Source organism: Streptomyces sp. TRD_SC_5 (assembly GCF_056836825.1).
In genome coordinates, this window is the sequence record NZ_JBWZZS010000001.1 from 453,350 (window position 1) to 565,720 (window position 112,371).

General features: G+C 70.6%; 105 protein-coding genes, 1 pseudogene and 1 riboswitch (1 of these 107 running past the window's edge). Of the genes and pseudogenes, 37 read left to right on the forward strand and 69 right to left on the reverse strand.

What is annotated here, in order from left to right:
* Positions 1-508 carry the 5' portion of an NAD-dependent epimerase/dehydratase family protein gene (locus AC1P0E_RS02135; RefSeq protein WP_482740430.1) on the reverse strand. Its footprint begins 455 nt before the window's first position, so 508 of the gene's 963 nt are visible here — the first part of the coding sequence; it begins with the start codon at positions 506-508; its stop codon lies off the left edge, out of view.
* Positions 509-704: 196 nt separating this feature from the next.
* Between AC1P0E_RS02135 and AC1P0E_RS02140 the strand changes: the two genes are divergently transcribed.
* Positions 705-890 carry a DUF2795 domain-containing protein gene (locus AC1P0E_RS02140; protein WP_482740431.1) on the forward strand — a complete coding sequence of 62 codons (186 nt, stop codon included), beginning with the start codon at positions 705-707 and terminating at the stop codon, positions 888-890.
* A 52-nt stretch (positions 891-942) separates the two neighbouring features.
* Here the strand turns inward: AC1P0E_RS02140 and AC1P0E_RS02145 are convergent, their stop codons facing one another.
* Positions 943-1,473 (reverse strand): hypothetical protein, encoded by a 531-nt coding sequence (locus AC1P0E_RS02145; RefSeq protein ID WP_482740432.1) that lies wholly within the window; start codon positions 1,471-1,473, stop codon positions 943-945.
* Positions 1,474-1,601: 128 nt separating this feature from the next.
* On the opposite strand from AC1P0E_RS02145, the gene AC1P0E_RS02150 reads away from it, so the two are divergent.
* Positions 1,602-2,165 carry a hemerythrin domain-containing protein gene (locus AC1P0E_RS02150; protein WP_482740433.1) on the forward strand — a complete coding sequence of 188 codons (564 nt, stop codon included), beginning with the start codon at positions 1,602-1,604 and terminating at the stop codon, positions 2,163-2,165.
* A gap of 102 nt (positions 2,166-2,267) precedes the next feature.
* Here AC1P0E_RS02150 and AC1P0E_RS02155 read toward each other — a convergent pair whose 3' ends face one another.
* Positions 2,268-2,684: a CBS domain-containing protein gene (locus AC1P0E_RS02155; RefSeq protein ID WP_482740434.1), complete on the reverse strand. Its 417-nt coding sequence runs from the start codon at positions 2,682-2,684 to the stop codon at positions 2,268-2,270.
* Positions 2,685-2,962: 278 nt separating this feature from the next.
* Between AC1P0E_RS02155 and AC1P0E_RS02160 the strand changes: the two genes are divergently transcribed.
* Complete coding sequence (locus tag AC1P0E_RS02160; RefSeq protein ID WP_482740435.1) at positions 2,963-3,943, forward strand: TIGR03557 family F420-dependent LLM class oxidoreductase; 981 nt, start codon at positions 2,963-2,965, stop codon at positions 3,941-3,943.
* A 96-nt stretch (positions 3,944-4,039) separates the two neighbouring features.
* On the opposite strand, the gene AC1P0E_RS02165 is transcribed toward AC1P0E_RS02160, so the two are convergent.
* The 3 genes from AC1P0E_RS02165 to AC1P0E_RS02175 form a co-directional block, all read right to left on the reverse strand.
* The gene (locus AC1P0E_RS02165; RefSeq protein WP_482740436.1) at positions 4,040-6,262 is read right to left on the reverse strand and encodes an NADP-dependent isocitrate dehydrogenase; all 2,223 of its coding nucleotides are present in this window, start codon (positions 6,260-6,262) and stop codon (positions 4,040-4,042) included.
* Positions 6,263-6,340: 78 nt separating this feature from the next.
* Positions 6,341-7,981 (reverse strand): phosphoglucomutase (alpha-D-glucose-1,6-bisphosphate-dependent), encoded by a 1,641-nt coding sequence (pgm, locus tag AC1P0E_RS02170; RefSeq protein ID WP_482740437.1) that lies wholly within the window; start codon positions 7,979-7,981, stop codon positions 6,341-6,343.
* A 42-nt stretch (positions 7,982-8,023) separates the two neighbouring features.
* Positions 8,024-9,277 (reverse strand): glycosyltransferase, encoded by a 1,254-nt coding sequence (locus AC1P0E_RS02175; RefSeq protein ID WP_482740438.1) that lies wholly within the window; start codon positions 9,275-9,277, stop codon positions 8,024-8,026.
* Between the two features lie 184 nt (positions 9,278-9,461).
* On the opposite strand from AC1P0E_RS02175, the gene AC1P0E_RS02180 reads away from it, so the two are divergent.
* Positions 9,462-10,487 (forward strand): LacI family DNA-binding transcriptional regulator, encoded by a 1,026-nt coding sequence (locus tag AC1P0E_RS02180; protein ID WP_482740439.1) that lies wholly within the window; start codon positions 9,462-9,464, stop codon positions 10,485-10,487.
* Here AC1P0E_RS02180 and AC1P0E_RS02185 read toward each other — a convergent pair.
* Together AC1P0E_RS02185 and AC1P0E_RS02190 are read right to left on the reverse strand one after the other, a co-directional pair.
* Positions 10,442-10,993 carry a hypothetical protein gene (locus tag AC1P0E_RS02185; RefSeq protein ID WP_482740440.1) on the reverse strand — a complete coding sequence of 184 codons (552 nt, stop codon included), beginning with the start codon at positions 10,991-10,993 and terminating at the stop codon, positions 10,442-10,444. The genes AC1P0E_RS02180 and AC1P0E_RS02185 overlap by 46 nt on opposite strands.
* A 70-nt stretch (positions 10,994-11,063) precedes the next feature.
* A complete protein-coding gene (locus AC1P0E_RS02190) occupies positions 11,064-11,780 on the reverse strand; it encodes a hypothetical protein (protein WP_482740441.1) in 717 nt (238 codons plus the stop codon).
* A 404-nt stretch (positions 11,781-12,184) separates the two neighbouring features.
* On the opposite strand from AC1P0E_RS02190, the pseudogene AC1P0E_RS02195 reads away from it, so the two are divergent.
* Positions 12,185-12,988 (forward strand): annotated as a pseudogene (locus AC1P0E_RS02195) (GH12 family glycosyl hydrolase domain-containing protein); the annotation flags it as partial.
* A 149-nt stretch (positions 12,989-13,137) separates the two neighbouring features.
* Here the strand turns inward: AC1P0E_RS02195 and AC1P0E_RS02200 are convergent.
* Positions 13,138-15,345 carry a glycoside hydrolase family 6 protein gene (locus AC1P0E_RS02200; RefSeq protein WP_482740442.1) on the reverse strand — a complete coding sequence of 736 codons (2,208 nt, stop codon included), beginning with the start codon at positions 15,343-15,345 and terminating at the stop codon, positions 13,138-13,140.
* Positions 15,346-15,548: 203 nt separating this feature from the next.
* Here AC1P0E_RS02200 and AC1P0E_RS02205 point away from each other — a divergent pair, with 203 nt between their 5' ends.
* The 5 genes from AC1P0E_RS02205 to AC1P0E_RS02225 all read left to right on the forward strand — a co-directional run bounded on the left by AC1P0E_RS02205 (position 15,549) and on the right by AC1P0E_RS02225 (position 21,696).
* The gene (locus tag AC1P0E_RS02205) at positions 15,549-16,439 is read left to right on the forward strand and encodes an SDR family oxidoreductase (protein WP_482740443.1); all 891 of its coding nucleotides are present in this window, start codon (positions 15,549-15,551) and stop codon (positions 16,437-16,439) included.
* Between the two features lie 411 nt (positions 16,440-16,850).
* Positions 16,851-17,015, forward strand: a riboswitch (cyclic di-AMP (ydaO/yuaA leader).
* 4 nt (positions 17,016-17,019) lie between these two features.
* Positions 17,020-17,799 carry a transglycosylase SLT domain-containing protein gene (locus tag AC1P0E_RS02210; protein ID WP_482740444.1) on the forward strand — a complete coding sequence of 260 codons (780 nt, stop codon included), beginning with the start codon at positions 17,020-17,022 and terminating at the stop codon, positions 17,797-17,799.
* A gap of 139 nt (positions 17,800-17,938) precedes the next feature.
* Entirely contained in the window at positions 17,939-18,205 is a 267-nt protein-coding gene (locus AC1P0E_RS02215) for a DUF4873 domain-containing protein (protein WP_482740445.1), read from the forward strand.
* Between the two features lie 47 nt (positions 18,206-18,252).
* Entirely contained in the window at positions 18,253-21,003 is a 2,751-nt protein-coding gene (locus tag AC1P0E_RS02220; protein ID WP_482740446.1) for a SpoIIE family protein phosphatase, read from the forward strand.
* Positions 21,004-21,099: 96 nt separating this feature from the next.
* Complete coding sequence (locus AC1P0E_RS02225; protein WP_482740447.1) at positions 21,100-21,696, forward strand: Type-2Aa cytolytic delta-endotoxin; 597 nt, start codon at positions 21,100-21,102, stop codon at positions 21,694-21,696.
* Positions 21,697-21,722: 26 nt separating this feature from the next.
* Here the strand turns inward: AC1P0E_RS02225 and AC1P0E_RS02230 are convergent, their stop codons facing one another.
* From AC1P0E_RS02230 to AC1P0E_RS02290, 13 genes are all read right to left on the reverse strand, one after another.
* Complete coding sequence (locus AC1P0E_RS02230; RefSeq protein WP_482740448.1) at positions 21,723-22,991, reverse strand: cytochrome P450; 1,269 nt, start codon at positions 22,989-22,991, stop codon at positions 21,723-21,725.
* 84 nt (positions 22,992-23,075) lie between these two features.
* Entirely contained in the window at positions 23,076-23,303 is a 228-nt protein-coding gene (locus tag AC1P0E_RS02235; RefSeq protein WP_482740449.1) for a hypothetical protein, read from the reverse strand.
* 35 nt (positions 23,304-23,338) lie between these two features.
* Entirely contained in the window at positions 23,339-24,253 is a 915-nt protein-coding gene (locus tag AC1P0E_RS02240) for an amino acid ABC transporter permease (protein WP_482740450.1), read from the reverse strand.
* Positions 24,250-24,915 carry an amino acid ABC transporter permease gene (locus AC1P0E_RS02245; protein WP_482745624.1) on the reverse strand — a complete coding sequence of 222 codons (666 nt, stop codon included), beginning with the start codon at positions 24,913-24,915 and terminating at the stop codon, positions 24,250-24,252. The genes AC1P0E_RS02240 and AC1P0E_RS02245 overlap by 4 nt, the downstream gene beginning before the upstream one ends.
* A gap of 98 nt (positions 24,916-25,013) precedes the next feature.
* Entirely contained in the window at positions 25,014-25,853 is an 840-nt protein-coding gene (locus AC1P0E_RS02250) for a glutamate ABC transporter substrate-binding protein (protein WP_482740451.1), read from the reverse strand.
* Between the two features lie 46 nt (positions 25,854-25,899).
* Positions 25,900-26,646, reverse strand: coding sequence for an amino acid ABC transporter ATP-binding protein (locus AC1P0E_RS02255; RefSeq protein WP_482745625.1), 747 nt, complete (start codon positions 26,644-26,646; stop codon positions 25,900-25,902).
* 104 nt (positions 26,647-26,750) lie between these two features.
* Positions 26,751-27,341, reverse strand: a complete 591-nt coding sequence (locus tag AC1P0E_RS02260) for a GTP-binding protein (RefSeq protein ID WP_482740452.1) — start codon at positions 27,339-27,341, stop codon at positions 26,751-26,753.
* Positions 27,328-27,693, reverse strand: a complete 366-nt coding sequence (locus AC1P0E_RS02265; RefSeq protein ID WP_482740453.1) for a DUF742 domain-containing protein — start codon at positions 27,691-27,693, stop codon at positions 27,328-27,330. Before AC1P0E_RS02265 ends, AC1P0E_RS02260 begins: the two co-directional genes overlap by 14 nt.
* Entirely contained in the window at positions 27,693-28,097 is a 405-nt protein-coding gene (locus AC1P0E_RS02270; RefSeq protein ID WP_482740454.1) for a roadblock/LC7 domain-containing protein, read from the reverse strand. The genes AC1P0E_RS02265 and AC1P0E_RS02270 overlap by 1 nt, the downstream gene beginning before the upstream one ends.
* The gene (locus tag AC1P0E_RS02275) at positions 28,094-30,259 is read right to left on the reverse strand and encodes a sensor histidine kinase (protein ID WP_482740455.1); all 2,166 of its coding nucleotides are present in this window, start codon (positions 30,257-30,259) and stop codon (positions 28,094-28,096) included. The genes AC1P0E_RS02270 and AC1P0E_RS02275 overlap by 4 nt, the downstream gene beginning before the upstream one ends.
* Before the next feature lie 386 nt (positions 30,260-30,645).
* On the reverse strand, positions 30,646-33,453 hold the full coding sequence (locus AC1P0E_RS02280; protein WP_482740456.1) for a helix-turn-helix transcriptional regulator: 2,808 nt from the start codon (positions 33,451-33,453) through the stop codon (positions 30,646-30,648).
* Positions 33,454-33,710: 257 nt separating this feature from the next.
* Positions 33,711-34,580, reverse strand: coding sequence for a bis(hydroxyethyl) terephthalate hydrolase (gene bdeA, locus AC1P0E_RS02285; protein ID WP_482740457.1), 870 nt, complete (start codon positions 34,578-34,580; stop codon positions 33,711-33,713).
* A 305-nt stretch (positions 34,581-34,885) separates the two neighbouring features.
* On the reverse strand, positions 34,886-36,133 hold the full coding sequence (locus tag AC1P0E_RS02290; protein ID WP_482740458.1) for a cytochrome P450 family protein: 1,248 nt from the start codon (positions 36,131-36,133) through the stop codon (positions 34,886-34,888).
* Positions 36,134-36,680: 547 nt separating this feature from the next.
* On the opposite strand from AC1P0E_RS02290, the gene AC1P0E_RS02295 reads away from it, so the two are divergent.
* Positions 36,681-37,109 carry a VOC family protein gene (locus AC1P0E_RS02295; RefSeq protein WP_482740459.1) on the forward strand — a complete coding sequence of 143 codons (429 nt, stop codon included), beginning with the start codon at positions 36,681-36,683 and terminating at the stop codon, positions 37,107-37,109.
* A 1-nt stretch (position 37,110) separates the two neighbouring features.
* Here the strand turns inward: AC1P0E_RS02295 and AC1P0E_RS02300 are convergent, their stop codons facing one another.
* Positions 37,111-37,650, reverse strand: coding sequence for a transglycosylase SLT domain-containing protein (locus tag AC1P0E_RS02300; protein WP_482745626.1), 540 nt, complete (start codon positions 37,648-37,650; stop codon positions 37,111-37,113).
* Between the two features lie 381 nt (positions 37,651-38,031).
* On the opposite strand from AC1P0E_RS02300, the gene AC1P0E_RS02305 reads away from it, so the two are divergent.
* Entirely contained in the window at positions 38,032-38,481 is a 450-nt protein-coding gene (locus AC1P0E_RS02305) for a PRC-barrel domain-containing protein (protein ID WP_482740460.1), read from the forward strand.
* A gap of 60 nt (positions 38,482-38,541) precedes the next feature.
* Here the strand turns inward: AC1P0E_RS02305 and AC1P0E_RS02310 are convergent, their stop codons facing one another.
* The 8 genes from AC1P0E_RS02310 to AC1P0E_RS02345 form a co-directional block, all read right to left on the reverse strand.
* Positions 38,542-39,348, reverse strand: a complete 807-nt coding sequence (locus AC1P0E_RS02310; protein WP_482740461.1) for an endo alpha-1,4 polygalactosaminidase — start codon at positions 39,346-39,348, stop codon at positions 38,542-38,544.
* On the reverse strand, positions 39,345-39,989 hold the full coding sequence (locus AC1P0E_RS02315; protein WP_482745627.1) for a spherulation-specific family 4 protein: 645 nt from the start codon (positions 39,987-39,989) through the stop codon (positions 39,345-39,347). Before AC1P0E_RS02315 ends, AC1P0E_RS02310 begins: the two co-directional genes overlap by 4 nt.
* A 62-nt stretch (positions 39,990-40,051) precedes the next feature.
* Entirely contained in the window at positions 40,052-40,954 is a 903-nt protein-coding gene (locus AC1P0E_RS02320) for an NAD-dependent epimerase/dehydratase family protein (RefSeq protein ID WP_482740462.1), read from the reverse strand.
* A 6-nt stretch (positions 40,955-40,960) separates the two neighbouring features.
* Complete coding sequence (locus AC1P0E_RS02325; protein ID WP_482740463.1) at positions 40,961-41,674, reverse strand: nucleotidyltransferase family protein; 714 nt, start codon at positions 41,672-41,674, stop codon at positions 40,961-40,963.
* Positions 41,675-41,712: 38 nt separating this feature from the next.
* Positions 41,713-42,738 carry an SDR family NAD(P)-dependent oxidoreductase gene (locus tag AC1P0E_RS02330; protein WP_482740464.1) on the reverse strand — a complete coding sequence of 342 codons (1,026 nt, stop codon included), beginning with the start codon at positions 42,736-42,738 and terminating at the stop codon, positions 41,713-41,715.
* A gap of 52 nt (positions 42,739-42,790) precedes the next feature.
* On the reverse strand, positions 42,791-44,152 hold the full coding sequence (locus AC1P0E_RS02335; RefSeq protein WP_482740465.1) for a hypothetical protein: 1,362 nt from the start codon (positions 44,150-44,152) through the stop codon (positions 42,791-42,793).
* Positions 44,149-45,654, reverse strand: coding sequence for a GT4 family glycosyltransferase PelF (gene pelF, locus AC1P0E_RS02340; protein WP_482740466.1), 1,506 nt, complete (start codon positions 45,652-45,654; stop codon positions 44,149-44,151). Before pelF ends, AC1P0E_RS02335 begins: the two co-directional genes overlap by 4 nt.
* Before the next feature lie 70 nt (positions 45,655-45,724).
* Positions 45,725-47,893 (reverse strand): hypothetical protein, encoded by a 2,169-nt coding sequence (locus AC1P0E_RS02345; RefSeq protein WP_482740467.1) that lies wholly within the window; start codon positions 47,891-47,893, stop codon positions 45,725-45,727.
* Between the two features lie 483 nt (positions 47,894-48,376).
* On the opposite strand from AC1P0E_RS02345, the gene AC1P0E_RS02350 reads away from it, so the two are divergent.
* Both AC1P0E_RS02350 and AC1P0E_RS02355 read left to right on the forward strand, forming a co-directional pair.
* Positions 48,377-49,822 (forward strand): glyceraldehyde-3-phosphate dehydrogenase, encoded by a 1,446-nt coding sequence (locus AC1P0E_RS02350; protein ID WP_482740468.1) that lies wholly within the window; start codon positions 48,377-48,379, stop codon positions 49,820-49,822.
* A gap of 302 nt (positions 49,823-50,124) precedes the next feature.
* Positions 50,125-50,937 (forward strand): hypothetical protein, encoded by an 813-nt coding sequence (locus AC1P0E_RS02355; RefSeq protein ID WP_482740469.1) that lies wholly within the window; start codon positions 50,125-50,127, stop codon positions 50,935-50,937.
* Between the two features lie 9 nt (positions 50,938-50,946).
* On the opposite strand, the gene AC1P0E_RS02360 is transcribed toward AC1P0E_RS02355, so the two are convergent.
* The 9 genes from AC1P0E_RS02360 to AC1P0E_RS02400 form a co-directional block, all read right to left on the reverse strand.
* Positions 50,947-51,969: an ABC transporter substrate-binding protein gene (locus AC1P0E_RS02360; RefSeq protein ID WP_482740470.1), complete on the reverse strand. Its 1,023-nt coding sequence runs from the start codon at positions 51,967-51,969 to the stop codon at positions 50,947-50,949.
* Between the two features lie 15 nt (positions 51,970-51,984).
* A complete protein-coding gene (locus AC1P0E_RS02365; RefSeq protein ID WP_482740471.1) occupies positions 51,985-52,770 on the reverse strand; it encodes an ABC transporter ATP-binding protein in 786 nt (261 codons plus the stop codon).
* Positions 52,770-53,879, reverse strand: a complete 1,110-nt coding sequence (locus tag AC1P0E_RS02370) for a FecCD family ABC transporter permease (RefSeq protein ID WP_482740472.1) — start codon at positions 53,877-53,879, stop codon at positions 52,770-52,772. The genes AC1P0E_RS02365 and AC1P0E_RS02370 overlap by 1 nt, the downstream gene beginning before the upstream one ends.
* A gap of 281 nt (positions 53,880-54,160) precedes the next feature.
* On the reverse strand, positions 54,161-55,171 hold the full coding sequence (locus AC1P0E_RS02375; RefSeq protein ID WP_482740473.1) for an ABC transporter substrate-binding protein: 1,011 nt from the start codon (positions 55,169-55,171) through the stop codon (positions 54,161-54,163).
* Positions 55,172-55,186: 15 nt separating this feature from the next.
* The gene (locus AC1P0E_RS02380; protein WP_482740474.1) at positions 55,187-55,960 is read right to left on the reverse strand and encodes an ABC transporter ATP-binding protein; all 774 of its coding nucleotides are present in this window, start codon (positions 55,958-55,960) and stop codon (positions 55,187-55,189) included.
* Position 55,961: 1 nt separating this feature from the next.
* Complete coding sequence (locus AC1P0E_RS02385) at positions 55,962-56,981, reverse strand: FecCD family ABC transporter permease (protein WP_482745628.1); 1,020 nt, start codon at positions 56,979-56,981, stop codon at positions 55,962-55,964.
* A 171-nt stretch (positions 56,982-57,152) separates the two neighbouring features.
* On the reverse strand, positions 57,153-58,448 hold the full coding sequence (locus AC1P0E_RS02390; protein WP_482740475.1) for an MFS transporter: 1,296 nt from the start codon (positions 58,446-58,448) through the stop codon (positions 57,153-57,155).
* Complete coding sequence (locus AC1P0E_RS02395; protein WP_482740476.1) at positions 58,445-59,275, reverse strand: Rossmann-like domain-containing protein; 831 nt, start codon at positions 59,273-59,275, stop codon at positions 58,445-58,447. Before AC1P0E_RS02395 ends, AC1P0E_RS02390 begins: the two co-directional genes overlap by 4 nt.
* Positions 59,276-59,359: 84 nt before the next feature.
* Positions 59,360-60,364: a pyridoxal-phosphate dependent enzyme gene (locus AC1P0E_RS02400; protein ID WP_482740477.1), complete on the reverse strand. Its 1,005-nt coding sequence runs from the start codon at positions 60,362-60,364 to the stop codon at positions 59,360-59,362.
* A gap of 218 nt (positions 60,365-60,582) precedes the next feature.
* Here AC1P0E_RS02400 and AC1P0E_RS02405 point away from each other — a divergent pair, with 218 nt between their 5' ends.
* Complete coding sequence (locus tag AC1P0E_RS02405; RefSeq protein WP_482740478.1) at positions 60,583-61,554, forward strand: GHMP family kinase ATP-binding protein; 972 nt, start codon at positions 60,583-60,585, stop codon at positions 61,552-61,554.
* A 96-nt stretch (positions 61,555-61,650) separates the two neighbouring features.
* Entirely contained in the window at positions 61,651-63,096 is a 1,446-nt protein-coding gene (gene argG, locus AC1P0E_RS02410) for an argininosuccinate synthase (RefSeq protein ID WP_482740479.1), read from the forward strand.
* 135 nt (positions 63,097-63,231) lie between these two features.
* Here argG and AC1P0E_RS02415 read toward each other — a convergent pair whose 3' ends face one another.
* From AC1P0E_RS02415 to AC1P0E_RS02430, 4 genes are all read right to left on the reverse strand, one after another.
* A complete protein-coding gene (locus tag AC1P0E_RS02415) occupies positions 63,232-63,711 on the reverse strand; it encodes an NUDIX hydrolase (protein ID WP_482740480.1) in 480 nt (159 codons plus the stop codon).
* Positions 63,712-63,757: 46 nt separating this feature from the next.
* Positions 63,758-65,383 carry an apolipoprotein N-acyltransferase gene (lnt, locus tag AC1P0E_RS02420; protein ID WP_482740481.1) on the reverse strand — a complete coding sequence of 542 codons (1,626 nt, stop codon included), beginning with the start codon at positions 65,381-65,383 and terminating at the stop codon, positions 63,758-63,760.
* 256 nt (positions 65,384-65,639) lie between these two features.
* Entirely contained in the window at positions 65,640-66,200 is a 561-nt protein-coding gene (locus AC1P0E_RS02425; protein WP_482740482.1) for a hypothetical protein, read from the reverse strand.
* A gap of 69 nt (positions 66,201-66,269) precedes the next feature.
* Positions 66,270-67,058 carry a glutamate racemase gene (locus AC1P0E_RS02430; RefSeq protein WP_482740483.1) on the reverse strand — a complete coding sequence of 263 codons (789 nt, stop codon included), beginning with the start codon at positions 67,056-67,058 and terminating at the stop codon, positions 66,270-66,272.
* A 58-nt stretch (positions 67,059-67,116) separates the two neighbouring features.
* Here AC1P0E_RS02430 and AC1P0E_RS02435 point away from each other — a divergent pair, with 58 nt between their 5' ends.
* Positions 67,117-68,301 carry a glycosyltransferase gene (locus AC1P0E_RS02435; protein ID WP_482740484.1) on the forward strand — a complete coding sequence of 395 codons (1,185 nt, stop codon included), beginning with the start codon at positions 67,117-67,119 and terminating at the stop codon, positions 68,299-68,301.
* Positions 68,302-68,328: 27 nt separating this feature from the next.
* Here AC1P0E_RS02435 and AC1P0E_RS02440 read toward each other — a convergent pair whose 3' ends face one another.
* Complete coding sequence (locus AC1P0E_RS02440; RefSeq protein ID WP_482745629.1) at positions 68,329-69,573, reverse strand: TerD family protein; 1,245 nt, start codon at positions 69,571-69,573, stop codon at positions 68,329-68,331.
* A gap of 277 nt (positions 69,574-69,850) precedes the next feature.
* On the opposite strand from AC1P0E_RS02440, the gene AC1P0E_RS02445 reads away from it, so the two are divergent.
* The 4 genes from AC1P0E_RS02445 (at position 69,851) to AC1P0E_RS02460 (ending at position 74,401) form a co-directional block, all read left to right on the forward strand.
* Entirely contained in the window at positions 69,851-70,321 is a 471-nt protein-coding gene (locus AC1P0E_RS02445; RefSeq protein ID WP_482740485.1) for a DUF6643 family protein, read from the forward strand.
* Positions 70,322-70,363: 42 nt separating this feature from the next.
* A complete protein-coding gene (locus tag AC1P0E_RS02450) occupies positions 70,364-71,197 on the forward strand; it encodes an MOSC domain-containing protein (RefSeq protein WP_482740486.1) in 834 nt (277 codons plus the stop codon).
* Positions 71,198-71,260: 63 nt separating this feature from the next.
* Complete coding sequence (locus AC1P0E_RS02455; protein ID WP_482740487.1) at positions 71,261-71,866, forward strand: Rv1733c family protein; 606 nt, start codon at positions 71,261-71,263, stop codon at positions 71,864-71,866.
* A gap of 129 nt (positions 71,867-71,995) precedes the next feature.
* Entirely contained in the window at positions 71,996-74,401 is a 2,406-nt protein-coding gene (locus AC1P0E_RS02460; protein WP_482740488.1) for a right-handed parallel beta-helix repeat-containing protein, read from the forward strand.
* On the opposite strand, the gene AC1P0E_RS02465 is transcribed toward AC1P0E_RS02460, so the two are convergent.
* Positions 74,371-76,731: a hypothetical protein gene (locus AC1P0E_RS02465; protein WP_482740489.1), complete on the reverse strand. Its 2,361-nt coding sequence runs from the start codon at positions 76,729-76,731 to the stop codon at positions 74,371-74,373. The two genes, AC1P0E_RS02460 and AC1P0E_RS02465, sit on opposite strands and share 31 nt — an antisense overlap.
* 207 nt (positions 76,732-76,938) lie before the next feature.
* On the opposite strand from AC1P0E_RS02465, the gene AC1P0E_RS02470 reads away from it, so the two are divergent.
* Positions 76,939-77,790, forward strand: a complete 852-nt coding sequence (locus AC1P0E_RS02470; RefSeq protein WP_482740490.1) for a DeoR/GlpR family DNA-binding transcription regulator — start codon at positions 76,939-76,941, stop codon at positions 77,788-77,790.
* 124 nt (positions 77,791-77,914) lie between these two features.
* On the forward strand, positions 77,915-78,394 hold the full coding sequence (locus AC1P0E_RS02475; protein WP_482740491.1) for an SRPBCC family protein: 480 nt from the start codon (positions 77,915-77,917) through the stop codon (positions 78,392-78,394).
* A 24-nt stretch (positions 78,395-78,418) separates the two neighbouring features.
* Here the strand turns inward: AC1P0E_RS02475 and cds1 are convergent, their stop codons facing one another.
* Positions 78,419-79,555 carry an L-cysteine desulfhydrase Cds1 gene (gene cds1, locus AC1P0E_RS02480; protein WP_482740492.1) on the reverse strand — a complete coding sequence of 379 codons (1,137 nt, stop codon included), beginning with the start codon at positions 79,553-79,555 and terminating at the stop codon, positions 78,419-78,421.
* Positions 79,556-79,840: 285 nt separating this feature from the next.
* On the opposite strand from cds1, the gene AC1P0E_RS02485 reads away from it, so the two are divergent.
* Together AC1P0E_RS02485 and AC1P0E_RS02490 are read left to right on the forward strand one after the other, a co-directional pair.
* Complete coding sequence (locus AC1P0E_RS02485; RefSeq protein WP_482740493.1) at positions 79,841-80,185, forward strand: hypothetical protein; 345 nt, start codon at positions 79,841-79,843, stop codon at positions 80,183-80,185.
* A gap of 166 nt (positions 80,186-80,351) precedes the next feature.
* The gene (locus tag AC1P0E_RS02490; RefSeq protein ID WP_482740494.1) at positions 80,352-80,882 is read left to right on the forward strand and encodes an ATP-binding protein; all 531 of its coding nucleotides are present in this window, start codon (positions 80,352-80,354) and stop codon (positions 80,880-80,882) included.
* Between the two features lie 479 nt (positions 80,883-81,361).
* Here AC1P0E_RS02490 and AC1P0E_RS02495 read toward each other — a convergent pair whose 3' ends face one another.
* The 3 genes from AC1P0E_RS02495 to AC1P0E_RS02505 all read right to left on the reverse strand — a co-directional run bounded on the left by AC1P0E_RS02495 (position 81,362) and on the right by AC1P0E_RS02505 (position 84,050).
* The gene (locus tag AC1P0E_RS02495; protein ID WP_482740495.1) at positions 81,362-81,661 is read right to left on the reverse strand and encodes an SHOCT domain-containing protein; all 300 of its coding nucleotides are present in this window, start codon (positions 81,659-81,661) and stop codon (positions 81,362-81,364) included.
* A gap of 188 nt (positions 81,662-81,849) precedes the next feature.
* Positions 81,850-82,821, reverse strand: coding sequence for a prolyl aminopeptidase (gene pip, locus AC1P0E_RS02500; RefSeq protein ID WP_482740496.1), 972 nt, complete (start codon positions 82,819-82,821; stop codon positions 81,850-81,852).
* The gene (locus AC1P0E_RS02505) at positions 82,818-84,050 is read right to left on the reverse strand and encodes an ROK family protein (RefSeq protein ID WP_482740497.1); all 1,233 of its coding nucleotides are present in this window, start codon (positions 84,048-84,050) and stop codon (positions 82,818-82,820) included. Before AC1P0E_RS02505 ends, pip begins: the two co-directional genes overlap by 4 nt.
* Positions 84,051-84,101: 51 nt before the next feature.
* Here AC1P0E_RS02505 and AC1P0E_RS02510 point away from each other — a divergent pair, with 51 nt between their 5' ends.
* The 3 genes from AC1P0E_RS02510 to AC1P0E_RS02520 all read left to right on the forward strand — a co-directional run bounded on the left by AC1P0E_RS02510 (position 84,102) and on the right by AC1P0E_RS02520 (position 86,081).
* The gene (locus AC1P0E_RS02510) at positions 84,102-84,809 is read left to right on the forward strand and encodes an SCO4225 family membrane protein (RefSeq protein ID WP_482740498.1); all 708 of its coding nucleotides are present in this window, start codon (positions 84,102-84,104) and stop codon (positions 84,807-84,809) included.
* Between the two features lie 33 nt (positions 84,810-84,842).
* Positions 84,843-85,577, forward strand: coding sequence for a maleylpyruvate isomerase family mycothiol-dependent enzyme (locus AC1P0E_RS02515; RefSeq protein ID WP_482740499.1), 735 nt, complete (start codon positions 84,843-84,845; stop codon positions 85,575-85,577).
* A gap of 225 nt (positions 85,578-85,802) precedes the next feature.
* Positions 85,803-86,081 (forward strand): DUF6332 family protein, encoded by a 279-nt coding sequence (locus tag AC1P0E_RS02520; protein WP_482740500.1) that lies wholly within the window; start codon positions 85,803-85,805, stop codon positions 86,079-86,081.
* Here the strand turns inward: AC1P0E_RS02520 and AC1P0E_RS02525 are convergent.
* The 3 genes from AC1P0E_RS02525 to AC1P0E_RS02535 form a co-directional block, all read right to left on the reverse strand.
* Entirely contained in the window at positions 86,042-86,707 is a 666-nt protein-coding gene (locus AC1P0E_RS02525; protein ID WP_482740501.1) for a response regulator transcription factor, read from the reverse strand. The genes AC1P0E_RS02520 and AC1P0E_RS02525 overlap by 40 nt on opposite strands.
* On the reverse strand, positions 86,704-88,002 hold the full coding sequence (locus tag AC1P0E_RS02530; protein ID WP_482740502.1) for a sensor histidine kinase: 1,299 nt from the start codon (positions 88,000-88,002) through the stop codon (positions 86,704-86,706). Before AC1P0E_RS02530 ends, AC1P0E_RS02525 begins: the two co-directional genes overlap by 4 nt.
* Before the next feature lie 188 nt (positions 88,003-88,190).
* Positions 88,191-88,949, reverse strand: a complete 759-nt coding sequence (locus AC1P0E_RS02535; protein ID WP_482740503.1) for a TetR/AcrR family transcriptional regulator — start codon at positions 88,947-88,949, stop codon at positions 88,191-88,193.
* A 141-nt stretch (positions 88,950-89,090) separates the two neighbouring features.
* Between AC1P0E_RS02535 and AC1P0E_RS02540 the strand changes: the two genes are divergently transcribed.
* Positions 89,091-89,546: a nitroreductase family deazaflavin-dependent oxidoreductase gene (locus AC1P0E_RS02540; RefSeq protein WP_482740504.1), complete on the forward strand. Its 456-nt coding sequence runs from the start codon at positions 89,091-89,093 to the stop codon at positions 89,544-89,546.
* A gap of 19 nt (positions 89,547-89,565) precedes the next feature.
* Here the strand turns inward: AC1P0E_RS02540 and AC1P0E_RS02545 are convergent, their stop codons facing one another.
* Positions 89,566-90,780: a geranylgeranyl reductase family protein gene (locus AC1P0E_RS02545; protein ID WP_482740505.1), complete on the reverse strand. Its 1,215-nt coding sequence runs from the start codon at positions 90,778-90,780 to the stop codon at positions 89,566-89,568.
* Between the two features lie 162 nt (positions 90,781-90,942).
* Here AC1P0E_RS02545 and AC1P0E_RS02550 point away from each other — a divergent pair, with 162 nt between their 5' ends.
* Both AC1P0E_RS02550 and AC1P0E_RS02555 read left to right on the forward strand, forming a co-directional pair.
* Entirely contained in the window at positions 90,943-92,307 is a 1,365-nt protein-coding gene (locus AC1P0E_RS02550; RefSeq protein ID WP_482740506.1) for a M20/M25/M40 family metallo-hydrolase, read from the forward strand.
* Positions 92,308-92,376: 69 nt separating this feature from the next.
* Positions 92,377-93,090: an MBL fold metallo-hydrolase gene (locus AC1P0E_RS02555; protein WP_482740507.1), complete on the forward strand. Its 714-nt coding sequence runs from the start codon at positions 92,377-92,379 to the stop codon at positions 93,088-93,090.
* Here AC1P0E_RS02555 and AC1P0E_RS02560 read toward each other — a convergent pair.
* Positions 93,049-94,086 carry an NUDIX hydrolase gene (locus AC1P0E_RS02560; protein ID WP_482740508.1) on the reverse strand — a complete coding sequence of 346 codons (1,038 nt, stop codon included), beginning with the start codon at positions 94,084-94,086 and terminating at the stop codon, positions 93,049-93,051. The genes AC1P0E_RS02555 and AC1P0E_RS02560 overlap by 42 nt on opposite strands.
* Before the next feature lie 265 nt (positions 94,087-94,351).
* On the opposite strand from AC1P0E_RS02560, the gene AC1P0E_RS02565 reads away from it, so the two are divergent.
* Positions 94,352-94,540 (forward strand): hypothetical protein, encoded by a 189-nt coding sequence (locus AC1P0E_RS02565; RefSeq protein ID WP_214967020.1) that lies wholly within the window; start codon positions 94,352-94,354, stop codon positions 94,538-94,540.
* Between the two features lie 4 nt (positions 94,541-94,544).
* Here AC1P0E_RS02565 and AC1P0E_RS02570 read toward each other — a convergent pair whose 3' ends face one another.
* Both AC1P0E_RS02570 and AC1P0E_RS02575 read right to left on the reverse strand, forming a co-directional pair.
* Positions 94,545-95,054 carry a tetratricopeptide repeat protein gene (locus AC1P0E_RS02570; RefSeq protein ID WP_482740509.1) on the reverse strand — a complete coding sequence of 170 codons (510 nt, stop codon included), beginning with the start codon at positions 95,052-95,054 and terminating at the stop codon, positions 94,545-94,547.
* A 39-nt stretch (positions 95,055-95,093) separates the two neighbouring features.
* Positions 95,094-96,053 (reverse strand): ROK family protein, encoded by a 960-nt coding sequence (locus AC1P0E_RS02575; protein WP_482740510.1) that lies wholly within the window; start codon positions 96,051-96,053, stop codon positions 95,094-95,096.
* Between the two features lie 196 nt (positions 96,054-96,249).
* On the opposite strand from AC1P0E_RS02575, the gene AC1P0E_RS02580 reads away from it, so the two are divergent.
* Positions 96,250-97,239 (forward strand): LacI family DNA-binding transcriptional regulator, encoded by a 990-nt coding sequence (locus AC1P0E_RS02580; protein WP_482745630.1) that lies wholly within the window; start codon positions 96,250-96,252, stop codon positions 97,237-97,239.
* 18 nt (positions 97,240-97,257) lie between these two features.
* Here AC1P0E_RS02580 and AC1P0E_RS02585 read toward each other — a convergent pair whose 3' ends face one another.
* From AC1P0E_RS02585 to AC1P0E_RS02610, 6 genes are all read right to left on the reverse strand, one after another.
* On the reverse strand, positions 97,258-99,096 hold the full coding sequence (locus AC1P0E_RS02585) for a serine/threonine-protein kinase (RefSeq protein ID WP_482740511.1): 1,839 nt from the start codon (positions 99,094-99,096) through the stop codon (positions 97,258-97,260).
* 70 nt (positions 99,097-99,166) lie between these two features.
* Positions 99,167-100,459, reverse strand: a complete 1,293-nt coding sequence (locus AC1P0E_RS02590) for a DUF6986 family protein (protein WP_482740512.1) — start codon at positions 100,457-100,459, stop codon at positions 99,167-99,169.
* Between the two features lie 163 nt (positions 100,460-100,622).
* Positions 100,623-101,597 (reverse strand): electron transfer flavoprotein subunit alpha/FixB family protein, encoded by a 975-nt coding sequence (locus AC1P0E_RS02595; protein WP_482740513.1) that lies wholly within the window; start codon positions 101,595-101,597, stop codon positions 100,623-100,625.
* A 59-nt stretch (positions 101,598-101,656) separates the two neighbouring features.
* On the reverse strand, positions 101,657-102,442 hold the full coding sequence (locus tag AC1P0E_RS02600; RefSeq protein ID WP_482740514.1) for an electron transfer flavoprotein subunit beta/FixA family protein: 786 nt from the start codon (positions 102,440-102,442) through the stop codon (positions 101,657-101,659).
* 200 nt (positions 102,443-102,642) lie between these two features.
* On the reverse strand, positions 102,643-103,170 hold the full coding sequence (locus AC1P0E_RS02605; protein WP_482740515.1) for a flavin reductase family protein: 528 nt from the start codon (positions 103,168-103,170) through the stop codon (positions 102,643-102,645).
* Positions 103,171-103,268: 98 nt separating this feature from the next.
* Complete coding sequence (locus tag AC1P0E_RS02610) at positions 103,269-103,595, reverse strand: thioredoxin family protein (protein ID WP_482740516.1); 327 nt, start codon at positions 103,593-103,595, stop codon at positions 103,269-103,271.
* Positions 103,596-103,823: 228 nt separating this feature from the next.
* Here AC1P0E_RS02610 and AC1P0E_RS02615 point away from each other — a divergent pair, with 228 nt between their 5' ends.
* Positions 103,824-104,546, forward strand: a complete 723-nt coding sequence (locus AC1P0E_RS02615; protein WP_482740517.1) for a lysophospholipid acyltransferase family protein — start codon at positions 103,824-103,826, stop codon at positions 104,544-104,546.
* 6 nt (positions 104,547-104,552) lie between these two features.
* Here the strand turns inward: AC1P0E_RS02615 and AC1P0E_RS02620 are convergent, their stop codons facing one another.
* The 6 genes from AC1P0E_RS02620 to AC1P0E_RS02645 all read right to left on the reverse strand — a co-directional run bounded on the left by AC1P0E_RS02620 (position 104,553) and on the right by AC1P0E_RS02645 (position 110,719).
* A complete protein-coding gene (locus AC1P0E_RS02620) occupies positions 104,553-105,152 on the reverse strand; it encodes a transglutaminase domain-containing protein (RefSeq protein ID WP_482740518.1) in 600 nt (199 codons plus the stop codon).
* A gap of 86 nt (positions 105,153-105,238) precedes the next feature.
* A complete protein-coding gene (locus AC1P0E_RS02625; protein WP_482745631.1) occupies positions 105,239-106,324 on the reverse strand; it encodes a threonine aldolase family protein in 1,086 nt (361 codons plus the stop codon).
* Positions 106,321-107,088, reverse strand: a complete 768-nt coding sequence (locus tag AC1P0E_RS02630; RefSeq protein WP_482740519.1) for an SDR family NAD(P)-dependent oxidoreductase — start codon at positions 107,086-107,088, stop codon at positions 106,321-106,323. The genes AC1P0E_RS02625 and AC1P0E_RS02630 overlap by 4 nt, the downstream gene beginning before the upstream one ends.
* Before the next feature lie 26 nt (positions 107,089-107,114).
* Positions 107,115-108,512: a DUF6421 family protein gene (locus AC1P0E_RS02635; protein ID WP_482740520.1), complete on the reverse strand. Its 1,398-nt coding sequence runs from the start codon at positions 108,510-108,512 to the stop codon at positions 107,115-107,117.
* 81 nt (positions 108,513-108,593) lie between these two features.
* Positions 108,594-109,595, reverse strand: coding sequence for an alpha/beta hydrolase (locus tag AC1P0E_RS02640; RefSeq protein ID WP_482740521.1), 1,002 nt, complete (start codon positions 109,593-109,595; stop codon positions 108,594-108,596).
* Entirely contained in the window at positions 109,592-110,719 is a 1,128-nt protein-coding gene (locus AC1P0E_RS02645) for an LLM class flavin-dependent oxidoreductase (protein WP_482740522.1), read from the reverse strand. Before AC1P0E_RS02645 ends, AC1P0E_RS02640 begins: the two co-directional genes overlap by 4 nt.
* A gap of 65 nt (positions 110,720-110,784) precedes the next feature.
* Between AC1P0E_RS02645 and AC1P0E_RS02650 the strand changes: the two genes are divergently transcribed.
* From AC1P0E_RS02650 to AC1P0E_RS02660, 3 genes are all read left to right on the forward strand, one after another.
* A complete protein-coding gene (locus AC1P0E_RS02650) occupies positions 110,785-111,408 on the forward strand; it encodes a PadR family transcriptional regulator (protein ID WP_482740523.1) in 624 nt (207 codons plus the stop codon).
* A 102-nt stretch (positions 111,409-111,510) separates the two neighbouring features.
* Positions 111,511-111,636: a hypothetical protein gene (locus AC1P0E_RS02655; protein WP_482740524.1), complete on the forward strand. Its 126-nt coding sequence runs from the start codon at positions 111,511-111,513 to the stop codon at positions 111,634-111,636.
* A gap of 38 nt (positions 111,637-111,674) precedes the next feature.
* Positions 111,675-112,358 carry a glycerophosphodiester phosphodiesterase gene (locus AC1P0E_RS02660; protein WP_482740525.1) on the forward strand — a complete coding sequence of 228 codons (684 nt, stop codon included), beginning with the start codon at positions 111,675-111,677 and terminating at the stop codon, positions 112,356-112,358.
* Positions 112,359-112,371 lie beyond the last annotated feature (13 nt).

Here is a 112,371-nt window from a genome sequence, read left to right on the forward strand (position 1 = left end):
CGGCCTCGGCGGTGGTCAGCGCCTCGCCGAAGCGCTTGGCCTCGTCGTACACGCTGCGCGGCCCGACCGGGTTCACGTTGCCCCAGTACCGCTCGTTCTGCGGGTGCTGCTGGGGGTCGCCGTAGACCTCGGAGGTGGAGGCGAGCAGGAAGCGGGCTCCGGCGCGGTGGGCGATGGCCAGGGCGTTGCGCGTACCGAGGCTGCCGACCTCCATGGTGTGCAGTGGCAGTCGCAGGTAGTCGGCGGGGGACGCCGGGGACGCGAAGTGCAGTACGAGGTCGGGCTGTTGTCCGACCTCGAACGGCTCCGAGACGTTGGCCCGCACCAGCGTGAACCCCGGCCGGTCGACGAGCGCGGATATGTTCTCGGGCCGACCGGTGCTGAAGTCGTCCACACAGGTGACTGCGGTGCCCGCGTCCAGGAGCGCGGTGCACAGGTGCGAACCGACGAAGCCTCCACCACCGGTGACGACGGCGTGTTCCCAGTGGCGTGAGAAAGCGGCGTTCATTTTGGTCTCCTCCGACCCGAGGGGTGAGCCTCCGATCAGAGTCGGCCCCGCCGGGGCACAAGGCGCGGTGATGTAGGGCAACCGGGTGACGTACGGAGAGTGAGCGGCGCGGTGGGCGGGACTCGCAGGAGGGCCGAGAGGGTGACAGCGCCTGCGGGAGGTATCCGTCCACAGGGGCCGTGGCATGTATCGGCCCATGAACGTGAATCCGATCGAAATGCAGAAGTCCCTCGGCGGCGTGAGTTACCCCGCCTCCAAGAAGCAGATCATGGAAAAGGCGGAGAGCAACGGCGCCGGCCCGGACATCAAGGAGGCACTCAAGTCTCTGCCGGAAAAGGAGTACGACTCCCCCGCGGCCATCAACAAGGAAGTCGGCAGGTAACCGCTGCCCAAGCCGGACCGGCTTTTCTCAGCAGGTGCGCGTCGGCCCGGGATCAGGCGCTCGGCGCCGGCCCGGGCTTCAGTCGGTCGAGAAGGCGGTCGTGGTGCAGCTCGGCTATGGGCGCGAGGAGATCGGGGTGCCGCAGCAGCGCGGCGGCCCGCCGGTCGCGCGCGCCGGGCCTGACCAGGCGCCGGAACTCGACCGGCGAATCGTCCGCATCACGGGACTCGGCGAGCGCGGTCACCGCGGCTCCGGCCAGCCCGGGGGCGGCGAGCAGGCAGGCCGCCCAGCTCGCCACGACCTCGTCGACCCACGTACGCCACGCGTACGCGTCCGGGTCGTCGTCGGCGGCCGTGCCGTCGGCGCCGGTGACCCAGTCGAGCCGGGCAGAGCCTCCGGGCCCCGCCACCGAGACCAGCGCGGCGTCCATGGGCGTCGGATAGCGCAGCAGGGCCGCGACCGTCACCGCCTGCCGCGCCTGCGCCTCGCAGAGGGACCGGTCCATCGCGCCGCCGCCCGACGGGTAGGCGCGGGTCAGCCACTGAGCGGTCGCCGCTATGAGCGGAGAGAGATCTGCGGGCATGTCCTGGCCGTCCGAATTCATCGGGAGAGAAGTCCGGAACGCTACCCGGCGGCTTTCCGCCGGGAAGTGGTGCGGGTCACGAACGCACAGTGGCCTGGGCCACATCGACACACAAAGGAGCGACACCCATGGGACACGGCGGAGACGTCATCGCGGAATTGACCACCGACCATCAGGAAGTGGAGGAGCTGTTCACCAACATCGAGGAACTTCCGGCAGGCGACCGGCAGCGGAAGGTGTACGCGGACCAGGTCACCATGGAGCTGGTCCGGCACTCGGTCGCGGAGGAGGCGTACCTCTACCCGGCGGTCCGCGAGCACGTCCCCGGGGGTGACGCACTCGCGGACAGGGAGCTGGAGGACCACGCCGAGGCGGAGCGCACCATGAAGGACATGGAGAGCTGCGAGGCGGACGACCCCCAGTTCGACATGCTGGTGGGCAAGCTGATGACGGAGATCAGGACGCACATCCTGGACGAGGAGAACAACCTCTTCCCCCGGCTGCGAGAGGCCTGCTCCGCCGAGATGCTGAACGAGCTGGGCGACAAGGTCCGGCAGGCCAAGAAGACGGCGCCGACCCGCCCGCACCCTTCCGCCCCCGACCAGCCGCCGGCCAACAAGCTGCTGGCTCCCGGTATGGGCATGGTGGACCGGATGCGTGACGCGATGTCCGGCCGGGGCAAGAGTTCCTGAGGACCGCACTCGGCGCTCCCACCGGAGCGCCCTTGCACCTGGGCCGGACGCGGGACACGCGTCCGGCCCAGGTGCGCGTGGACGTCTCGGCGGGAGTCGACGTCAGTCGGTGGAGAGGGCTTCCAGAAGGTCGCCGACCTGCGGGTCGGGCAGGGCCCGGGCGACGTCGGCCTGGGCCACCATGCCGACGAGGTCGTGGCCGTCGATGACGGGCAGCCGGCGTACCTTGTGCGAGGTCATCGTGCGCAGGATCTCGCCGGCGTCGTCGTCGGCACCGATCGTCACCGCCTCGCCCTGCGCGAGTTCGCCCGCGTTGGTCTTCGCGGGGTCCTTGCCGGCCCCCAGCACCTTCACGACGATGTCGCGGTCGGTCAGCATGCCCTTGAGCTTGTTGTCGGTCCCGCAGATCGGCAGGGCGCCCACGCCCAGCTCCGTCATCTTCCGGGCCGCGACCAGCACCGTCTCGTCCGCTCCGATGCACTCGGTCCCGGGGGTCATGATCTCTCTGGCAGTTGTCACGTGTCGTCTTCCCGTCCTCGTGGCGAAGGGAGCCGCCCGGGGCTTCGCCACCCCGGGCCGGCTCCCTCTCACTTCCTACGCCCGCCCCGGACGGCGGCCAACGCGCCACGGCGCCACCGGACCGGCGTCATCCGATTGCCCGGTCCCACTGCCCCCCGGTCCCCGGACCGCGAGCCGGGGCCGACCGGGTGAAAGGCGAAGCACGACCCTGGCGGAAGGGGTACCTCTGCGCGGACGAACGGTTGGGTGCGCGAGGCGACACCAGGAAAGAGGAGTACATGCAGATCGGATACAAGCTTGCCGCCGAGGCGTTCGGCCCGGCCGAGCTGGTGCGCCAAGCGGTACTGGCGGAGCAGGCGGGCTTCGATTTCGTCGAGATCAGCGACCACTACCATCCCTGGCTCGACAACCAGGGCCATTCACCGTTCGCCTGGACCGTGCTGGGCAGTATCGCGGCGAAGACCTCACGGATCGGGCTGGCGACCGGCGTGACGTGCCCGATCGTGCGCTATCACCCGGCAATCGTGGCCCAGGCGGCGGCGACCCTCGCCCTGCTGTCCGACGGCCGTTTCGTGCTCGGCATCGGGTCCGGCGAGCGGCTCAACGAGCACGTCGTCGGCGTGGGCTTCCCCGACGCCGTCAGCACGCGCCACGAGATGCTGAGGGAGGCCCTGGAGATCATCCGCCTGCTGTGGCGCGGTGGCTACCAGTCGTACGACGGCAAGCACCTGCGGCTCCAGGACGCCCGGGTGTTCGACCTCCCCGAGGAGCTGCCGCTGATCGCGGTGGCCGCGAGCGGCCCGGCGTCGACGCGGATCGCCGCCGAGCTGGGCGACGGTCTGTTCGCCACCGAGGACAAGCCGGAGATCGTCCGGCAGTACCGCGACGCGGGCGGCAGCGGCCCGCACTACGCGGAGGTCCCGATGGCCTGGGCGCCCGACGAGCACACCGCCGCGAAGGCCGTCCTGGAGACCTCGCGCTGGGCGGTGACCGGGTGGAAGGTCATGAGCGAGCTGCCGAACCCGGTCAACTTCGACGCGGCGACCGCGACGGTGCGCGAGGAGGACATCCTGGAGAAGTTCGCCTGCGGCCCGGACCCCGCCCGGTACGTCGAGGTCGCCCAGCAGTTCGTCGACGCGGGATTCGACCGGCTGGTCATGCAGAACGCGGGGCCCGACCCCGACGGCTTCATCGATTTCTACCAGCGGGAACTGGCAGGCCGTATCCCGCAGTTGAAGCCGGGCGACGCCCGCGCCTGAATCCCCGGGAAACGGGACCGCCCCGGCCCGCGTGGGCGCGGGCCGGGGCGGAACGTACAGCGGGACCCGGGGCGGAACGCACCAGGTGCTGTCGCGTCAGCCGAGCGTCGAGATGGCCTGGTTGAAGGTCTTCGACGGACGCATCACGGCCTCGGCCTTGGCCGGGTCGGGCCGGTAGTACCCGCCGACGTCGGCGGGCGAGCCCTGCACCGCGATCAGCTCGTCGACGATGGTCTGCTCCTGCTCGGCCAGCGTCTTGGCGAGAGCGGCGAACGCCTCGCCGAGCTGCGCGTCCTCGGTCTGCTTCGCCAGCTCCTGGGCCCAGTACAGGGCAAGGTAGAAGTGGCTGCCGCGGTTGTCGATGCCACCGAGGCGACGACTCGGCGACTTGTCCTCGTTGAGGAAGGTGGCCGTCGCGCGGTCGAGGGTGTCGGCGAGCACCTGGGCGCGCGCGTTGTCCGTCGTCTGCGCGAGGTGCTCGAAGCTGACCGCGAGCGCGAGGAACTCACCCAGGCTGTCCCAGCGCAGGTAGTTCTCCTTGACGAGCTGCTGCACGTGCTTGGGCGCGGAGCCGCCGGCGCCGGTCTCGAACAGGCCGCCGCCGTTCATGAGCGGCACGACCGACAGCATCTTCGCGCTCGTACCGAGCTCGAGGATCGGGAACAGGTCGGTCAGGTAGTCACGCAGCACGTTGCCGGTGACCGAGATGGTGTCCTCGCCGCGGCGGATGCGCTCCAGGGAGAACGCGGTCGCCTCGACCGGCGTCATGATCTCGATCTGCAGGCCGTCGGTGTCGTGCTCGGCGAGGTACGTCTTGACCTTGGCGATCAGCTGCGCGTCGTGCGCGCGGCTCTCGTCGAGCCAGAAGACGGCCGGGACGCCGGTCGCGCGGGCGCGGGTGACGGCCAGCTTGACCCAGTCCTGGACCGGCAGGTCCTTGGTCTGGCACATGCGGAAGATGTCGCCCGCGCCGACGGCCTGCTCGAGCACGGCGTTGCCGGCCGCGTCGACGACCCGGACCGTGCCGGTGGCCGGGATCTCGAAGGTCTTGTCGTGGCTGCCGTACTCCTCGGCCTTCTGCGCCATCAGACCGACGTTCGGCACCGAGCCCATGGTCGCCGGGTCGTACGCGCCGTTCGCGCGGCAGTCGTCGATGACGACCTGGTAGATACCGGCGTAGCTGCTGTCCGGGAGGACCGCGAGGGTGTCGGCCTCCTCGCCGTCCGGGCCCCACATGTGGCCGGAGGTGCGGATCATGGCCGGCATCGAGGCATCGACGATGACGTCGCTCGGCACGTGCAGGTTGGTGATGCCCTTGTCGGAGTCGACCATCGCGAGGGCCGGGCCCTCGGCGAGCTCGGCCTCGAAGGACGCCTTGATCTCGGCGCCGATGTGCGGCACGGAGTCCAGGCCCTTGAGGATGCCGCCGAGGCCGTCGTTGGGCGTCAGACCGGCGGCTACGAGCGCCTCGCCGTACTTCGCGAAGGTCTTCGGGAAGAAGGCGCGCACCACGTGTCCGAAGATGATCGGGTCGGAGACCTTCATCATCGTGGCCTTCAGGTGTACGGAGAACAGCACGCCCTCGGCCTTGGCACGGGCGACCTGCGCCGTGAAGAACTCGCGCAGCGCCGCGACGCGCATGACGGCCGCGTCGACGACCTCGCCCTCCAGGACGGGCACCGACTCGCGCAGGACGGTGGTCGTGCCGTCGTCACCCACGAGCTCGATGCGCAGCGCGCCCGCCTCGGAGATGACCGCGGACTTCTCGGTGGAGCGGAAGTCGTCGGTGTCCATGTGGGCGACGTTGGTCTTGGAGTCGGCCGTCCAGGCGCCCATGCGGTGCGGGTGGGCCTTGGCGTAGTTCTTGACCGAAGCGGGGGCGCGGCGGTCCGAATTGCCCTCGCGCAGCACGGGGTTGACGGCGCTGCCCTTGACCTTGTCGTAGCGCGCGCGGACGTCCTTGTCCGCGTCGGTCTTCGGGTCGTCCGGGTAGTCCGGGAGCGCGTAACCCTGCTCCTGGAGCTCGGCGATCACGGCCTTCAGCTGCGGAATCGAGGCCGAGATGTTGGGAAGCTTGATGATGTTCGCGCCGGGCGTCTTCGCCAGCTCACCGAGCTCGGCGAGCGCGTCCTCGATGCGCTGGTTCTCCTGAAGGTGCTCCGGGAAGCCGGCGATGATGCGCCCCGCGAGTGAGATGTCGCGGCTCTCCACCGTGACCCCGGCCGTCGAGGCGTAGGCCTCGACCACAGGCAAGAACGAATACGTCGCCAGGGCCGGGGCCTCGTCGGTGTGTGTGTAGATGATGGTCGAGTCAGTCACCGGGTGCTCCGCTCCACGTCTGCAACATTGCTTGACATCAAGATATATCTAGACCGTACCTCGATCGACAGCGGCCGGTCAGCCCGCCAGAGCCGTCGATACGACGGCCTTGGCCTCCTCCTGGACGCGGGCGAGGTGGTCCGGGCCCAGGAAGGACTCGGCGTACACCTTGTAGACGTCCTCGGTGCCGGACGGGCGGGCGGCGAACCAGGCGTTCTCGGTGGTGACCTTGATGCCGCCGATCGGAGCGCCGTTGCCGGGCGCCTCGGTCAGTACGGCGGTGATCGGCTCCCCGGCGAGGATGTCCGCCGTGACCTGCTCGGGCGAGAGGCGTGCCAGTACCGCCTTCTCCTCCCGTGTCGCGGGGGCGTCGATGCGGGCGTAGGCGGGCTCACCGAAGCGCGCGGTGAGCGCCGCGTAGTGCTCGGAGGGCGACTTTTCCGTCACCGCGAGGATCTCGGAGGCGAGCAGCGCCAGGATGATGCCGTCCTTGTCGGTGGTCCACACCGAGCCGTCGCGGCGCAGGAACGAGGCGCCGGCCGACTCCTCCCCGCCGAAGCCGAGCGAACCGTCGGCCAGCCCTTCCACGAACCACTTGAAGCCCACGGGCACTTCGACGAGCTTGCGGCCGAGGTCGGCCGCGACCCGGTCGATCATCCCGGACGACACGAGCGTCTTGCCCACGCCGGCGTCCACGGGCCACTGCTCGCGGTGGGCGTAGAGGTAGGAGATGGCGGTGGCGAGGTAGTGGTTGGGGTTCATCAGGCCGGCGTCCGGGGTGACGATGCCGTGCCGGTCGGCGTCGGCGTCGTTGCCCGTGGCGATCTGGAAGCGGCTGCGCCCCTCGATCAGCGAGGCCATCGCGTACGGCGACGAGCAGTCCATCCGGATCTTCCCGTCCCAGTCCAGCGTCATGAAGCGCCAGGTCGGGTCGGTCAGCGGGTTGACCACGGTCAGGTCGAGCCGGTGCTGCTCGGCGATGCGGCCCCAGTACGCGACCGACGCCCCGCCCAGCGGATCGGCGCCGATGCGCACGCCTGCCGCGCGTACCGCGTCCAGGTCGAGGACGGACGGCAGGTCGGCGACGTAACGGTCCAGGAAGTCGTAGCGCCCGGTGGTGGGCGCGGCGAGAGCGCGGGTGTGGTTCAGGCGTCGTACGTCCTTCAGGCCGTCCGCGATGATCGCGTTGGCGCGGTCCTGGATCCAGCCGGTCGCCTGCGAACCGGCGGGGCCGCCGCTGGGCGGGTTGTACTTGAAGCCGCCGTCGGCGGGCGGGTTGTGGGACGGGGTGACGACCACCCCGTCGGCGAGGCCCGAGGTCCGGCCGCGGTTGTGGACGAGGATGGCGTGCGACACCGCCGGGGTGGGGGTGTAGCCGTCGGCCGTGTCGATGAGCACGGTCACGTCGTTGGCGGCGAAGACCTCGACGGCCGTGACGCGGGCCGGCTCGGACAGCGCGTGGGTGTCGGCGCCGAGGAAGAGCGGCCCGTCGATGCCCTGCCCGCTGCGGTATTCGCAGATCGCCTGACTGGTCGCGGCGATGTGGTCCTCGTTGAAGGCGGTGGCCAGCGATGATCCCCGGTGGCCGGACGTTCCGAACGCGACCCGCTGGCCCGGCTCCCGCGGGTCGGGGTGCAGCGCGTAGTACGCCGTCACCAGCCGGGCCACATCGGTCAGATCGTCCGGTCCGGCCGGCTGTCCCGCTCGCTCGTGCGCCATGTGCCCACTCCTCCAGATCGTTGGTGCCGGTGTCGACGTCAGTCACCCGTGGGTACCACACGGGCCTTTCCTTTGTGCGGCCGCATGGTGATTGACCAGGCTTTCCAAGTCGTCCACCGCTGCTTCGACGGTCGGCAGCGCGAGGGAGGCCAGCCGGGCCTGCTTCACTCGCCGCAGTACGGAGCCGTCGTCGAGCAGCCGGCGGCACGTCGACGCGATGCCGGACGGAGTGGGTTCGGTGACCTCGCTGCCGAGGCCCAGCTCCGTGACGCGCCGCGCGTTCATCGGCTGGTCCGCCGTCTGGGGCAGGACCGCCATGGGAGTCGCGGTACTGATCGACTCCCGCACGCCGGTGTAACCGCCGTGGGTGAGGAAGAGGTCGGCCGCTTCGAGCAGCAGTGGCTGCGGTACGTGATCGACGACATGCACATGGGGCGCGGGATCCAGACCGGCGACGGTCACACCGCTGGTGGACACCACGGCTGTGCAGTCGAGCCGCGACAGCCCTTCGATCATGGACCGCAGGACGGTCCCCGGATCCGGCTGGCCGGGCAGCGGCTGGTGCCCGTCCGGCGGGGGCAGGAAGAGCGGCAGGGCGCAGCCGATCCCGGCGTACACCAGTGGCCGGTCGGCGGGGAGGCCGACGATCCAGCTGGGAAGTTTCGCGCGGGGATCGGCGAAGGCCGGCTGCCGGTACGCGTGCGCGGGCGGGAGGTGCGGAGCGAAGGTGCAGGACGGCGGGAGGTAGTCCAGGTGGCCGTGCGGCATCAGGGACAGCGGGTCCCGCTGCGCGGGCAGGCCGGCGGTGGCGCGCCACTCGTTCAGGTGCCCGAGCAGAGCCGCCGGGTCGGTGAAGCCCTTCGCCCCCGACACCAGCGCCACCTGCGGGATCCCCAGTTGCTCGGCCACGAGGCAGGCGCCGACGTCCATCGCGTCACGCAGCAGCAGATCCGGCTTGAAGTCGTGGGCCATCGCGTCCAGCGCCTTGAAGTGACCGAGCAGGTGCGGGCCCGCGAGTACGAGTGCCGCCGAGTCCGGGGACGCCGTCCCGGTCTGCATGTGCCTGACGGCGTCCCGGGTTTCCTCCCCGGCCGTCATCGCGTCGCCGAACAGGCTGGGCAGACATGCCGTCGCGGTGACGCCCTGGTCCAGGAAGAAACCGAGCAGGTGCTCCTCGGTGGCGATGTGCACTTCGTGACCCGCGCCGGACAGCAGGCGCGCGAAGCGGAGGGCCTCGCGCGTATGGGATGGGGAGAGAATCGAAGTACACAGGACGCGCATGCCAGAGATCACCATTCGTTCGCTCGACAGCATTTTCCCGCTCGAATCATCCTCTTGAGCGGCCCGCGCCGACGCGGTGACGCACCGATCAATGTGATCAACGGGTTGGGCCGGGAGTGCGTCCGGTGATTCGATGTGACCTGTCCTCGCACCAACAGGTGCTCCGAGGACCGGATATCCCTCCTGGAGGACGCGCGCGATGGTGACGAGAGGACGTACGGGCTCGCCCACGCTCGAGGAAGTCGCCGCGTTCGCGGGCGTCGGGCGGGGCACGGTGTCCCGTGTCATCAACAAGGCGCCCGGGGTGAAGGACGCGACACGGCTGATGGTCGAACGGGCGATAGCCGAGCTCGGCTACGTTCCCAACCACGCCGCCCGCGCCCTGGCCGGCAGCCGCACCGACGCGGTGGCGCTGGTGATCACGGAGACCGAGCGGCGCTTCTTCGCTGAGCCGTTCTTCTCCGGCATCGTCCACGCGGTCGGCGCCGGACTGGCCGACACCGAGATCCAGCTGCTGCTGACGCTCGTACGCACCGAAAAGGAACGGCAGCGATTCGTGCAGTACGCGCGCGCCGGCCGGGTGGACGGGGTGCTGATGGTGTCACTGCACGGCGACGACCCGCTCCCCGACATGCTCGCCGAACTGGAACTGCCCACCGTCCTCAGTGGCCGGCGCTCCAGCGACGAGTCGGTGTCGTACGTCGACTCCGACAACGTCGGCGGGGCCCGGTCGGCGGTCCGCCACCTGGTGGACACGGGGCGGCGGGCCATCGCCACGGTGACGGGGCCACCGGACATGTACGTCGCGCAGTGCCGGCTCCGGGGCTACCAGGAGGAGATGCGGAAGGCCTTCGGCGAGGTGGAGGCGTCATTGATCGCGCAGGGCGACTTCACGGAGGAGAGCGGGCGCCGGGCGATGGCCGAGCTCCTGGAGCGCCATCCGGAGCTGGACGCGGTGTTCGCCGCGTCGGACACCATGGCCGCGGGCGCATTGCACACCTTGCGCGCGGCAGGCCGCCGGGTGCCGGAGGACGTGGCCGTCGTGGGGTTCGACGACTCCCCTCTCGCGCAGCACACCGATCCTCAACTCACCACCGTCCGCCAGCCGGTGGAGGAGATGGGCCGCGCCATGGCACGCGTACTGCTGGAGGACATGGACGAGCCCAGCGCGGCCTGGCGTCACGTCATCCTGCGCACGAAGCTGGTGGTGCGCGCCTCGGCCTGACGTGCGTCGCATTCACCGCGGCCGCGCAGTGCGGCGACCGCCGCGTCGGGTCCGTTCTCGTACCGGGCCAGTTGCGTCCTGGTCGGCGCGACACGCCATACGCCTCGCTCGGACACCATGCGCAGGGTGCCGGAGGCCTCCCCGCCCTGCCAGCCGATGTCGACCGTACGCCGGTCCAGCGGGACCGCCCGTACCGTCTGGAACGGGACGGCGAGCAGGGGGTGGCAGATCCGGTGCGTACGGACATAGGTGTCCCGGGGGACGTGTCGCTGGGCGCCGCTGCTCCATCCCTCCCATGCCGCCGACCAGTCTCCGCCGGAGAGCAGTCCGAGGTGGGTCTGCGCGGCCGACCGGGCGGCCTGCCCGGCGGTGGCTCCGGCCTCGGACGCCTGTCCCGTGGAGGCCGACGAGCCGGCGGTGTCGTGGGCGCGGCTGACCAGGGCCACCGCGATCAGTGCGGCGATCACGCAGGACAGCCGCAGCAGACGGGCGCGGTCGGCGCGCATATGACTCCTTCCGTGGCACGGGCCTCGAGGACCGGGGGCGTAGGCCCGGTCCTCGAGGCGGGGTGGGTGGTCAGTTGGCGTAGCGGACGGTGCCGTACTTCTTCACCAGGTCGGTGTTGGAAGAGACGTTCAGGTCCGCGGTGAAGCGGACGGAGTCACGGGTGGTCTCCAGGGCCACCGCGCCCTGGTTCGGGCCGCCGAGCTTGTACACCCAGGTGTGGCCGGGGTCGATGCCGCGCTGGGGAAGCGACACGTCGTGGAAGCCGAGGCGCGCGATGTAGAACGACGTACCGTCGCCCCGCTTGACCTCGAGGAAGTCCTGCTGCGGGTGCCCGAACGCCTGGGAGGCACCGTAGTGGTGCTGGTCGGAGCCGGACGGAGCGCGGAAGATCAGCACGCCGCAGTCCAGGTGGACCGGCTTGTCGGAGCGGTTGGTGAAGACCAGCTCCCGCAGCCCGTAACCGGTGGTGTTGTCGGCTCGCACGCTGACGGTGAGCGGGACGTTCGAGGTGAAGGACGTGGTCAGCGGCTCGTTCAGGATGGGGTTGGTGCCGGAGATCGGGTAGCTGGGGCTGGTGTGGCAGCGTTCGAGCGGGGTGGTGTACTGCGAGGCTCCGCCGGTCGGCAGCTGCTGGGTGAAGCTGTCCGGGCCGCCGGGGACGGCCGTGGTCTGGCCGGCGGCGGCGGTGGCCGTCCGGGAGGTGGTCAGTTGGACGGCGATCGTGGCGAGCACCAGTGCGAGGGCGGCGAGGCCGGCCAGGGCCAGTTGTAACGCGGGTCTGCGCATGGGGATTTCCTCCTGTGCGGGCAGGACGGATGAACAGGGTCCGAGCGGAAAAGGGAAGGGATTTTCGGGAGCGCTCCCATTCAGGGAGGCCGGCCGAATGCGGCCCCTTCCTCAACTTCACTGTGCGGAATTGACACGCTCCCGTCAATCGCTATCGGGCGACGTGAACCGGCCAAGAAGGCGTACGGCGGGCACATTCGGCCTGATGAGTCCTCGCCGGGCGGCGGCCGTGGTGCTATGCGCACGGGGCGCCCCCATGCCCAATCGCCTTGCGGGTCACGGCCCTTGCCAGTACCTCGGGAGGTCCCTACAGTCCTGCCCGAAGCACAAGTGGGAGCGCTCCCAGAGGCTCTGGGCGGGAGCGCTCCCATCCCACCCGCAACGCTTCTCACCGAAGGAGCCACATGAGACCGCTACCGCACGGTGTCCGGTCCGTCCGCACAGCAGTCATGACGATGCTGGTGGCCTTGGCGTCACTGGCCGCTCTCGTGACGACGGCAGGGCCCGCACAGGCCGACACGCTGATATGCGATCAGTTCGGTTCCACCACCATCCAGGGCCGCTACGTGGTCCAGAACAACCGCTGGGGCACCAGCGCCGCGCAGTGCGTCAACGCGACCGCGACCGGCTTCGAGGTCACGCGCGCCGACGGCGGCGTACCGACCAACGGGGCGCCCAAGTCGTACCCCTCCGTCTACAACGGCTGCCACTACACGAACTGCTCCCCCGGCACCAGCCTGCCGATGCGGGTCGACTCGATCAGCAGCGCGCCGAGCAGCATCTCCTACGGGTACGTCGCCAACGCGGTCTACAACGCGTCGTACGACATCTGGCTCGACCCGGCGCCCAAGACGGACGGCGTGAGCGAGACCGAGATCATGATCTGGTTCAACCGGGTCGGCCCCGTCAACCCGGTCGGTTCGAGGACCGGCACGGCGACGGTCGCCGGCCGCACCTGGGAGGTCTGGACCGGCAACAACGGCCTCAATGACGTGATTTCGTTCGTCGCGCCTTCGGCGATCGCGAGCTGGAGCTTCGACGTCATGGACTTCGTCGACCAGGCCGTGGCCCGTGGGCTGGCACAGGAGTCGTGGTACGTCACCAGCGTGCAGGCCGGGTTCGAGCCCTGGGAGAACGGGGCCGGCCTGAAGGTCGAGTCCTTCTCCTCCACGGTGAACGGCGGCGGTGGCGGCGGTCCGGGCGATCCCGTACTCGGGAACGTTCACCAAGCCGACGCGGTTCAGTCTCAACGGGACCGCGTGCACGGTGGCTTAGAACCCGGAAATGGGCCTGTCCCCGCCCGGCCGGTACGGCGGCCGGGCGGGGACAGGGGTCAGGAGTGACGAGCGTTCGCCGGTCAGGCCGGCGGGGTGCCCCAGGCGAGCGTGCTGCCGGTGTACGCCGGGATGGCCGGCGCATCGGCGTACGCGGTAGCCGCCGTACGGCTGTAATCGTTGGCCTCGTTGAAGTTGGACCAGTCGGACTTGCTCAGCCTCAGCCGGACGTCACCGGTGTCCTTCCCGGCCGCCAGCGAGCCACCCGAGAACGTCACCTCCAGGTAGGCGTCCGCACCCGCGACCGGAGTGGTCAGCGCAACGACGCGCAGCTTCACCTGCGAGCAGCCCACCGCCGCGTAGTCGCAGAACGCGCTCACCGTGGGCGACCCGCCGTCACGGGTGAAGTAGTAACGCGCCGAGACCTTGCTCAGATCGAGCGCGGCGGAACCGGTGTTGACCACCTGAAGATCGGGGCGGATGGAGTTGTCCGTGGCGGAGGCGTCATTGTTCTTGTACCGGACCTTCAGCGCACCGGACGGATCGCCGCCACCGCCTGCGGCCCCGGTCGTCACGCTCAACACCGCGGAGGCCGCCGACACGTTGCCCGCCGCGTCACGTGCCCGCACCGTGTAGGTGTACGCCGTGGACGGCGACAGGCCCGTGTCCGTGAAGGACGTACCGGCCACCGGCGCCGTGTTCACCTTCGCCGTGCCCCGGTAGACGTCGTACCCCGTCACCCCGACGTTGTCCGTCGACGCGCTCCACGCCAGCGACACACTGTTCGCCGTCTTCGCCGTGCTGCTCAGGGCCGTGGGCGCGGTCGGCGCCTGGGTGTCCGTCGGGTCCGGGTCGCCGCCGCCGTCGGTGGGGACGGCCGGGTAGGCGTTCCTCACCAGCATCTCGAACTGGTTGTGGAACCAGTGACCGGCCAGTGGCGCGTCCGGCAGCGCGCCGGTCTTGCCGTTGCCGGCGTTGGGCGCGGTGTACGACGGGTTGCACATCGGGTCCGGGCGCTTGCCCTCGTCGTTCGGGATGTCCTCGCTCGCGCCGTCCGATTCGCCGGGCGGCTTGACCCACAGGAACGCGTCCAGATGCGAATCCGGGTAGCCGGCGGGGGCGGCCTGCGGCGGCTGCCCCATACCGGCGCCGCTGTGGTTGCACCACAGCCCGCGGTGGGCCCGCCGGTCCGCCTTGGACTCGCTCACGTACGTGTCGAGGGTGGTGCTGGTGCTTTCGGCGGTCGGCCGCCCGCTGCCGCCCCAGCCGTTGCGGGAGGTGTCGACGACCATGCCGGTGGACGCGGGCCAGCCCTGGGCGACCAGCGCCCGGTGGACGGACTTGGTGAAGTCCGACTCGTCGAAGTTCGGGTTCCACTCGTAGAACTTGCCCGACTTGACCATGTTCCCGCCGATGGTCTTGTCGGGGTCGGTGAGGAACGGCTCGGCCAGCGGCGTGTAGTTGGAGACGTTGGTGATCAGGCCGTCGACGCTGCTCAGACCCGCGGCGGTGCCCTTCGCGACGTCCGTGTACAGCTGCGTGGTCTGCGTCAGGTTGGTGTCCCAGCCCAGCCAGCCGGAGTGGGCGAAGTCCAGGTACGTGTAGACGTTCGGGATGGCGTGCAGCTTGTCCAGGGCGTACTGGATGCCCTTGACCTGGATGCCGCTGCTCTTCGCCTGCGCGCACTCGGGGTCCGCCAGGTTGGTGACCAGGTTCGGCAGGCCGTCCGGTTCGATCACCGTGGTGATGCGGATGTCCTGGTACTTCGGGTTGGCGAAGACGCTGGTGATGGCGTCGATGTACTCGGCCTTGTAGCGGTCCAGGCCCGCCTGCGTGAGGGGCAGTTCACCGTTGGAGGCGAGGGCGGCGCAGTCCCGGCCCGGCAGGTCGTACACCACGAACGTGGCGGTCAGCGGCTGTCCGGGCTTCTTCTGGGCCAGCGCCAGGTCGAGGTGGTCGGCCAGACTCTTGCGGCCCCCGTTGGCGCTGCCGCCGTGTATCGCGGCGATGCGGTCCAGCCAGACGGCGGTGGGGTAGCCCTTGACCTTCTCCATCTTCGCCTTGACCGTGGCGTCGGCGGTCTTGGCGATGGACCCGTCGATCAGTGTCGCGTAGTCGGGGTTGACGTAGGACGAGGCACCCGCGAACGGATTGTCGACGTGCGCCTCGGCCGCCTCGGCCGCGACCGCCGACGTGGTGCCGAGCAGTCCGGCCGCGGAGAGCAGCAGGCCAGTGGCGGTGCCGGCGGCGACAGCCGCTAACGCTCTTCGGCTTTTTCTGTGATGGCTCACGTGCGGATCTCCCTGTCAGAAGACTGCCGAGGCGAATGGGAGCGCTCCCAAACGTGCTGCGGCATCAATCAAGCAGCGGCCCGCACGCCTGTCAATGAACATGACAAGCTCCGTTCCGATTGACCGACTGCCTCCAGCCGGATTCGGGCACTGGGCTTTGGGGAACCCAGATGTGACCAAATCGGATCAACAAGGAGGCCGCGATGAACGAAGAGAGTCGCGAGGTGGAAAACCCCGTCACGAAGCATCCGCAGCCCGAGCTCCCGGACCAGGAACAGGCTCACCCCGGCTGGACGGGCCCGATGGATCCGCCGCCCGATCACGGCGAGGACTCCTACCGGGGCAACGGGCTGCTGAAGGGCCTCGCCGCAGTGGTGACCGGCGGAGATTCGGGGATCGGCCGGGCGGTGTGTCTGGCCTTCGCACGCGAGGGTGCCGATGTGCTGCTCACCCACCTTCCGGAGGAAGAGAAGGAAGCTGCCGACACCTCACGACTCGTCGAGGAAGCAGGCCGCAGGGCGGTCACCATGAGCTGTGACATCCGGGACGAGGAGCAGTGCCGAGCACTCATTGAGCGCGCCGTCGCGGAATTCGGCCACATCAACATCCTGGTGAACAACGCCGCATATCAAATGTCCCAGCCCGACGGCATCGGCGCTATCACGACCGAGCAATTCGATCGCGTAATGAAGACCAATCTCTACGGCATGTTCTGGCTGTCGAAGATGGCACTCCCCCACATCCCCGAGGGGGGCTGCATTATCAACTCGTCCTCCGTTCAGGCGTACAAGCCCAGCCCGCATCTGCTCGACTACGCCATGACGAAGTCGGCCATTGTCGCCTTCACTCAGGGGCTGGCCCAAATGGTGGCGTCCAGCGGAATCCGCGTCAACGCCGTCGCTCCGGGGCCGGTGTGGACGCCGCTGATTCCGGCGACCATGCCGGACACCACGGAGTTCGGAAAGCAGGCACCGCTGGGGCGGCCCGCACAGCCGGCCGAAATGGCTCCGGCATACGTGTTCCTCGCTTCCCCGCAGGCGAGCTACATCACGGCCGAGATCGTCAACGCCACTGGTGGCACGCCGCTGCCGTAAAACGCCGCTGCGGTAAGACGGCCGACGACGGACGTGCGCGCCCCTTGCCCCTCGGGGCAGGGGGCAACTTCCTTACGTCCACAGGCGATTGGCGAAATGGGCGATCAAGTCCGCTTTCCGTGCGCGTTTAGCCCATGAATTGACCAATGTGGGCGGTTTGCCCGAAAGGTCGCCCTGCCCTGTCGCCCGTGATACGAGTCACGTCCGAGACCGAATGCGGCCAGTTCCGTCGGCGTCAGTTTGCTTCCGCAGAAAGCAAGTTGAGTCTGGCGCCCACGGACAGTGACAGAAGTTTCCGCGCCCTGATACGCCGAGCGATTGCGCCGCGGAATCCAGGGCTTGTTCTCGCCGTCGCTCTCGCCTACCGTCACGGTCAATCCGGGTGGACCGCCGAATCCTGCCGCCGTCCGGAATCCGCACCCACTCACACTCACGTACGGCAGGAGCGGGGGACCCAGGTAAGCCGCCGATCCGGAATGCGTCCGGAACGGCTTGGGGTGAAGTCGCACGGACCGTGCGACCGGGCATCTCCAGCCCGAACCCGACAGCTCACCTCGCAGGCGACGGAGAGGAATTCGTCATGCCCTCGATGGGTAAGCACCGCCGTCCCAAGGCCAGATCTCTCACCCGTGGCCTCATCGCCGCCGGCACCGGTGGCGCCGCACTGGCAATGCCGCTGATCGGCGCGACCACCGCCGGCGCGGCGCAGCCCGCCGCCGTGGAGAAGTCCGTGGCCGCCGCCCCGGCCGCCGCGAAGAAGGCCGCACCCACGACCCACACGGTCGTCGCGGGTGACTCCCTTTCCAAGATCGCGAAAGCGCACTCCGTGAGCGGCAGCTGGAAGAAGCTGTACGAGGACAACCGGCAGGTCATCGGTGACGACCCGGCGCTGATTCACCCCGGCCTCAAGCTGACGATCGGCGCGAAGGCCAAGGCCAAGGCCGATACCAAGGCCGAGACGCCCGCGAAGGCCAAGCCGTCGTCCGACCGGGCCGACCGCTCCGAGACCCGCGCCGCCGTCGCCAAGACCACGACGTACACCAACGACCTGGACGGCTGGATCAAGGAGTCGCTGGCCGTCATGGCCGAGCGCGGCATCCCCGGCACCTACGAGGGCATCCACCGCAACATCATGCGCGAGTCGTCGGGCAACCCGATGGCCATCAACAACTGGGACATCAACGCGCAGAACGGCACGCCGTCCAAGGGCCTCCTCCAGGTCATCGCGCCGACCTTCCAGGCCTACCACGTGCCCGGTACGTCGATGGACAGCTACGACCCGGTCGCCAACATCACCGCCGCGTGCAACTACGCCGCCGACCGGTACGGCTCGATCGACAATGTGAACGGCCCGTACTAGAGCGGCCGCAGGGAAGTTACGGCCTGCCTGCTCCAGCAGGGCCCCGGAGGGTGCCTCGCTGGAGCAGGCAGGCCGTTCGCGTACCCGCGGCCGCGTCCATGTGGCGGGAAGCAGCGGCCGGCGGGCGCACACTGGGGGCATGAGCAACTATCAGGGCCCTGCGGTCCTCATCACCAGTGATGCCGAGATCGATGTCGTGGCCACGTTGAGCGGAGGCAGCTCCGGGCTCGAGTGGGGCGGCAGCGCCCAGACCGACAATGTGCCGGAAGAGTTCTACGCGGCGATGGACAGCGGACATGTCACGCTGCGGCTGGCCGACGGCCGGGAGGCCGACGTGGTGGCGAAGCGCACCGCCATCGGCAGCGGACGGCTGAAGATTTCCGGGGTCGGCTCGATCCCGTTCTAGGACCGCACGGTCGCCCGCAATAAGACATGTAATGCTAAAAATAGGGCATGAGCGGACATCTCGCACGACCCAGGGGTGTCGGCTCACCGCGCTCGTCTCGGCGAGGAGGGCTGTCCCGGCTGGAGGTGCGCAGCGCCGCCGGTCAGGTGCTCTTCCTCCAGATCGTGGTCGCGGTGCTGCTGATCACCGCCGCTGTGGTGGCGCTCACCGTCCAGACGCGCCACGACAGCGAGGGGGACGCCCGTAACCGCTCGCTCGCCGCGGCGGAGGGCTTCGCGGACGCCCCTGGCACCGTCGAGTCCCTGCGGTCTCCCGATCCGGCCGCCGCGCTGCGAGACCACATGGATGCGGCCCAACGGGGGTCGGGTGTGGACTTCATGGCCGTGATGGCACCGGACGGCACCCGGTACGTCGACACCGATCCGACGCTGGTCGGCGAGCGCGCCGAGGCCGTGGAACGCGCCACGGCCGGAGAAGCCTTCACGGAGATCTTCAAGGGCGCCCCGAACGACGCGGCCCGGGCCGTCGTCCCCGTGACCGACGCCGACGGTTCCGTCGTCGGCCTGGTCACCGCCGGCGTCACGGTCGAGAACGTCGGTGACGCGGTGGACCGCCATCTGCCGATGCTCTTGGGTTCCGCCGTCGGCGCGCTCGCCCTCGCCACCGGCAGCGCCGTGCTCGTGAGCAGGCGGCTGCGCCGGCAGACGCACGGTCTCGGCCCCACCGAGATGACCCGGATGTACGAGCACCACGACGCGGTTCTGCACGCCGTACGGGAGGGGGTGCTCATCATCGGGGACGACGGCCGGATGACGCTGCTGAACGACGAGGCCCGCAGGCTCCTCGAACTGCCCGCCGGCGCGGAGGGACGGCACGTCACCGACCTGGGCCTCGACGCCCCCATCGCCGAGCTGCTGACCTCGGGCCGCGCCGTGAGCGACGAGGTCCACCTGGCCGGCGACCGGCTGCTGGCCGTCAATACCCGGCCCACCGCCCCGTACGGCGGTCCCCCCGGCACGGTCGCGACGCTCCGCGACACCACCGACCTGCGGGCGCTGTCCGGCGCGGCCGAGGTGGCGCGGGAGCGCCTGAAGCTGCTGTACGAGGCCGGAGTACGGATCGGGACCACGCTGGACGTGGTGCGTACCGCCGAGGAACTGTCGGAGGTGGCGGTCCCCCGGTTCGCGGACTTCGCCACGGTGGAGCTGCTGGACCCCGTACTGCGCGGCGAGGAGCCGACGGGCGCGCACACCGAGATGCGTCGCGCGGCCGTGAGCGGCGGCCGGGAGGACCGCCCGTTCCAGCCGGTGGGCGACCTGATCAGGTTCGTCGTCCCCACCACTCCGATGGCGGCGGCGCTGGCCGGCGGTCACGCTGTGCTCGAGGCCGACCTGACCCTCGCCCACGGCTGGCGGTCCCAGGACCCCGTAGGAGCCGGCCGGGCCCTCGCCTTCGGCATCCGCTCCCTGGTCTCGGTGCCGCTGCAGGCGCGTGGGGTCGTCCTGGGCATGGCCAATTTCTGGCGCGCGGAGCCCACTGAGCCCTTCGAGGAGGAGGATCTGGCCTTCGCCGAGGAACTCGCCGCCCGCGCCGCGGTGGCCATCGACAACGCCCGTCGCTTCACCCGCGAACACACCATGGCCGTGACCCTCCAGCGCAGTCTGCTGCCCCGCGTCCTGCCCGAGCAGGACGCCCTGGATGTCGCGTACCGCTATCTGCCCGCGCAGGCCGGCGTGGGGGGCGACTGGTTCGACGTCATCCCCCTGCCGGGCGCCCGGGTCGCCCTGGTCGTCGGCGACGTCGTCGGCCACGGCCTGCACGCCGCCGCCACCATGGGCCGGCTGCGCACCGCCGTCCACAACTTCTCCGCCCTGGATCTGTCGCCGGACGAACTGCTGGGCCACCTCGACGAGCTCGTCTCGCGTATCGACGACGAGGAGGGGGACGACGGCGGCGACGGCATCGCGGGCGCCACCTGCCTGTACGCCATCTACGACCCGGCCTCCGGCCTGTGCACCATGGCCACGGCCGGGCACTTCGCCCCCGCGCTGGTCCACCCCGACGGCACGGTCGATTTTCTCGAAGTGCCAATCTTTCCGCCCCTGGGCCTGCACGGCCTGCCCTTCGAGACCGCCGAACTGCGTCTGCCCGAGGGCAGCAGGCTCGTCCTCTACACCGACGGTCTCATCGAACACCGCGACCGTGACATCGACACCGGCCTGCGACTTCTGCGCGACACCCTGGCGGACCCGGCGAATCCGACACCCGAGGAGACCTGCCAGGCCGTGTTCAGTGCGATGCTGCCACCGCACCGCAGGGACGACATCGCGCTGCTGGTCGCCCGCACTCATCTGCTGGACCGCGCCCGGGTCGCCGACTGGGACGTCCCGTCCGACCCCGCGGCCGTCGCGCCCGTCCGCGCCGCGTGCGGCCGTCAGCTGGAAACCTGGGGGCTGGGGGACATCGGATTCACGACCGAGCTCATGCTGAGCGAGCTGGTCACCAACGCGATCCGTTACGGCTCCGAGCCGATCCACGTGCGGCTGATGTACGAGCGCGGTCTGATCTGCGAGGTGTCCGACGGCAGCAGCACCGCCCCGCACCTGCGGCGTGCGGCCACGACGGACGAAGGCGGGCGCGGCCTGTTCCTCGTCGCCCAGTTCGCCGGACGGTGGGGCACGAGATACACACCGACCGGCAAGGTCATGTGGACCGAGCAGCCCCTGACCAACGGTCAGGAGCCCGCGCCGGAGCTGGATCCGGACGATCTGTCCTGGTTGCCCGGCGAACCGTTGTGACGGATGCCGGGACGGACCGGCCCCGTGCGGCGGGCGGAAGGCCGAACGGCATACTTGCCGCCGGGCGCGATCACTTCCGACACGCTAGGAGCAGCAATGGCTGACCAGATCGCCACCGAGAAGACGACCTTCAGAACGGTCTTCGAGGTGGGGTCGTCTTTCATGCGCGGGGCGCGGAGCATCGAGGCCGGTTTCCAGCACGCGATCGCCCCGGCGACCGTGGACTTCGACTTCGGTGAGATCAGCCGGGCGGCGAGCGGCATCCCCGACTGCTCGACCGTGAAGATCATCCGTGGCTGGGGTCTGCAGGAGACCGCTCCCGTCAGCGTCATGGTCCTCTCCCTCAAGGAGGCCGTACGCCAGGCCCTTCCGCTCCCGTCCGCCGGATCCGCCTTCTGGGACAAGGCCGAACAGGCACTCACCGGGGCATTCGTGGGCCTGGGCGACCAGGAAGGCACGCACCTCTCCTTCTACCGGGAGGAGCCGGACCGTACGAGCTACTACTACAACCTGCTGTTCGCCCTTCAGGGCGAGGAGACCGGGGACGCTCTGTACGCCATCGCCTTCTGCGCCAATGTGACGGTCGCGCTGGGCGCGGAGGAGGTCCGCGCCCTGACCGTCGAGGACACCGCCCGGTACACGATCCGCCTCAACGCGATCACTGTGCGGCAGGAACTGCCGTCGGCGAGCTGATCACCGACCGCCGAAGTCGCTGTGTCTCACCCTTCGCCGGGGTGAGGCCGGTCTCGTTCCACCCGTACGCCGAGCGGCGCCCGGAAGGACAGCAGCGCCTGCATCCGAGGCGGCGAGGAGGGGTCCGCGAGCCGCAGGCCGGGCAGCCGCGCCGCGGTCGTCCGCAGCAGCACCTCGGCCTCGGTCCTGGCGAGTTCGGCGCCGGAGCATCTGTGCCGCCCCACGCCGAAGGACAGATGCTTGCGGCTGTTCGACCGGTGCGGGCAGATCTGCTCCGGGTTCTCGAACACGTCGGGGTCCGAGCCGGTGGCGGCCAGCATCAGCAGCAGCGGCGCCCCCGCCGGGATGTCCACTCCGCGCAGGGTGACCGGCCGGCCGGTGACGCGCCGCCACGTGGTGATCGGGGGTTCCCGCCGCAGCATCTCCTCGGTCCAGGGCCGCACACTGTCCGGCTCCTCGGCGAAGCGCCGCCACAGCCCGGGCTCGCCGAGTGCGCGCCGGTACATGATGCTCAGCATCTGCCGGGTGGTCGCCTGGCCGGCGATGATCATGAAGTAGAGCACCGCGGCGGACTCGGCCACACCCAGTGGCTCGCCATCGGGCAGCCGGTGCGCCGCCAGTGCGCCGAGCAGCGAGTCTCCCGCCGGGCCGGCCCCGGTCACCAGGCCCCTGAGCCAGGAGTAGAAGTCGGCCGCCTCCCCTGCCAGTTCCAGCTGCCTGCCGGCGTCCGGCCGTCCCCAGAACAGCTCCAGCGAGGCGTCGCTCCACCGGGCCAGGGTGTCGATGGAGACATCGACGGCCTGTTCGAGGCCGAGCAGCCGCAGCAGCACCCGCAACGGAACGTCCCGCGCGAGTGTGGTGGCGATGTCGCACACACCGTCGGCGTCGAGCCGTTCCTCCAGCTGGTCGAGGCATTCCCGGCTCACCTGCTCGACCATCGGCACGGCGGCCGTGACGGCCTGCGCGCTGAGCAGCCGGGTCATGATGCGCCGGTATCCGGCGTGGCTTTCGCCGCCGTTACTGGCGAGGGTCGGCGGCAGGGCGAACCTGGCCTTGGCGAGGACACGCAGGGCCGGCACCGAGAAGCGGCCGACCGCCTCCATGGCGTTGTCCGGCAGGAAGGTCTCCGTATCGAGCAATACGGCTCGTACATCGTCGTACCGGCTCACCAGCCACAGCCCCGTGTCCGGCTCGTAGTGCACCGGCGCCTTCTCCCGCAGACCGTCCCAGACGGGGAAGGGGTCGAGCACGTACCCCTGGTCGAAAAGATCCACAGTGCCCATGGGTATCGCCATGCCGGAACCCCACCCCCTTCCTCGCGCCGGCCCTGGTCAGCCGCCTCTGGGGCCGCACGATATCGCTTGCGGACGGCCGCCCTCTCACGAGGGCAGCAGGCGCTCCGTGTGGCGCCGGCGGACCAGGGACGCCCAGCGGTGGGCGACCGGGCGACAGGCCCGTGCCGTCTCGGCCCCGGCCGCGGCCAGCTGGGGACGCACGATGTCCAGCCGCAGCCCGGCTTCGGTCAGCCATCCGCCCCACAGTCCGGGCGGGCACTCCCTCTCGTGCTCGACGACCAGGACCCGGGGCGGCTCAGGGATCTCGACCATGGCGGCCATTCTCACCGCCGGGCCCCCGCGTTCGCTCAGCTTTGCGATTTGTCCGGTCCGCCGGGGACGACGTGCTCGCCCGGGGTCGCGAGATCCTCGACCGCGCCGGCGCCGACCACCGCACCGGTGGACTTCTTGCCGCGCCGCAGCCGGCCCTCAAGCCAACTGGCGAAGGTGGTGAGCGCGAAGTTCAGGAGGACGAAGATGACGGCGACGACGGTGAAGCTGGCGATGGTGTTCGCGCCGTAGTTCGCGCTCATCGGGCGGACCGACGCCAGCAGCTCCGAGAAGCCGAGCAGCGCTCCGCCGAGCGCGGTGTCCTTCACGATCACCACCAACTGGCTGACGAGCGCCGGCAGCATCGCGGTGACCGACTGCGGCAGCAGGACGTACCGCATGGTCTGGCCCTTGCGCATGCCGATCGCCTTGGCCGCGTCGGTCTGCCCGGTGGGCAGGGACAGGATTCCGGCCCGCACGACCTCGGCGAGTACCGAGGCGTTGTAGAGGACGAGACCGGTGACCACGGCGTACAAGGGACGGTTGGCCGGGCTGATGTCGGTGAACTCGGCGTACGCCGCGTTGGCGAAGAACATCAGGATGAGCACCGGAATGGCGCGGAAGAACTCCACGACGGTGCCGGCCGCGCCGCGCACCCACCAGTGGTCGGAGAGCCGGGCGATTCCGAACAGCGCTCCGAGGGGCAGCGCGATGACCATGGCGAGCGCCGCGCCGATGAGCGTGTTCTCCAGGCCGGGCAGGATGTACGTCGTCCAGGCCCGGGAGTCGGTGAAGAACGGCTCCCACTTGACCCATGCGAGCTGGCCCTTGTCGGCGAGACTCCGGCCCACCCACCAGATCAGGGCCGCGAGAGCCACCAGGAAGACGATGGTGAACAGGACGTTGCGCCGCTTGGCGCGCGGTCCGGGGACGTCGTACAGAACGGAGGTCATCGCCGCACCGCCACCTTCTTGCTCACCCAGCCGAGGACCAGGCCGGTCGGGAGGGTGAGGCAGATGAATCCCAGCGCGAAGATGGCGGAGATGAGGAGGAGCTGCGCCTCGTTCTCGATCATTTCCTGCATCAGCGCCGCGGCCTCGGCGACACCGATAGCGGCGGCCACCGTGGTGTTCTTGGTCAGTGCGATCAGTACGTTCGCGAGCGGGCCCACCACCGAGCGGAACGCCTGCGGGAGAACGACGAGGGTCAGCACCTGGGTGAAGCTGAGGCCGATGGCGCGCGCGGCCTCCGACTGGCCGACGGGGACCGTGTTGATGCCGGACCGCAGTGCCTCGCAGACGAACGCGGAGGTGTAGGCGATCATGCCCAGCACGGCGAGTCTGAAGTTGATGGTCTCGAAGTCCTGCGCGCCGAGGTTGACGCCGAGCGTCTGGAACAGGCCCAGCGAGGTGAAGACAATGATCACTGTCAGCGGAATGTTGCGCACCACGTTGACGTAGCCGGTGCCGAAGCCGCGCATCAGGGGCACCGGACTGACCCGCATGGCGGCCAGGAGCGTTCCCCAGATCAGGGAGCCGACGGCCGAGTAGACGGCGAGCTGCACCGTCACCCAGAAGGCTCCCAGCAGGTCGTAACCTTCAAGAAAGTCGAACACGGTCTCCCGCACTTCCGCATGGGTGGAGGACGTGGCGCGCCGCCGTGGTCGGGGCGGCGCGCCGGTCGGATACCTGCTTCAGCGGTCCGGGGCCTGCTTCAGCTGACGATGTCGCCGATCTTCGGGGCGGGCTCGTTCTTGTAGTTGGCCGGGCCGAAGTTCTTCTTGACGTACTCCTCCCAGGAGCCGTCCGACACCATCTTCTCCAGGGCGGTGTTGATCTTTCCCTTGAGGTCGCTGCCCTTCTGGACGCCGATTCCGTAGTTCTCGTTGCTCATCTTGAAGCCGCCGAGCTTGAACTTGCCCTGGTGCTCCTGCTGGGAGGCGAAGCCGGCGAGGATCGAGTCGTCGGTGGTCAGGGCGTCGATGACGTTGTTTTCCAGGCCGGTCAGGCACTCGGAGTAGCCGCCGTACTCCTGCAGCTGGGCGTCGGGCGCGAGCTCCGTCTTCACGTTCTGCGCGGAAGTGGAACCGGTGACCGAGCAGAGCTTCTTGTTGTTCAGGTCCGCGGGCTTCTTGATGGAGTTGTCGTCAGCGCGTACGAGGACGTCCTGGTGGGCCAGGAGATAGGGGCCGGCGAAGTCGACCTTCTTCTGGCGTTCCTCGTTGATCGAGTAGGTGGCCGCGATGAAGTCGACATCGCCGCGCTCGAGGAGCGTCTCGCGGTCGGCGCTCTTGGCTTCCTTCCATTCGATGTCGCCGGGCTCGTGGCCGAGCTCCTTGGCGACGTAGGTCGCCACATCGACGTCGAATCCCGTGTACTCGCCGTCCGGGGTCTTCAGACCCAGGCCCGGCTGGTCGTACTTGATACCGACGGTGATCTTGTTGCCGTCACCGCCCGAACCGCTCTCGTCACCGTTGTCCGAACCGCAGGCCGTGGCGGTCAGGGACAGTGCGAGCGCGGTGGCGGCCGCGGCGGTGACTTGGAGAATCTTCATGGTGATCATCCCTGGGATTGAATTGTGGGGGGTGCGAGAGGCCGGCTCAGTGGTGCAGGATCTTCGACAGGAAGTCCTTGGCCCGGTCGCTGCGCGGGTTGGTGAAGAACTGGTCGGGCGTCGTCTCTTCCACGATCCTGCCGTCCGACATGAAAACCACGCGGTTGGCGGCCGAACGGGCGAAGCCCATCTCGTGAGTGACGACGACCATCGTCATGCCGTCACGGGCGAGCTGCTGCATGACCTCCAGCACCTCGTTGATCATCTCGGGGTCGAGTGCCGAGGTCGGCTCGTCGAAGAGCATCACCTTCGGGTCCATGGCCAGCGCCCGGGCGATCGCCACGCGCTGCTGCTGGCCGCCGGAGAGCTGCGCGGGGTACTTGTCCGCCTGGGTGGTCACGCCCACCCGCTCCAGGAGCGAGCGCGCCCGCTCCTCGGCTTCCTTCTTGTCCTTCCTACGGACCTTGATCTGGCCCAGCGTCACGTTCTGCAGCACGGTCTTGTGGGCGAACAGGTTGAAGGACTGGAAGACCATGCCCACATCGGCCCGCAGCCCGGCCAGCTCACGGCCCTCGGCCGGCAGCGGCCTGCCGTCGATGGCGATCTCGCCCGAGTCGATGGCCTCCAGCCGGTTGATGGCGCGGCACAGCGTGGACTTCCCCGACCCGGACGGCCCGATGACGACGACGACCTCGCCGCGGGCGATGGTCAGATCGATGTCCTGGAGCACGTGCAGCGCCCCGAAGTGCTTGTTGACGTTCTTCAGTACGACGAGGGCGTCCGTGCCCGGCATCGCATCTCCCTTGGTCACTGCTTCTCCGCTCATCGGCTTCATACTCCGTCCGTCTCCGGTCGGTCGCACGCCGAGAAAGCCAAGCGGGAAGGCAAGCGGGAGATTCAGACCGCGGCAGTGGTCCGTGCCTTGGCGATGAGCAGGTCGAGGAGGGAAAGCAGGGCGCCGCGTACGTCCGTACGGGAGCGGGCGTCGAGCATGAGGACGGGCGTGTTCGGGTCACGCAGCCGCAGCGCCGCCCCGATCTCCTCGGCGGTGTACAGCTGCTCGCCGTGGAAGCAGTTGGCGCCGACCACGAACGGAAGCCCGCGGCTCTCGAAGAAGTCGACCGCCGGGAAGCTGCGGTCCAGGCGCCGCGTGTCGACCAGCACGATCGCCCCGAGCGCCCCGTTCAGCAGGTCGTCCCACATGAACCAGAACCGCTCCTGGCCCGGTGTCCCGAACAGGTAGAGGACGACTCCGGCGTCGGTGAGCGTGATCCGGCCGAAGTCCATCGCCACGGTGGTCACCGTCTTGGACTCGATTCCGCCGAGGTCGTCGACGCCGACACCGGCGGCCGTCAGCCGCTCTTCCGTACGCAGCGGCTCGATCTCGGAGATGGTCTCGACCAGGGTGGTCTTGCCGACGCCGAATCCCCCGGCGATGAGGATCTTGACGGGGGCCGCGTCCTGGGCAGGGGTGTCATAGGTGGGCAAGGCTGTCCCTGATTCTCATGAGCAGATGGACATTGCTGGTCTCGGCGCCCTCCAGGGGCGGCCGGTGATGGATCAGCCCGCGGTCCGCGAGTTCGCCGAGGAGGACCGTCATCGGAGTGAGGCGCATCCGCATCCGGGCCGCGATCTCGGCGACCGCCCGCCCATTCGGAGCCGGGCACATGGCGAGGATGGCCTGCCACTCGGTGGGCAGGCCGCCGTGGTCGTCCGCGGCGACCGCCGCCGTGATCATGGTGTCCATGGTGAGGACGGTGTGCGGAGTGGCTGTACGCCCGTCGGTCAGGGCGTACAGCCGCGTCCGGCGGCGGTCCCGGTGTTGCGGATCGTCCGGCATTACGACGGGAGCGCCTGGGTGCGCTCGGGTGTGCCCAGCCACTCGCCGAGGGCCTGGGCGGTCCGTACGGCCTCACCGCCCAGCTCGCCGAGGCGTGCCTTGCGGGAGGTGGCGACGATGAGTGTGCTGCCCTCCCCGCATCCGACGATGCAGAGATAGCGGTCGTCCATCTCGACCAGCTGGCGGATGACCTGGCCGCCGTTGATTTCCCTGGATATCGCCTTCATCGTGGCCGCGATCCCGGAGGACGCCGCGGCTATGCGCTCCGCCTGGTCCCGTTCCAGCAGGTACGCGCTGAGATTGATCCCGTCGTTGGAGAGGAGCACGGCGCCCTGGATGCCGGCGATCCTGCTGAGGTTGTTGTCGAGAATGCTGTAGAGCATGTCGTTCGATGTCGTCGTCATGGCTGGTCCTGTCGGAGCTCTGCTTCCACTTTCTGGGTCCCTTGTTCGTAGTCGGCCCAGGCGTCGGCCACCTCTTCGGGTGTCGTCGCCTCCTGACCGGCCGCTGCTTCTGCTGGTGGGCGCGGGTCGCGGAGCTGCTCGGCGATGTGGGTGTGCGGGACGCGCTCGGGGAGCGCCGGGCGGGGGGTGTCGGCCGGTGCCACGGCCCGGAGCGGGTGCGCGCTGTCAGGCGACCGCTCCGCGGCGGGCGGCCGTCGGTTCGGCAGCTCCGACTTCGCCCGCGGGGCCGGCTCGGGCTTCGCCCGTACGACCGGTTCGGGCTTGCGTACCGGTTCCCGCTCCGTCGGTACGAGCAGCTCCCCGGGGATGATCACCACCGCCGATGTCCCGCCGTACACCGAGCGGCGCAGCGTGACCGTGGCCGGGAGCTGATCGGCGAGGTGGCCGACCACGAAGAGGCCGAGCCGGTGCGCGTTCTGTGCCAGGACGGCGTACGGCGGAGCGGAGTGCAGCCGCCGGTTCATCTCTTCGTAGCTCGCGGGCGTCACCCGTGGGCCGCGGTCCTCGATCTCGACCGAAAGGCCGTCAGCCACCAGCTCGGCCCGGATGACGACCTTCGACTTCGGCGGGGAGAACCGGGTGGCGTTGTCCAGCAGCTCCGCCAGCAGGTGGCTGACCTGGCTGATCACCCGCGGTTCCACGCTGATCTCGTCCAGGGCCTGCCGGTCGATCCGCCGGAAGTCCTCGACCTCCGCGGCGGCCTCGCGCAGCAGGTCGGCGACACGCATGGGCTCGGTGTGCGGGTCCGGGATCTCGCCGCCGGCCAGGATGAGCAGGTTCTCGATCTGCCGTCGCATACCCACCGTCAACTGGTCGGATCGCATCAACTGGGCAAGGAGTGCTTCGTTGTGGCCGAAAGTGTCCTGAAGGTCCTCGGTGAGGCTCAGCTGGCGGCTGACCAGGTTCCCGGTGCGTGAGGCGATGCCCGCGGCGAACATGCCGAAGCCGTGCCGCTCGTCCGAGAGCTGCCGGTGCCCGTCGACGGATACGGCGACGACCCGGGCGAACGCGTCGTTGATACGCCCGACCTCGTCCTGGGCCCCGGTCGGGCTGGGCAGCGCGTCGGCGTCGACGGGCTGCCCGCGCTGGAGCCGGGCCACGACGTCGGGCAGCGTCTCCTCAGCGATGGCCACCGTGCTCTCGTGCAGACCGCGCAGGCGGCGCAGCACCGAGCGGGTGGTGAACACGACGACCCCCGCGACGGCAAAAACGACTGCGCCGTTTCCGACGATCAGCCAGATGACTTCGTTCTCCAGCTGCGTGGCCTTGGCGTCGGCGTGCACGAGTAGTGCTCGCCCCTGTTTCGCGTCGAGCGCGGCAACGCGCGCCGCGAACTCGTCATACGCGGCCCGCCAGGCGTCGGCCTCCTTGGGTAGCTTGACGCCGGACGCGGTGTTCTGGTGGTCGGAGATGACCGCGTCCTCGATGCGGACCTTCGTCTTCCAGCCGTCCGAGGCGAAGACCTGGTCGTAGGCCGCTTTGTCCTCGGCCGTCAGATACGGCGCGACCCACTCGTCGTACTGGTACCGCTGGGATCCGACGGAGTTGACGAATTCGGCGAACCCGGAAGGGCTCAGACGCCTGGACGGCCCGGCCGAGGCGAGGATGGTGGTCTCGCGTGCCACCATCTCGGACACCGTGAACACCGTGACGACCAAGCCGCTCTCCTGGATGAGCTCGGCGTCTTCCGCATGGCTGAACTGGTTCTGGTACACCCGGATGATGCGGTCGACGAGGTCGGAGTAGTAGCCGATCGTCCGATCCGCGCCCCCGCTGCGGGCGTCCGCGCGCTCGCGGAACGCGGCCAGATCCGCGAGGCTGTGCTTCACCTCCGCGACGTACCCGGTCGCCGCCAGAGCTCCGTCCGCCGCCCGGCGGAACTCGTCCGCGGCCCGGTCCGTGGCCGCGCGCCGCCGGTGCAGTTCGCCGTCGGGCACCGCGGAGCCCGCCCACCGCGCGGCCGTCATCGTCCGCTCGGCCTGCAACGCGACCATGAGCTGGTACGCGGGTACGCCGATCCGCTCACCGGCTACCACATCGGAGCGCAGGTGCGCCGACTTGTCCAGCGACCGGTCGGCTGTCACGACGACTTGGGCACTCATCGCGACGGTGGGGACTACCGCCAGACAGATGAGCAGGGTGCGCAGGCGGACGGTTCGCCGACGACGAAGGCGCCGACGAAGCCGCCGTCGAAATCTCGACGTATCTCGTGGGCCTTCGGGTTCTATGGGAGACATCGGTCCTCGGGACGGGGAGAGCGGAAAAACAGACCAGCGACCAGGCCCGGCAAAAGGCTGGGGGACCTTGGGGAAGGCCGGCCCGGCCGCTGTGAGACGTGAGGAATGCAGATCATAACCAGCCACGCCGGGAAATGGAGTGGTTGCCTCCACGATCGGTACGTGGTAATTGCGGCGCAGAGCGTTGCAGACCGGAGGCCATATCGGAGTTCAACCGCTACGCCCCGCGCGGTCGGCCTCCGGAGCGTGCGTCAGTTACCGGCGGTACGGTCCACCAGCCGGGACAGCTCCACACGCGAGCGCACCCCCAGCAGCGCGAAGACGTTGCGCAGGTGGTGGTCGACGGTGCGGGGACTGACGGACAGGCGCAGCGCCACCTCTCGGTTGGTCGCCCCCTCGGCGACGCAGTGCGCGATCCGGAGCTGCTGAGGTGTCAGGCAGGACAGTGTCCCCGCCGGTTCACCGCCCGCCACGTCGCCGGTGGCCCGCAGCTCCGCTCGCGTCTGGTCCACCCAGGCACGGGCCTCGGAGCGCTCGAAGGCGACCAGCGCGTCCCTGAGGCGGCCCCTCGCCTCGCGCGGACGACGCCGGCGCCGCAGCCACTTCCCGTAGAGCAGCTGGGTTCGGGCCCACTCGAAGTCACCGTCGGCCATTTCGTGTCTGGCCAGCGCATGGGCGTACAAGGCGTCGGCCTCATCGGGACCCGCGACCAGCGCGCGGCAGCGGGCGAGCAGCGCGGGGGCCTGGGGGTCGCCGCCGTGGGCCGCCCAGGCGGCGAACTCCTCGACGGCGGCGCGCGTGTCGTCGGGTCTCCCGGCCGGGGCGGCGGCCTCGACGAAGCACGGAACGGCCAGCATACGGACGGCGAAGTGCCCGCGGCGCGGTCCCGCCCGTACCAGCGGGCCGAGCCGGGCAGCGGCTTCGACGGTCCGGCCCCGCCCCAGATCGGCTCGGGCCAGGGCCCATTCGGCCAGGGTGGCTGCCTGGGCGAGCCCGTGCGGGCCGGCGATCGCCATGGCCGCCGTGACATGTCCGGCCACGGCCGTGGCGTCGCTCTCCACCGAGGCGACCAGCGCGAGGATCGCGTGCTGATGGGCGACGGCGTTGCGCTGGCCGGCGCGGTGGGCGGCGCGCAGTCCCTCCCGCGCGTGCGCTCCGGCTCCGGCGTGCCGTCCGGCCCGTAACTCGGCGTAGGCCAGGTGTTCCAGGAGCTGGGGCACGAGGGCGACGAGCCCCAGCGCCCGGGCGACGGCCAGGCCTCTCGTGTTGATGTCGCACGCGGCCGCGATGTCGCCGAGGACGAGCGCGGCGGCCCCCGCCCGCAGCAGCCGCACCGGATCGTCGTCGCTCACGGCCCGGTCCAGTACGCGCCGCAGCGGCTCCCGGGCTTCGTCGGGGCGTGCCTTCAAGGCGGCCAGCATTCCGGCCCGGTAGTCGTGGCAGGCCCCGTCCTCTTGCGAAACGGGTGGCACGGCCCGCGCGGGTGCGGGCTGCGGGCACGACCCCTGTCGTGCGGCGTACGTCGCCGGCCCGGCCGGCGGTGGATCGTCGCCGCCGAGCGCGGCCACACAGGCCGGTGCGTCGCCCGCGGCCCAGGCCGCTTCCATGGCCCCGAGCCGGGCGGCGAGAGCGTGCTGCCGTTCGTACGGGCCGAGCAGGCCGGCCGCCACCAGCAGCGCTCCGTACGCGTCCCCGGCGGGACCGTCGCCCAGCGCCAGGGCGCCGCGAACGAGTTCGGCCCGGCCGCGTACGGCGTCGTGGGCCTTTCCTTCCCGGGCGGCGGCGAGCAGCTCACGCGCCCGGTGCGGGTGACCCGCGAGTCTGGCGTGCTCCGCGGCGGCCGTCATGCGTGACATGCGGGCGCTGTCGTCGGTCGTGGTGAGCTCGGCCGCTCGGGCGAAGGCCAATGAGCGCTGCAGGCCGGGGATCCACGGACCGGGAGCGGCCGCCGCCCGGGCCAGATCGGCGGCGAGGCGAGGGGCGGGGCCGTCGGCGGCCATGGCCAGGTGCAGCAGGCGTGGCAGGCGGTGCCCGTCACTCGCGAGGGCCGTCGCGAGCAGGCGGTGGGCGGCGCGCCGCCGCTCCGAAGAGGCTCCGGCGTGAACGGCGCGTCGCATCAGCGGGCTCTCGAAGCGGATCAGGTCTCCGTCGCGGCGTGCCACCCCTGCCGCCGCACCGTCGTCCAGCGCCGCCGGGCCGATTCCGGCGGCCCGGGCGGCGCGCAGGACCAGCGCCGCGTCCGCTCCCGCCGCTTCGGGGGTCTGCTCCTGCGCGGCGGCTGCCAGCAGCAGCACGAAAGCGGTGTCCGGCGGCAGGTCTGCCGGCCTGCCGCCCACCGTACGCAGCAGGGCCTCACCGTCGGCGAGCGGCCGGGGCAGCGGCGCGTGCCCGGAGAGCTGGGCCAGGTTCAGCCGGCCGACCAGTACCTCGAGCAGGGACGGATTGCCCTCGGCCTCGTGCAGCAGTGCCTCCCGCACCGCGCGGTCCGTGCCCTCCCCGGCCAGCTCGTCGAGCAGGTCACTCGCGGCGCTTTCGGGGAGCGGACCGAGGCGTACGACGGGCAGGCCGGCGAAGTCGGGGTCGTACGCCCGGTGTCCGGCCACGGACAGCACCAGTCCGACGGCGCGCAGGGCGTCCGGGCGCCGGGCCGCGAAGCCGAGGGCGGCGCGCGACCGGGCGTCCCACAGGTGCGCGTCGTCGACGCAGACGAGCAGGGGCCGCCCGGCGGCGAGTCCGCGCAGTAACTCCAGCAGGTCGCCGGGCGCCAGGCCTGACCGCAGGATGCCGGCGGGCGCGGTGCTCAGCACATCGCCGGCGGCGCACAGCAGCGCGTGCACTCCGCTGTACGGGAGACGGCTCTCGGCCGGTACGGCTCTGGTGTGCAGGACGGGACCGGCATCGAAGTCGCCGGCGGCCCGGTGGAGAAGGGCGGTGCGGCCGAGGCCGGGCTCCGCGGCGAGCAGCAGGGCTCCTCCGCGGCCGGACCGCAGCCGGTCCGACAGGGCTGCCACGGCTTCCAGTTCGGTACGCCGGCCGTAGAGCCGGAGCGGACGTCTCACGGTCGCTTGTCCGGTCACACCTGTCACGTTACTTCCGCGTAAGCAGGGACGGAAGCCTGCGGTCCGTTGCCGCGCGAAAGGGCCGGACACCCCTCTCACCTGGGGAAACAGTGGGTTGGACGGGGCGGCGCTGGGCGCGCGCCCAGCGTCGGCGGGCCAAGTCTGTGCCGGCGCACACGGCAGGGGGAAAGCGGCGTACCGGTGCCGGCCGCGGGGCACGCGGCCGGCACCGGCATCAGGGATGGCTCCGGAGAACGTCAGGAGGTGTGCGGGCAGTTGCCGCGGTACTCCTCGATGGTCGCGCTCGGGCGCGGCAGCGGGCAGAGGAACTGCTCGTAGCGGGTGTCATTGTCGATGAACCGCTTGAGCCAGGAAATGCTGTACTTGGCGATGGTCGTGTTGGAGGAGTTCGGCGTGTAGTGCGTCGCGTTGTTGAGTTCGAGGTACGCCTTGTCGAGCGACGACCGCAGGCTGTCGTAGAAGGGCTCCGAGTGCGAGGAGACCGGCGCGACCGTGTCGCCGTCGGACCCCACGACCAGCGTCGGCGTCTGGATCTCCGGCCAGGTCTTGTCGGTGTTCCATCCGGTGAGCGGAATGGCGGCCTGGAGGGACGGCCGGCTCTTGGCCGCCTCCAGCGAACCGCCGCCGCCCATCGAGTGGCCCATCACACCCAGCCTGCTGGCGTCGATCCGGCCTCGTACACTGCTGCGCTCGGTCAAGTAGTCCAGGGCCGCCAGGAGTTGGCGTCCTCTGCTGTCGGGCTGGTCGTACCTGGAGTTGGTGTCGATGGTGAAGACCACGAAGCCCTGGGAGGCGAGCCGCGGACCGAGCCAGGCGATGGACGACTGGCTCGCGGTGAATCCGGGAGAGACCGCCACGGCGCCGAACGTTCCGTCGCTGGTGGAGGTCGGGTAGTAGACGGTCCCGCCGCCGAAACCTGTCACGCTCAGGGAGGAGACGGAGGTCTGCGAGACCGCGTAGGGACCGGTGGGCGCTTCGATGCTCGCCGTGGTGGGCGCCGGGCCGCGTTCGTACGGATTGTCCGCCGCCCGGGCCTCGGTGGTCGCGACGGTGCTGAGCCCGCCGACCACAAGGAGCGCCGCCAAGCCGGCCATGAGCGACCGCAAGCGGCCCGCTCCGTGCCGGCGGGGAGATGGGGCGCTGTGAGTGCCGAATCTGTTCTCGTTGCTGTACTGCTGCACGACTGAGTCGTCCTCTCGGTCGTGGCGGAGCCGCTGGTTCGGGCCGGGCACCGCACTCGTCGCCGAGGACTGTGGCCGGTCGTACGTGGGGGCGGGCACCGCCGTATTCGATGGCGGGTGCCACTGTCGCCGTACGTCCGGCGCGGGGACATCGGTGGAATCACCTGCCTCCGGGAGGGAGCCGCTCCAGCCGGCTCCTCTCCCTCAGCTCGGTGCCGCCGGTGAGAAGGTCAGCCGGTTGGTTGTGTTCCGCCGGTCAGGTGGACGGGCAGGGTGCGATGGCCGTTGGAGATGAATGACTCCACGGGCCGCAGATCGTCCGCCGGGACGGCCGGGGCCAGGTCCGGGAAGCGCCCGAAGAGGGCGGGCAGTGCGATCTCGGCTTCCATCCGGGCCAGCGGTGCTCCGATGCAGAAGTGGACGCCGTGTCCGAACGCGAGGTGTTCCTTGTTCAGCCGCGTGACGTCGAACCGGTCCGCGTCCTCGCCGTGGAGCGCGGGGTTGCGCCCGGCGGCGGCGTACGCGGCGAGGATCGTCTCGCCCTTCCTTATGGTCACTCCCCCGGTCTCGATGTCCTCCACCGCGTAACGCAGGGGCAGGCTCGCCACCGGTGACTGGACGCGCAGCGTCTCCTCGATCACGTCGTTCCAGGTGACCCTGCCCGTCCGGACAAGTTCCAGCTGGTCCGGGTGGGTCAGCAGGGCGTGGATCGCGTTGTCGAGCAGGTTGACCGTGGTCTCGTGCCCGGCGCCGATCACCAGGAGCAGGGTGTCGACCAGTTCGGCCTCAGTGAGCCGCGCGCCGTCCTCCTCCCGGGCGGCGATCAGAACGCTGGTCAGGTCGTCGCCCGGGGCTCGCCGCTTGAGGGCGACGAGGCCGGACAGCACCGTGTGGACGTCCTGGAAGGTGACCGCGGCCTCCTCCGCAGAGGTGGTGGTGTTGAAGATGCTGTCCACCAGACGGCGCAGTTCCTTGCGCGTGCCTTCGTCGTCGACACCGAACAGTTCGCAGATCACCTGGATGGGGATCGGGTAGCAGTACTCCTCGCGCAGATCCACCGCCTGCCCCTCAGGCGTCGCGGCGAGGCCGTCGAGCAGGTCGGCGGTCATACGCTCGATGCGCGGGCGCAGGGCCTCGGTGGCGCGCGCGGTGAACGCCGTGGACACCAGCTTCCGCAGCCGCCTGTGGTCGCTTCCGTACGCGGTGAACATGTTCGTCACGGCGACCCAGGTGAACAGCGGCCACTCAGGGGTGATCTCCCCGTTGATCCACGCCGGCCAGTGCCGGCGCGGGTCCTTCGACACCCGGGGGTCGGTGAGCAGTTCCTTGAGCAGCGTGTGGTCACTCACTGCCCACGCCACCACCTGGCCAGGAAGCTCCACCAGCGCCGCCGGCCCCCGTTCTCGTATACGGGCGCCCTCGCCGTGGATGTCTGCTCCGGAAGCGTCGATGACGAGGGGGCGGGATTCGTGTTCCATCTTTTGGCTCCAGAGGACTCGTCCGGGGTGACCGGCGCGGTGATGAGGGGAAGGCGCACAGCAAGGCGGCCGGGGCCCGGCACGAGGGCCCCGCCGCCACTTCAACCGGCCTACCCCGAGCGCGAGTTCGATATCCGGGAGCCGGTCGAGGAAGTCCGGCCGACGTACTCGCTGATCGCCTCGCTCAGTTCCGGAAGGTCCCAGTACACCGAGTGGGTCCACAGACCTGCACTCGCCGGATGAGGGAGCGGCAGGTCCAGGGGAGCCTCCCCGCCCGCCGGACGAAAGACACGGGAGTCCGCGAAGGCCCGTTGCGCATTGCGCGGCTCGGAGGCAGGAGGAACGGCGTTGCCTGGTCCCACTGTTGGGCGCTAGGGTCGGCCGGGTGACTGCCGGGTCGGCCATGGGCCACGTACGAGTGAGGCTCCCGGCCTCGGCGTGAGCGCGAGGCGGGCAAGAGCCCCGCCTCCCCTCTCCGCGTCTTCCCTCCCGGCGCCCGCGCGGCGCCCCTTCCCAGCGGATCCCAAGACCCGGAGACACATCACACATGTCGCACGCACAGCAGTACCAGCACGGACCCGAGCTGCCCGTTCCCACCGTCCAGCTGAACCACACCGTCGTCCATGCCAGGGACCGGCAACTGTCGGCCGAGTTCATCGCCGCGATCCTGGGTCTCCAGGTCGGCGCTCCGTTCGGGCCGTTCCTGCCCGTGGACCTCGGCAACGGCGTAACGCTCGACTACTACGCGATGAGCGACGAGCCGGTCCAGTCGCAGCACTACGCGTTCCTGGTGCCCGATGAGCAGTTCGACGCCATGATCGCCCGCCTGGAGGCGGTCGGAGTCACCTACTACGCCGATCCCAGCCACACCGAACCCGGCCACATCAACCGTCTCTTCGGCGGTCGCGGCGCGTACTTCGACGACCCGGTCGGCCACAACATGGAGATCATGACCCGGCCCTACGCCCGGCCGTAGCTCAGTAGGCGGAGTCGACGTTGTCGATGGAGCCGTACTTGTCGGCGGCGTAGTTGGCGGCCGCGGTGATGTTGGCGACCGGGTCGGTCAGGTCCTGCGGGGTGCCGGCGACGTGGTAGGCGTCGAAGGTGGGCTGGATGACCTGCAGGAGGCCCTTGGAGGGGGTGCCGTTCTGCGCGTTGACGTCCCAGCCGTTGGAGGCGTCGGGGTCGCCGCCGGACTCGCGCATGATGTTGCGGTGCAGGCCCTCGTAGCTGCCGGGGATGCCCTTGTCCTTCATGATGTCCAGGGACTCGCGGATCCAGCCGTCCAGGTTCTCCGGGTAGGAGGGCGCCTTGGCTGCCTTCTTGGCGATGGCGTCGGCCTGCGCGGAGACGGCGGCGGCGGAGACCGTGGTCGCGGAGGTCTGCGTGGCCGGTGCGGCGGCCTGTGCGGGGGACGGGGCGAGCGTCAGGGCCATTGCCGCGGCGCCGGCGGCGCAGATCCCGGAGACCGAGAACTTACGGATCGTGGCGGTACGGCTGAAGGTGGCACGGGGCATGGCGGGCATACGGATGGGACTCTCCATTCGGTGACTACGGGGGCGCCACGGGGGACCGGCGAGGTCCGGAGCGATCAGCTCCCGGGGCTCGATCCATGGTTAACGGCGGTCCGAGATGTCCGCAATGATCCGAATTACTGCCTGTCTACGTAGAGAGAGCACCGAAGAAGCGGACTTCCGCCGCCCACGCCGAGAGGAAAAGCGCCTGGGTGCTACTACCGCGCCTCGTATGTGACCTAGGACCTATGGGCGGGCTCACAGCCAAGGCCTGCGGACGATCAGCAATCCGCATCCGAGGAAACCCCGGCCCCGGCCGTTTGAGCGCGCCGACGCGGGCAAAACGCTTCGGGACAGGTCGCGGCAGGACATTGAGGAGCAGCAGTGATTTCCCAGGAGCAGCTCGCAGGCCTGGCCGGTCAGCCGGTCTTCGCCGTTGATGGACACAAGGTCGGGGACGTGGTCCATGTCCTGCTGGACGACACCACCGGCAGGCCGGAGTGGGCGCGAGTGCGCGGCGGCTCGGCATCAGGTGATGTCTTCGTTCCGCTGCGGGAGGCCGTGGGCGGTGAAGACCGGCTGGAGGTTCCGTTCCCCTCGGCCGTCATCGATACCGCGGCCCGTGCCGCGCTCGGAGGCGCGGAGGTCCTGTCCATGGCCGACGAGGAGAAGCTGTTCGCCTGTTACGCGATGACGGACGTGCGTGACCAGGTGAACGCGGAAGGCGGAACCGGCTGGTCCGCGATGGACCGGGCGCAGGACATCCAGGCCGGCACGACCGGCCAGGAGTCACTCCGCACTCGACTGCGTGTCCTGCCCGGCGCCGGCGCGTAGCCACCGGAGCGAGCCCGGCCGGGATGGACGCCAATGAACGCCGGTGGACGCCGATGCCGGTCAGCAGGGCTGGCGCCACGCTCCGAGGTCCAGGTTCTTGCGCATCGAGCTGAGGCCGAGCCTTTTGGAACGCTCGCAGAAGTCGCCGACCGGGACGGCGTATTCGACGTGCAGGACCGCCTTGCCTGCCTTGACGAAGGGAGCGAGTGCCGCGCAGTCGCCGTACTGCGCGCACTCCTCGTTCACCGCGAAGTCGAAGTCCGCGACCAGCTCCGGGATTTGCGGCAGATCGTTCTTCAGGCCCACCGACATGCCGCGAGCGTGGGCGAGACCGGCGAGCATGCGGTTGTACGCGAGCTGGTGGGCGGCGGTCAGGGGGAAGCCGGTGTCGTTGAGGTAGCCGTCCATCAGGTCGGGCTCGACCGCGTCGAAGCCCTTCTCGCGGCACATGTCGAAGCGCTTGGCCATCAGCGGGCGCAGTACGTCCAGACGGCGGATGTCGAGCCAGCGTTCACCGGCCCAGCCGTTGCCCCGGCCCCGGACGGCGGCCGGGAAGTCCCGGCGATCGGGACGGAACGACTCCCACGCGCCCGCGTTGATGTAGCAGATGACCTTGCGGCCGTCCTTGTGCAGACGGCTCACCGAGGCGGCGTCGTTCTCGAAACCGCCGATGTCGTAGACGGGCACGTCGACCCGGCGGTCGACGCGCCCGTCGAGCTGCCACTGCCACGCCGTACCCACGGCCGGGCGCCACGGCTGGGTGCGGGAGGGCCCGGACGGTTCCGGGGCCGGCTCGGGGCCGGGCGCGGAGCAGCCGGCCAGCAGGGCAAGAAGGAAGAGCAGACACAGTGGGCGCGAGCGGGTCATGGAGCCTTCCGGTGGAGAACGGGCGGCAGAAGTGACCAGGGGTTGGAGCCGTGCCCGGGAACCGCGCAGTGCACGGCGGCCCGGCGAAGTGCCGCGGTACGGGCGGCAAGTGCGCACAGTCCGGCCGGTACGCCGTGGATGAGATGGCAGAAGCGTTCCGGCGGGTGTGCCGCGGTCCACGGCGGTGCCGCCGGCGCCGCCGAGTAGGCGGTCCAGTCGCCTTCGAAGGTGACCAGCAGATCGGCGATCGCCGCATAGCCGGGGGCCGGGTGGACCCCGGGGTTGAGGACGACCGTACGGCCGCCGCGGGAGCGCGACGCCCGGGCGATGCGCCGGTAGTGACGCACCGCCCCCGGTTCGGAGGCGGCCTGGTCCAGGAAGGATCCGTCGGTGGCGTACCAGTCCCGGTAGCGGTCGAAGTCGGCGGTGACGGCCCGCAGGGGCCGGCGGCCGTAGTCGGTGTCGACGTACCCGAGCAGCGGAACCCCCGCCGCCCGCAGGGCGCGGGCGGCGGCGGCGAACGACGGCTCGGGCGCGGTGCCCGGTCCGTCCGCGATGTTGAGCACCACGCCGTACAGCAGGTGCGCCGACTCGACGAGTGTCCACCAGGCGCCGGGGTCGACGGCGGGGTGGACGTACATGGGCACGAGCAGTTTCGCCGGGGCCACCGGCTCCGGCTGAGGTCGAGATTGCGGCTTCGCCTTCACGGGGCCGCCGGGGCAGGCACCGCCGGCAGGGACTGCCACAGTCCGGACAGTGATTCCGCGAGACTCCGCTGCGGCTGCCAGCCGAGTGCGGCCCGTGCCGCCGCGATGTCCGCGCACTGCCAGGAGACCGCGGACGAGCGGACGGATCCGACGCCGGCCTCCTCGACGGTGCCGCGGAATCCGGCGGACCGGACCAGGCCGTGCGCGATCTCGCGGACGACTGTGGCCCGTCCGCTGCCGATGTTGAGCACGGGCGGCAGTGGTCCGGGCACCGTCGCCGCGAGGAAGACGGCGCGGGCGACGTCCCGTACGTCGACGAAGTCGCGGTACGCCGAGAGATCACCGACCCGTACGGTCCCCGCCTCCCCCGCCCGCCGCAGTTCACCGGCGAGCCGCCCGGGCAGCCCGGCGGACGGCGCGCCGGGCCCGACCGGGTTGAAGACGCGCAGCACGACGGCGTCGAGGCCCGCGGCGGTCACGGCCGCCGTGCCCGCGAGTTTCGTCGCCCCGTACGGCCCCTGGGGCCGGGTGGCCGCGTCCTCGGTGACGGCCTCGCCCGGCGGGGTGGGGCCGTACTCGGCGGCCGAGCCGAGGTGGACGAGCCGGGCGCCGGGCGCCGCCGCGCGCAGGGCTTCGCAGAGTGCGGCCGGCCCGCGGGCGTTGACGTCGGTGAGCTGTACGGGGCTGCCGGTCACCAGACCCGCGCAGTTGACGACGACATCGGGCGCGGCGGCACGCAGCGCGTCCCCGAGGACGTCAGGGCCGGCGGTCAGGTCGAGGGGCACGTCGGCGGTCGTCGACCGGCCGCCGCCGAGCAGCCGCACGCCCGGCAGGGCGCGCAGCTGCTCGGCGGTGTGCCCGCCCAGGAATCCGGTGGAGCCCAGGACGAGGATGCGCATGTCCGCTCACGCCCCCTTGAGGAGCAGGCCGCGGTGGGTGGTGAACTCCGCGTTGGCCCGGTCGTAGTCGTCGGGGCGGCCGATGTCGAGCCAGTAGCCGTCGAAATCGTAGGCGTGCGGAGGCTTCTCGGCGGCGAGCAGGTCGAGGACGAGTTCGTCGAAGCCGAGCGGCAGACCGGGTGTGTATCCGGCGAGGGTTTCGCGGGAGAGCCCGTACACACCCATGGAGACCCGGTAGTCCACGCTCGGCTTCTCGGCGAAACCGACGACCCGGCCGCCCTCGGTGGTCAGGACGCCGAAGTCGATGGCGACCTTGCGGGCGTACGTGGCGACCGTGAGCGGGGCCCCGGACCCGCGGTGCGCCCGGACCACATCTCTGTAGTCGAGGTCGGTCAGGATGTCGCCGTTCATCACCAGGAAGTCGTCGGGCAGCCGGTCCATCATGGTGAGCAGCGGGCCCATCGTGCCGAGTGGGCTGTCCTCGGTCGAATAGCCCACGCGCAGACCCCACTGCGAGCCGTTGCCGACGTACGCGCGGATGATGTGGCCCAGGTGGCCTATGGCTATGGTGCAGCTGGTGAAGCCGCTCGCGGCCAGCTGGCGGAGCACGATCTCCAGGATCGCGTGCTGGTCACCGATGGGTACGAGCGGCTTGGGCAGAGCCGTCGTGTACGGCCGCAGCCGGACGCCCTTGCCACCGGCGAGGATCACTGCATGCATCGAAGTCCCCTGTACGTCTGGGTCGCGCGCGGGCGAGGTCATATGTTGTAGATGCCGGTCTTGTAGCGGGAGAGGTTGCCGGGGTCGCGGAAGAAGTCGATGGTGTGGCCCAGCCCCCGCTCGAGGTCGTACTCGGGCTGCCAGCCGGTGGCGGTGCGCAGCCGCGTGGCGTCGGCGACCAGGCGCATCACCTCGGAATTGGCGGGCCGGATGCGCTGTTCGTCCTCGCGTACGTCGAGGTCCGCTTCCATCAGCTTGCCGATGAGCCTGGTGAGTTCACCGATCGATATCTCACCGCCGGTGCCGGCGTTGAAGGTCCGTCCCACGACCGCCTCGGCGGGAGCGGCACCGACGGCGAGGAAGGCGCGGGCGGTGTCCTTGACGTACAGGAAGTCACGGGTGGGCCGGAGGTCTCCGAGGGTGATGGTCCGCTCCCCCGCCGCGACCTGGCCGATGACGGTCGGGATGACCGCCCGCATCGACTGGCGCGGGCCGAAGGTGTTGAAGGGGCGCAGGGTGACGACCGGGGTGGCGAAGCTGGCGTGGTAGCTGTCGGCGAGCCGGTCGCCGCCGGCCTTCGAGGCGGCGTACGGCGACTGCGTGCTGATGGGGTGGTCCTCGGTGATCGGCACGGTCTGCGCGGTGCCGTAGGTCTCGCTCGTCGAGGTGTGCACCAGGCGTGGGGTGCCCTGCCTGCGGACCGCTTCGAGGACGTTGAGGGTGCCTGTGACGTTGGTGTCCACGTAGCTGTGCGGGGCTTGGTAGGAGTACGGGATCGCGATGAGGGCGGCCAGGTGGTAGACGGCCTCGGCGCCTTCGACGAGCTGGTTGACCGAGCCCGGGTCGCGGACGTCGCCGAGGACGATCTCGACCTGGTCGAGGGTCTCGGCGGAGAGGGTTTCCAGCCATCCGTAGGAGGAGAAGGAGTTGTACTGGGCCATGGCCCGGACGCGGTGGCCGGCCGCGACGAGGGCCTCGGTGAGATGGGATCCGATGAAGCCCTCGGCGCCGGTGACGGCGACAAGTGAGGCTGCTGGCGCGGGCGCTGGTGCTGGTGCGGTCACAGGGACGCTCCTCTGTCTGGGGTACGGGACGGGAATCGCGTGGTGCGGAGGTTCAGCGGTGCGCCGTGGGCCTGCCGAGGATCCGGCAGGCCAGGAACAGGAGGGCGAGAGCCGCGGTGGCCCGGCAGACCACTGCGGCGAGCCCGGCGGGAAGCCCGGCAGCCGGGGCCGCGGCTTCGGCTGCGGCGGCCGTGAGACAGACCGCCGCGGGTGGCCAGGCGACGCCGAACGCCTGGAGCAGCAGGGCGGTCCAGAGAACCGCCCCGAGCCCGAGCAGTGGGACCGGGTCGGTCCCGGTGAGCAGGGCGCCGGCCCCCAGCAGGGCGACGTAAGCGCTCAGGCACAGCGCCAGGGCGCGGGCGGCGCGCACGGCGAATCCGCGCGGTTCGGTGCTGGCGCGCAGAGCGGCGACGGCGAGCCCGCGGTAGCGGTAGAGCAGCCACTCGGCGAAGCCCATGCTCAGCGTCAGGACGACGACGGCGTACGGTTCCACGGCCCCCGAGAGCATCGCGAGCACCCCGGCCGCAAGGCCGAACAGCCCGTACGGCAGCGAGCGCAGCAGCGTGGGAACGGCGCCGACGGGCGCGGGGCCCGAGCGCAGGGCGGCACGTATCCCGTGGGCGGCGGCGAGCGCCGCGCAGCAGACGGTGGAGAGCAACAGGACCACCACCACGGCGGCCGGCGGCGCCCACCACAGTGTGGCGGCGGCGCCTGTGGCGGTGGGCAACAGCGCCAGCAGCAGGGCGCGTTCGCGGCCGAGGACGAGCAGTACGGTCGCTGCCCCCAGGTAGCAGGACTGCCCGGCGGCGAAGGCGGCGGCCGGCCCCGGGCCCGTAACGAGCAGGCCGGGCAGGGCTGCCAGCAGCGCTCCGACGGGGGCCCCGATCCGCAGGGTGCGGCCCGCGGCGGCCGGGCCCGCGGTACCGAGCCGCAGATAGGCGCGGTGGCTGAGCGCCTGGTTCCACGCCCAGGCCGCCAGGCCCGCGATGACGAGCCCGGTGACGGCGTGCGCGCCTCCCCACAGCCCGGAGCCCAGCACATAGGCCAGTCCGGGGAGCGCGAAGACCAGTCCGCGCAGGGCGCATCGCAGGTGGTCGGGGCGCCAGGGGTCGGCGGTGGGCGGCGGTTGCGGGTAGTGCCGGGGCACCCGGGCGTACAGATCCTCGGCCAGCGCGAACAGACCGGGGCGACCGTAGCGCGTTCCTATCTGATCGCCTGTCAGGCCGTCGGACTCCAGGAGCGCGGCGACCTCGTAGGGGTGGACGGCCGCGGACACCGGCTCCATCAGCCGTTCGGCGAGTTCGTCGATCGGGTCGGCGGCCCAGCTCGGCCGGCTTCTGCTGCCCTGCCGCTGCCGGGGCAGGGTGGGCAGGCTGTCGCCCTCGCCCGGGAGCAGGCGCAGGGGGCCGCTCATCGGAGGGCTCCCGCGTGCCGGTCTTCCGGCTGTGCGGCGGTGTCGGCGCCGTTCGCCGGTTCTCCGGCCGCGAGTTCGGTGTAGATGGACCGGAAGGTGTCGATGGTCTGGCGGAGCGTGAACTGCTCGATGACGCGCAACCGCGCGCCCTCCCCCATGGCGGCCCTGCGCACCGGGTCGCGGAGCAGTTCCAGGGCCGCGCGGGCCATGGCCCGCGGTTCTCTGGGCGGCACGACCAGGCCGGTGTCGCCGACGGCCTCCCGTACTCCGCCGACATCGGTGGAGACGGTGGCCCGCCCGCAGGACATGGCTTCGATGAGGGTGAAGGGGAAGCCTTCGCTGATGCTGGAGAGCATCACGGCGTTGCCTGCCGCATAGGCGTCGCGGATGTCGTCGACCCGGCCCTCGAAGACGACGGCGTCGGCGTGTCCGAGCTCTGCCGCGAGCGCCTCGCAGCGCTCCCGGTAGGCCTCCCCGCCGCGCGGGGTACCCCCGAAGAGCCGCAGCCGAGCGTCCGGTATCTCGGCCCTGACCAGGGCGAAGGCCCTGATGAGGGTCTCCAGGTCCTTGATCGGGTCGACCCGCCCCGCCCAGCTGAGGGTGGGGACGTCCGGTTCGGGCCCGGCGGCCGGGAAGGCCGCCGGGTCGACGCCGTTGTAGACGGTACGTATCAACTCGGGCGCGGCGCCGCCCTGTTCCTCCCAGAGCCGGTTGTAGCGGTTGCCCGGGGTGATCAGGTCCGCCGTACGGTACGTCTCCTCGGCGAGCAGCCGGAAGAAGCCGAGCAACAGCGCCTTGACCGGCCACCGGTAGGGGCCGGTGCGATAGCCGAGGTAGCGCTCGCGCAGGTAGACGCCGTGCTCGGTGAGCAGCAGCGGCACACCGTGCAGCCGCCGCGCGACGAGTCCGGGCAGTACCGCCAGGCCGCCGCTCACCGCGTGGCACAGCCCGTGCTCCGGCGGCGCTGCGGCGAGCGGTCGCAGGGCGTGCTCCAGCAGGTCGGTGGCGGTCAGGGCGTCGTGCAGGGTCGGCCGGGCGGCGTGCACCGGCAGGCCGGGGCGGCTCCAGACGGCGGCCAGGACGCTGACGGCCTGGTCGCTGCGGAGGGCGGGTGCCAGCGCACCGTCTCTGGCCGACCGGGCCAGCTCGTGCAGCGCGGGCCCGAACTGGTCCTCGGCTCGGGGATCGAGGAGTGCGGTCAGGAAGCGTTCGTACGCCGCCATGAGCTGTCGTCGGCGACGGCCGCGCGGCGCCCTGCCAACCGGGTCGGGGCCCCACATGGGGACGGTGACGGGCGGTGCGACGTGGCTGGGCAGTTCCCAGGCGAGCGGTTCCTGGCCGGTGCCGGTCACGGCGACGACCCGGAAGTCGAAGTCGGGCATTCCGCGGACGAGTTGGTCGCACCACACGCTGACGCCGCCGTGGTGGTGCGGGTAGGTGCCTTCGGTGAGCAGGGTGACCCGGGCCGCGCCGGACTGCGGCACGCGGAGTAAGTCGGGCATGAAGAGTTGGTTCCCCCGTGGAGATGCCGGCGCGGTCTGGGCCGGGAATGTGCGGACGGTCGGGCGCCGGTCAGCCTGCGACGCCGTACGGCACTCTCTGACGCACCCCGGCCGGCACCGGCAGGCGGGGCGCGCTGCGCTGTACCGGTTCGGCCCGGTCCGCCTGGTCCGTCGGCGCCGCCTGCGCGTTGACGGCTGCGGGCAGGGTCAGCGTCACCCCGTCCTGAAGGAGTGCGGGCGAGACCCACCCGGAGAGCGTTCCGGCGTACGGACTGCCGAAGGCCTGGGTACCGAGCAGCAGGTTCTGCCGGGTGCCGGTGGGCATCGTGGCGGTGGCGCGGACACCGCTCGGTGCCCGTACGGTGACGGTGTCGCCGATACGGTACGCCGTCACCTGACCGGCCTTGACGGCGGTGTTCCAGGCGGCCTGGTCGCGCAGCTCCGCCCCGATCTGCTGCTGACGAAGGTTGACCAGCGGGGTGTTGGCGGCGTACAGCCCGGCGTAGTCGTCGACGATGCGGTCGAGCACCGGGTAGGCGATGCGGTCCTCGGCGAGGTTGGACTGGTGGATGAAGTGCGGCCGCGGGTCGTTGGCGAGGACGTGACCGAGGCCGATGCGGACCTCCAGCGGGACGATGTAGTCGGCGTAACCGGTGACCGTGTCGAGCGGCTCTTCCAGGCACGTGGTGCCTGCGGCGCTCTCGCAGATGCCGCTGCCGCCGTCGGAAGCCCTGGTGTAGATCCAGTTGTACTCGTCGATCTGCTCGGTGGTCCGGCCCGCGTTGTAGAAGACGTTCATGGGGTGGCGGGGCACGGTGAGCGAAGAGCCGACCTTCCGCTGGCCGCGGTCGCGGGAGTTGTCGGACCCGAGCCAGGTGACGGCGTTGTCGGCCAGAGCGGGCCCGAGGTTGGGGTTGTCGTCGGGCTGCTGCGGCAGGATCTTCAGCCCCGAGTGCTCACCGGTGACCAACTCACTGTTCACCAGGGGAAGTCCGGCGCGCTGACCCCAGGCACGGTTGTCACTGATCTGGGAGGAGATCTCCGCGCGGGTGACGTACTTGGTGCTTCCGTCGGGGTTCTTGGCACAGACCCACGGGACGACGGTGACGTTCTGGACGCACCCGAGGAAGGGGTGGTTGTACGTGTGGTTGATCCACCGGTAGGCGTGTCTGTCGGCGGCCAGCTGCTGCGCCAGCGGGTCGGTGCCACCGTGCTCCTCCTTGTAGAGCTCGCTGCCGCCTCCGTTGTACGCCATGTCCAGGGTGAACCCCTTGGCCGCGGACCACTGCGCCGCGTACTGCGCGTCGGCGGCCGTCATCCGGATCGGGTCCGGCTCGCCGCCCTGCCCCGGGGCGCAGTCCACATCGCCGGGGGTGCAGTTGAGCTCGGTGTCCCAGCGGTCGTCGGCGGCGAATACGTCGTCGATGTGGACCGCGAAGTAGTTGCGGGACGCGCCCAGCCGCACGCCCTGTGTCATCCAGTCCACAATGCCGCGGGCGAGCAGCCGGAACTGCTGCTGGTACTGGTTGTAGACGAAGCCGACGACCAGTTCGCGGCGGCCGTCGTGCCGGTACTCGCCGACGATCGAACCCCGCTCCTGCGTGCCCGGCAGCGGCGCCTGGACGTAGCTGGTGAAGTCCGCTCCCGGCAGGGGCTTCGCCACGTACCCGTAACTCTCACTCACCGAGGGTGAGTTGTCCTCGAAGGGTATGCCGCCGTCGAGATACCCGAAGGGGCCCGCGGCGCCGGCGGCGGTCACCTCGGCACGTACACCGTCCAGGGAACCGCTGAAACCGCCGTTGACCGGGTAGTCCAGCCCGACCTCGGGCCGGGCGTAGGTGTAGGCGTCGACCTGGGGAACGGCGAAGGCCTTCTCGTACGAGACGAGCGCCGCCATCTCCGCCGAACCGGCCCCGAACGGATTGTCGTTGGGCAGCACCACGGCCTGGTACTTGGCGCGTGGACGGCCGTCGAGCGTGTCGGCGAGGAAGGCGCCGTCGATCACCGGGCGGTTCTGGCGGGTCAGGTCCAGGGTCGTGTACGGGGTGCCGGCGCCGTCGAGTTCGGCGGCGATCGCGGCGGTGGCGGGGCCTCCGTCGCTGACCACGAGGACGCGCAGGTCGATACGCGGGACCGGGGCCGCCGCGGCCACGTTCGCCGGCGCGAAGAGCGTGGTTACGAGCGCGGCGGACAGCGTGGATCTCGCGGCCCAGCGGGCCGTACGGCTTGTGAAGTGCATGAGTCCCTCCCCGGAAGGGCATGCCGGTGGTGCGACCGGCATACCCCTGCCCCCAAGGGCACGGGCGTTCGGTCAGCCGCCGCTCGTGCCCCGTCTGTCGGATCACATACTGGGGTCAGAAATGGAGGTTCTGTGAGGGCGTGGTGAAACCTGGCGCGAAACAAACGTGCCCCGCATACCTCCGGATCCGATGGACCGACCGCCCGGAAATCCCCGCAGGACACCCGCCGGCAAAGATTCCGCTTCTCCGCCACAGCTCAGGGGCACTGCGAGCACATACCGCACTGACCGGCGCACTCGTGTGGTCCAGACCACAGAAACCCTTCCGGGGCCAGCCACTCGATTCAGCCAGCGGCGACACTCTCGCAGCGGCGCCACTACGCCGGTCACGGTGGCGCCCACCCCGCTCGGGCGGCACCGATTGAGTGATCAAAATCGCGTTGGGTTAGCATATGAGCGCCGCCTAGCTCGAAAGATAAACCTGTGACTGTCAATGACGACTCGTTCACCAACTGGAAAAACCGCGAGGAGATCGCGGAGTCGATGATCCCGATCATCGGGAAGCTGCACCGGGAGCGGGACGTCACCGTCCTTCTTCACAGCCGCTCCTTGGTGAACAAGTCGGTGGTCAGCATCCTCAAGACCCACCGATTCGCCCGGCAGATCGCCGGTGGCGAACTCTCGGTCACCGAGACGCTGCCGTTCCTGCAGGCTCTCACCACGCTCGATCTCGGCCCTTCCCAGATCGACATCGGCATGCTCGCCGCGACGTACAAGAGCGACGCCCGCGGCCTCTCGGTGGAGGAGTTCACCGCCGAGGCCGTCGCCGGCGCCACCGGTGCCAACAAGATCGACCGCCGCGAGCCGCGCGACGTCGTCCTCTACGGGTTCGGCCGCATCGGCCGCCTCGTCGCCCGCCTGCTCATCGAAAAGGCCGGCTCCGGCAACGGCCTGCGGCTGCGCGCCATCGTCGTCCGCAAGGGCGGTGACCAGGACATCGTCAAGCGCGCTTCGCTGCTGCGCCGTGACTCCATCCACGGCCAGTTCCAGGGCACGATCACCGTCGACGAGGCGAACAGCACGATCATCGCCAACGGCAACGAGATCAAGGTGATCTACGCCAACGCCCCGTCCGAGGTCGACTACACGGCGTACGGCATCAAGGACGCCATCCTCATCGACAACACCGGAAAGTGGCGCGACCGCGAGGGCCTGTCGAACCACCTGCGCCCCGGCATCGACAAGGTCGTCCTCACCGCTCCGGGCAAGGGCGACGTCCCCAACATCGTGCACGGCGTCAACCACGACACGATCAAGCCGGACGAGCAGATCCTGTCCTGCGCGTCCTGCACCACGAACGCGATCGTCCCGCCGCTGAAGGCGATGGCGGACGAGTACGGCGTGCTGCGCGGCCACGTGGAGACCGTCCACTCGTTCACCAACGACCAGAACCTGCTGGACAACTACCACAGTTCCGACCGCCGCGGCCGTTCGGCGCCACTCAACATGGTCCTCACCGAGACCGGTGCCGCCTCCGCCGTCGCCAAGGCGCTGCCGGACCTGAAGGCAAGGATCACCGGCAGCTCGATCCGCGTCCCGGTCCCGAACGTCTCGATCGCGATCCTCAATCTGCGGCTCGCGCGCGAGACCACCCGCGAGGAGGTGCTCGACTACCTCCGCGACGTGTCGCTGACCTCGCCGCTCAAGCGCCAGATCGACTTCATCAGCGCCCCCGACGCGGTCTCGAGCGACTTCATCGGCTCGCGCCACTCCTCGATCGTCGACGCCGGCGCCCTGAAGGTCGAGGGCGACGACGCGATCCTCTACCTGTGGTACGACAACGAGTTCGGCTACTCCTGCCAGGTCATCCGCGTCGTCCAGCACGTGTCCGGGGTGGAGTACCCGACGTACCCGGTCCCGGTGGTCTGATTTCGGCGGACCGCCCGCCGACGCCCGGCGGGCGGGGTGGCAGCCGGTTCCGACCGGCTGCCGCCCCCGCACACGTTTCCCACCCCGAGTGCTTCCAGCCGGTCCAGGAGCCAGTCGTGCGGGACGACGACTACGATCGGTCAAGTACTGGGCAGGCGAGCACGTAGCGCAGTTCGCGTTCGAGGGGGGTCATGAGAAGCCCGGAGCCCGGCACGCCGGGGGTGGGAAGACGGAAGCCATGGCGCCCCCTGTCGTTGAGCCGGCTCGGCCGGGTGTGGACCGCGGTCATCGCGTTGTCGCTTGTGACGCTCCTCAGCCTCTTCGCGTACTACTTACGGAACCGGCCTGCTGAATCCGGCCCTGTGGCGGGGAACCAGCAGGCGTACGTCGAGGAGTTGGACGCTGCCCGTCGGCAGCTGTTCCAAGGCCGCCTCATACACACCGACACCAAGACCCTCGACCTCGTGGTGGAGGAACCGCGCCGGTTCCGGGCCGAGGTACTGGGCGAATGGCAGTCGGCCGAGCACGGCGATTCCGGCACGCAGGTCCGGGCCGGTGCTCAGATCGGGGCGAGGCTGCACTGCTCAGGAGCGGAAGTGACCTGCACTCCCCTCTCCTCGGAACGCCAGAACGTACTGACGAACAAGGACCGCGCGACATGGATGTGGGAGGTAAGAGCCAAGCGACCCGGGAAGGTCGCCCTCGCTCTCACCGTGACCTCCTACTATCGTGACTCGGACACCGTTCTGTTCGAGGAACCACCCGTCACAGCTCGCGCCGCAGTGGCCCCGCCGCCCGATGACACGGGCCCGCTTTCCTGGCTCGTGGACACACTGGCGTGGATAAAGAGCGCGGTCCTGGAGCTGGCCCTGACAGCAGGGTCCCTCGCCACCGTATGGGGCCTCTACACCGCAGTGAAGAACCGGCGTGACGATCCTGCCGGTGACGCGGAAGGGGACGCCGGGGCGATGGACACACACACCAACGCCCGACAGCGCCCCCCGGCCGAACCGGCATCCCCCGGCCCGCCCCGTGCCCCACGCACCCCGCCCCACGACGACGAAGTGACCTCCGCCGACGCGCAGCGGGACGCTCAGCACGGTCGCGGCGAGTGAACTCCGGGGTCAGAAATCAAAGTTCCTCAGGTCCGCGGCGAGTGAGGCGACGGCCGCCGGATTGCGCGGGCTTTCCACCAGATCCGCGTAGTCGAGGACGACGATCCGATCGTTCTTGACGGCCGAGACGTCCGCGAGCGGCGGGTAGGACTTCAGGAACTTCCGCTTCTGGTCCGCGCTGGTGTCCCCGTAGTCGTTGATCACGATCACCTCGGGGTCACGCTCGACCACGGTCTCCCAGCCCACCGTCGCCCAGCTGTCCTTGAGGTCCTTCATGACGTGATCGCCGCCCGCCTTGGTGATGATGTCGTGCGGCCCGGCGTACAGCCCCGAGGTCAGCGGCCGGTCCTGCCCGTCGTCATAGAGGAAGACGCGCGGACGGTCAGTGCCCTTGAGGGCCTTCGCCTGCGCTTCGGCCACCTGCTTCTGGAACCTCGCGACGAGGGCTTCGGCACGGTCCTCGACGTCGAAGATCGTTCCCAGGTTGCGCAGATCGGTGTAGAGCGCTTCGAGCGGCGACATCACGCCGCGCGCCTTTCCGCGCCCGTTGCGGCACGACTCGCTCAGCAGGTACGAGCCGATGCCCACCCTGTCCAGCTCGGCAGGGGTGAAGCCCTCCCCCTCGTTGAAGCCGTAGTTCCAGCCCGCGAAGACCAGATCGGCGCGGGCGTCGAGGACGAGCTCCTTGTTGATCGTCTTCTTCGACAGCCACTTGGTCTTCTGGTAGCCGCCCTTCCAGGGAACGGAGTCGAGATCGCCCCTGTCGTCGGGCATCACGTAGCCCGCCATATGGTCCTCGAGTCCGAGCGCGAACATGATCTCGGTGATGCCGACGTCATTGGTGACCACGCGCTCCGGAGCCTTGTCGTAGGTCTCCTTCTTGCCGCAGTTCTCGATGGTCACCGGATAGTGGCCGCGGCCGGCCTTGGCGCCGCCGTTGTCTCCGCCCCGGGAGGTCACTTCCGCGCCGCAGCCGGTGAGGACCAGGGCGGCGGCGAGTGCGAGGGCGGCGGGGCGTACGAGGTTTGGCATGGTGGCAGTGGCTCCTTACGAAGCAGGGTGCGTAGGGGGGAGACGGTCGAAGAGCAGCTGTACGGCGCCTGACTCGGGATGCGGTACGCGGTACGCCCGTACGCCGAAGACCTCGGCCAGCAGCTCCGGCGTGAGCACGTCGTGCGGGGCACCGGAGGCGACGATCCGGCCTCTGTCGATGACATAGAGCAGGTCGCAGTGGACGGCGGCGAGGTTGAGATCGTGCAGCGCGGTGAGCACGGTCAGGGCGCTGCCGCGCACCAGATTCAGCACTTGCAACTGCTGTGCGATGTCAAGGTGGTTGGTGGGTTCGTCGAGCACCAGAACCTGAGGCTGCTGAGCGAGCGCACGAGCGATCAGGACCCGCTGCTTCTCGCCGCCGGAGAGGGTGAGGAAACCACGGTCGGTGAGGTGGCCGGCGCCGACCCGCACCAGCGCGGCCTCGCACACCTGCCGGTCCTCGACTGTGGTCCGTGCCACCGACCGCTGGTGCGGCAGCCGGCCCATCGCCACGACCTCGGCGACGGTGAAGTCGAACTCGGTGACCGCCTCCTGGGGAAGCGCGGCCAGCCGACGCGCGCCTTCGCGCGCGCTCATGGTGTGCAGGTCCTCCCCGTCGAGCCGGACCGTACCGGCCGAGGGACGCAGGGCCCGGTAGACGCAGCGCAACAGGGTGGACTTCCCGCTCCCGTTGGGCCCGACAAGCCCGACGAGCTGCCCGCCGCCCGCTCGCAGCGTGACCTCCTCGACCAGCCGGGCGCCGGCGATCTCGACCGTCAGTTCATCGATGTCGAGCCGCATCACGCGCCTCCGAAGGTGTAGGAGCGGCGGCGCATCAGCAGCACGAAGCACGGCACGCCGATGACCGCGGTCAGCACGCCCACCGGCAGCTCGACAGGCGCGAGCACCACACGTGACAGGATGTCCACCCAGATCAGCAGGACGGCGCCCGCAAGTGGTGCGACGGCCAGCAGGCGGCGATGGTCCGCGCCGACCACCATCCGTGCGGCGTGCGGGACCATCAGGCCGACGAAGCCGATCGCGCCGCTCACCGCGACCACCGCCCCCGTGACGGCCGCCGAGACCAGGAACAGTTCCTTGCGCAGCCTCCCCGCGTCCACTCCGAGCGCGGCCGCGGTCTCGTCCCCCATCGCCAGGGCGTTCAGGCGTCGCGCTGACACGGCGAGGTGGACGAGGCCCGCGAGCACGGCTCCCGCGGCGATCGGTACGGAGGCCCAGCTGGCCCCGCCGAGGCTGCCGAGCAGCCACATCATCGCGGAGCGGGCCGCCTCGCCACGCTCGGCCGCGAACACCATGAACGTGGTGACGGCCGAGAAGCCGTAGTACATCGCGGTGCCCGTCAGGACGAGCCGCAGCGGGGTCAGGCCCTCGGCGGTGCGGGCGATCGCGTACACCAGCGTCATGGCGAGGAGCGCGGAGAGGAAGGCCGCTGTGGACAGGGCCCAGATGCCGAGCGCGCCGAAGGCTCCGAAGAGGAGGACGGCGTTGGCGCCGACGGCCGCGCCCGAGGAGATGCCGAGGACGAACGGGTCGGCGAGGGCGTTGCGGACCATGGCCTGCACGGCGACGCCGATGGCCGACAGACCGGCCCCGACGACCGCGGCCAGTACGGCTCGCGGAAAGCGCAGTTCCCAGACGATGGTGTACGCCGGGACCTGGTCGGGGGCTATGGGCCCGCCGGTCAGCCCGGCCCACAGGTAGCGCAGTACTTCGCCCCAGGAGAGCCCTGACGCCCCGATGCCCGCCCCGCAGGCGACGGAGACCAGGAGGGCGGCGCCCAGGGTGGCGAGAAGAAGGGGCAGTGACACGCGCTTGGGCGGCGCGGGGCCGACACGGGTACGGGCCGTGGACGGTGGCGCGGCGGTCTTACGTTCGACGGGTGTGGCCACGGGCGGATCGCTTTCGCCTCGGGCCGTGCACCTACGTGACCAAAGGAGCAGCCCGGGACGCGGGGCGCCCTGCGCAGCACCCTCTCGCAGTCCACGGCGAATTGACAGGAGCCTTCACCGCCGCGGGTAATCGGGCTTACGTAGCCGCGTGTTGGGCTCCGTCTACCGTTGCGGGTCAGCGCCGGAATTCGACCGGACTTCCCCCGCGGGGCGCTTGCAGCTTAGCGCGTGGCCAGGGCCGTGCCGTCGCGGGCACGGCCCTGGCGGTGGTTGCGGCGCGGTCAGCTTTCGAGCTCGCGCAGGTACTTCCCGAACTTCTCCAGGCCGTCGACGTTGCGCGGTCCGCTGATGCCCTCGTTGTAGTCGAGGATGAAGAAGTTGTTCTTCTTGACGGCAGGCAGCTCCCTCGTGTGGGGCGACTTCTTCAGAAAGTCGATCTTCTTCTTGGCCGGCAGGTCGCCGTAGTCGAGGATGGCGATGACCTCCGGCTCGGCCTTCGCGACGGATTCCCAGTTCACCTGGGTCCACCGCTGGTCGAGCCCGTCGAAGATGTTCTTGCCGCCGGCGGCCTTGATGATGTCGTTGGGCGGCACCTGGTTGCCCGCGGTGAAGGGCTGGTCGGTGCCCGAGTCGTAGAGGAAGACCGGCACCGGATCGCCCTTGGGCGCCTTTGCCTCGACGGCCTCCACGCGCTTCTTCAGGCCGCCGACGACCTGATCCGCTTTGTCCTCGACCTTGAAGATCTTGCCCAGCCGATCGAGGTCGGTGTAAAGGGCCTCGAACGGGGTCGCCCTCTCGGGGTACTTGGGGTAGTTGAAGCAGCTCTCGGTGTGCATGAAGCTCTGGATACCGAGCTTGTCCAGGATTTCGGGGGTGATGCCACGCTCGTCCTTGAAGCCGGAATTCCAGCCCGCCACGACGAAGTCGGACTTGGCTTCCACGACGAGTTCCTTGTTGAGGAGATCGTCGCTGAGCATCTTCACCTTGGCGTACTCCGACGCCCACGGGGATTCGCTCACCGGCGGGTTGGCGGGCGGCATCACGTAACCGTGCACATGCTCGGTCAGGCCGAGGCTGAACAGCTTGTCGGCGCTGCCGCCCTCGTAGGCCACGGCACGCTTCGGCGTCGTGTATGCGACCGGCTCACCGCATCTCTTGACGGTGACCTTGTCGGACGCCTTGGCGTCCGCGTCGACTTCGGCGCCGCAGCCGCTGAGCAGCAGCGTGGCCGCGAGCGCGGAGCCGAGGGCGGCGCGCTGCCGCACCGAGCCGGGGGATCGGGAAATGGACATGCGTGGTGTTGCCTTTCACAGGGAGGAGGTGAGCGAATACAACAGCTGGGGATCACCCGTCAGCGGGTGGGAAACGATGCTGGCCTTGACGCCGAACACGTCGGCGACCAGTTCCGAGGTGAGAACGTCCTCGGGGGTTCCGGTGGTCACGAGCCGCCCTTGGGAGAGCACCCCGAGCCGGTCGCAGGCGGCCGCCGCGAGGTTGAGATCGTGCAGTACGACGAGGACGGTGAGCCCGGAGCCTCGAAGGAGTGAGAGCAGTTGGACCTGGTGGCGTACGTCGAGATGATTGGTCGGCTCGTCGAGCACCAGGATCTTCGGTTCCTGGACCAGGGCGCGCGCCAGCAGAACGCGCTGGCGCTCCCCGCCCGACAGCGTCAGCACTCCGCGGCGGGCGAGGTGACGGATGTCGAGCCGGTCCATCGCCCGTTCGCACAGTTCCCGCTCCCGCCGGCCGAGCGCCTGGTTGCCCCGCAGGTGAGGCGCGCGTCCGAGCGCGACGACCTCTTCGACCGTGAAGTCGAGTTCGACGGCGCCGTCCTGAGTCATGGCCGCGACCACTTGCGCGCTGCGGCGCATCGTCAGGCGGGAGACGTCGTCCTCGCCCACCCAGACGGTGCCGGAGCTGGGGCGAAGTGCGCGGTACACGCATCGCAGGGCGGTGGACTTCCCGCTTCCGTTCGGTCCGACCAGGCCCACGACCTGGCCGCTCTCCACCTCCAGGGACAGATCACGCACCAGGCTCTTGCCGTCGGTCACCACCGAGAGCGCGTCAAGTCTCAGATCCATGTCAACGGCCTCCGAACGTATAGCCCTTGCGGCGCATCAGAGTGATGAACACCGGCACTCCGACGAGCGCGGTGATGACGCCCAGGGGCAGCTCACGCGGAGCCACCAGCGTCCGGGACACCAGGTCGACCCACACCATGAAGATCGCGCCGGCCAAAGGCGCCACGGCCAGCACGCGGGCGTGGGTGGCGCCGACGACCATGCGCACGAGGTGGGGCATCACCAGTCCGACGAAGGCGATGGCACCACTGACGGCGACCATCACGCCCGTCACGAGCGAGACGAGCACGAGCAGGCCCTTGCGGTGCCGGTCGGGGCTGATGCCCAGACTCGCGGCGGTCTCGTCCCCGAGGGCGAGGAGATCAAGCGCCCGGCCGTACCGGTACAGCACGGCCAGCCCGAGAATCACGGCCACGGACACGACCGGAAGCGCGCCCCAGGTCGCGGCGCCGAAGCTGCCCATCGTCCAGTACAGGACCATGCTGGTCGCCTCGCTGTCCGGCGCGAAGTAGATGATCAGGCTCATCACCGCCTGGAAGCCGAGCGACATGGCCACGCCCGTCAGGACGAGACGCAGCGGCGAGAGCGCGCCCCGGCTGGAGGAGGCGACGTACACCAGGAACGACGCGACCAGGGCGCCGATGAAGGCACCGGCGGACACCGCGTAGATGCCCAGCGCCGCCAGGCCGCCGGTGACCGTGACGCCGACGGCGCCCACGGACGCCCCCGACGAGACGCCCAGGACGAAGGGGTCGGCGAGCGCGTTGCGCACCATCGCCTGGATGGCGACGCCGATCGCGCTCAGCCCGGCGCCGACGAGCGCCGCGAGCAGCACCCGTGGCGTACGGATCTGCCAGATGATCTGATACGTCGTCACCTCGTCCCCCGCGATACGCCCGCCACTGAGAGCCGCCCACAAATACCGGGCGGTCTCTCCCGGCGTGATCACGGCGGAGCCCAGGCCGATGGCCACGACGACGGAGGCGAGGAGGACGGCGACCAGTACGACGCAGGCGATCAACAGGCCCTTGCGGGAGGCGAGTCGGTCTTTCACGCCCGGAGCGGGTTCGGGGGGTACGTCGGCTGACCCGGCTGCGCCGGTGCTGACCGGCGACGGGGAGATCGCGGGCGGGGACATGGAGCGGGCCTTTCGCTTTCGACAATCGGAACCACGTTCAGTGGTGGACGCCACTTACGAGGACGCAGGTGTGCCGCCGGTCTCCCGCTGCTGCTCGCCCGGGCCCGCGCGAAGCACCAGGACGGCGGCCCCCAGCGCGGCGACGACCAGGGCACCGAAGACGGCGGCGGTGCCCGGATAGCCGGCGAGACCGAGGCCGGCGCCGCCCAATGCAGCGCCCACGAAGACTCCGAGGCTCTGGCCCGCCGCGTTGAGGCTCAGGGCCGAGCCGCGCAGCGAGCCGCAGCGCCGGACGAGGAGACTGACGCCGCACGCCGCCACGATCGCGTGGCTGGCCGCGTGCAGCGCGGTCAGCGCCAGCGCGAGCGGAAGCCAGTGTGTGAAGTAGAAGCCCACGACCGAAGCCAGGGCCACGACGAGGCCGATGGCCAGCATGCGTTCGGTACTGATCCGGGGTTCGCCGGCGTTCGTGATCCGCCCGGTGAGGAGGTTGCTCACGAAGAACGACGCGCCGCTCAGGGTCCATACGAACGCGAAGAGCGCGGGGTCGAGCTGGAAACGGTCGTCGTAATAGGCCGCCAGGTAGGCGAGGTAGCCCATGAACACGGCCGTACGCAACAAGGAGATGAGCAGCAGCGGCACCACGCCGCGGATCGCTCCCAGGGCCTTGAACGACGCGAAGTAGCTCAGGCGCTGCTCGCTCCCGGCGGCCTCGGCCTCCTTCTTCCCGCCCCGCACGAAGAAGACCACGCCGAGGAGGACCGAGGCCGCGGCGACCGCGACGAGATCTCCCTCCCACCCCCAGAACAGTGCGGGCAGGGCCACGACGGGCGCAGCGAGCATCGCGGTCATGGACTGCGTCGCCGTGACGAGGGTCGCCGCCCGGCCGGCGGCCATACCCGTGCCGAAGCGGTCGGCGGCCGCCGCGGTGAGGGCCGGGTTGAGTACGGACGTACTCGCGCCGATCAGCAGGCAGAACACGGCCAGCAGGACGAAGTCCCCGCTCGCACCCAACGCCGCCGACGCGCCGAGCGCCACGAGCCCTGCCGCGGCCGCCCACTCCTTGCGCACGCGGTCGATGAAGGGCGCCAGGGCCGTACCGACCAACAGGGCCGCCAGGCCGCCCAGTCCGCGCAGTCCGCCCATCGCCGCGACGCTGCTCCCGGCCTCGTCGGCGATCGGCACCAGGTACGTACTGAAGATGGTGAACGGCAGGAGGCCGACCGCGGAGGCCAGAAGGACCGGCCACAGGGTCCGGGCCATCCGCAGATCGCTCGGCAGCGTCTCCTCGGCCTCCTGGGGCTCCCGGGCCTCTCGGCCCTTGGCCGGGCCCTTGGCGTCGATGCTCACACCTCCTCCTTGCGCTCGGCGCGGTAGCGGTACATGAGCGTCGGGTCGGCGCTGAACTGGGAGAAGGGGAACGGCTCGGCGTTCAGGGCGGTGACCCCGGCGGGCAGGAACGCGCGGGCGACGGCGCTGCCGGTCTGCGCGTAGACGACCAGCGGCACGCCCTGCTCCCGGCAGTGCTCGAGGATGAGGTCGAACGTGCCGTTGCTGAGGGTCATGCCGGTGGCCACCACGGCGTCCGCTTCCTTGAGGACCTCGGTCATGTCGTCGGACACCTGCTCGCCCCACTGGGTGGTGCGCAGGTTCAGGTCGCAGGGCAGGCAGACGCCGCCCCGGTCGCGTATCGCCGCGACCAGTGGATTGACCACACCGATCAGCGCCACCTTCGCGCCGGGCTCGATGTCCAGCAGGCCGGCGATGGCGGCGTCGCGGGCCCGTGCCCGGACCTCCGGCGTACCCATGGGCAGTGTGACGGGCTCGGCGTTCGTGACGTCCCGGTGCGGCTGCACCTGTCCGAGGTAGGCGTCGAGCGCGGCAATGCGGACGGGCGTCGACTCGTTGCGGAGCAGCGTGTCCAGCGTGTGCCCGGAGGCGTTCTCGCAGAAGTCGGGGGCCAGTTCACCGGCCTCGAAGGAACAGGCGCCGAAGGACTGCCCGACCCGGAGCACCAAGTAGTGGTTGTGGTACGTGACCTGGCTCCCGGCCAGCCGAGTGGTGTGGTAGAGCCAGAACGCGCTGGTGACGGCCAGATCCCTGGGATCCGGGCCGTAGGCGCCGGACAGTACGGCGTCGGTCAGTTCCGCGACTGTCTGCGGCTTGGGGTGTGGCATGTGAGGTTCTCTCGTCGGAGTTGTCGGTGCTGTCAGATGGGTTCGGCCAACGGCGCGCCACGGCAACGGAGTTGCCGTAGGTGCTCAGCTCTCGGCCGACACGCGCAGGTCGGGCCAGGACGTGGTCGACCAGGGGTGCTTCAGCTCTTGGAGCGAGGTGATCTCGTGCGGCTTCAGGGTGTCGACGTCCTGGGCCTGGGCGTGCTTGGTGAAGGCGCTCTCGACGTAGCGGTGGCCCGTGTCGGCGGCGATGAAGACGTACGTACGGGAATCGTCTCTTCGGCGCTCCCACAGGGTGGCCAGGTAGGCCGCTCCGGTCGACAGCCCGGCGAAGATGCCACTGGCCTGGAGGAGACCGACCGCGCCGGACATGGCGTGGTCGAAGTTCACCCAGTGGACCCTGTCGTACAACTCGTGCCGGACGTTCTTGAACTCGATGGCACTGCCGATCCCGGCAATGATCATGTCCGGGTCCGCCACGTGCTCCGAGCCGAAGGTGACGCTGCCGAAGGGCTGTACGCCGACCAGGGACACGTCCCGGCCCGCCTCGCGCAGATACGTACCGATGGCGCCGGTCGAAGCCCCCGAGCCCACCCCGCCCACCAGGGCCAGTGGTCCGGAGGGCACCTCTTGGGCGATCGTTTCGGCCACGTCGCGATAGCCGTAGTAGTGGATGCTGTCGTGGTACTGCCGCATCCAGTGGTACGACGGATTCGCCTCCAGGATCTCGGCGATGCGCCGCACCCGCAGCTCCTGGTCGAGGCGCAGGTTCTTCGAGGGCCTGACCTGCTCCAGCGTGACACCGAGGATTTCCAGCTGCGCGCGAAGGGTCCGGTCCACCGTCGTTGAGCCCACGATGTGGCACTTCATGCCGTAGCGGTGGCAGGCGAGCGCCAGCGCCTGCGCATAGATGCCGCTCGAGCTGTCGATGAGCGTGTCACCGGTTTTGACGGCGCCGGACTCCAGGAGATGGCGAACTGCCCCCAGGGCCGAGTAGATCTTCATCGTCTCGAACCGCAGACAGACCAAGTCGGGCTGCAGGGATATGAGATCGGGCTTCTTGATCGCTTCGGCTATGTGTGTGTGCATACCTGGCTCTCCGTCAATCGGCTACGTGGCGGCGTGGGTGTGAGGCGGAGTGGGTGTGGCGGAGACGAGAGCATCACACCAACTGAAAATGATTGTCAAGACCGATTGACGTGACGGCCGCCGGACCGTGGCGCCGGACTTGCCCTCCGGGGGCAAGGTCAGATAGAAACGATTATCACTTTCACCTAGACCGGTGCCGCCCCCTCGAGAGGAGTTTCGTGAAGCTGTCCCAGGAGGTCGGGCCGCGACATCGTCCGCCGCGACGAGGACTGGCGGGAAAGGGAGTTGGAACGGGAGTCGGTACCGCCTTCGGGACCTTCGGCGAACTGCTCCAGGGAGTGCTGCCGGAGAAGGACGGGGACTTCCTGGTGACGCTGCCCGTCGCCAGGTGGTCGATGGCCGCCTTCCGGCAAGATCCCGGATCCGGTGACGTGGAGGTCCGGCCGTCGCACAAGCGCAAGGCACTCCGGCTCACACGCATGATCCTGGACGAGGCGCGGCAGCCGGCAGGAGGGCTGTTGACCGTCAACAGCATGATCCCGGAGGGCAAGGGACTGGCCAGTTCCTCCGCCGACCTGGTCGCGACCGCCCGGGCTGTGGGGCAGGCCCTGAATGTCCCCATGCCGGCCTCGCGGATCGAGCGGCTTCTGGCGCGCATCGAACCGACCGACGGCGTTCTCTACCCGGCGATCGTCGCCTTCCACCACCGCACCGTGCGCCTGCGCGCGGTCCTCGGGTCGCTGCCCGCCATGGGGGTGGTGGGGATCGACGAAGGCGGCTCGGTCGACACCGTCGACTTCAATCGCATCCCCAAGCCGTTCACGACAGCAGACCAACACGAGTACGCACGCCTGCTGGACGGCCTCGCCGACGCCATTCGCAAGCGGGACCTCGCGGAGGTGGGCAGGATCGCGACTCGCAGCGCTTTGATGAACCAGGCACTTCGCCACAAGTGGTCCCTGGACCCCATGCGTGAGATCTGCCGCGACGTCGGCGGACTGGGAGTGGTCGTCGGGCACAGCGGCACGACCCTGGGTGTACTGCTGGACGCCGAGGACCCCGCGTACACGCACCGCGTCACCGCGGCGGCGCAGGCGTGCACGGAGCTGGCGGGCGGCGTGGCCGTCTACCGGACCCTCAGTTTCCCCAACACCCTGTACGCGGGGTCAAGCCTTCCCGTTCCGGCGTGATCCCGGGCCACCACGCCATGGCGGGATTCTTCGGCCTGGCGACACAGGACCTGGAACCCCTTTGCATGGCCATGCGAAGTTATGCATACTCTTTCTATGTCTAAGGTCCTCACCTCCCTTCCCGCCGACGAGCGCGTCGGCATCGCCTTCTCGGGCGGCCTCGACACTTCGGTCGCGGTCGCGTGGATGCGCGACAAGGGCGCCGTCCCGTGCACCTACACCGCCGACATCGGCCAGTACGACGAGCCCGACATCGCCTCGGTGCCCAGCCGTGCGAAGACCTACGGTGCCGAGATCGCGCGCCTGGTCGACTGTCGCGCGGCGCTGGTCGAGGAAGGCCTGGCCGCACTCACGTGCGGGGCGTTCCACATCCGCTCGGGCGGGCGCGCCTACTTCAACACCACGCCCCTCGGCCGCGCCGTCACGGGCACCCTCCTGGTCCGGGCGATGCTCGAGGACGACGTACAGATCTGGGGCGACGGCTCGACGTTCAAGGGCAACGACATCGAGCGGTTCTACCGGTACGGCCTGCTCGCCAACCCCCACCTGCGCATCTACAAGCCCTGGCTCGACGCGGACTTCGTGACCGAGCTCGGCGGCCGCAAGGAAATGTCGGAGTGGCTTCTCGCCCACGACCTGCCCTACCGCGACAGCGCAGAGAAGGCGTACTCCACCGACGCCAACATCTGGGGCGCCACCCACGAGGCCAAGACCCTGGAGCACCTCGACACGGGCGTGGAGACCGTGGAGCCGATCATGGGCGTGCGGTTCTGGGACCCCTCGGTCGAGATCGCCGCCGAGGACGTGACGATCGGCTTCGACCAGGGCCGTCCGGTGACGATCAACGGTGAGGAGTTCGCCTCCCCCGTCGACCTGGTGATGAAGGCGAACGCCATCGGCGGCCGGCACGGCATGGGAATGTCGGACCAGATCGAGAACCGGATCATCGAGGCCAAGAGCCGCGGCATCTACGAAGCGCCCGGCATGGCCCTGCTGCATGCGGCGTACGAGCGCCTCGTCAACGCGATCCACAACGAAGACACTCTCGCCCAGTACCACAACGAGGGACGGCGCCTGGGCCGGCTGATGTACGAGGGCCGCTGGCTCGACCCGCAGGCGCTGATGATCCGGGAGTCGCTGCAGCGCTGGGTCGGCACGGCGGTCACCGGCGAGGTGCGGCTGCGGCTGCGGCGCGGTGAGGACTACTCGCTCCTCGACACCACAGGCCCGGCGTTCAGCTACCACCCGGACAAGCTGTCCATGGAGCGCACCGAGGACTCGGCGTTCGGCCCGGTGGACCGGATCGGCCAGCTCACCATGCGCAACCTCGACATCGCCGACTCGCGCGCCAAGCTGGAGCAGTACGCCGGGCTCGGCCTCATCGGCACCACCAATCCCGCCATCGGCGCCGCCCAGGCGGCCGCGACCGGGCTGATCGGCGCCATGCCGGAGGGCGGCGCCGAGGCCATCGCCTCCCGTGGCGAGGTCTCCGGTGACGACGAGATGCTGGACCGCGCCGCGATGGAGTTCGGCACGGACTGACCGGCCCCGCCGAGCGGAAGACTCGGCCCCCCGAAGGGGACGCACCAGCGGACAAGGCCGGCTCGGCGCCCACAGCGCCGAGCCGGCCTTGTCCGCTGGCCCGCACCATCAGCCCGACCGGGACGAGACCGTACTTCAGAGCTGTGCGGGGTGCTCGAACCATGTGGGTTCGTCGGTGATGGCCCGCTTGATCCTGTGGAGAGAGAACTCGTTCAGCTCCGGCAGCGCGTCCACCGAGAACCAGGCCACGTCCAGCGACTCGTCGTCGTTGACCCGTGCCTCACCGCCGACGGCCCGGCACCGGAAGGTGATGTCCATGTACTGGCACCGGTCGCCGTTCGGGTACTCGACCGGCTTCAGTGCCTGTACGAGAACGACGCGTTCCGCCACGCACTCCACGGCGGTCTCCTCGTACACCTCTCGTACGATCGCCGCCGCAGGCTGCTCCCCCGGCTCCGGGATGCCGCCGATGACCGACCACTTCCCGGTGTCGGCGCGACGGCCGAGCAGCACTCTGCCCGCCTCGTCGAAGATGATGGCGCTGACGCCCGGCAGGAAGAGAAGCTGGTGGCCCGCGGTGGCTCGGAGCTCGCGGATGAATTCGGGAGTTGCCATGGTCCGACCCTAATGGGCGCTCCTTGGCGCGGAACTCACACAGAGCTCATACGGACGTTCCCCGGCGCGCCCGTACGCCGCGGAACACGGCCCACCCGAGACCGCCGCCCGCGAGCACCACCAGTACGCCCTCCGGGATCGTACCGAGGCGCGTCGCGGGGGTCAGCGAGGAGCGCAGCGGCACCTCGGCGACCAGTGCGTCCGGCGTGAACATCCGTGTCTTCTGCACGGCCTTGCCGTCCGGCTGGATGACGGCACTGACTCCACTGGTCACGGGAACGACAACAGCCCGGCTGTGCTCGACAGCCCGCACCCTCGACATGGCGAGCTGCTGGTACGTCATCTCGCTGCGCCCGAAGGTGGCGTTGTTGCTGGGTACGGTGATGAGCTGGGCCCCGCCCGTGACGGTGTCGCGCACCGCCCAGTCGAAGGCTGCCTCGTAACAGGTGGCGAGCCCCACCTTGGTGCCCGCGAGGTCGAAGACGCCCACCTTGTCGCCGGGGCCGAAGTCCCTGCGTACCCGGTCGACGTCCGAGCTGAAGAGCCGTACGAAGGAACGCATCGGAATGTACTCGCCGAACGGCTGGACATGCCGCTTGTCGTACGTCGCGACAGGGCCGCGTTCCGGGTCCCACTCGATCAGGGTGTTGCGCAGCTTTCCCGTGTCCGGCGTGAGCACCGCTCCGACGACCGTCGGGGCGCCGATCGCGCGAACGGCGCGGTCGATCACCATGCGGGCATCGCTGTTGCGGTAGGGGTCGAGATCGGAGGAGTTCTCCGGCCACAGGACGAAGTCGGGCTGGGGCACCTTGCCGGCCTTGACGTCCTCGGCGAGCTCTTCCGTACGCCGTGCGTGGTTGTCCAGCACGGCCCGGCGCTGGTCATTGAAGTCGAGGCCGAGCCTCGGCACGTTGCCCTGGATCGCGGCGGCCGTCGCGGTGCCGTCCTGCGCGGAGTCGTCGACGAGCGGCAGGGCCGCAAGGGCCGCCGTGACCGGCACGACGACGGTCAGGGCGGCGATGGCCACGCCCCTGCGCGGCACTTGGCGGGTCGAGCGGTACGTGAGGAACTGCCGCAGTGCTTCGTAGAGCCCGAAGCCGCACAGCACGACCCCGAACCCGAGCACGGGGGTGCCGCCGACCGCCGCCAGCGGCAGGAAAACGCTGTCCGCCTGCCCGAAAGCGATCTTGCCCCAGGGGAAACCGCCGAACGGCACACGCGCGCGTGCCGCCTCACCCAGGATCCACACGGCCGCGCCCCACACCGGCCAGAGCGGCAACCGGGTCACCACGGCGATACCGACGCAGCACACCGCGACGAACAGCGCCTCGGCGGTGGCGAGCGCCAGCCACGGCACCGGGCCGACCTCCTCGCCCGTCCAGCTGAGCAGCGGCAGCAGGAAGCCGAGCCCGGCGAGGAAACCGAGTCCGAACGCGGCGCGCGCCCGGCGCCCGTACAGGCACCAGGCGAGCAGGCCGAAGCCGGGCAGTACCAGCCACCACAGCGGGCGCGGCGGGAAGCTCGCGTACAGGAGCAGACCGGAGAGAGCGGCGGTTGCGGGGGCCATGAGCCGGGCCGGCATTCGTCTTGCGCTTCTCCCGCGAGTGGTGGCATCGGAGTGCGGGGCCAGCTGTTCCGCGGGCTGGTCTATGGCGGTGGGGGTGGCGCTCACGAGGTGGAGTCTACGGCGGCCGGGCGGGGTCCGGAGAGTGCGGCCCGGCAGCGGAAGCAACGCTCCTGCGCAATCTGTCCATACACAAATCATTGCCCCTGCCATCGGCAACGCGCACAGCTGCACGGCCGTGCCGGCGCGATGCCGTTCCCGGGCACGGTGCCTACGCCGACGCGGGCGGGCGATAAAGCCCGTCCGGCGAAGCTCCCCGCACCACTGCCTCGGCGCAGAGGGGCGCGTACAGCCGCCGGTCGGGTCAGCTTCCGGCGATCTTGCCCGTGGCGGCGGCATGCAGGCGGGCTCGGATGATGCGTACCGCCGTTTCCGCGTCGTCGACGGTCACCGTGAAGATCCGGCCGTCACCCAGCCGCAGGACGACCCCCTCGCCTCTGCGGACGATCACGGCCATCCCTTTCCCGGGGCGCCAGCGGTAGCCCCAGCCGCCCCACTGCCGTGGCGTGACTCTCGGCGCGAACTCCGCCCGCACCACGTGGGCGAGCAGAATGCGGCGACGGGGCAGACCCATGTGGCCGCAGCGGATCTCGAGTGCGTCGCTGTCGACCTTGACCGCCACGTGAACGAAGGCCAGCGTGCCGAAGAGGATGAGCAGGCCGGCCGCCAGGCAGCCCACGACCGACATCACCAGCGGGGCGACGCCGGAATTCCAGGTCGAGTCGACGGCCAGCTTGACACCGAGCGCGAGGCACCCGGCGCCGACGGCCGCGAGCAGCCACTGTGCCCGGTTGGTCGCGCGTCCGGTCCAGATCACGGGAAGGGGCTCCCTGGTACGCCCCTCGCTGTGGAGGTGGTCCCTCATGCGTAGCAGCGTACTCACGTTCCGCGTTCCCGGCAGGGCCGAGCCGGGCGTCTCTCGGCCGGACGGCCGTCAGCGCGCGGCGTCGACCGTGTCCAGCAGGCGGCCTTCGGCGTACGCGAGGGCAGCGGCGGGCAGCGCCGCGGAGTCCCGGCCGCTGAGCAGCACCGTGAGACGGGCGCCCGGTGCGGCCGCGGGGGCAGGGCGGGCGCCGATGCGGCGCAGTGCCTGGGCGGCCACGGCTTCGGCGGATCCGTGGAGGACGACGGGCGGCAGGCCGTGCGGCTGAACGGCGGCGCGGATGCGCTCGGCGACCAGTTCGTAATGGGTGCAGCCCAGGACGACGGCCCTTACATCGCGCGGGGTCAGGACGGCGGCCGCCGCGATCGCCCGGTCGATGGCGGCCTCGTCGGCATGCTCAACGGCATCGGCAAGACCCGGGCACGGCACCTCGGTGACGGCGACTCCTTCGGCGAAGTCACGGATGAGGCCGCGCTGGTAGGGGCTGCCGGTGGTGGCGGGCGTGGCCCAGATGGCCACGGACCCGCCGCCGGCCGCGGCCGGCTTGATCGCGGGCACGGTGCCGATGACCGGAATGTCCGGCTCCAGCTCGGCGCGAAGTGCGGGAAGGGCGTGCACCGAGGCGGTGTTGCAGGCCACGATCAGCGCGTCGGGCCGGTGCGCGGCCGCGGCGAGCGCCACTTCGAGGGCGCGCTCGGTCACATCGGCCGGCGTGCGCGGACCCCACGGCATGCTGCCGGGAGCGGAGGAGAGAACCAAGTCGGCGTCGGGCCGCAGCCGGCGCACCGCAGCGGCTGCCGCCAGCAGGCCGATTCCTGAGTCCATCAGCGCGATCTTCACCCGGTCACCATAGTCGACCGCCCTCGCGCGGGCCCCGGGGTGGGGCAGACTGCGGCGGATGAGCGCTATTGCGTGGATTGCCGCCGGATCACTGGCCGCATGGGTGTGGCTGCTGCTGGGCCAGGGTTTCTTCTGGCGTACGGACCAGCGGCTGCCGCGCCGCGAGGAGCCCGACGTATGGCCGGATGTCGCCGTGGTCGTGCCGGCGCGCGACGAGGCCGAGGTGCTCCCCTTGAGCCTGCCGTCCCTCCTCGCACAGGACTATCCGGGGCGCGCGGAGATCATTCTGGTCGACGACGGCAGTGAGGACGGTACGGGCGCACTGGCGCGGGAGCTCGCCGGCCTGCACGGCGGGCTCCCGCTGACCGTCGTCTCCCCCGGCGATCCGGAGCCGGGCTGGACCGGGAAGCTCTGGGCTCTGCGGCACGGCATCGCGCTGGCCCGCGCGCGGGGGCCGGAGCGGGAACCGGAGTATCTGCTCCTTACGGACGCCGACATCGCGCACGCGCCAGGGAGCCTGCGCGAACTGGTGGCCGCGGCCCGTGCCAACAACCTCGACCTGGTCTCCCAGATGGCGCGGTTGCGTGTCGTCAGCGCCTGGGAGCGACTCGTCGTTCCCGCGTTCGTGTATTTCTTCGCGCAGCTCTATCCGTTCCGGTGGGTCAACAGAACGGGGGCGCGTACAGCGGCGGCCGCCGGTGGCTGTGTGCTGCTGCGGAACGAGGCGGCGGCACGCGCGCGCGTGCCCGAGTCGATCCGACAGGCGGTGATCGACGATGTGTCACTCGCCGGAGCGGTGCAACGCAGTGGGGGCAGGATCTGGCTGGGGCTCGCCGAACGGGTGGACAGCGTGCGCCCGTACCCGCGGCTCGGAGATCTGTGGCGGATGGTCTCGCGCAGCGCGTACGCGCAACTGCGGCACAGTCCGCTGCTGCTCGCGGGAACGGTTGCGGGGCTCGCGCTGGTGTATCTCGCGCCCCCGCTCACTCTCTGCGCCGGTGTTCTGTCGGTTGACGGTGTGGCGGCGTGGGCGGGCGGCCTGGCGTGGGCGGTAATGACCGCTACGTACCTTCCTGTGCTGCGCTACTACCACCAGCCTCTGTGGCTCGCTCCGCTGCTGCCGTTCACGGCTGTCCTCTATCTGCTGATGACCGTCGATTCCGCCGTACAGCACTACCAGGGGCGCGGCGCGGCATGGAAGGGACGTACGTACGCCCGTCCCGAAGCCGCGCCGGAGCGCTGAGCCGGCCTTCGGACGGCCCCTTCCCGCTCACTTCCTGCCGGGGGACCAGTTCATGCCCCACTCGTAGGCGTGGTCGATGGTGCGCTGCGGGCTGACACCGCGCTCCGGTACGAGATAGCGCGCTTCGCGGCGAACGGTCAGATCGCCGCCCTCGTTGGTGATGAGGGCGAGCGCCGCGACGGTGGACGGCACAGTGCACTCGTCGAGGGAGAAGTCGATGGGGGCTCCGTTCTGCGGCGAGAGCGTGACCGTGGCGTGCAGGTCGGCGAAGGAACGGGCCCCTTCGTAGACGGCGACGAAGATGACGACGCGGCGGAGCTTGTCCTTGTGGTCGAGGTTGATGGTCAGGTTCTCGCCGGTGCTCACTGATCCGGTGCGGTCGTCACCGTCGAGATGGATGTACGGCGGCTGCTGCAGCGAGCCGAAGGCGTTGCCGAGCGCCTGGACGACCCCCTTGCGGCCGTCGGTGAGTTCGTAGAGGGCGCACAGATCGAGGTCCAGGTCGCCGTGCATGGCGACGGCCCTGCCGAGCTTGGCCGCCCAGCCCGTGAACTGCTTGCGCACCTCCCAGTTGAGATTCACGCGCATCATGCCCGTGGTGCCGCCCTGCTTGGCGAGGGAGACGGCCGGGGCTTCCTTGGTGAGCGTGATCTTTGTGAGGCGCACGGGAGAGGCGGGAGAGGCGGGGGTGGCGGGCGTGGCGGGGGCCGGGGCTGCCACCGGCGCCGCAGCCGGTACCGACGTCTGCTGCTCGGGCTCGTCGACGCTGATGCCGAAGTCCCTGGCCAGCCCCTCGAGTCCGCTGTCGTAGCCCTGTCCCACGGCGCGGAACTTCCAGGCCCCCTGTCGCCGGTAGAGCTCGCCGAGGACGAAGGCCGTTTCGACGCTCGCGTCCTGGCTGTCGAAGCGCGCGATCTCCGTGCCGCTCGCGGCGTCCAGCACCCGGACGTAAAGGCCCGGCACCTGCCCGAAGTTGCCGCCGTCCGCCGAGGCCGCCACCACCACTGTCTCCACGGCGGCCTCCACCCGTGCGAGATCGACGGACAGCGTGTCCGTCAGAGTGTCCGCGGCGGGCGCCTTGCCGTCGTGCCGTACCGCGCCCGAGGCGTGCGCGGGCTGGTTGTAAAAGACGAAGTCCGCGTCCGAACGGACCTTTCCCGACACCAGCAGGAGGGCGGAGGCGTCGACGTCCGGCACGCCGGCGCCTGAACGCCATCCCAATTCGACGCGCACAGCCTGCGCCGGCACCGGCACATTGGTTCCTTTAAGCATGGACATGATCGCCCCCATCGCGACTGCGGATGTCTGAGGATTTCTGTACGGCCAACCTATTCCCCCGCGTTCTCCGAGCCCCGCGACGACGGTCCCAAGATCACTGGCGACCCCGGGTAACCCATGGCCAGCGCACTCTTTACACGATCCGAACGCCGCGCGGCGACCGTTTTTCCCAAGTTCGCTCGGATTAGGGATCCGCCGTCACTCGCAACTCGTAAAACAACCCTCTTATCGGGCTCCCCAACCAGAACATCTTCCGCTTAACTTAGGTGCCATGACCTCCCCCCGCGCCACCTACGGCGGCGGTTACTACTCCGCCCCGTCCTTCCCGGACACTCCGATCTACGACTCCCTCGTCGCGGAACGGGGCACGCCCCAGATCGCTCCTATCCGGGTGCCCTCGGCATACGACACCGGAAACAGCTATCTGCCGGCTCTCCCGGCGGCGCTTCCCGCACTTCCCGCGGCGCCTTCCTACTACGCCCCCAACCCTTCGTACGGCTATCCGCAGCAGGCAGCGCCCCAGCCGGCGCCGCTCCACCACGCGCCCGCGCCGTACATCCCGCAGCAGGCCTCGGGCCCGCGCGGGTACCCCGGTCCGCAGCAGTACCAGCAACAGCAGCCGCCGCGCCAGGCCGCCGCCACCGGGTACGAGGCGATGCGCCCCGCGGCGCCGCGCCCGGTTCCCGCGGCCACGCCGTACGACGACCCGTACAACCACCAGTACCAGGGCCGGGGGTACTGACCGGCCGTACGACTGTCCGACCCGGCTGGCAGGATTGGCCGCATGCCGAATTCGCTCGTCCATGCGGTCCATGTCTATCCGGTCAAGTCGGCGGCGGGTTGCGCGCCGGATGAGGTGAAGGTCGAGCCGTGGGGTCCGGCCGGGGACCGCAGATGGATGCTGGTCGACCCGGCCGGCAAGGTCGTCACACAGCGCCCGCAGCCGCGTCTGGCGCTGGCGCGTGCCGAGCCTCTGGCGGACGGCGGAATACGACTGTCCGCGCCCGGACGCGAGTCGCTGAGCGTGGCCGTGCCCGACCCGGTGGGCACGACAGGTGTGCAGGTCTGGAAGGACAAGGTCGAGACGGTGGAGGCGGACGCGGGGGCGCACGCCTGGTTCAGCGAATACCTGGGCACCGAGGTGCGTCTCGTCCATCTCGACGACCCGGCGCGCCGCCGTCCCGTCCGCCCGGAGTACGGAAAGCCCGGCGAGACCGTGAGCTTCGCCGACGCCTATCCCTTGCTGGTCACCACCCTCTCCTCGCTCGACGCCCTCAACTCCCTCATCGCGCAGGGCGACCACGCCGACGAGGGCCCGCTCCCGATGAGCCGCTTCCGGCCGAACGTCGTCCTGGACGGCACCGCCCCCTGGGCGGAGGACGACTGGAAGCGGATCGCGATCGGCGACGTCACCTTCCGTGTCACCGAGCCCTGTGCCCGCTGTGTCGTCACCACCACCGACCAGCGGACGGCCGAGCGCGGCAAAGAGCCGTTGCGTACGCTCGCCAGGCACCGGCGCTCCGGCGACAAGTTGCTCTTCGGGCAGAATCTCGTGCCGGAAGGGACCGGGTCCGTCCGTGTCGGTGATCCGGTGAGAATCCTCGAACAGGCCTCCTGACCGTGGGAACTCACGGAGGCGACGGACGCGCCCGCAAAGGGGGCGCGGAAGGGGGTGCGGGACGTGCGGACGGCAGTCGCGGTGTGGCGCCGGCGACACAGCCCCCTGTGCCGTAGGACCGATCTGGCCGAGGCATGGGTGACCCTCGCGGTCGTACTGCTGATCACCGTCGCCGCCCCGGCCGCGGGGTGGCTCTGCGGCACGCTCACCCATGCGGCACTGCGGGAGTCGATGCGCCTGCAGCACGAGCAGCGCCACCGGACGACGGCGTCCGTCGTCCGGGCCGCACCCGAGCCGGCCATGATTCCCGACCCCGAGTTCGCCTCGGAGCGCGCGACGCACACCCGGGTCGTGGCGAACTGGACGGCGTACGACGGCACCCGGCACACAGGGACGGTGACAACCACCCAGCGGGCCGCACGGCCGGGCGACCGTTTCCCCGTGTGGACGAACGAACAGGGCGAGGTCGTCAGCCGCCCCATGGACGACGCCACGGCCTCCACCCACTCCGCCATCGCGGGCATCGGCGCGGCAGCGGCGACGGCGGCGCTCTTCGAGGGCGGCAGGCGCCTGGTCGTATGGCGGCTCGTGCTGCGTCGGTACGCCCGGCTGGACCGGGCATGGGCGAAGACAGGTCCCGACTGGGGACGTACGGGCGCGGGCAGCTGAGAGCCTGCCGGCGGTCCTCGGACATGCCCTCGGGCACGGCTGACCGGTCAACTCCCGTCGCCCGCGCGCGCTACGGTGGAGCGGCCAGTACGACAGCAAGTGAGCACAAGGTGGGGGCACAGCAACGCCATGGCACAGGGCACGGTCCAGGTGACGCACACCGGCACATCGCGGTGGCGGCGCCGCACAGGCGAATACGCCTCCCTCGCCGCAGCCCTGGAGGCCGCCGGGGAAGGTGACGTGCTCACTGTCGCCCCCGGAACGTACCGGGAGAACCTGGTCGTCGAGCGCGCCGTGACCCTGCGCGGCCCCGAGGGGACGGTCGGCTCGGTGCGGATCGCCCCCGTGGACGGTGTGGCGCTGACCGTGCGTGCCTCCGCCGTGGTCCAGGACCTCTACATCGAGGGGCAGGACACTGCCTCTCCCGCCCTGCTCGTCGAGGACGGCACCCCCGAGCTGGTCGATCTGCGCATCGTGACGCGCTCCGCCGTGGGCATCGAGGTGCGCGGCGGGGCCCGGCCGACCGTGCGCCGCTGCACCGTCGACAACCCGGCGGGCATCGGCATCGGTGTACTGGAGGGCGCGGGCGGGGTGTTCGAGGAGTGCGAGGTGGTCGCGGCCGGCCAGTCGGGCGTCTCGGTGCGCGGTGGCGCGCATCCACGTCTGGAGCGCTGCCGCGTCCACCACACCTCGGGCGCGGGGCTTTCCGTGAACGGCGAGGGCAGCGGCCTGGAGGCCGTCGGATGCGAGGTGTACGAGGTCAAGGGCACCGGCGTGCAGGTCGCCGCCCGTGGCTCGGCCCATCTCACCGACTGCACGGTGCACCGCACCTCGGCCGACGGCGTCACCCTCGACACCGACGCCGTGCTGACGCTCTCCGACTGCGACATCCATGACATTCCCGAGAACGGTATCGATCTGCGCTCGCGCGCGGTCCTCACGCTGACGCGTTCCACGGTGCGCCGGTTCGGCCGCAACGGGCTGTCCGTCTGGGACCCCGGTACGCGCGTGGACGCCAACCAGTGCGAGATCCACGACAGTACGGGCGACTATCCGGCCGTCTGGATCAGCGACGGCGCGACCGCCGTTCTGGAGGGCTGCCGGGTGCACGACGTCCCCGACGCGCTCTTCGTTCTCGACCGCGGCTCGCGCGCCGATGTCGTCGACAGTGACCTCTCCCAGGTGCGCAACACGGCGGTGTCCGTGAGCGACGGCGCGACCGCGCAGCTCGACGACTGCCGGATCCGCGAGGCGTCGACCGGTGCGTGGTTCCGTGACCACGGCAGCGGCGGCACGCTCTCGGGCTGCACCATCGACGGGGCACAGACCGGTGTCATCGTCACCAAGGGCGCCGACCCGCGCATAGAGCGCTGCACGGTCACCTCGCCGGCGGAGGCGGGTTTCTACGTATCCGCCGAGGGCCGCGGCACCTTCCACGGCTGCCGGGTGACGGGGAGCAGCGGTTACGGCTTCCACGTGATCGACGGCTGCCGTACGACGCTGACCCGGTGCCGTACGGAGCGCTGTGCGCGCGGTGGTTACGAGTTCGCCGAGGACGGGCCGCTCGTCGAGGACTGCACGAGCGACGAGAGCGGCGTGCGGGCGTCGGTCCCGGAGGCTCCCGCCGTGCTGACCGCGACGCAGACCACCGGGCTGCTCGGCGCGGTCCCCGGACAGCGCGCCACAGAGCCCCAGGCGTCCCCTGCGGGGGACGCGGAGCCGGTCCGTACGTCAAAGGCCGTGCTCGGTGAACTGGACGCCCTGGTGGGCCTGGAGAGCGTCAAGCGTGAGGTGCGCGCCCTCACCGACATGATCGAGATCGGCCGCCGGCGCCTGGAGGCCGGCCTCAAGGCCGCCTCGGTCCGCCGCCATCTGGTCTTCACCGGCTCCCCCGGCACCGGGAAGACCACGGTCGCGCGCCTGTACGGTGAGATCCTGGCCTCGCTCTCGGTGCTGGAGCGCGGTCATCTCGTCGAGGTGTCCCGGGTGGACCTGGTCGGCGAGCACATCGGCTCGACGGCCATCCGTACGCAGGAGGCGTTCGACCGGGCGCGCGGCGGTGTGCTGTTCATCGACGAGGCGTATGCCCTGTCCCCGGAGGACTCGGGACGCGACTTCGGCAAGGAAGCCATCGACACGCTGGTGAAGCTGATGGAGGACCACCGGGAGGCGGTCGTCGTCATCGTCGCGGGGTACACGGCGGAGATGGAGCGCTTCCTGAACATCAACCCCGGCGTCGCCTCACGCTTCTCGCGCACCATCACCTTTTCCGACTACGCCCCCGAAGAGCTGTTGCGGATCGTCGAGCAGCAGGCCGAGGAGCACGAGTACCGGCTGGGTACGGGAACGGCCGAAGCTCTTCTGAAGTACTTCACGGCGCTGCCCAAGGGACCCGCGTTCGGCAACGGCCGCACCGCGCGTCAGACCTTCGAGTCGATGGTGGAGCGGCACGCCGGACGGGTCGCCCGGCTCACCGAGATGAACACGGACGACCTGACCATCCTCTACCCCGAGGACCTGCCCGGACTTCCCTGATCGAGCGGGGTGCCGGGCCGCTGCCCGGGCACCGCGCACGGCGGCAGCCGCTCGAGCAGTGCGGTCCTTTCCCGGTCGAACGCGGGATCCGCCTGATACTCGGAATGACCGAGCACGGGAGCGGGCAACGGCTGTTCCCTGGTACGTCCGTAAGCGAGCGGGTCCTTGAGCGCCGCGTGGTCCACATCGGGCCCCTGTCCGCCCTTCACGTGAACGGGCCCTCCTATGGGGTCGGTACGACGCCACAGGTTCCGCCAGCAGTGGACTTCCTGACTCAGGGCTTCGAGACAGGCGGTACCGAAGAACGCCGGGAACCAGCGCCCGTACAGCCGCTCAAGGGGCGATCCGTACGTGAGCAGAGCGACCCGGCGCCTGGTGCGCGGCGGCAGCTGCCAGACAGCGGCCGCCGACAGCACACTGCCCTGCGAGTGGCCGGAGATGACGAGCCGTCCGCCCGTACGATCGGTCCAGCTGGCCATCCGCCACGTCAGGTCGGGGACGGCCCGCTCCGCGTAACAAGGCGGCGCGAAGGGGTGGGCGGCGCGCGGCCAGAAGGTGCCCACGTCCCACAGGATGCCGATGGTGCGGCGGGCCGCGGGGTCGCGGTAGGCGCGGCGGCCCCAGGTGACGAAGAGTATGAAGCCGAAGCCGATCAGCCAAGAGCCGAGTGCCTGTGCGGCCTGGGCGGCCGACGCGACGAAGTCGGGGGTGCCCGCCGCCGCTCTGCCCGGCACCTTCCCGGTCGCCCAGGCACCGACGAGCGCGGCGGCGCCGAGCAGCAGCGTGGCACTCGAGGTGACGCCGAGGATCGCGGGCCCCCGGTCGGTGAGCGCGGCCATGGCGCGGGTGCGGGCGATACGGCGGGTGCGTACGGCGTCGGGTTCGGCGTCCGGGTACTCCGCCTCGATGCCGTCGGCCATCGCCCGCCGGTCGCGCCATGTGCGTACGGCGAGGAACGCGACCATCGCCACCAGGACGAGCAGCAGAGGCGGGATGACGGAGGCCTGCCAGGTGAGCAGCACCGGGGGTCCTGCGATGGTGCCGCCGGGCTCCCCCGGCGTGCCCGCTCCGTCGAGCCAGTCGGCGACACGCTGGGCGACGCCGCCGCTCATGACGCCGCCCAGCGCGCAGGCGAGCATGGCCGTGGCGGGACCGCCGAGTCCGCGCATCGCCGTACGCGCGTCGGGAACCCTGCGGTACATGGTGAGCGCGACAGCGGCGAGCGCGACGACCAGGCCGCCCTGGGTGAGGACGATGATGCCGAAGGTACGGTCGCCGGGGAGCCTGCCTTCGGAAATCCAGCCGGGGCGGGACCAGGCGGCGTACAGCACCGTCAGGGCCAGCAGGGCGAGCGCGGAGCCGGGCAGCAGGGTGGTGACGGCCCGGTCGAGTCTTACGTCGAGGCGGCTTTCGCTGCGGCCCCTGCGGCAGACCACCCAGACCACCACGGCGGCCCCGGCGAGCAGAGCCAGTTCGAGCAGCCAGCCGATCGCTTCGAGGAGCGGTCCGGAGGCGCGGCGGTCGTAGCGGGCGCCCGCTCCGGCCAGGGCGGCGGCGACGGTGAGGAACCCGGCGGCGGTGTGGGCGGCGCGCAGCCGGGACACGAGGCGGCGGCCGTACCAGAAGCCGGGCATGCCGAGGGCGGGGGTGGGGGCCGGCTCGTCGGGGTCGGGCTCGGCGCCGGCGGGCAGGGGGCGCTGGGACTCGTACGCGCTCCAGGTGCGGTTGGACAAGTACCAGAGCAGGACGGTCAGCGCGGCGGGTACGACGGCGGCCAGGGCGAGGCGCCGGCCCGGCTGCGCCCACCAGCCGTCCTGCGCGGTGGACAGGAAACCGAGCCACGACTTGTCGCCGGAGCAGCGGGAGGAGCCCGCGCACTGCCAGGCGGTGAGGTCGAGCGCGACCTCGCAGGCGGCGGCGATCAGCAGCACGGTGAGGCTGAGGGCGAGGAGCCGTACCAGCACGCCGTACATGCGCACGGTCTTCGTGAGGCCGCGGGTGGTGGGCTGCATCCAGTGGGCGAGGTTGGCGACCATGAAGGGCAGCAGGAGCAGCCACAGGGCGCGGCTGCCGTTGCCGGAGGTGAGGTTGCACCAGACGTACGCCTCGGGGACCGGCCGCTCGCGGGGCTCGCTGCCGCCCGGCTCGCCGGTGTGCTCGGCTTCGGCGTCCTCGCTGCGGCGGTATATGGCGGCGGTCTCGTCGCCGGTGAGGCGGACCGTACGCGGATCGCCGAGCATCTCCTGGGGGGTGGTGCCGCCGACCCCGTGGACCAGGAGTTCGAGCGCGGCTGTGCCGTCGTCGTCGCGAGGCGGTGTGACACGGGGCACTTCAGTGGCTCGCTCTCGTGGTGGGAGGATCTGGAGGGCCGTCTTCCGCGCACGGCGCGGCCGCTCAAGGATCCCGGATCATCGGCAGCCGTGGCACGGCTCTCGCCGAATCTCACGGAATCTCCCCCGGAGGACGGCTGCCGCGCACCCGTGCGAGGATGAGCCACCCCCACGCCTGTACGCCGAAACGAAGGGACCGGACCGACCGTGACCGACAGTCAGAACCTCCTCGCGGAGCAGCGTCGTGCCTTGATCCTCGACGAGGTCAGGCGGCGCGGCGGTGTCCGGGTCCAAGAGCTGACCAGGAAGCTCAACGTCTCCGACATGACGGTCCGCCGGGACCTGGACGCGCTGGCGCGGCAGGGTGTCGTGGAGAAGGTGCACGGTGGTGCGGTGCCGGTGGTCGAGGCGAGTACGCACGAGCCCGGCTTCGAGGCCAAGTCGGGCCTGGAGCTGAGCGCCAAGGAGGACATCGCCCGGACGGCCGCGGCGATGGCGGTGCCCGGCAGTGCGATCGCGCTGTCCGGCGGTACGACGACGTACGCGCTCGCCCAGCACCTGCTGGAGGTGCCGGACCTGACGGTGGTGACGAACTCGGTGCGGGTCGCCGACGTGTTCCACACCGCGCAGCGCGCGGGTGGCGGGAAGGGTCCGCGCCCCGGATCGGCCACGGTCGTGCTCACCGGCGGCGTACGGACACCGTCGGACTCGCTGGTGGGTCCGGTCGCCGACCAGGCGATCCGCTCGCTCCACTTCGATGTGCTGTTCCTCGGGGTGCACGGGATCTCGGTCGAGGCGGGGCTCTCCACCCCGAATCTGGCGGAGGCGGAGACGAACCGTCGTCTCGTGCGGTCCGCGCGGCGGGTCGTCGTGGTCGCGGATCACACCAAATGGGGCACAGTGGGCCTGAGTTCCTTCGCGACACTCGAAGAGATCGACACCCTGGTCACGGACGGCGGGCTGTCCGACGAGGCCCGGGACGAGATGGCTGAGCATCTGCCGGACCTTGTCGTCGCGGGCGAGTCCCAGGTCCGGGACACCGGCTCGGCAGACATCTGACGGCGCGCCAGTTATCGTGTGCGGGCTTGGCCGGACCTGGCCCGGGCTTGGCCGGGCCTGGTCCAGCGGGCCGGTCCCGCCGGCCCGGTCGTCCACCACCGAACCAGCTGGGGGTACAGGTCCCATGGCACGCCGACTCCGCCCCGTGCAACTCGACTTCGTCCGGACCGCTCCGACGCGCCTGGTCTTCGCGGCCGACGTGTCCGCGCCGCCGGAAGCCGTCTACCGGGCACTCGCCGAGGACGTCACCGGCTGGCCGGCCTGGTTCGGCGCGGTGACGATGTGCCGGCCCACGGAGGGCGGCTCCGGGCGCGAGGTACGTCTCAAGGGCGGCATCCGCTTCCGGGAGACGATCCTCGCCACAGAACCCGGCGAGCGGTACGCGTACCGCGTCGACGTCACCAACGCCCCCGCCCTGCGCGCCCTGTTGGAGGAGTGGCTGCTCACTCCGGCCGGCACGGGCACACGGGTGCAGTGGACGTTCGCGGCGGCAGGCCCGGCGCCGCTCAGGCCGGCGCTGCGCCTGGCCCGGCCGGGCCTGGGACGGGCCTTCCGCGACGCGGCGCGCGGCCTCGACCGGCGGCTGGCTTCCGCGCCCGCCTAAGCGTCAGCACTCAGCGCGCACAAGTCAGCAGGGCCACTCCCCCGTCGCCAGGAACTGGTCGATCGCGGCGCTGTACGGAGCGATGTCCAGGCCCTGTTCGGCGAGCCAGGCGTCCGAGTAGTACTTGTCGAGATAGCGGTCGCCGGAGTCGCAGATCAGCGTGACGACGCTGCCCTTCTGCCCCTCCGCGACCATCCCCCCGATGATCTTCAGCGCGCTCCACAGCCCGGTCCCGGTGGAGCCGCCCGCCTTGCGGCCGATGGCCCGGTCCAGCGCCCGTACGGCCGCCACACTCGCCGCGTCCGGAACCTTCATCATCCGGTCCACGGCGCCGGGCACGAAGCTCGGCTCCATGCGGGGCCGGCCGATGCCCTCGATACGCGAACCGCAGTCGCTCGTGGCGCCCGGGTCGCCACGGGTCCAGCCGTCGAAGAAACAGGAGTTCTCCGGATCCGGTACGCAGATACGCGTGTCGTGCTGCATGTAATGGACGTAGCGCGCGATGGTCGCGGACGTGCCGCCCGTCCCGGCGGTGGCGACGATCCAGGCCGGTTCCGGGTACCGCTCCAGCCGCATCTGCTGGTAGACGGATTCGGCGATGTTGTTGTTGCCGCGCCAGTCGGTGGCGCGTTCCGCATAGGTGAACTGGTCCATGTAGTGGCCGCCGGACCGGGCAGCGAGGGCGGCGGACTCCTCGTACATCTTCCGGGAGTCGTCGACGAAGTGGCACTGACCGCCGTGGAATTGGATCAGCCGGATCTTCTCGGGACTGGTGGTGCGCGGCATCACCGCGATGAAGGGCACGCCGATCAGCTTCGCGAAGTACGCCTCCGAGACGGCGGTCGAGCCGCTGGACGCCTCGATGACGGGCTTGCCTGGTCTGATCCAGCCGTTGCACAGTCCGTAGAGGAAGAGCGACCGGGCGAGACGGTGCTTGAGGCTGCCGGTGGGGTGGGTGGACTCGTCCTTGAGGTACAGGTCGATCTCCCACTCCTCGGGCAGCGGGAAGCGCAGCAGGTGCGTGTCCGCCGACCGGTTGGCATCCGCCTGGACCTTACGGACGGCCTCTTTCAGCCAGGCCCGGTATTCCGGATCGCTGCGGTCCACGTCCATCGTCGGCATGGCGTTGCTGCCGGTACGTGCCTGGTCAGTGGTGCTCATGCGGGCCGCTCCTCGTCGTAGCGCTCCCAGGGCAGCTGGTTCGCCCCGGAAACTCCGGTCCCCGACTGCCACTTTAAGCCTCTCACCTGCACAAACGTTGACTTTGGGCAGCCATAGGGATCGCTTGTGGGGCGGGGGCGGCACGGGGTGACACCCATGGGCCTCGAGGTCCGGCGTCTCGTCAGCCGATCGTCGAGGGGCTCTGGTGCGCGGGCCCGGCCTTGTGCAGACTGCCCAGCAGACACCTGCGCGAAGAGGACACCTGCGCGAAGGGGGCGAAGTGGAATGGCGGAGCCCGAGTTCAGCGCTACGGGCGTACGGATAGGGCGCTGGCCCCGCTCACTGACCAAGGCCGGCCACGTGCTGGTCAAGGACGGCAGGCTGGTCCTGCTGACGAGCAACGGGCGGGAGATCGACAGTGCGCCGCTGGACTCCGTGACCGCGGCCCGCCCCTGGTTCGCCGGGGACGACAGCACCGTGGCGACGGTCAACGGCACCCGGTACCGGCTCACCATGGGGCAGCGCGGACACGCCAAGGACGGTGAGGAACTGGCCGGGCGGTTCCTGGAGGCGGTCCGCGGCTCACGGGACGTACGCAACATCCACGGCGTACAGGACTCGCGAGACTGATGGGGCGCGAGTTGCGGAGCCCCAGCGCCTGGGTGACCCTGGTCTCACATCACTCAGGGTGCAACGGCGGTGACGCTGAGAACCAGCCCCGCCGGACCAAACAGCAGACAGCCACTGCTGGATCCGTTCTCCGTCTTCTTCCGGACCTATTCGGGGAGTCGCAGCCGTGATCAGCGAGCCAAGCAGGCACTGCACGGTGGAGCTCCAGGCCCTGCCGTCGCGGATCGGTCAGGTCCGCAGAATCATCTCGGCGCAATTGCGCTACTGGCATTTGGATCCCTTGATAGACCCGGCGGCGCTCGGCGTCACCGAATTGCTGACCAACGTCCACCGGCACGCAGAGCCGGACAAGATGTGCACCGTGGAGATCGAGCTGCTGCTCGACCGCCTGACGGTGTCCGTCCACGACCACGATCCGCGTCTGCCCACAGTCCGTGCGGCCGGCGCGTCCGAGACGAGCGGGCGCGGGCTCGCTCTCATCGAGGCGGTCAGCGAGAGCTGGGGCGTGCGCCCGCAGGGCGACGCCGGGAAGGTCGTGTGGTTCACGCTGCCGACGCCGGCTCCCGCCGTGACTCTGCCGCCGTACCCCGTGTACGGAGCGACGACCGACGGACCGTTCTCGCACCCCGGGGCCGGTCACGAGGCCGTCCCGGCGACGCACGCGCCCGCCGCCGTCCGGTCCGCCGTAGCGGGCTGACCGGACGGCGGCCCCCGGCAGCCAGGGGCGGCCGGGGGCCTGCGGCGTGGCGATGGCGCGCAGACGGCCGGCTCGGGCGTGAGGTACTTCTCGGCGTCGGCCCGCGTCATCACGGTGCAGGTGGCTTCGCCCAGGCCGTCCTCGCCGCCCATGCCGTCCTCGCCGCCGAAGGTGCCCAGGCCTACGACCCTCACCTTCGCCGGATCGGTGGTACGGCCTCGACACCCAGGAGCCCGCGGTGAACGTTCCCGCGAAGCGTCGTTTGTGGCCGCACGGGAGGGCATGGTCAGCCGTACGGGCGTACTCACTACTGTCCGCTGGGGGAGTTCGCCAGGCCGGTGGTGCAGCCGGCCGTGCAGTGGATCAGCGTGGAGTTCGGGAGCCCGAGGGCCCCATGATCGCGGTGCGTCCGGCCGGGAAGTCGACGTTCACCGCGTCCAAGGCCCTGGCGACCGTGGCGGTACTGGTGGCGGCGCCGGTCATACGGCACCGCCCTTCGACGCGGTAGGCCCGAACTGCTCGTCCAGTACGGACAGGCGGCGCCAGTACTCCTCCTCGTCGATCTCACCGGAGGCGAAACGCCGCCCGAGCATCGCGATCGGCGAGCTCTCGCTGTACGTCACCCGCTCCCGCTCCTGCCAGGGTCCGCGGCGCCCGCTCCGCCCCCGCCAGACGCCGGTGCGGCGCAGCACGGCGCCGATGCCGACGACGACGGCCGCCCAGATCAGCGGGAAGAAGAGAATCCACGGGCCGGGTCCTTCGTGCGCCAGGGTGTTCATGTCGGTCAGCTCCTCGGTGCATGTCTCGTTGTCGGTACTACGAGCGTCGCTCCGGGAGGTGCCACTGGTCGTCGTACAGCCAGCGGCAGTGCGCGTACCACGCGGGGAGTAGACAGGGCCTTCACAACTGCTTCAGGCCTACGTGGGCGACGGCCTTAAGGCGGCGCGCGCGTGCGGAGCGGACCGGCTCAGCGACTGACCGGCCGCCGCGCGAACCGGTCGAGCGCGGCGAGCACCAGTGCCTGCATCGTCTCGCTGCCCTTGTGGCCCGCGTCGTCGACGACGGTGAGTTCCGCGTCCGGCCAGGCCTGCGCGAGTTCCCAGGCGGTGCCGTGCGGGCTGCTCAGGTCGTGGCGGCCGTGGAGGAGTACGCCGGGGATGCCGGCCAGCCGCCCCGCGTCGCGCAGCAGTTGTCCCTCTTCCAGCCAGGCGCCGTGCGAGAAGTAGTGGGAGGCGAGGCGCACCAGTGCGATGCGGGCGGCGGAGGGGCGGTCGCCGTAGGGGTTGGCGCTGCCGCTCGGTTCGAGGGACAGTACGGCGTCCTCCCAGGCGCACCAGTCGGCCGTGGCCTTCTCGCGAACCGCCCGGTCGGGGTCCGATACGAGCCGTGCGTACGCCGCTACGAGGTCGCCGTCGCGGGCGTTCCGTGGAACGCCCGCCCGGAACCGCTGCCATGCCTCGGGGAAGAACCGTGCGACGCCCCGGTAGAGCCAGTCGATCTCCGAACGGCGGGTCGTGGTGACACCGGAGATGACGATTTCGCAGACACGGTCCGGGTGGCTCTCGGCGTAGGCGAGGATCAGTGTCGATCCCCAGGAACCGCCGAAGAGCAGCCAGCGTTCGATGCCCAGGTGCTCTCGCAACCGCTCCATGTCACGGATCAGTTGGTGGGTCGTGTTGTGCGTGAGGTCGGTGGCCGGGTCGCTCACGTGCGGGGTGCTGCGGCCGCATCCGCGCTGGTCGAAGAGAACGGTCCGGTAGCGCTCCGGGTCGAAGTAACGGCGCGCGCCGGGGCCGCAGCCGGAGCCCGGGCCCCCGTGGACGACCAGTGCGGGCTTGCCGGCGGGGTTGCCGCAGACCTCCCAGTGGACGAGGTTGCCGTGGCCGACGTCGAGCATGCCCTCGTCGTAGGGCTCGATGGCCGGGTACGTCGTGGTCATGCGGTCCCCCGCGAACCCGCGAGCGCGGCGAGCGGGTCGTCGAGCACCGGCTGCCAGGCCAACTCGGCCGCCCCGACGAGGCTGTTGTGGTCCAGCGTGCACGGCAGGATGGGTACGCCGCCGCTGCGCCCCCACAGGCTGCGGTCGGCCACCACGGCGCGCAGCCGTTCCGGGTCGGCGTCGAGCAGCTCGCGGTGCAGGCCGCCGAGGATGATGCGGTCGGGGTTGAGGATGTTCACGAGTCCGGCGAGGCCGAGGCCCAGGCGGTCGATCAGCTCCTCGCCCGCTTCCCGGATCGCCGGGTCGTCGTACTGTCCACGCAGCAGCTCGCGCGACTGCTGGAGCAGCGAGACCTCGGGGCCGGGGACGCGGCCGGCCGCGTTGAGGAAGGCCAGCGGGTCGGTCTCGACGTCGAGGCAGCCGCGGCCGCCGCAGTAGCAGGGGCGGCCGTCGGGGTTGACCGTGAGGTGGCCGACTTCGAGGGCGAGGCCCGAACTTCCGGTGTGCAGGCGGCCGTCGACGACCAGGGCCCCGCCGACGCCACGGTGTCCCGTGGCGACGCAGAGGAGGTGCTGGGCCCCGCGGCCGGCGCCGTGGCGGTGCTCGGCGAGTGCGGCGAGGTTGACGTCGTTGCCCGCGAAGGCGGGGCCCGCGATGCCGGCGGCGCGTACCTGTTCGGCGAAGATGTCGCGGACCGGGGAGCCGGCGGGCCAGGCGAGGTGCAGCGGGTTGAGGGCCGTCCCCTCCGGCTCTGCCACGGCGGAAGGAACGGCCAGACCCGCGCCCACACAGCGGCGGCCGCTCTCGCGCAGCAGCAGGGCGCCGGCCTCGACCACCGCTCCGAGGACCTGCGCCGGGTCGGCGGACACCGTTTTGCGGCCGGGAGCGGTCGCGACGGTCCGGCCGCCGAGGCCGACGAGCGCCGCTCGGTAGCCGTCGGCGTGGATCTGCGCGGCCAGGACGACGGGGCCCGAGTCGTTGACGGCCAGCCGGTGCGAGGGGCGGCCCTGCGAGCCGGCCGCCGCGCCCGGCCGGGAGTCGACCTGGATCAGCCCGAGGGCCTCCAGTTCGGCGGCGACCGCTCCGGCCGTGGCCCTGGTGACGCCGAGCTCGGCAGTGAGGACGGCGCGGGTGGGCGCCCGTCCTGTGTGCACCAGTTCCAGGGCAGGGCCGAGCGCGCTCCGGCCCCTCTCCAGCCTCGTCTTGATGGTGGTCGCCTTCCCGTTCATGGGGGCGAGTCTCCCATGTGGCGACATCGCCAGGGACGGCGGTGTGACGGCTTGCACGCGGCGAGCCGGGTCGTCGTTCAGCCCTGGGGTGCGGCGGCGAGGTGCTGGTCGGCGGCCCAGGAGGCCGAGGATGCCATCGACCTCGACGCCCTGTCCTACCGGCGCCTGGGCCTGCGCGGAGTGTCCTTCGGCTTCACCAGAGCCACCGAGCTCGGTGAGGTCGTCGCGTCCGCAGGCCGGCAACTGCAGCCCGCGGTCGCCGACGGCCGCATCCACCCCCTCATCGACAGCACCCACACACTCGCCACCGCCGCGTCTTCGCACGGGTCCCGGCTGAGTAGGCGTACTCAGGCGCGTCCGGCCCCGGGGGCGCACTCTGGAGGGACCACACCGGACGGAGAGACCACCATGACCGCTCGACGACTGCGCGCCGCGGCGCGCCTGACGTTCCGCAATCCCGCCTCGCTGGCCTACCTCGGACTGGTCGCGGCGACCGCGGTGTTCGTCACGGTGGACACTCTCTTCGTGACGCACGAGGACGCCTCGTTCGCCGGGGTCTGGCTGTTCCTCCTGAGCGCGCCGACCATCTTCGCCTTCTTCATCGGCGGCGACCTGTTCGGGACGGCCGTGACCGAGTCGGGCTGGTTCCTGTACGTCACTCTGCCGCTCTCCGTGCTCATCCAGGCGTTCGCGCTCGGGTGGTTCGTGCGGCTGCTCCGCGGGACCTCGCCCCGTCCCGCCCATCCGCAGGGCGCCTGACCGTCGCAGCGCGCGGCTGACAGAATCTTCCCCATGGAGATGGCCAGATTCATTGGATTGCTGGACGAGCAAGGTCAGTTGCTTGCCACCGCCGCCGAAAAGGCGGGCACCGGCGCCGAAGTGCCCACCTGCACCGGCTGGCAGGTGCGTGACCTGCTGCGGCACACGGGCATAATCCACCGGTGGGCGATGTCGTTCATCACGACAGGGCTCAGCGAGCGCCAGGCTCCTGGGAGCGAGCCGGACCTGGACGGGGACGCGCTGCTCACCTGGTTCCGCGAGGGCCACACCCTGCTGGTCGCGGCGCTGAAGGCCGCGCCCCAGGACCTGGAGTGCTGGGCCTTCCTGCCCGCGCCGTCGCCGCTCGCCTTCTGGGCCCGGCGGCAGGCGCACGAGACGGCGGTCCACCGCGTGGACGCCGAGTCGGCGCTCGGCGCCGGGTTCTCCGCTCTGCCTCAGGAGTTCGCGGCGGACGGCATCGACGAGCTGCTGCGCGGCTTCCATGCCCGCGACCGCAGCCGGGTGCGCACCGAGGAACCGCGCGTCCTGCGCGTACGGGTGACGGACTCGGACGACGTATGGACGGTACGGCTCTCCGAGGGGCCGCCGCGCACGGACCGCACCTCGCAGGGCACCGCGGACTGCGAGCTGAGCGGGACCGCCGAGCGGCTGTATCAAGTCCTGTGGAACCGGCTGCCGCTCTCCGAGATCTCGGTGTCCGGTGACGACGCGCTCGCCCGCCTGTGGCAGGAGAAGTCGCCCGTCTGACCGCGCACTGGAGGGGCCGGACCTGGGCATGCCGCGCCGCGCCCGGCCCGCGTTCGGTGAGCGCGACCTCACGCCCCTGCGGTCCTCGCCGCACATCCCGCGACGGACCAGGCCGTCCTTCCGCCAAGCCCGTAGGGAGGCGTCCGAGACCGACCGCCGAGGGGGACGTGTGCGGCCGACGGGTGCTCTTGCCCGTCGGCCGCACACGCTGTGAGACTTCGGGACATGAGGACGAGGACGCAGGCTCAGCGCGACGCGATGACGATCGAGATCGGTTACGCCGTACTGAGCGCGGTGGTGCTCGCGGGTGTCACCTTCGCCGCCGTCACGGGCCCCTGGTACGTCTTCGACGCCCCGCAGGCCCTGTCCAGGGCCATGCTCGTGTCCGGAAGCGCAGCGGCCGTGCTCGTCTTCGTCCTGCGCATCGTGCACGTGCTGTGGGGCTACCGCGGCGCGCCCGGGACTCAGCCGAGCCAGCCGGGACGCACCAGCCCCGACTCGTAGGCCAGTACGACCAGTTGGGCCCGGTCTCGGGCGCCCAGCTTCACCATGGTGCGACTGACGTGCGTCTTCGCGGTGAGCGGGCTGACGACGAGCCGGCGGGCGATCTCCTCGTTGGACAGGCCGATGCCCACCAGGGCCATCACCTCCCGCTCCCGGTCGGTCAGCTCAACCAGCGCCTCGTCCTTGCCCGGTTCCTTGGAGCGGGCCGCGAACTCAGCGATCAGCCTGCGCGTCACGCCGGGCGACAGCAGCGCGTCCCCGTCCACCACGGCCCGTACCGCCCGCAGCAGTTCCTCCGGTTCGGTGTCCTTGACGAGGAAACCGGAGGCCCCGTTGCGGATCGCCTCGAAGACATACTCGTCGAGTTCGAAGGTGGTCAGCATGATCACCTTTACGTCGTGCAGCTCCGCGTCGCCGGTGATCCCGCGCGTGGCGGCGAGACCGTCGAGCCCTGGCATGCGGATGTCCATCAGTACGACGTCGGGGCGCAGTTCGCGCACCAGGCGCACCGCCTCCTCGCCGTCCGCCGCCTCCCCCGCGACCTCGATGTCCGGTTGCGCGTCCAGCAGGGCCCGGAAGCCGGCCCGTACCAGCGACTGGTCGTCGGCGAGCAGTACGCGGATCACGAGTTCTCCTTCTGCGAGTTCTGCGAGTTCTGCGAGTTCTGCGAGTTCTGCGAGTCCGGCGGGTTCTGCGCGGTCTGCGCGGCGGGGAACGGAAGCGTGGCGTCCACGCGGAAGCCGCCGTCCGGGCGCGGCCCGGCCTCGATCGTGCCACCGAGGGCGGACGCACGCTCGCGCATTCCCACCAGGCCGTTGCCGCTGCCGCCCGCGTCGCCGCCGGTGGCCGGGCCGTCGTCGTCGATCCGCAGGTCCAGGCGGCCGGGCGCGTAACCGAGCCGGACGCGGGCCGTGCGCGAGCCGGAGTGCCGGACCACGTTGGTCAGGGCCTCCTGGACGATGCGGAAGGCGGCGAGGTCGCTGCCGGGCGGCAGCGCGGACCGTACCCCTTCGGTCTCGATCCCCACCGTGAGACCGGCCCCCGATGCCTGCTCCACCAGTTCGGGAAGCCGGTCGAGTCCGGGCGCCGGGGAGCGCGGGGCGTCGCCCGGCGTCCGGAGCGTGTCGAGGACCTGCCGTACCTCGCCCAGCGCCTCCTTGCTGGCGGCCTTGATGGTGGTCAGGGCGCTGCGGGCCTGCTCGGGGTCCGAGTCGAGGAGGGCCAGTCCGACGCCCGCCTGGACGTTGATGACGGAGATGCTGTGAGCCAGTACGTCGTGAAGTTCGCGCGCGATGCGAAGCCGTTCCTCGTCGGCGCGCCGCTTCTCGGCGGCCTGACGCTCGACGCGCTCGCGCGCCCGCTGCTCCCGTCGTACGCGCACGAGTTCCGAGGCGGCGAGGATGGCCGCCACCCAGGCGGCGACCACCAGTTCCTGCCCCCAGGGCGCGGGCTCGTCCCCGCCGGGCGGCAGCCACTTGTAGAACCAGTGCGAGATCAGCGCATGGCCCACCCAGAGCATGCCGAGTGCCCACCAGGCGGCCCGCCGGTGACCGGCGACGACGGCGGCGAAGCAGCCCATGGCGGCCGGAACGAAGACCGGTCCGTACGGATACCCCGCACCCAGGTAGAGCATGGCGGCCGCGGACGTACCGAACGCCACGAACACGGGGTACCGGTGGCGCAGCAGAAGCAGCGCCGCTCCCGCGAACAGCAGGAGCCGGGCGAAGACGTCGAGGGGCTCCCGGTCGAGCTGCCCACCGGCCGCGAACCCCGACCCCGCCTGCACGAACACGGTCACGGCCAGTGTCGAGACCCACGGCAGCCGGCCGCCCGTCGGCCGGGCCGCCCAGGGCTGCCATCGCGGCGGGCCGCCCCGCTGCCGGGGTGGACCGCCGCACCACCGTTCATGCTGCGGTTTCATATCGGCCACGCTAGACCGGGCGCGGCGGCCGGGTCGTCAGCCGGGCGGCGTGATCACAGGTACTCCCTGCGCAGTACGTCGTCGTCGGACGCGCTGCCGGCGCACGAAGGAGCCGCGGCGCCGCATCGCGGAGGCGATGTGCGCCGATCCGGGTCCGGGGCGCGCTCGCCGCAGCAGCGGGTGCCGCGTCAGGAACCGGCGCTGCTGCGGGGCGTGGCGGCGGTGCCGGGTGCGGTGCCGGCTGCCTGGCCTCTGCCGCTGATCAGCCCCACGGCCTGGGCGAGGCCTGCGGCGGAGTGCTCGAAGAACGTGTCGCGGTCCTCGACGATGCGGTTGAACTGGCCGAAGACCTCGAAGGAGATCAGGCCGAAGAGCTGCGACCACGCGGCGACCAGAGCGGTGACGACGGGCGCGGGAAGGTCCGGGGCGACGTCGTCGGTGATCCGGCGGGCCTCGGGGTGGAGGGCGGCGGTGAGGGGCGGGACGGCGAGGCCGTTGTCCTGGTGGGCCTCGCGTACGACGCGGATGAGCACCTGGCCGACGCGGGAGGCGGGGCCGACGGTCGCCGCGGGGGCGGTGTAGCCGGGGACGGGCGAGCCGTAGATCAGGGCGTACTCGTGGGGGTGCGCGAGGGCCCAGGCGCGTACGGCCGCGCAGACGGCGGTCCAGCGGGCGGGGTGGGACGCGCGGGCGGGCCGCCGGGCGAGAGCGGTCTCGGCGGCGGCGCCCACGGCGTCGTACGCGTCGACGATCAGGGCGGTCAGGAGGTCGTCGCGGCTGGGGAAGTAGCGGTAGAGCGCGGAGGAGACCATGCCGAGCTCGCGGGCGACGGCGCGCAGCGAGAGCTTCGCGGCGCCTTCGGCGGCAAGCTGTCTGCGGGCCTCCTCCTTGATGGCCGCCGTCACTTCGGTCCGGGCTCGTTCTCTGGCTCCGCGCATGGTGCTCATGGCAGTGCATTTTGCCACGTCGGAGAGCACTGACCAATAAGGAGAGCACTGCTCTTGCTTTGGATCGCCGATTCCGTGCACACTGATCTCAATCGAGAGCAGTGCTCTCGCAATCGCGATCCCCGACTTGCGGAGGCCGTCATGTCTCAGTCCCAGCCCTACTACCTCAAGGGCAGCCCCATGGCCATCAGGCTGAACAACGTCGTGGGATGGCTCGCCCGCCACGGCTTCAGCCTGCTCGGCTCGGCCGAACTGTCCGTCCGGGGCCGAAAGAGCGGCCGGCCGCAGCGCATCCCCGTCAACCCGCACACCCACGGCGGCGCCCAGTACCTGGTCTCGGCCCGCGGCCACTCCCAGTGGGTCCGCAACATGCGCGCGGCCGGCCACGGCGAACTCCAGGTGGGCCGCAAGGTCCGCAGCTTCACCGCCGTCGAGATCCCCGACGACGAGAAGCTGCTCGTGCTCCGCACCTACCTGGAGCGCTGGGGCTGGGAGGTCAACCAGTACTTCAAGGGCGTGACCGCCAAGTCCTCCGACGAGGAGCTCCTGGCAGCAGCCCCCGACCACCCCGTCTTCCGCATCACCGTCAAGAACTGACGGCAGCAGAACGTCCCGCCTACGGCCTGTCCAGCGCACTCAGCGCGCGCTGCACGACAGGGCGCGTACGTACGATCTCGCCCAGCGATGTCGAGCCGCGCGTGATCCCGGCGAACATCTTCCAGGCAGGCCGGAATCCGGTTATGGCCGCATGCAAGAGCCCCGGACGCCGCTCGAACAACGCGAGCATCCGCCGTCCGACACCCATCTCCACACCCAGCCCCGCCTTGATCGCGAAGGCGTAGTTCAACGCCTGGCGGCGGGCGTCCACGGCGTCCTGCGCCTCCGCGATCCGCACCGCCCACTCCCCCGCGAGCCGCCCCGACCGCAGCGCGAAGGAGATCCCCTCACGGGTCCACGGCTCCAGCAGCCCCGCCGCGTCCCCGCACACCAGCACCCGGCCGCGCGACAGCGGCGAGTCGTCGCTGCGGCAGCGCGTCAGATGCCCCGAGGAGACGTCCGGTTCGAAACCGGCCAGGCCCAGCCGGGCGATGAAGTCCTCCAGGTACCGCTTGGTGGCGGCGCCGTCGCCGCGCGCCGAGATCACCCCGACCGTCAACGTCTCGCCCTTGGGGAACACCCAGCCGTAACTCCCCGGGATCGGCCCCCAGTCGATGAGAACCCGTCCCGCCCAGTCCTCGGCAACCGTCTCCGGCACCGGAATCTCGGCCTCCAGGCCGAGGTCCACCTGGTCGAGCTTCACCCCGACATGAGCCCCGATCCGACTCGCGCTGCCGTCCGCGCCGACCACCGCACGGGCCAGCACCGTCTCGCCGCCCGACAGGACCACGGCCACCGTGCGCCGGTCCGGCACGGCCGCGCCGTGCTGCTCGACGCGCGCCACCGTCGCTCCGGTACGGACCACGGCGCCCGCCTTCTGTGCCTCCTCGACCAGCGCGGCGTCGAACTCCGGCCGGTTGATGAGCCCGAAGAGCATCTGCTTCGAACGGCGTGTCCGCGTCAGCTTCCCGCCCAGCGAGAACGTCACGGCGTGCACCCGGTCCCTGAACGGCAGTTCGAAACCGGGCGGCAGTGCGTCGCGCGAAGGCCCGATGATGCCGCCGCCACAGGTCTTGTAACGGGGCAGCTCCGCCTTCTCCAGGAGGAGCACACGCCGTCCCGCGGCCGCGGCCGCATATGCCGCCGACGCCCCGGCGGGCCCGGCACCGACCACGACCACGTCCCACACCGGTTCGTCGTGCTCACGTCCGGCGTCTGCGTTCTCGCTGCTCACGATGTGCTTCTGCTCCTGATCCGCCCGGTGATCCGTACTGCTGTCGCATCCTACGGCGCAGGAGCCGCCGATCTCTCTGTGGGAGGATCGGGCGGTGCTTGTCGGCCACCCCGTACGAACACATACACGTACAACAACGTCGCACTCACGAGGAGCGTGCCCATGACCGCCCACCCGATAGCCGAGACCATCGCCTCGCTGATGCCCCGCGCGAAGACGGAGCTCGCCGAGCTGGTGGCCTTCCAGTCGGTGGCGGACCCCGCTCAGTTCCCGAAGAGCGAGTGCGAGGCGGCCGCCGTCTGGTGCGCCGACACGCTGCGCGCCGAGGGCTTCGAGGACGTCGCACTGCTCGACACCCCTGACGGCACCCAGTCGGTGTACGGCTTCCTGCCGGGCCCGGTGGGCGCTCCGACCGTTCTGCTGTACGCGCACTACGACGTGCAGCCGCCGCTGGACGAGTCCGCGTGGGTCTCGCCGCCGTTCGAGCTGACCGAGCGCGACGGCCGCTGGTACGGGCGCGGCGCCGCCGACTGCAAGGGCGGCTTCATCATGCACCTGCTCGCGCTGCGCGCCCTCAAGGCGAACGGCGGCGTGCCGGTGTCGGTGAAGGTCGTCGCCGAGGGCTCGGAGGAGCAGGGAACGGGCGGCCTGGAGCAGTACGCCGAGGCACACCCCGATCTCCTCGCCGCCGACACCATCGTCATCGGCGACACCGGCAACTTCCGCGTCGGCCTGCCGACGGTCACCGCGACACTGCGCGGCATGACGATGCTGCGCGTGCGCGTCGACACCCTCGAAGGCAACCTGCACTCCGGCCAGTTCGGCGGCGCCGCGCCGGACGCGCTGGCGGCGCTCATCCAGCTGCTGGCCTCGCTGCGCGCCGAAGACGGTTCGACGACCGTGCACGGGTTGACCGCCGACTCCTCCTGGGACGGTCTGGAATACCCCGAGGCGGAGTTCCGCAAGGACGCGCGGGTCCTCGACGGTGTCGGCCTGATCGGGCAGGGCACGGTCGCCGACCGCATCTGGGCGCGCCCCGCCGTCACCGTCATCGGCATCGACTGCCCGCCGGTCGTCGGCGCGACGCCGTCCCTCCAGGCGAGCGCGCGGGCGCAGATCAGCCTGCGGGTGCCGCCGGGTCAGGACGCCGGCGAGGCGACCGAGCTGCTCACCGCGCATCTCGTCGCGCACACGCCGTGGGGCGCGCGGGTCGCGGTGGAGCAGGTGGGCCAGGGGCAGCCGTTCAAGGCGGACGTCAGCAGCCCGGCGTACACCTCGATGGCGGAGGCGATGCGCGTGGCGTACCCGGGTGAGGAGATGCAGACGTCCGGCATGGGCGGCTCGATCCCGCTGTGCAACACGCTCGCCGCGCTCTACCCGAAGGCCGAGATCCTGCTCATCGGGCTGAGCGAGCCCGAGGCGCAGATCCACGCGGTGAACGAGAGTGTCTCGCCCGAGGAACTGGAGCGGCTTTCCGTCGCCGAGGCGTTGTTCCTCACCAACTACGCCCATTCGAAGCAGGGTTAAGCGCTGAGCGGAGATCGCCGTCAGCGTAGATCCGTGCGGCGGGCGACGGGCCCGTCGTACGTTCGCCGCATGGATCTCGTCGAAGTACTTCCGGAACGACTGCACATGTTCCGCTTCCGCATCGGCCAGGCGTACCTCTGGCGCGACGGCGAGGAGCTGACCCTGATCGACGCGGGCGACAAGGACGCGGCGGCCGGCATCGAAGGCGCGATACGGAGCCTGGGCCTGCGCCCCGAGAACATCCGCCGGATCGTCCTCACTCACTGCCACCGCGACCACGTCGGCGCCGCCGGGGAGCTCGCGGAGCGGTACGGCGCCGAGGTGGTGGCGCACCGGCTGGACGCGCCCGTGATCCGCGGCGAGCAGCCGGTGCCCGAGCCCGTACTGCTGGACTGGGAGCGTCCGCTGTACGCGCACGGGCTGACCGTGCCGCCGGCCCCGCCCACCCGGGTGGACCGGGAGGCCGAGGACGGCGACCTGCTCGGCTTCGGCGACGGCGCGCGGGTCGTCCACTCCCCCGGCCACACGGACGGCAGCATCGCCGTCCATCTCCCGCACCACGGTGTGCTGTTCACGGGCGACTGTGTCGCGGGCGTCGGCCAGGTCATGCTGGGCGTGTTCAACACCGACCGCGAGCGGGCCCTGGGATCCTTCCGCCGCCTGGCGGCGCTCGCCCCCGCCACCGCGTGCTTCGGCCACGGCGACCCGCTGACGGACGGCACGGCTGCCGCTCTGCGGGCATCAGCCGACCGGGACTCCGGCCTCCAGATTGAGCACGGCTGACCTCTCGCGGGCCCGCAGGGCCCAGCGCAGCCGCTCGTACCGGTTCGGCGGCAGCAGCCCGGCGGCCTCCTCCTCGCTGACGAAGCGCCAGCCGCGCAGTTCGGAGCCGGGCAGCACCAGCTGCCCGGCCGCCGCGCTGTCGAGTCTGCCGCCGTCGAAGATCAGGCGCAGGCCGCCGAACGCCGGCCGCCGTGGCGGCTCCCAGTCGACGACCAACAGCTTGGGTACGTCTCGGAGTTCTATGCCTATCTCCTCCTTGACCTCGCGCATCCCGGCGCGCGCGGGCGCCTCCCCCTGCTCCACGACACCGCCGGGGAACTCCCAGCCCGGCTTGTAGGTGGGATCGACGAGCAGCACCCTGTCCGCGTCGTCGAAGAGCAGGACTCCTGCGGCGACGGTTTCGGCGGTCGGCTCGGGCGTCTGTACGATCTCGCAGCTCCTGGCCGCCCCCGTCCGTACGGCGTCGGCGATCCGTACGGCGGTCTGGGCGGGGGTGAGCGCGCTGGTGTCGATGACGTGCGCGTCGCCGGCGAGCCACGACAGCGCGACGCGATAGGGCTCGATGTGCTCGTACGCCCATTGCCGTACGCGCTCGCTGCCTTCGGGGTCGTCGACCAGCTCCTCACGGGCGGCGATCCGCCCACGCAGGATCGTTTCGTCCGGCGCCAGCAGCACATGGCACACCGGGATACGGCGCGCGGCGAGACCGCCGAATATCTCGTCGCGGTATCCCTGACGCAGCAGCGTCATGGGCACCACCAGCATGCCGCCCACTTCGGCGAGCAGCGCGGCCGCGTTGTCCACGACCAGGCGGCGCCAGATGGGGAGGTCCTGGTAGTCGCCGACCTCCGCGAGCCGCTTCTGCGGCAGTAGTTCTCGTAGTCCCCCGCCGATCAGTTCGGGGTCGTAGAAGGTGCTGTTCGGGATCAGATCGATCAGTTCGCGCGCGGCGCTGGTCTTGCCCGCACTGAACGCACCGTTGATCCAGACGATCACGGTTCCCCCTCTTCCGTCGCCCCCTGTGGCTCGCCCGCGACACTCTGCCACGGAAACCCGGGGTCACCGCATGGTGCCCGCGACCGTTTGGGCACACAACCGTGCCGATGCTGTTGCATGCCAGGGGCAACGGTGCGGGGCACAGGTGGCGTCGAAGAGAGGGAGAGGGTGCCCTGATGGGATCCGGGAACCGTGACGCACGTGCGCGGAGTCTCGTTGGGGCAACCGGAGCAGAAGTTCAGCAGGCATGGGAACGGGGTGCGGCATGAGTCGCATGGTGTTGGAACAGTTCCCGGCCGGAGGCCCGAGGGGCAGCTGGCCGGCCGAGGAATTCGCCCTGGCACGGCGGGCGGAGGGATGTCCGGCCGAGGTCGTGATGGACCTGGAGGCGGACGCGTTCCTGGTGGTCGTGGTGCAGCGGGCGGCGGAAGCCGGATCGCAGGGGCGGGGTTAGGCGGCTACGGCTGCTGCGTGGCGTCGAGGTCGTCGGCGTACTGCTCGATCACACCGCGGTAGCTCCGCACCCTTGGGTCGTTGCTGGTGGCCGCCAGGGCCTTGAGCAGCGTCCGTACGGCTTCGCGGCCTTCGCCGGTGTTGTACAGGGCCATGGCCAGGAAGGACTCCAGGGCGGGGTCGTGGGGGAACTCCGCCAGGCCGCGGCGCAGGGTCCGCAGGGCGGGTTCGTAGCGGCCCAGCACGCGGTAGGTGCTGCCGAGGCCGAGGAAGACGCCGTGGCGGTCTTCGGCGGGCAGACCGGGGACGCTCAGGGCGCGTTCGTAGAAGGGCACGGCCTCGCTCTCCAGGCCGAGCACGTCGTGCGCCCACGCGGTCTGGTAGGCGATCTCGGCATCCCGCGGATACCGCCCGGCCAGCGCCACCAACTGGACGCGGGCCTCGGCGGCCCGGCCGTCCTCGCGCAGCCGTACCGCCTCCGCCAGGGCCGCGTTCCGCTCTTGATCACCGTTCACGCGCCCACGCTCGCACGGTGGGAGGGGCAGGGCAAAGTGTTATCCGACGTACGTCGCCGCCTCGCCCGGCTTCCCGCCGAGCAGGGCGGCGGCTGCCGCACCCACCAGGCCCGCATCGGTCCCTGTCAGGGCCGGAGCGACCTTGAGGCGCTGTACGAAGGAGAGCGTGGCGTACTCGCGCAGGGCTCGGCGCAGCGGCAAGAAGAGCACGTCGCCCGCGCCCGCCACTCCCCCGCCGATGACGGCGATCTCGATCTCCACGAGCGTCGCGGTGGCGGCGATGCCGGCGGCCAGGGCCTGGGCGGCCCGCCGGTACGACGCGACAGCGACCGGGTCTCCGGCGCGGGCGGCGGCCGCCACCGCGGCGGCCGTGGCGTCACCGTCGGGCCCCGGCCGCCAGCCCTGGCCGAGCGCCCTGCGTGCGATGTTGGGGCCGCTGGCGATCCGCTCGACGCAGCCGCGCGATCCGCACGGGCACGGGTCGCCGTCGAGGTCGACGCTGATGTGGCCGATGTGGCCCGCGTTGCCGGTCGGGCCGGGGTGGAGCTGCCCGCCAAGGACCAGACCGCCGCCGACGCCCGTGGAGACGACCAGGCACAGCGCGTTGCCGTAGCCGCGGGCCGCGCCCTGCCAGTGCTCGGCGGCGGTCATCGCCACACCGTCGCCGACGAGGGTGACCGGCCGGCCGGCTGCTGCCCGGCGCACCCGCTCGACCAGCGGAAAGTCCCGCCAGCTGGGGACATTGACCGGGCTGACCGTGCCGGCGGAGGCGTCCACGGGTCCCGCGCTGCCGATGCCGACCGCCGTGGCGCGCTCCCACAGGGGGGACCCGGACAGTTGCGCCAGCACCACACCGACGGCGCGCATCACGCTCTCGCCGTCCTCGCGGGCGGGCGTGGGCCGCTGCACGCGCAGGAGAATCCGGCCCTCACCGTCCACCAGCGCGCCGGCGATCTTGGTGCCGCCGATGTCGAGAGCGGCGACGAGGTCGGTGTGCATCGGTGTCTGGTCTCCAGGCGGGCAGGGGTGGGTAGCAGGTCAGAGCAAGTCTCCATTCAGTTGACAACGTTGTCCAGGCCCTATGCTCGACGCCACACCGTTCGAGCACCGACCGCACCCGACTACGACGACAGGACATCGCACTGTGGCCGAGACCGAAAGCCGCCCCGAGCTCCGCTACGGCAACCGGCCGACCATGAAGGACGTCGCCGCCCGCGCCGGAGTCGGCCTCAAGACGGTCTCTCGCGTGGTGAACGGCGAACCGGGCGTCACGCCCGACACCGAACAGCGCGTCCAGGAGGCGATCGAGGCGCTGGGCTTTCGCCGCAACGACAGCGCGCGCGTACTGCGCAAGGGCCGCACCGCGAGCATCGGCCTGGTCCTCGAAGACCTCGCGGACCCCTTCTACGGGCCGCTGAACCGCGCCGTCGAGGAAGTGGCCCGCGCTCACGGCGCCCTGCTCATCAACGGATCGAGCGCCGAAGACCCCGCTCGTGAACAGGAGTTGGTACTAGCGCTCTGCGCCCGGCGCGTCGACGGGCTGATCGTGATCCCGGCCGGGGACGACCACCGCTATCTGGAACCGGAGATCGCGGCGGGCGTCGCCACCGTCTTCGTGGACCGCCCCGCCGGGAAGATCGACGCGGACGTGGTGCTCTCCGACAGCTTCGGCGGCGCGCGCGAGGGCGTGGCGCATCTGATCGGGCACGGCCATCGCCGTATCGGCTTCATCGGCGACCAGCCGCGCATCCACACGGCCAATGAGCGTCTTCGCGGCTACTACGCCGCGATGGAGGAGGCCGGACTGCCGGTGGACGACGCCTGGGTGTCGCTCGGCTCCACGGCTCCCGAGCGGGTGCGGGAGGCGGTCACCGCGATGCTGGACGGCCCCGGGCCGGTCACCGCGATCTTCGCGGGCAACAACCGCGTGACGGTGACGGCGGTACGGGTCCTCGCCGGCCGGGAGCGCCCCGTCGCCCTGGTCGGGTTCGACGACATCGAACTCGCCGACCTGCTCCAGCCCGGCCTCACCGTCGTCGCGCAGGACGCCGCCCTGCTGGGCCGCGCCGCGGCCGACCGCCTCTTCCGCCGCCTCGACGGCGTGAACGACGCTCCCGCGCGCGTGGAGCTGCCGACGCGCCTCATCGCGCGGGGGTCGGGCGAGATCCCGCCGTGGACCGCCTGAGGCCGGTGCCGCCCCGCCTCAGCAGACCGGCAGGCCGGGCACCGGCTGGTCGTTGTTGCCGCCCTTGATGTAGACGTCGCTGACGAAGACGCCGGTGTTGCCGCTGTCGTCGTCGGTCTTGGCCCACCAGACGTTCGTCCACTGGCCGGAGGTCTCCCTGCGGCCCAGGTTCTGCTGGCAGTAGAAGTAGTTGGTGCCCGCGTTCAGCACGCCCGCCTCGGCGCCGGACGCCGTGTACGACTTCGCGGTCTTCCAGACCGTGCAGTTGTATTTGCCGCCGCCGATGCCGTGGCAGGCGGGCTCCGGGGCCGGGTCATCGGGACCGCTCCCGCCGCCGGCCGTGGTCGTCGAGCCGCCGCTCCCGGAACCGCCGGCCGCCGAGCCGCCCGAATCACCGGAGCCGCCCGACGCGTCCGAACCGCCGGAGGAGCCGGACGTACCGGATGCGTCGCCGTCGGAATCCCCGGCGGAGCCACCGCCCGAGTCCCCGTCGGAGCCATGGGAGCCGTTGGTGTCTCCGTCGCCACCGGCCGCCGGCTTCTCGTCCGGGCTCGGGCTCTCGTCGGGCCCCTGGCCGGAGGGCTTGGCACCCGCCGGTTTCTTCGTCGCGGAAGCGGAAGGCTCACCGCCCGCAGGCATCCGGTCGAGGCTGCTGGGCGACGCGCTGTCCTCCGCCCCCTTCGCCAGCTCGCCGGACGTCCGTTCCGTACGGTCGGTGAGGACGTACGTCACGCCGCCACCGGCCAGCAGGACCGCCGCGACGCCCGCCGCCACGGCCGCTCTGCCCCGACCCGGCCTGCGCTCCGGGGAGGGGTCGGGCACAGGCGTCGGCGCTGCGACCGGGGCAGGCTGGAATGACTGGCCCTGCTGGACGGGCTGGACCGGCTGACCCGGCTGCGCGGGCAGCGGGCTCGCCGCGGGGCCGAATCCCTCCGGCCGGTGCGGCAGCACATCGCGCACGGTCGCCTCGCGGGGCGCTGCGAGACCCGGGCCGGCGCCGGCCTGCGCCGCCGTGTCCTGACCGGCGGCGACCGCGGTGAGGAGCCTGGCCGCCTCCTGGGCGTCGGGGCGCTGCGCCGGGTCCTTGCTCATCAGCTGCTGGAGTACGGGCCCGAGCGGCCCCGCCCGACGCGGCTCCGGCAGCGGCTCCTGGACGATCGCGGTCAGCGTGGACCAGGTCGACGTACGGCGGAACGGAGATCCGCCCTCCACCGCCGCGTACAGCGTCGCGCCGAGCGCCCAGACGTCCGACGCGGGCCCCGGTTCCTGTCCCTGGGCGCGCTCGGGCGCCAAGTAGTCGAGGGAGCCGACCAGTTCGCCGCTGCGCGTGAGGTGCGTCGTCGAGCCGTCGCCCGGGTCGTCCATCGCGGCGATCCCGAAGTCGGTGAGAACCACCCGCCCGCTGTTGCGGTCGAGCAGTACGTTGCCGGGCTTGACGTCGCGGTGCAGTACCCCCACCTGGTGCGCCGCGGCCAGCGCCTCGAGCACCCTGGCGCCGATGGACGCGGCTTCGCGCGGGTCCAGGAGTCCCCGTTCGCTCAGTACGCCGTCCAGGGAGGGCCCGTCGACGAGTTCCATGACGATGACCGGGCGGCCGTCGTGCTCGGTGACGTCGTGGACGGCGATCACTCCGGGGTGGCGCACGCGCGCGGCGGCCCGCGCCTCGCGCTGCATCCGGATCCGCAGGCCGTCCAGTTCGGGCCCCGACGAGTCGTTGTACGTACGCAGTTCCTTGACCGCGACCTCGCGGCCGAGCACCTCGTCGACAGCGCGCCAGACGACGCCCATGCCGCCTCTGCCGAGCTGCTCGATCACCCGGTAGCGGCCGGCCAACCGCTCGTTCTCCCCCGTAGCCACCACTGCCCCGTTCCGCTGTTCCGACTGAGATCGGGTACAGAGTACGGGGCAGCGGTGACAGCGCCGGACCCTACTTGGCCGTTGCCGTCAGGTCTCCGCGGCGCGGCGACGCGAAGCCGTCGAGGTCCGCGCGGGTCAGGCCGGTGAGCCGGGCGACCTCGGCGGTGTCGAGGGCGCCGCAGTCGATGCCGCGCAGCAGGTAGGAGGCGAGCGCCTTGGCGCTGGCGGGCTCGTCCGCGATGTCGCCGCCGGCCGCCTGGTTGGCGTAGGCGGCGAGGCGGGCCGCGGCCTGTTCGAAGCCCTCGCGGTAGAAGGCGAAGACGGCGGCGTAACGGGTCGGCAGGTGGCCCGGGTGCATGTCCCAGCCCTGGTAGTAGGCGCGGGCCAGGGCGCGGCGGGTGAGGCCGTAGTGCAGCCGCCAGGCGTCGTGCACGTTCTGCGTCGTACCGACCGGCAGGACGTTGGTGGAGCCGTCCGAGACCCGTACGCCCGTGCCTGCGGCGGCGACCTGCATGACCGCCTTGGCGTGGTCGGCGGCCGGGTGGTCGCTGGCCTGGTAGGCGGCGGAGACGCCGAGGCAGGCGCTGTAGTCGAAGGTGCCGTAGTGCAGTCCGGTGGCGCGGCCCTCGGCGGCGTCGATCATCCGGGCGACGGTGGCGGTGCCGTCGGCGCCGACGATGGACTGGCTGGTCTCGATCTGGATCTCGAAGCCGATCCGCCCGGCGTCCAGGCCGCGCGCCTTCTCGAACGCTTCGAGCAGCCGGACGAACGCCGTGACCTGCTCGGGGTAGGTGACCTTGGGCAGGGTCAGCACCAGGTCGTCGGGCAGACCGCCCTGCTCCATGAGGCCGGTCAGGAAGATGTCCGTGGTGCGGATGCCACGGTCGCGTACGGCGGCCTCCATGCACTTCATGCGGATGCCCATGTACGGGGCGGCCGTGCCGTTCCCGTACGCCTGCGTGATCAGCCGCGCGGCGCGGGCGGCGTCGGCGTCCTCGTCCTTGCCGGTGTAACCGTCCTCGAAGTCGACCCGCAGGTCCTCGATCGGCTCGCGCTCCAGCTTGGCGCGCACCCGGCCGTACACGTCCTCCGCGAGCTCGTCGGCGAGGCCGAGGACCGAGGCGAAGGACTTGGCGTCCGGGGCGTGCTCGTCGAGCGCCGCCAGCGCCTGGTCGCCCCAGGAGCGGACGGTGTCGGCGGCGAAGAGGTCACCGGGCACGTAGACGGTGTGTACGGGCTGGCGGGTGCCAGGGTCTCCTGGGTAACGGCGGGCAAGCTCCTCGTCGACCGGTACGAGGGAGGCGCTGATCCCCTCGCTGACCGCGCCCGCGAGGCTTGTCGCCACCTTCTCCTGCTGACCCATTACCAACCCTCCAGTTTTCCGCTTCACGGAATCAACAATCCGCATGGTGAAGTTAACGGCCGGTCGTGACCTGCGTCAATGGTGTCCGGAAAGCGGCCGGGGCCGCGCGGTGAAGATCACCACACGGCCCCGGACCCAAGACTGCCTGTCATTGCTGCGCAGGTCAGCCCTTGCGCGCGTTGACCTCGTCGGTCAGCTGCGGGACGACCGCGAAGAGGTCGCCGACCACGCCGTAGTCGACGAGGTCGAAGATCGGAGCCTCGGCGTCCTTGTTGATCGCGACGATCGTCTTCGAGGTCTGCATGCCGGCCCGGTGCTGGATCGCGCCGGAGATGCCGGACGCGATGTACAGCTGCGGGGAGACCGACTTGCCGGTCTGGCCGACCTGGTTGGAGTGCGGGTACCAGCCGGCGTCCACAGCGGCGCGCGAGGCGCCGACAGCCGCGCCGAGCGAGTCGGCGAGCGCCTCGATGACGTTGAAGTTCTCGGCGCCGTTGACGCCGCGGCCGCCGGAGACCACGATCGCGGCCTCGGTCAGCTCGGGGCGGCCGCTGGCCTCGCGGGGGGTGCGCGAGACGACCTTGGTGCCGGTCGCGTTCTCACCGAAGGAGACGGAGAGCGCCTCGACGGTGCCGGCGGCCGGGGCGGCCTCGACCGGAGCCGAGTTCGGCTTGACGGTGATGACCGGAGTGCCCTTGGAGACACGGGACTTGGTGGTGTACGAGGCGGCGAACACGGCCTGCGTGGCCACCGGGCCCTCCTCGCCGGCCTCCAGGTCGACGGCGTCCGTGATGATGCCCGAGCCGATACGGACCGCGAGGCGGGCCGCGATCTCCTTGGCCTCGGCGGAGGACGGTACGAGTACGGCGAGCGGGGAGCCCCCGGCGGACACCGCGTCGTACGCGGCCTGGAGCGCGTCGACCTTCGGTACGACGAGGTAGTCGGCGAACTCGGGGGCGTCGGCGATGAGGACCTTGACGGCGCCGTGCTCGGCGAGCACCGCGGCGGTGGACTCGGCGCCGTTGCCGAGGGCGACGGCGACCGGGTCGCCGATGCGGCGGGCGAGCGTCAGCAGCTCGAGGGTGGGCTTGCGGACGGCGCCGTCCACGTGGTCGACGTAGACGAGAACTTCAGCCATGGGACTTCAATCTCCTGCGAGTGCGAAGAATCTGGGGGCGTTTGAGGGAGGCGCGAGTTCTAGATGAACTTCTGGCCCGCGAGGAACTCCGCGAGCTGCTTGCCGCCCTCGCCCTCGTCCTTGACGATCGTGCCCGCGGTGCGCGCCGGGCGCTCCGTGGCGGAGTCGACCCGGGTCCAGGAGCCCTCGAGGCCGACCTCGTCGGCGTCGAGCTCCAGGTCGTCCAGGTCCAGGGACTCCACCGGCTTCTTCTTGGCGGCCATGATGCCCTTGAAGGACGGGTAGCGGGCCTCGCCCGACTGGTCCGTCACGGACACGACGGCCGGCAGGGAAGCCTCGAGCTGCTCGCTCGCGGCGTCGCCGTCACGGCGGCCCTTGACGACACCGTCTTCGACGGAGACCTCGGAGAGCAGCGTGACCTGCGGGACGCCCAGGCGCTCGGCCAGGATCGCCGGGAGGACACCCATGGTGCCGTCGGTCGACGCCATACCGGCGATGACCAGGTCGTAACCGGTCTTCTCGATGGCCTTGGCGAGCACCAGCGAAGTGGCCATGACGTCACTGCCGTGCAGGTCGTCGTCCTCGACGTGGACGGCCTTGTCGGCGCCCATGGACAGCGCCTTGCGCAGGGCGTCCTTGGCGTCCTCGGGGCCGACGGTCAGCACGGTGATCTCCGCGTCGTCGGCCTCGTCGGCGATCTGCAGCGCCTGCTCGACGGCGTACTCGTCGAGCTCCGACAGCAGGCCGTCGACGTCGTCGCGGTCGACGGTCAGGTCATCGGCGAAGTGCCGGTCGCCGGTGGCGTCGGGCACGTACTTCACACAGACAACGATCCTCAAGCTCACGCCGGCTCTCCTACTGCATCGTCTATTTCTTGACTGCCTCGTTGCAGGCAGCATAGGCGCCTGAAGGGGCGGATCCCGGTCGGGGCCAACCCGCTCCGACCAGAATATTACTCGTCAGTACATCCAGTGCTTTCCCCGTAAGCAAGCGCTTTGAACTGTGACCTTGCCAACGCTGTGTAATCGGCGGCCACGGGGAACTCTCAGTCTCTCAGCGCGTTGAAGCGTCCCTGGTGATAGAGCAGCGGCCGGCCGTGACCCGCGGGGTCTCCGGCGACGACCTGGCCGAGCACGATCCGATGATCTCCCGCCGGCACGCGCGCGACCACACGGCACACCAGCCATGCCAGTACGCCGTCGAGCACGGGCACGCCCTCGGGCCCCGTACGCCATCGGGTGGGCGGTGCGAAACGGTCGGCACCACTGCGCGCGAACGTGGCCGCCAGGTCCCGCTGGTCCTCGGCGAGTATGTGGACGCCGATGTGCTCGGCCTCGGCCAGCACCGGCCAGCTGGAGGACCCGGTGCCCACGCCGAAGGAGATCATCGGCGGCTCGGCGGCGACGGAGTTGAGCGAGGTGGCGGTGAAGCCGACGGGGCGTGAGCCCTGCGCGGTGACGACCGCGACGCCGGCGGCGTGCTGCCGGAAGACCGAACGCAACAACTCGGGAGAGCCTTCGAGAGGCTGGAGCGGAGCCTGGCGCGCAGCGGCGGGACCGGACGAAGCCGTCATGGGGGAGTCCTTGAGTTCTGACGGCACTCGGTCAGACTGGCGATAGGTGTCCGATGCAGTCAAGTGGAGTCCTGGAGATGGGACGTGCGTCACGGCGGTCATACGGCGTGGCCGAGCGCGGCGATGACATCGGCCCGGCGCGGCTGCCCGGAGGCCCTGCGCACGATCCGGCCACTTCCGTCGAGCACGAGCACGGTGGGCGTGGCGAGGATACCGAGTTCGCGTACGAGATCGAGCCGTGCCTCCGCGTCGATCTCCACATGGGCGACGCCGTCGACCATGCCCGCTACTTCCGTGAGGATTCTGCGGGTCGCGCGACAGGGTTGGCAGAACGCGCTGGAGAACTGCACGAGTGTCGCCCGCTCCCCCGGCTGCGCGCCCAGTTCGGCCGCGCTCAGCCGTGTACCGCCGTCGTGCGCCGGCATTTCCGCCTCCCGTTGATCTCTGCCTTTTCCCGCCACTTCGTTCCAGCGTTCGCCACAGACAGACGATTCCTCATGTTTCCGTACGTGACGAGAATCTCGCGCATGAACGCCGCCAGGACTGGCTACTCGGCCGCTCATGGGGCACGATCTGCCCAACGCAGCTGAACCTACGGCTGCGTAACCTCCGCCGGGAGAGCCCTCCCCGGGCACAGAAGGGTCCCCCCTGACATGGCAGAACTCGTCTATCGACCGGTCATCGGTGCCGCACTCACCCTGTTCAAGGCGCTCGACCTGAAGATCGACACCCAGGGTTCTGAGAACATCCCCCGTACCGGTGGCGCCGTACTGGTGAGCAATCACATCAGTTACCTGGACTTCATCTTCTCGGGACTCGGCGCGCTGCCGCAGAAGCGTCTGGTGCGCTTCATGGCGAAGGACTCGGTCTTCCGCCACAAGATCTCCGGACCGCTGATGCGCGGCATGAAGCACATCCCCGTGGACCGCAAGCGCGGCGAGGCGGCGTACGCGCACGCCCTCGACTCGCTGCGCTCCGGCGAGATCATCGGCGTCTTCCCCGAGGCCACGATCTCCGAGTCGTTCACGCTCAAGAGCTTCAAGTCGGGTGCGGCGCGCATGGCTCAGGAAGCCGGCGTACCGCTGATCCCGATGGCGCTGTGGGGTACTCAGCGCATCTGGACCAAGGGCAGGCCGCGCAACTTCGGCCGCAACCACATCCCCGTGACGATCCGGGTCGGCGAGCCGATGGACGCGCCCACGGACGAGTACGCGGGCGCGATCACGCGTCGGCTGCGCGGGCGCGTACAGGAGCTGCTCGAAGCCGCTCAGCGCGCGTATCCCGTGCATCCGAAGAGCGTCGAGGACACCTGGTGGGTCCCGGCGCACCTCGGCGGCACGGCGCCGACCCCGGCGCAGGTGCGCGAGGCCGGCTGACCCGGCTCAGAGTCCGACGGGGAGGGTCCGCCAGAGGTACGGCCGGTCCGGAGCGGCGCGCAGAGCGCCGAGGACGGCCGGATGCGGTGCGGCGTACAGCTGCGGGTAGTCCACTTCGCCGAGGTCCGGGCGTACGGCGAAGGCCAGCCGCTCGCCGTCCACGGAGAACTGCGCGTCCACTCCGGGCTTGTTGCCCCTCGGGTCCTGGCGCAGCCAGTCGCCGCGCCCGGGAAGCCTGAGCGCCACGAGGCCATGGACCACGGCGTTCGAGCCGTCGTCGTCAGCGAGCCGCTGGTAGCACAGGGCGGCCGGGATGCCCTCCGCCCGCAGGAGCGCGGCGAGAGCGTGGGCCTTGGCGGAACAGATTCCGGTGCGCTGCGCGATCACGTCCGATGCGCGCCAGGTGACGCGCATGTCGTCCGCGTCGTGGGAGTGCGGGATGGTGTCGCGTACGAATTCGTACGCGGCCTTGGCGTATGCGTATGCGTCGGGCGCTTCGGCGCGCAGCCGGGACGCCGTCTTCCGCACCAGCGGGTGCTCGTAATCCATGACGTCGTCGGCGGCCAAGTAGGCGGACAGGTCAGGGTTTTCCTGGATCAGCTCCATAGCAGCAGAGCGTAAATACGCGGCCGACCGCAAGTCAATGACTTTACGGTCGACCGCATATTTATGCGACGCTGAGGAGTGCTGTGCTACCCGGCCATCTCTTCCTTGAGCGCCTGCACGAAGCCGTCCACGTCGTCCTCGGTGGTGTCGAAGGAGCACATCCAGCGGACGTCGCCGGCGGACTCGTCCCAGAAGTAGAAGCGGTAGTGCTTCTGCAGCCGCTCGCTGACGTCGTGCGGGAGCCGCGCGAAGACGGCGTTGGCCTGCACCGGGTAGAGGATCTCGACGCCGTCCACCTGACGGACGGCGTCGGCGAGCCGCTGGGCCATGGCGTTGGCGTGGCGCGCGTTGCGCAGCCACAGGTCGCGCGCGAGCATCGCTTCCAGCTGCACCGACACGAAGCGCATCTTGGACGCGAGCTGCATCGACAGCTTGCGCAGGTGCTTCATGGCGCGCACGGCGTCCGGGTTGAGCACGACGATCGCCTCGCCGAACAGCATGCCGTTCTTCGTACCGCCGAAGGACATGATGTCCACGCCCACGGCGTTGGTGAAGGTCCGCATCGGTACGTCGAGCGAGGCCGCCGCGTTGGATATCCGGGCCCCGTCGAGGTGCACCTTCATCCCGTGCGCGTGCGCGTGCTCGCAGATCGCCCGGATCTCGCCCGGTGTGTAGACCGTGCCGAGTTCCGTGTTCTGGGTGATCGAGACGACCTGCGGCATCGCGCGGTGCTCGTCCTCCCAGCCGTACGCCTGCCGGTCGATCAGCTCGGGTGTGAGCTTGCCGTCCGGCGTCGGTACGGTCAGCAGCTTCAGGCCGCCCATCCGCTCGGGGGCGCCGCCCTCGTCGACGTTGATGTGCGCGGTCTCGGCCGCGATGACCGCGCCCCAGCGGTCGGTGACCGCCTGGAGGGCCACCACGTTGGCGCCGGTGCCGTTGAAGACGGGGAAGGCTTCGGCCCGGCCCCCGAAGTGGCTCCGGACGATCCGCTGGAGGTTGTCCGTGTAGTCGTCCTCGCCGTAGGCGACCTGGTGGCCCCCGTTGGCCAGCGCGAGAGCGGCGAGCACCTCGGGGTGGGCGCCCGCGTAGTTGTCGCTCGCGAAACCGCGTACCCGCGGGTCGTGGTGCCGGCGTGCGTCGGTCTTCGCCGCGTGGGTCGGATCCGGATTCACGGCTTGGGAGTCAGCCACAGACGCTGTCCATTCACTTCACTGGCGGGCTGGTCCCAGACTCCGGCGATGGCCTCGGCCAGTTCCTTGACGTCCGTGAAGCCCGCGAACTTCGCGTTCGGGCGCTCGGCGCGCATGGCGTCGTGCACCAGTGCCTTGACGACCAGGATGGCAGCCGCCGTACGCGGGCCCTCCTCGCCCCCCGCCTTGCGGAACGCGTCGGCGAGCGCCAGGGTCCACGCCTCGGCGGCCGCCTTGGAGGCGGAGTAGGCCGCGTTCCCGGCGGTGGGCTTGGAGGCGCCTGCCGCGCTGATCAGCAGGTAGCGGCCCCGGTCGCTGCGCAGGAGCGGGGCCTGGAAGGCGAGAGAGGTGTGCTGGACCGTACGGATCAGCAGCTTCTCCAGCAGGTCCCAGTCCGCGAGGTCGGTCTCGGCGAAGGTCGCGCTGCCGCGCCAGCCGCCGACGAGGTGGACCATGCCGTCGATCCGGCCGAATTCCTTCTCGGTCTTGTCGGCCCACTCGCGGGTCGCGTCGAGGTCGAGGAGGTCCACGGTGTCACCGGTGACGGTGGCGCCCCCGTGGGCGTACCGGGCGGCGTCGACGGCCTCGGCCAGGCGCGCGGCGTTCGCGTCGGAGCCGACCACGATCGCGCCCGCCTCGGCCAGCCTGAGCAGGGCGGCACGGCCGGCCGGCCCACCCGCTCCGGCCACCGCGATCACAGCGCCTTCCAGTGATCCGCCGTTGCCGTTGCCGATGCTGCTTGTCATGGTCGTCGCCTCCTGGTCGCGAGGGCTCACGCGGCCACCCGCTCGGCACTCGCGGCGGTGATCCCCTTGGTGGAGGCGATCACGTTCTTGAGCTTCTTGGAAAGGGCCTCATAGAACATGCTCAGCGGAAACTCGTCCGGAAGCACATCGTCCACGAGCTTGCGGGGCGGCAGCGACAGGTCCAGGGCGTCGGGGCCCTTGGCCCAGCGGGATCCGGGGTGCGGAGCGAGGTACGTCGACACCAGGTCGTACGCGGCGAACCAGTGGACCAGCTTCGGGCGGTCGATGCCGGCCCGGTAGAGGTCCTCGATCTCGCCGCAGAGCTGGTTGGTGACCTGGGGTGCCCGCTCCCAGTCGATCTTCAGCGTGTTGTCGGTCCAGCGCACCACGTCGTGCTTGTGCAGGTACGCGAAGAGCAGCTGGCCGCCGAGACCGTCGTAGTTGCGGTTGCGGTCGCCGCTGACCGGGAAGCGGAACATCCGGTCGAACAGCACGGCGTACTGGACGTCACGGCCGTGCGCGTTGCCCTCGGCCTCCAGCTTGACGGCCTCCTTGAAGGCGGTGAGGTCGCAGCGCAGCTCCTCCAGGCCGTACATCCAGAACGGCTGGCGCTGCTTGATCATGAACGGGTCGAACGGCAGGTCGCCGTGGCTGTGGGTACGGTCGTGGACCATGTCCCACAGGACGAACGCCTGCTGGCAGCGCTCCTGGTCGGAGACCATCGCGCGGATGTCGTCCGGCAGCTCGAGGCCGAGCGTGTCCACGGCGGCCTCGGTGACGCGGCGGAAGCGGGCCGCCTCGCGGTCACAGAAGATGCCGCCCCAGGTGAAGCGCTCGGGGGCTTCGCGGACGGCGATCGTCTCGGGGAAGAGTACGGCGGAGTGGGTGTCGTACCCGGGGGTGAAGTCCTCGAAGGTGATGCCGAGGAACAGCGGGTTGTCGTAGCGCGTTCGCTCCAGCTCCGACAGCCACTCGGGCCACACCATGCGCAGTACGACCGCTTCCAGATTGCGGTCCGGGTTGCCGTTCTGCGTGTACATCGGGAAGACGACCAGGTGCTGGAGGCCGTCCGCGCGCCGCTGGGCGGGCTGGAAGGCGAGCAGTGAGTCCAGGAAGTCGGGCACGACGAACCCGCCGGTGGCCCACTTGCGGAGGTCGGCGACGAGGGCACTGTGGTACTCCGCGTTGTGCGGCAGCAGCGGCGCGAGCTCCTCGACGGCGTTGATCACGCGGTCGACGGTCGCCTCCGCCGTGGCGCGCGTCTGCGCGCCCTCGGCGTCGAAGTCGATGGAGCCGTCGGCGGACTGCCAGAGCCGGATCGCCTCCACGGCATTCTTGAGCTCGAGCCATGCCTGGTGCTCGACCACGCGCCGGGCACCGGATATGCCGTCGGCGACTGTGTCCTGCACAAGAATTTCCGTCATGTCACTTCCTCCACGGGAGAAACTCGCGTCAAGGCACCGTATAGGTGTTCCGCTCTCCCATTCAACCCCGGCCTCAGTAAATTATCCTGCCGAGCCCCCGTGATCGCCGCTGTTCTTCCTGCCTTTTGCCGTACGAGCCATTGCTTCTGCCACCCCGGTCAGCGCGTCCCGGGCGTCGCCAAGGAGCGCGGGGAAGGCGAAGAACCCATGGAACATCCCGGGGTAATGGTGCTCCGCGACCGCGACTCCGGCGATCCGGAGCCGCCCCGCGTACGCCCTACCCTCGTCGCACAGCGGGTCGCAGCCCGCCGTGACGATGTGCGCGGGCGCCAGCCCGGACAGGTCACCGGCCCGCAACGGAGAGGCGTAGGGGTGGGCTCCGTCTCCGTCCGGGCCCAGGTACTGCTCCCAGAACCAGCGCAGGGCGGCGGCCTCCATGAAATAGCCGGTGGCGTTCGCACGGTAGGAGCCGGTGTCCTGCCCGGCGTCGGTCGCCGGATAGACGAGCGCCTGGAGGGCGAGGGCGGGGCCGCCGCGCTCCTTCGCGAGTATCGCCACCACGGCGGCGAGGGTGCCGCCCGCGCTGTCGCCCGCCACGACGAGGGCCTCGGGATCGCCGCCCAGTTCCGCCACATGGCCCGCGGCCCACAGCAGGGCGGCGTACGCGTCGTCGACGGCGGCGGGGAAGGGAGCCTCCGGCGCGAGCCGGTAGTCGACGGAGACCAGCACGGCGCCCGAAGCGCGGCACAGCTCGCGTACGGAGACGTCGTGGCTGTCCGGACCGCCGATGACCCAGCCGCCCCCGTGGAAGTAGACGACGGTCGGGCGCGGGCCCGGCCGCGCGGCCGTTCCGGGCCGGTAGATCCTCACCGGTACGTCCGGAGCGCCTTCGGGGCCGGGGACGGCTCGGTCCTCCACCGAGCCCACCCGCGGCGGCTCCACCCGCGGCCTCGGTATCGCGTCGATGACGCGCCGGGCCTCGACGGCGTCGGTCACGGACCCGCCGAGATCCGGGAAGGCGGAGGCCATGAGGTCGGCCAGGGTCCTGGCCTCGGGGGCGAGGCGGTCGGGATCGACGGTCATCGGGAGTCCGCCTTGAAGTACGGGATGACCTTCTCGCCCCACTGCCTGAGCGTTTCCAGGCACGCTTCCTGCGGGACGGTGCCCATCTGGATCAGGCACATGATCTCGTCGGCGCCGGCGTCGCGGAGGCGTTCCACGTAGGCGATGGCGTCGTCGGCCGTGCCGTAGGCGTGGTCGGCGTTGAAGGTGGCCGTGGCGGCGGGGCGTACCGGAATGTCGTGTTCGTGCAGCCGCGCGACGACCTGCTCGGCGGCCCTGCGCATCTCGGCCGCCTCGTCGGCGCCCTCGACGACCGCCTCGTCGGGGATGCCGGCGCCGCCGTACCAGTGCCCGATGGACTGGGCGAAGAAGCGCTGGCCACGGGTGCCTGTGCGCCGGGCCTCCTCGCGGTCGTCGAGCACGATCGTCGGGCAGAGCACCGAGAAGTGGTCGTTGACGACGGTCGAGACGAGGCGGTCCATGGTGCGGGCGGCGAGCGCGGCGTCGTACGCCGCGCGCATCCGAGCGATCGACTCGGGTCCGGCGAAACCCATCACCAGGGCCCCGACGCCGAGTTCGGCGGCCTGGGCCAGGGTCTCGGTGCGGCTGCACGCAAGGAAGAGCGGGGGGTGGGGCGTCTGCCGGGGGCGGGGCAGGATCGGGTGCGGAGCGATGTCGATCAGCTCGCCGTGGTACTCGAGCTCGTCCTCCTGCCACGCCTTGCCGATGATCCGCAGAGCCTCCTCCACCTCCTGCGTCGTACGGTCCCTGTCGACGCCGCACAGCGAGGTCTCCTGCTCGGTGCCGCCTCGCCCGGCCCCCAGGTCGAGCCGCCCGCCGGAGAGGAGGTCGAGCATCGCCGCGCGCTCGGCGACTCGGGCGGGGTGGTTGAAGTTGAACGGCATGCAGACGACGCCGTGACCGATGCGGATGGTCGTGGTCTTCGCGGCGACCCAGGTCAGGAAGATCTCCGGGGCGGACATGTGCGCGTACCACTTGAGGGAATGGTGCTCGACGGCCCAGATCCGGTCGAACCCCATCCGCTCGGCGAGCACCGCCTGCTCGACGCTGTCGCGGATGACCTGATGCTCGCGTTCGACGGTGGGGTCGGCCAGCTGGGCCTCGAAGATGACGGAAAACTTCACGGTGCCTCCAAGGGGTGCGTCCAGAGGGTTGCGTCCATGGGGCTGCTCTTACTTCAATCAGTCATATGACTAGTCGTCAGACAGAAAAGAAGCAAGAGCCCGAACTGCCGCCGACCGCCTGGGCGGTGCTCGGCCTGCTCTCCTTCCCGGGCGAGCGAACGGGTTACGAGCTGAAGAAGTGGGCGGACGCCTCACTGCGTTTCTTCTACTGGGCCCCCGCGATCAGCCAGATCTACGCGGAGCTGCGCCGGCTCGAATCCCTCGGCTACGCGGCCTCCCGGCGCTCGGGCCCGGAGGAGCCCCGCGCGAAGCGCCGGTACGCGATCACGGGAACCGGCCGGGCGGCGCTCGCCGACTGGGCGGACGGTTCCCGGGACGCGGGCCCGCCCGTTCTCAAGCACCCTCTGGTGCTGCGTGTCTGGCTGGGGCATCTGGCGGACCCGCAACGCCTGCACGCGCGCGTGGCGGACCATATCGCCCGCACGAGAGGCGACTTGAAGGACGTACGGGACGCTCTGGCCCACGCCGAGGGAGTCGCGGAGTGGGCGCACCCACAGGTGGCGCTGCGCTGGAGCGAGCGGCAGCATCTGGCCGAGCTGGAGCTGGCGGAGGCGATGCTGGCCGATCTGGACCGGCTGAGCGCCGCGGCGCCGCGTCAACGCTCTGCGGGCGCGCCCACGCACGAGTGACGCGGGTCGCGGATCGCCGCCCGGCGGCGGTAGGACGGAGGGGAGCCTCTGTGCTCGGGGGCCCTCCTCCGTCCTCTCGCCTGTTCTTTGGAGCCGTACCCCGTGAGCACCCGTGCTGTCCTTGTCGCCGCCCTGATCACCGGTCTTGTCCTCGGAATCGCCGGCGCCCGAGCGGAGCACTCCGCTTCCCCGCGCGAGACGGGTTCCCTCACGGAAGCGGGCCGTTAGGCTGCCAAGGAGCCGCCGTCGACGGAAGCGAGATTGCCTTGAGTTTTCTCACCATTGGTCATCGCGGGGTCATGGGTGTCGAGCCGGAGAACACCCTCCGTTCCTTCGTCCGTGCCGAGCAGGCCGGCATGGACGCCATCGAGCTCGACCTGCACCTGAGCAAGGACGGCGCGCTCGTGGTCATGCACGACGCCGAGGTGGACCGTACGACGGACGGCCGGGGCGCGATCGCCGACCTGACCCTCGCGGAACTGCGGGGACTCGACGCCGGACAGGGCGAGCGCGTCCCGCTCTTCGAGGAGGTCCTCGACGCGGTGAAGTCACCGCTCCAGGCGGAGATCAAGGACGCGGCGGCGGCGCGGGCGCTCGCGGAGGTGATGCACCGGCGTGATCTGGCGGGCCGCGTGGAGGTGTCGTCGTTCCACGACGAGGCGGTCGCCGAGATCGCGTCGCTGGTCCCCGGTGTACGGACGGTGCTGATCGCCGGCCGTTACGGCGACGATGTGGTGGATCGCGCGAAGGCGGTGGGTGCGGCGACGCTGGCGCTGAACATCCGCAGGCTGACCCTGGAGACGGTGGAACGCGCGCACGCGGCGGGTCTGCGGGTGATCGGCTGGGTGGTGAACACGCAGGACCACCTGCGGCTGGTGCGGGCGCTGGAGCTGGACGGTGCGACGACGGACTACCCGGAGATCCGCCGCACGGGCCGCTTCACCGCGTAGGCGCGCACCTGCT

Bases quoted from the DNA above. Each gene is read 5' to 3' on its own strand.
- AC1P0E_RS02520 (WP_482740500.1), top strand. From the start codon at position 85,803: ATGAGGACGAGGACGCAGGCTCAGCGCGACGCGATGACGATCGAGATC.
- AC1P0E_RS02205 (WP_482740443.1), top strand. From the start codon at position 15,549: ATGAACGAAGAGAGTCGCGAGGTGGAAAACCCCGTCACGAAGCATCCG.
- AC1P0E_RS02255 (WP_482745625.1), bottom strand. From the start codon at position 26,646: ATGCCGGGCACGGACGCCCTCGTCGTACTGAAGAACGTCAACAAGCAC.
- AC1P0E_RS02220 (WP_482740446.1), top strand. From the start codon at position 18,253: ATGAGCGGACATCTCGCACGACCCAGGGGTGTCGGCTCACCGCGCTCG.
- AC1P0E_RS02575 (WP_482740510.1), bottom strand. From the start codon at position 96,053: ATGCACACCGACCTCGTCGCCGCTCTCGACATCGGCGGCACCAAGATC.
- AC1P0E_RS02535 (WP_482740503.1), bottom strand. From the start codon at position 88,949: ATGAGCACCATGCGCGGAGCCAGAGAACGAGCCCGGACCGAAGTGACG.
- AC1P0E_RS02265 (WP_482740453.1), bottom strand. From the start codon at position 27,693: ATGCCGGACGATCCGCAACACCGGGACCGCCGCCGGACGCGGCTGTAC.
- AC1P0E_RS02150 (WP_482740433.1), top strand. From the start codon at position 1,602: ATGGGACACGGCGGAGACGTCATCGCGGAATTGACCACCGACCATCAG.
- AC1P0E_RS02300 (WP_482745626.1), bottom strand. From the start codon at position 37,650: ATGCCCCGTGCCACCTTCAGCCGTACCGCCACGATCCGTAAGTTCTCG.
- AC1P0E_RS02375 (WP_482740473.1), bottom strand. From the start codon at position 55,171: ATGTCCATTTCCCGATCCCCCGGCTCGGTGCGGCAGCGCGCCGCCCTC.
- AC1P0E_RS02475 (WP_482740491.1), top strand. From the start codon at position 77,915: ATGGCACGCCGACTCCGCCCCGTGCAACTCGACTTCGTCCGGACCGCT.
- AC1P0E_RS02240 (WP_482740450.1), bottom strand. From the start codon at position 24,253: ATGACCTCCGTTCTGTACGACGTCCCCGGACCGCGCGCCAAGCGGCGC.
- AC1P0E_RS02580 (WP_482745630.1), top strand. From the start codon at position 96,250: ATGAAGGACGTCGCCGCCCGCGCCGGAGTCGGCCTCAAGACGGTCTCT.
- AC1P0E_RS02595 (WP_482740513.1), bottom strand. From the start codon at position 101,597: ATGGCTGAAGTTCTCGTCTACGTCGACCACGTGGACGGCGCCGTCCGC.
- AC1P0E_RS02590 (WP_482740512.1), bottom strand. From the start codon at position 100,459: ATGGGTCAGCAGGAGAAGGTGGCGACAAGCCTCGCGGGCGCGGTCAGC.
- AC1P0E_RS02395 (WP_482740476.1), bottom strand. From the start codon at position 59,275: ATGCCACACCCCAAGCCGCAGACAGTCGCGGAACTGACCGACGCCGTA.
- AC1P0E_RS02180 (WP_482740439.1), top strand. From the start codon at position 9,462: ATGGTGACGAGAGGACGTACGGGCTCGCCCACGCTCGAGGAAGTCGCC.
- AC1P0E_RS02230 (WP_482740448.1), bottom strand. From the start codon at position 22,991: ATGGCGATACCCATGGGCACTGTGGATCTTTTCGACCAGGGGTACGTG.
- pip (WP_482740496.1), bottom strand. From the start codon at position 82,821: ATGACCACGACGTACCCGGCCATCGAGCCCTACGACGAGGGCATGCTC.
- AC1P0E_RS02605 (WP_482740515.1), bottom strand. From the start codon at position 103,170: ATGACGGCTTCGTCCGGTCCCGCCGCTGCGCGCCAGGCTCCGCTCCAG.
- AC1P0E_RS02550 (WP_482740506.1), top strand. From the start codon at position 90,943: ATGACCGCCCACCCGATAGCCGAGACCATCGCCTCGCTGATGCCCCGC.
- AC1P0E_RS02290 (WP_482740458.1), bottom strand. From the start codon at position 36,133: ATGGAACACGAATCCCGCCCCCTCGTCATCGACGCTTCCGGAGCAGAC.
- AC1P0E_RS02160 (WP_482740435.1), top strand. From the start codon at position 2,963: ATGCAGATCGGATACAAGCTTGCCGCCGAGGCGTTCGGCCCGGCCGAG.
- AC1P0E_RS02495 (WP_482740495.1), bottom strand. From the start codon at position 81,661: ATGAACACCCTGGCGCACGAAGGACCCGGCCCGTGGATTCTCTTCTTC.
- AC1P0E_RS02435 (WP_482740484.1), top strand. From the start codon at position 67,117: ATGAGCGCTATTGCGTGGATTGCCGCCGGATCACTGGCCGCATGGGTG.
- AC1P0E_RS02335 (WP_482740465.1), bottom strand. From the start codon at position 44,152: ATGAGCGGCCCCCTGCGCCTGCTCCCGGGCGAGGGCGACAGCCTGCCC.
- AC1P0E_RS02640 (WP_482740521.1), bottom strand. From the start codon at position 109,595: ATGACCGTCGATCCCGACCGCCTCGCCCCCGAGGCCAGGACCCTGGCC.
- AC1P0E_RS02450 (WP_482740486.1), top strand. From the start codon at position 70,364: ATGCCGAATTCGCTCGTCCATGCGGTCCATGTCTATCCGGTCAAGTCG.
- AC1P0E_RS02380 (WP_482740474.1), bottom strand. From the start codon at position 55,960: ATGGATCTGAGACTTGACGCGCTCTCGGTGGTGACCGACGGCAAGAGC.
- AC1P0E_RS02530 (WP_482740502.1), bottom strand. From the start codon at position 88,002: ATGAAACCGCAGCATGAACGGTGGTGCGGCGGTCCACCCCGGCAGCGG.
- AC1P0E_RS02515 (WP_482740499.1), top strand. From the start codon at position 84,843: ATGGAGATGGCCAGATTCATTGGATTGCTGGACGAGCAAGGTCAGTTG.
- AC1P0E_RS02270 (WP_482740454.1), bottom strand. From the start codon at position 28,097: ATGACGACGACATCGAACGACATGCTCTACAGCATTCTCGACAACAAC.
- AC1P0E_RS02365 (WP_482740471.1), bottom strand. From the start codon at position 52,770: ATGCGGCTCGACATCGATGAACTGACGGTCGAGATCGCCGGCGCCCGG.
- AC1P0E_RS02145 (WP_482740432.1), bottom strand. From the start codon at position 1,473: ATGCCCGCAGATCTCTCTCCGCTCATAGCGGCGACCGCTCAGTGGCTG.
- AC1P0E_RS02555 (WP_482740507.1), top strand. From the start codon at position 92,377: ATGGATCTCGTCGAAGTACTTCCGGAACGACTGCACATGTTCCGCTTC.
- AC1P0E_RS02250 (WP_482740451.1), bottom strand. From the start codon at position 25,853: ATGAAGATTCTCCAAGTCACCGCCGCGGCCGCCACCGCGCTCGCACTG.
- AC1P0E_RS02190 (WP_482740441.1), bottom strand. From the start codon at position 11,780: ATGCGCAGACCCGCGTTACAACTGGCCCTGGCCGGCCTCGCCGCCCTC.
- AC1P0E_RS02210 (WP_482740444.1), top strand. From the start codon at position 17,020: ATGCCCTCGATGGGTAAGCACCGCCGTCCCAAGGCCAGATCTCTCACC.
- AC1P0E_RS02445 (WP_482740485.1), top strand. From the start codon at position 69,851: ATGACCTCCCCCCGCGCCACCTACGGCGGCGGTTACTACTCCGCCCCG.
- AC1P0E_RS02275 (WP_482740455.1), bottom strand. From the start codon at position 30,259: ATGAGTGCCCAAGTCGTCGTGACAGCCGACCGGTCGCTGGACAAGTCG.
- pelF (WP_482740466.1), bottom strand. From the start codon at position 45,654: ATGCCCGACTTACTCCGCGTGCCGCAGTCCGGCGCGGCCCGGGTCACC.
- AC1P0E_RS02235 (WP_482740449.1), bottom strand. From the start codon at position 23,303: ATGGTCGAGATCCCTGAGCCGCCCCGGGTCCTGGTCGTCGAGCACGAG.
- AC1P0E_RS02615 (WP_482740517.1), top strand. From the start codon at position 103,824: ATGGCAGAACTCGTCTATCGACCGGTCATCGGTGCCGCACTCACCCTG.
- AC1P0E_RS02460 (WP_482740488.1), top strand. From the start codon at position 71,996: ATGGCACAGGGCACGGTCCAGGTGACGCACACCGGCACATCGCGGTGG.
- AC1P0E_RS02565 (WP_214967020.1), top strand. From the start codon at position 94,352: ATGAGTCGCATGGTGTTGGAACAGTTCCCGGCCGGAGGCCCGAGGGGC.
- AC1P0E_RS02345 (WP_482740467.1), bottom strand. From the start codon at position 47,893: ATGCACTTCACAAGCCGTACGGCCCGCTGGGCCGCGAGATCCACGCTG.
- AC1P0E_RS02540 (WP_482740504.1), top strand. From the start codon at position 89,091: ATGTCTCAGTCCCAGCCCTACTACCTCAAGGGCAGCCCCATGGCCATC.
- cds1 (WP_482740492.1), bottom strand. From the start codon at position 79,555: ATGAGCACCACTGACCAGGCACGTACCGGCAGCAACGCCATGCCGACG.
- AC1P0E_RS02325 (WP_482740463.1), bottom strand. From the start codon at position 41,674: ATGCATGCAGTGATCCTCGCCGGTGGCAAGGGCGTCCGGCTGCGGCCG.
- AC1P0E_RS02485 (WP_482740493.1), top strand. From the start codon at position 79,841: ATGGCGGAGCCCGAGTTCAGCGCTACGGGCGTACGGATAGGGCGCTGG.
- AC1P0E_RS02185 (WP_482740440.1), bottom strand. From the start codon at position 10,993: ATGCGCGCCGACCGCGCCCGTCTGCTGCGGCTGTCCTGCGTGATCGCC.
- AC1P0E_RS02505 (WP_482740497.1), bottom strand. From the start codon at position 84,050: ATGAACGGGAAGGCGACCACCATCAAGACGAGGCTGGAGAGGGGCCGG.
- AC1P0E_RS02175 (WP_482740438.1), bottom strand. From the start codon at position 9,277: ATGGTGATCTCTGGCATGCGCGTCCTGTGTACTTCGATTCTCTCCCCA.
- AC1P0E_RS02215 (WP_482740445.1), top strand. From the start codon at position 17,939: ATGAGCAACTATCAGGGCCCTGCGGTCCTCATCACCAGTGATGCCGAG.
- AC1P0E_RS02400 (WP_482740477.1), bottom strand. From the start codon at position 60,364: ATGCACACACACATAGCCGAAGCGATCAAGAAGCCCGATCTCATATCC.
- AC1P0E_RS02140 (WP_482740431.1), top strand. From the start codon at position 705: ATGAACGTGAATCCGATCGAAATGCAGAAGTCCCTCGGCGGCGTGAGT.
- argG (WP_482740479.1), top strand. From the start codon at position 61,651: ATGTCTAAGGTCCTCACCTCCCTTCCCGCCGACGAGCGCGTCGGCATC.
- AC1P0E_RS02320 (WP_482740462.1), bottom strand. From the start codon at position 40,954: ATGCGCATCCTCGTCCTGGGCTCCACCGGATTCCTGGGCGGGCACACC.
- AC1P0E_RS02295 (WP_482740459.1), top strand. From the start codon at position 36,681: ATGTCGCACGCACAGCAGTACCAGCACGGACCCGAGCTGCCCGTTCCC.
- AC1P0E_RS02315 (WP_482745627.1), bottom strand. From the start codon at position 39,989: ATGTACGTCCACCCCGCCGTCGACCCCGGCGCCTGGTGGACACTCGTC.
- AC1P0E_RS02425 (WP_482740482.1), bottom strand. From the start codon at position 66,200: ATGAGGGACCACCTCCACAGCGAGGGGCGTACCAGGGAGCCCCTTCCC.
- AC1P0E_RS02650 (WP_482740523.1), top strand. From the start codon at position 110,785: ATGACTAGTCGTCAGACAGAAAAGAAGCAAGAGCCCGAACTGCCGCCG.
- AC1P0E_RS02415 (WP_482740480.1), bottom strand. From the start codon at position 63,711: ATGGCAACTCCCGAATTCATCCGCGAGCTCCGAGCCACCGCGGGCCAC.
- AC1P0E_RS02635 (WP_482740520.1), bottom strand. From the start codon at position 108,512: ATGACGGAAATTCTTGTGCAGGACACAGTCGCCGACGGCATATCCGGT.
- AC1P0E_RS02225 (WP_482740447.1), top strand. From the start codon at position 21,100: ATGGCTGACCAGATCGCCACCGAGAAGACGACCTTCAGAACGGTCTTC.
- pgm (WP_482740437.1), bottom strand. From the start codon at position 7,981: ATGGCGCACGAGCGAGCGGGACAGCCGGCCGGACCGGACGATCTGACC.
- AC1P0E_RS02610 (WP_482740516.1), bottom strand. From the start codon at position 103,595: ATGCCGGCGCACGACGGCGGTACACGGCTGAGCGCGGCCGAACTGGGC.
- AC1P0E_RS02360 (WP_482740470.1), bottom strand. From the start codon at position 51,969: ATGCCAAACCTCGTACGCCCCGCCGCCCTCGCACTCGCCGCCGCCCTG.
- AC1P0E_RS02440 (WP_482745629.1), bottom strand. From the start codon at position 69,573: ATGCTTAAAGGAACCAATGTGCCGGTGCCGGCGCAGGCTGTGCGCGTC.
- AC1P0E_RS02620 (WP_482740518.1), bottom strand. From the start codon at position 105,152: ATGGAGCTGATCCAGGAAAACCCTGACCTGTCCGCCTACTTGGCCGCC.
- AC1P0E_RS02310 (WP_482740461.1), bottom strand. From the start codon at position 39,348: ATGACCCGCTCGCGCCCACTGTGTCTGCTCTTCCTTCTTGCCCTGCTG.
- AC1P0E_RS02630 (WP_482740519.1), bottom strand. From the start codon at position 107,088: ATGACAAGCAGCATCGGCAACGGCAACGGCGGATCACTGGAAGGCGCT.